The sequence below is a fragment of the Psychrobacillus antarcticus genome, from assembly GCF_029533155.1.
Lineage (GTDB): Bacteria > Bacillota > Bacilli > Bacillales_A > Planococcaceae > Psychrobacillus > Psychrobacillus antarcticus.
In genome coordinates this window covers 57,672-173,014 of sequence record NZ_JAIZDB010000002.1, presented here as the reverse complement: position 1 = coordinate 173,014, position 115,343 = coordinate 57,672, and the positions used below count along the sequence as shown (strand labels likewise).

At 36.7% G+C, this 115,343-nt stretch carries 107 protein-coding genes, 1 pseudogene, 2 riboswitches and 1 other annotated feature (1 of these 111 only partly in view); of the genes and pseudogenes, 5 read left to right on the top strand and 103 right to left on the bottom strand.

The window, feature by feature from the left end:
• Positions 1-411: 411 nt before the first annotated feature.
• Entirely contained in the window at positions 412-1,419 is a 1,008-nt protein-coding gene (locus LDK52_RS01870; RefSeq protein WP_277584254.1) for an LLM class flavin-dependent oxidoreductase, read from the bottom strand.
• Positions 1,420-1,605: 186 nt separating this feature from the next.
• Positions 1,606-3,063, bottom strand: a complete 1,458-nt coding sequence (gene dacB, locus LDK52_RS01865) for a D-alanyl-D-alanine carboxypeptidase/D-alanyl-D-alanine endopeptidase (protein WP_277584253.1) — start codon at positions 3,061-3,063, stop codon at positions 1,606-1,608.
• An 835-nt stretch (positions 3,064-3,898) separates the two neighbouring features.
• On the opposite strand from dacB, the gene LDK52_RS01860 reads away from it, so the two are divergent.
• From LDK52_RS01860 to LDK52_RS01850, 3 genes are all read left to right on the top strand, one after another.
• Complete coding sequence (locus LDK52_RS01860) at positions 3,899-4,234, top strand: GNAT family N-acetyltransferase (RefSeq protein ID WP_277584252.1); 336 nt, start codon at positions 3,899-3,901, stop codon at positions 4,232-4,234.
• Positions 4,235-4,572: 338 nt separating this feature from the next.
• Complete coding sequence (locus LDK52_RS01855; protein ID WP_277584251.1) at positions 4,573-5,085, top strand: RNA polymerase sigma factor; 513 nt, start codon at positions 4,573-4,575, stop codon at positions 5,083-5,085.
• The gene (locus tag LDK52_RS01850) at positions 5,078-5,893 is read left to right on the top strand and encodes a hypothetical protein (RefSeq protein ID WP_277584250.1); all 816 of its coding nucleotides are present in this window, start codon (positions 5,078-5,080) and stop codon (positions 5,891-5,893) included. Before LDK52_RS01855 ends, LDK52_RS01850 begins: the two co-directional genes overlap by 8 nt.
• 120 nt (positions 5,894-6,013) lie before the next feature.
• Here LDK52_RS01850 and ileS read toward each other — a convergent pair whose 3' ends face one another.
• The 6 genes from ileS to LDK52_RS01820 all read right to left on the bottom strand — a co-directional run bounded on the left by ileS (position 6,014) and on the right by LDK52_RS01820 (position 16,318).
• Entirely contained in the window at positions 6,014-9,109 is a 3,096-nt protein-coding gene (ileS, locus tag LDK52_RS01845; RefSeq protein ID WP_277584249.1) for an isoleucine--tRNA ligase, read from the bottom strand.
• A 55-nt stretch (positions 9,110-9,164) separates the two neighbouring features.
• Positions 9,165-9,404: a binding site (T-box leader), on the bottom strand.
• A gap of 191 nt (positions 9,405-9,595) precedes the next feature.
• Positions 9,596-11,029, bottom strand: a complete 1,434-nt coding sequence (gene hpaB, locus LDK52_RS01840; protein ID WP_277584248.1) for a 4-hydroxyphenylacetate 3-monooxygenase, oxygenase component — start codon at positions 11,027-11,029, stop codon at positions 9,596-9,598.
• A 126-nt stretch (positions 11,030-11,155) separates the two neighbouring features.
• On the bottom strand, positions 11,156-12,211 hold the full coding sequence (locus LDK52_RS01835; RefSeq protein WP_277584247.1) for an HD-GYP domain-containing protein: 1,056 nt from the start codon (positions 12,209-12,211) through the stop codon (positions 11,156-11,158).
• A 169-nt stretch (positions 12,212-12,380) separates the two neighbouring features.
• A complete protein-coding gene (locus LDK52_RS01830; RefSeq protein ID WP_277584246.1) occupies positions 12,381-13,502 on the bottom strand; it encodes a response regulator in 1,122 nt (373 codons plus the stop codon).
• Positions 13,503-13,508: 6 nt separating this feature from the next.
• The gene (locus LDK52_RS01825; RefSeq protein ID WP_277584245.1) at positions 13,509-15,308 is read right to left on the bottom strand and encodes a sensor histidine kinase; all 1,800 of its coding nucleotides are present in this window, start codon (positions 15,306-15,308) and stop codon (positions 13,509-13,511) included.
• Positions 15,309-15,532: 224 nt separating this feature from the next.
• Positions 15,533-16,318, bottom strand: a complete 786-nt coding sequence (locus tag LDK52_RS01820) for an SDR family NAD(P)-dependent oxidoreductase (protein ID WP_277584244.1) — start codon at positions 16,316-16,318, stop codon at positions 15,533-15,535.
• A gap of 202 nt (positions 16,319-16,520) precedes the next feature.
• Here LDK52_RS01820 and LDK52_RS01815 point away from each other — a divergent pair, with 202 nt between their 5' ends.
• Complete coding sequence (locus LDK52_RS01815; RefSeq protein WP_277584243.1) at positions 16,521-16,850, top strand: DUF3889 domain-containing protein; 330 nt, start codon at positions 16,521-16,523, stop codon at positions 16,848-16,850.
• Positions 16,851-16,935: 85 nt separating this feature from the next.
• Here the strand turns inward: LDK52_RS01815 and ribH are convergent, their stop codons facing one another.
• The 3 genes and pseudogenes from ribH to ribE form a co-directional block, all read right to left on the bottom strand.
• Positions 16,936-17,400, bottom strand: coding sequence for a 6,7-dimethyl-8-ribityllumazine synthase (gene ribH / locus LDK52_RS01810; RefSeq protein WP_277584242.1), 465 nt, complete (start codon positions 17,398-17,400; stop codon positions 16,936-16,938).
• Positions 17,401-17,435: 35 nt separating this feature from the next.
• Positions 17,436-18,023: pseudogene (gene ribB / locus LDK52_RS01805) on the bottom strand (3,4-dihydroxy-2-butanone-4-phosphate synthase); the annotation flags it as partial.
• A gap of 12 nt (positions 18,024-18,035) precedes the next feature.
• Complete coding sequence (ribE, locus tag LDK52_RS01800; protein ID WP_277584241.1) at positions 18,036-18,671, bottom strand: riboflavin synthase; 636 nt, start codon at positions 18,669-18,671, stop codon at positions 18,036-18,038.
• Positions 18,672-18,815: 144 nt separating this feature from the next.
• Positions 18,816-18,946, bottom strand: a riboswitch (FMN riboswitch).
• A 111-nt stretch (positions 18,947-19,057) separates the two neighbouring features.
• A riboswitch (FMN riboswitch) is annotated at positions 19,058-19,188 on the bottom strand.
• Between the two features lie 142 nt (positions 19,189-19,330).
• Here ribE and LDK52_RS01795 point away from each other — a divergent pair.
• Positions 19,331-19,552 (top strand): hypothetical protein, encoded by a 222-nt coding sequence (locus LDK52_RS01795; protein WP_277584240.1) that lies wholly within the window; start codon positions 19,331-19,333, stop codon positions 19,550-19,552.
• 60 nt (positions 19,553-19,612) lie between these two features.
• Here the strand turns inward: LDK52_RS01795 and LDK52_RS01790 are convergent, their stop codons facing one another.
• The 92 genes from LDK52_RS01790 to xerC all read right to left on the bottom strand — a co-directional run.
• On the bottom strand, positions 19,613-20,473 hold the full coding sequence (locus LDK52_RS01790; RefSeq protein ID WP_277584239.1) for a YitT family protein: 861 nt from the start codon (positions 20,471-20,473) through the stop codon (positions 19,613-19,615).
• Positions 20,474-20,670: 197 nt separating this feature from the next.
• Positions 20,671-22,140 carry a protein adenylyltransferase SelO gene (locus LDK52_RS01785; protein ID WP_277584238.1) on the bottom strand — a complete coding sequence of 490 codons (1,470 nt, stop codon included), beginning with the start codon at positions 22,138-22,140 and terminating at the stop codon, positions 20,671-20,673.
• 180 nt (positions 22,141-22,320) lie between these two features.
• Positions 22,321-24,333, bottom strand: coding sequence for a TRAP transporter permease (locus tag LDK52_RS01780; protein ID WP_277584237.1), 2,013 nt, complete (start codon positions 24,331-24,333; stop codon positions 22,321-22,323).
• Positions 24,323-24,832: a DUF1850 domain-containing protein gene (locus LDK52_RS01775; protein ID WP_277584236.1), complete on the bottom strand. Its 510-nt coding sequence runs from the start codon at positions 24,830-24,832 to the stop codon at positions 24,323-24,325. Before LDK52_RS01775 ends, LDK52_RS01780 begins: the two co-directional genes overlap by 11 nt.
• 77 nt (positions 24,833-24,909) lie before the next feature.
• A complete protein-coding gene (locus tag LDK52_RS01770) occupies positions 24,910-25,896 on the bottom strand; it encodes a TAXI family TRAP transporter solute-binding subunit (RefSeq protein WP_277584235.1) in 987 nt (328 codons plus the stop codon).
• A gap of 170 nt (positions 25,897-26,066) precedes the next feature.
• On the bottom strand, positions 26,067-26,501 hold the full coding sequence (locus LDK52_RS01765; protein WP_277584234.1) for a YlbF/YmcA family competence regulator: 435 nt from the start codon (positions 26,499-26,501) through the stop codon (positions 26,067-26,069).
• Entirely contained in the window at positions 26,501-28,048 is a 1,548-nt protein-coding gene (gene miaB, locus LDK52_RS01760; protein WP_277584233.1) for a tRNA (N6-isopentenyl adenosine(37)-C2)-methylthiotransferase MiaB, read from the bottom strand. Before miaB ends, LDK52_RS01765 begins: the two co-directional genes overlap by 1 nt.
• Before the next feature lie 977 nt (positions 28,049-29,025).
• On the bottom strand, positions 29,026-29,892 hold the full coding sequence (locus LDK52_RS01755) for a 2-oxoacid:ferredoxin oxidoreductase subunit beta (RefSeq protein ID WP_277584232.1): 867 nt from the start codon (positions 29,890-29,892) through the stop codon (positions 29,026-29,028).
• Positions 29,879-31,633, bottom strand: a complete 1,755-nt coding sequence (locus LDK52_RS01750) for a 2-oxoacid:acceptor oxidoreductase subunit alpha (protein ID WP_277584231.1) — start codon at positions 31,631-31,633, stop codon at positions 29,879-29,881. Before LDK52_RS01750 ends, LDK52_RS01755 begins: the two co-directional genes overlap by 14 nt.
• 283 nt (positions 31,634-31,916) lie before the next feature.
• Complete coding sequence (locus tag LDK52_RS01745) at positions 31,917-32,183, bottom strand: stage V sporulation protein S (protein WP_277584302.1); 267 nt, start codon at positions 32,181-32,183, stop codon at positions 31,917-31,919.
• Positions 32,184-32,268: 85 nt separating this feature from the next.
• On the bottom strand, positions 32,269-33,066 hold the full coding sequence (locus LDK52_RS01740) for a TIGR00282 family metallophosphoesterase (protein WP_277584230.1): 798 nt from the start codon (positions 33,064-33,066) through the stop codon (positions 32,269-32,271).
• A 97-nt stretch (positions 33,067-33,163) separates the two neighbouring features.
• A complete protein-coding gene (gene rny / locus LDK52_RS01735) occupies positions 33,164-34,720 on the bottom strand; it encodes a ribonuclease Y (protein ID WP_277584229.1) in 1,557 nt (518 codons plus the stop codon).
• 311 nt (positions 34,721-35,031) lie between these two features.
• Positions 35,032-36,102, bottom strand: a complete 1,071-nt coding sequence (recA, locus tag LDK52_RS01730; RefSeq protein WP_277584228.1) for a recombinase RecA — start codon at positions 36,100-36,102, stop codon at positions 35,032-35,034.
• A 178-nt stretch (positions 36,103-36,280) separates the two neighbouring features.
• Positions 36,281-37,537: a competence/damage-inducible protein A gene (locus LDK52_RS01725; RefSeq protein WP_277584227.1), complete on the bottom strand. Its 1,257-nt coding sequence runs from the start codon at positions 37,535-37,537 to the stop codon at positions 36,281-36,283.
• A gap of 18 nt (positions 37,538-37,555) precedes the next feature.
• The gene (pgsA, locus tag LDK52_RS01720) at positions 37,556-38,134 is read right to left on the bottom strand and encodes a CDP-diacylglycerol--glycerol-3-phosphate 3-phosphatidyltransferase (RefSeq protein ID WP_277584301.1); all 579 of its coding nucleotides are present in this window, start codon (positions 38,132-38,134) and stop codon (positions 37,556-37,558) included.
• A gap of 52 nt (positions 38,135-38,186) precedes the next feature.
• A complete protein-coding gene (locus LDK52_RS01715; protein ID WP_277584226.1) occupies positions 38,187-39,047 on the bottom strand; it encodes a helix-turn-helix domain-containing protein in 861 nt (286 codons plus the stop codon).
• Positions 39,048-39,063: 16 nt separating this feature from the next.
• On the bottom strand, positions 39,064-39,870 hold the full coding sequence (locus tag LDK52_RS01710; protein WP_277584225.1) for a DUF3388 domain-containing protein: 807 nt from the start codon (positions 39,868-39,870) through the stop codon (positions 39,064-39,066).
• Positions 39,871-40,033: 163 nt separating this feature from the next.
• Positions 40,034-40,765, bottom strand: coding sequence for an elongation factor P 5-aminopentanone reductase (gene ymfI / locus LDK52_RS01705; RefSeq protein ID WP_277584224.1), 732 nt, complete (start codon positions 40,763-40,765; stop codon positions 40,034-40,036).
• On the bottom strand, positions 40,758-42,059 hold the full coding sequence (gene yfmH, locus LDK52_RS01700) for an EF-P 5-aminopentanol modification-associated protein YfmH (RefSeq protein ID WP_277584223.1): 1,302 nt from the start codon (positions 42,057-42,059) through the stop codon (positions 40,758-40,760). Before yfmH ends, ymfI begins: the two co-directional genes overlap by 8 nt.
• Positions 42,052-43,329 carry an EF-P 5-aminopentanol modification-associated protein YfmF gene (yfmF, locus tag LDK52_RS01695; RefSeq protein WP_277584222.1) on the bottom strand — a complete coding sequence of 426 codons (1,278 nt, stop codon included), beginning with the start codon at positions 43,327-43,329 and terminating at the stop codon, positions 42,052-42,054. Before yfmF ends, yfmH begins: the two co-directional genes overlap by 8 nt.
• 148 nt (positions 43,330-43,477) lie before the next feature.
• Positions 43,478-44,437, bottom strand: coding sequence for an ABC transporter permease (locus LDK52_RS01690; RefSeq protein ID WP_277584221.1), 960 nt, complete (start codon positions 44,435-44,437; stop codon positions 43,478-43,480).
• Position 44,438: 1 nt separating this feature from the next.
• Positions 44,439-45,485 carry an ABC transporter permease gene (locus LDK52_RS01685; protein ID WP_277584220.1) on the bottom strand — a complete coding sequence of 349 codons (1,047 nt, stop codon included), beginning with the start codon at positions 45,483-45,485 and terminating at the stop codon, positions 44,439-44,441.
• Positions 45,475-47,025 carry an ABC transporter ATP-binding protein gene (locus tag LDK52_RS01680; RefSeq protein WP_277584219.1) on the bottom strand — a complete coding sequence of 517 codons (1,551 nt, stop codon included), beginning with the start codon at positions 47,023-47,025 and terminating at the stop codon, positions 45,475-45,477. The genes LDK52_RS01685 and LDK52_RS01680 overlap by 11 nt, the downstream gene beginning before the upstream one ends.
• A 186-nt stretch (positions 47,026-47,211) precedes the next feature.
• The gene (locus LDK52_RS01675) at positions 47,212-48,291 is read right to left on the bottom strand and encodes a BMP family lipoprotein (RefSeq protein WP_277584218.1); all 1,080 of its coding nucleotides are present in this window, start codon (positions 48,289-48,291) and stop codon (positions 47,212-47,214) included.
• A gap of 44 nt (positions 48,292-48,335) precedes the next feature.
• The gene (locus LDK52_RS01670) at positions 48,336-49,064 is read right to left on the bottom strand and encodes a GntR family transcriptional regulator (RefSeq protein ID WP_277584217.1); all 729 of its coding nucleotides are present in this window, start codon (positions 49,062-49,064) and stop codon (positions 48,336-48,338) included.
• A 198-nt stretch (positions 49,065-49,262) separates the two neighbouring features.
• A complete protein-coding gene (locus tag LDK52_RS01665) occupies positions 49,263-51,500 on the bottom strand; it encodes an FtsK/SpoIIIE family DNA translocase (RefSeq protein WP_277584300.1) in 2,238 nt (745 codons plus the stop codon).
• A gap of 552 nt (positions 51,501-52,052) precedes the next feature.
• Complete coding sequence (locus LDK52_RS01660; RefSeq protein WP_277584216.1) at positions 52,053-53,720, bottom strand: ribonuclease J; 1,668 nt, start codon at positions 53,718-53,720, stop codon at positions 52,053-52,055.
• 407 nt (positions 53,721-54,127) lie between these two features.
• Positions 54,128-55,009: a 4-hydroxy-tetrahydrodipicolinate synthase gene (gene dapA / locus LDK52_RS01655; RefSeq protein ID WP_277584215.1), complete on the bottom strand. Its 882-nt coding sequence runs from the start codon at positions 55,007-55,009 to the stop codon at positions 54,128-54,130.
• Between the two features lie 2 nt (positions 55,010-55,011).
• Positions 55,012-56,058 (bottom strand): aspartate-semialdehyde dehydrogenase, encoded by a 1,047-nt coding sequence (locus LDK52_RS01650; protein ID WP_277584214.1) that lies wholly within the window; start codon positions 56,056-56,058, stop codon positions 55,012-55,014.
• A gap of 84 nt (positions 56,059-56,142) precedes the next feature.
• Positions 56,143-56,730 carry a dipicolinate synthase subunit B gene (locus tag LDK52_RS01645; RefSeq protein WP_277584213.1) on the bottom strand — a complete coding sequence of 196 codons (588 nt, stop codon included), beginning with the start codon at positions 56,728-56,730 and terminating at the stop codon, positions 56,143-56,145.
• On the bottom strand, positions 56,730-57,530 hold the full coding sequence (locus LDK52_RS01640) for an NAD(P)-dependent oxidoreductase (protein WP_277584212.1): 801 nt from the start codon (positions 57,528-57,530) through the stop codon (positions 56,730-56,732). The genes LDK52_RS01645 and LDK52_RS01640 overlap by 1 nt, the downstream gene beginning before the upstream one ends.
• A complete protein-coding gene (locus LDK52_RS01635) occupies positions 57,527-57,799 on the bottom strand; it encodes a YlmC/YmxH family sporulation protein (protein WP_277584211.1) in 273 nt (90 codons plus the stop codon). Before LDK52_RS01635 ends, LDK52_RS01640 begins: the two co-directional genes overlap by 4 nt.
• A gap of 820 nt (positions 57,800-58,619) precedes the next feature.
• Positions 58,620-59,849 carry a M16 family metallopeptidase gene (locus tag LDK52_RS01630; protein WP_277584210.1) on the bottom strand — a complete coding sequence of 410 codons (1,230 nt, stop codon included), beginning with the start codon at positions 59,847-59,849 and terminating at the stop codon, positions 58,620-58,622.
• Positions 59,850-59,941: 92 nt separating this feature from the next.
• Positions 59,942-62,062: a polyribonucleotide nucleotidyltransferase gene (gene pnp / locus LDK52_RS01625; protein ID WP_277584209.1), complete on the bottom strand. Its 2,121-nt coding sequence runs from the start codon at positions 62,060-62,062 to the stop codon at positions 59,942-59,944.
• 155 nt (positions 62,063-62,217) lie between these two features.
• Positions 62,218-62,487 carry a 30S ribosomal protein S15 gene (rpsO, locus tag LDK52_RS01620; protein WP_277584208.1) on the bottom strand — a complete coding sequence of 90 codons (270 nt, stop codon included), beginning with the start codon at positions 62,485-62,487 and terminating at the stop codon, positions 62,218-62,220.
• 908 nt (positions 62,488-63,395) lie between these two features.
• The gene (gene ribF, locus LDK52_RS01615; RefSeq protein WP_277584207.1) at positions 63,396-64,349 is read right to left on the bottom strand and encodes a riboflavin biosynthesis protein RibF; all 954 of its coding nucleotides are present in this window, start codon (positions 64,347-64,349) and stop codon (positions 63,396-63,398) included.
• A gap of 1 nt (position 64,350) precedes the next feature.
• Positions 64,351-65,271: a tRNA pseudouridine(55) synthase TruB gene (truB, locus tag LDK52_RS01610; RefSeq protein WP_277584206.1), complete on the bottom strand. Its 921-nt coding sequence runs from the start codon at positions 65,269-65,271 to the stop codon at positions 64,351-64,353.
• A gap of 69 nt (positions 65,272-65,340) precedes the next feature.
• On the bottom strand, positions 65,341-65,682 hold the full coding sequence (gene rbfA / locus LDK52_RS01605) for a 30S ribosome-binding factor RbfA (RefSeq protein ID WP_277584205.1): 342 nt from the start codon (positions 65,680-65,682) through the stop codon (positions 65,341-65,343).
• Positions 65,683-65,703: 21 nt separating this feature from the next.
• The gene (locus LDK52_RS01600) at positions 65,704-65,982 is read right to left on the bottom strand and encodes a DUF503 domain-containing protein (protein ID WP_277584204.1); all 279 of its coding nucleotides are present in this window, start codon (positions 65,980-65,982) and stop codon (positions 65,704-65,706) included.
• Positions 65,979-68,462, bottom strand: a complete 2,484-nt coding sequence (infB, locus tag LDK52_RS01595) for a translation initiation factor IF-2 (RefSeq protein ID WP_277584203.1) — start codon at positions 68,460-68,462, stop codon at positions 65,979-65,981. The genes LDK52_RS01600 and infB overlap by 4 nt, the downstream gene beginning before the upstream one ends.
• Positions 68,463-68,466: 4 nt before the next feature.
• Positions 68,467-68,787, bottom strand: a complete 321-nt coding sequence (locus LDK52_RS01590; RefSeq protein WP_277584202.1) for a YlxQ family RNA-binding protein — start codon at positions 68,785-68,787, stop codon at positions 68,467-68,469.
• On the bottom strand, positions 68,784-69,062 hold the full coding sequence (gene rnpM / locus LDK52_RS01585; RefSeq protein ID WP_277584201.1) for an RNase P modulator RnpM: 279 nt from the start codon (positions 69,060-69,062) through the stop codon (positions 68,784-68,786). Before rnpM ends, LDK52_RS01590 begins: the two co-directional genes overlap by 4 nt.
• Before the next feature lie 18 nt (positions 69,063-69,080).
• Positions 69,081-70,214, bottom strand: a complete 1,134-nt coding sequence (gene nusA / locus LDK52_RS01580; protein ID WP_277584200.1) for a transcription termination factor NusA — start codon at positions 70,212-70,214, stop codon at positions 69,081-69,083.
• 22 nt (positions 70,215-70,236) lie between these two features.
• Positions 70,237-70,716: a ribosome maturation factor RimP gene (gene rimP, locus LDK52_RS01575; protein ID WP_277584199.1), complete on the bottom strand. Its 480-nt coding sequence runs from the start codon at positions 70,714-70,716 to the stop codon at positions 70,237-70,239.
• A gap of 134 nt (positions 70,717-70,850) precedes the next feature.
• Positions 70,851-75,164, bottom strand: a complete 4,314-nt coding sequence (locus tag LDK52_RS01570) for a PolC-type DNA polymerase III (protein ID WP_277584198.1) — start codon at positions 75,162-75,164, stop codon at positions 70,851-70,853.
• Between the two features lie 203 nt (positions 75,165-75,367).
• Positions 75,368-76,633 (bottom strand): RIP metalloprotease RseP, encoded by a 1,266-nt coding sequence (gene rseP / locus LDK52_RS01565; protein WP_277584197.1) that lies wholly within the window; start codon positions 76,631-76,633, stop codon positions 75,368-75,370.
• Positions 76,634-76,678: 45 nt separating this feature from the next.
• On the bottom strand, positions 76,679-77,827 hold the full coding sequence (gene dxr / locus LDK52_RS01560) for a 1-deoxy-D-xylulose-5-phosphate reductoisomerase (protein WP_277584196.1): 1,149 nt from the start codon (positions 77,825-77,827) through the stop codon (positions 76,679-76,681).
• 17 nt (positions 77,828-77,844) lie between these two features.
• Positions 77,845-78,636, bottom strand: a complete 792-nt coding sequence (locus LDK52_RS01555) for a phosphatidate cytidylyltransferase (protein ID WP_277584195.1) — start codon at positions 78,634-78,636, stop codon at positions 77,845-77,847.
• Positions 78,633-79,427 carry an isoprenyl transferase gene (locus tag LDK52_RS01550; RefSeq protein ID WP_277584194.1) on the bottom strand — a complete coding sequence of 265 codons (795 nt, stop codon included), beginning with the start codon at positions 79,425-79,427 and terminating at the stop codon, positions 78,633-78,635. Before LDK52_RS01550 ends, LDK52_RS01555 begins: the two co-directional genes overlap by 4 nt.
• A gap of 191 nt (positions 79,428-79,618) precedes the next feature.
• The gene (gene frr, locus LDK52_RS01545) at positions 79,619-80,176 is read right to left on the bottom strand and encodes a ribosome recycling factor (RefSeq protein ID WP_277584193.1); all 558 of its coding nucleotides are present in this window, start codon (positions 80,174-80,176) and stop codon (positions 79,619-79,621) included.
• Entirely contained in the window at positions 80,176-80,901 is a 726-nt protein-coding gene (pyrH, locus tag LDK52_RS01540) for a UMP kinase (RefSeq protein ID WP_277584192.1), read from the bottom strand. The genes frr and pyrH overlap by 1 nt, the downstream gene beginning before the upstream one ends.
• Positions 80,902-81,149: 248 nt before the next feature.
• The gene (gene tsf, locus LDK52_RS01535) at positions 81,150-82,034 is read right to left on the bottom strand and encodes a translation elongation factor Ts (RefSeq protein ID WP_277584191.1); all 885 of its coding nucleotides are present in this window, start codon (positions 82,032-82,034) and stop codon (positions 81,150-81,152) included.
• Positions 82,035-82,136: 102 nt separating this feature from the next.
• Entirely contained in the window at positions 82,137-82,859 is a 723-nt protein-coding gene (gene rpsB, locus LDK52_RS01530) for a 30S ribosomal protein S2 (RefSeq protein WP_277584190.1), read from the bottom strand.
• A gap of 151 nt (positions 82,860-83,010) precedes the next feature.
• Positions 83,011-83,487 (bottom strand): DUF6115 domain-containing protein, encoded by a 477-nt coding sequence (locus tag LDK52_RS01525; RefSeq protein WP_277584189.1) that lies wholly within the window; start codon positions 83,485-83,487, stop codon positions 83,011-83,013.
• Between the two features lie 8 nt (positions 83,488-83,495).
• Positions 83,496-83,798 carry an RNA polymerase subunit sigma gene (locus LDK52_RS01520; protein ID WP_277584188.1) on the bottom strand — a complete coding sequence of 101 codons (303 nt, stop codon included), beginning with the start codon at positions 83,796-83,798 and terminating at the stop codon, positions 83,496-83,498.
• Between the two features lie 343 nt (positions 83,799-84,141).
• Positions 84,142-84,915 carry a FliA/WhiG family RNA polymerase sigma factor gene (locus LDK52_RS01515; RefSeq protein WP_277584187.1) on the bottom strand — a complete coding sequence of 258 codons (774 nt, stop codon included), beginning with the start codon at positions 84,913-84,915 and terminating at the stop codon, positions 84,142-84,144.
• A gap of 115 nt (positions 84,916-85,030) precedes the next feature.
• Positions 85,031-85,348: a hypothetical protein gene (locus LDK52_RS01510; protein WP_277584186.1), complete on the bottom strand. Its 318-nt coding sequence runs from the start codon at positions 85,346-85,348 to the stop codon at positions 85,031-85,033.
• Positions 85,348-85,845 (bottom strand): chemotaxis protein CheD, encoded by a 498-nt coding sequence (locus LDK52_RS01505; RefSeq protein ID WP_277584185.1) that lies wholly within the window; start codon positions 85,843-85,845, stop codon positions 85,348-85,350. Before LDK52_RS01505 ends, LDK52_RS01510 begins: the two co-directional genes overlap by 1 nt.
• A 1-nt stretch (position 85,846) precedes the next feature.
• On the bottom strand, positions 85,847-86,476 hold the full coding sequence (locus tag LDK52_RS01500; protein WP_277584184.1) for a chemotaxis protein CheC: 630 nt from the start codon (positions 86,474-86,476) through the stop codon (positions 85,847-85,849).
• Between the two features lie 3 nt (positions 86,477-86,479).
• Complete coding sequence (locus tag LDK52_RS01495; RefSeq protein ID WP_277584183.1) at positions 86,480-86,935, bottom strand: chemotaxis protein CheW; 456 nt, start codon at positions 86,933-86,935, stop codon at positions 86,480-86,482.
• A 30-nt stretch (positions 86,936-86,965) separates the two neighbouring features.
• On the bottom strand, positions 86,966-89,023 hold the full coding sequence (locus LDK52_RS01490; RefSeq protein ID WP_277584182.1) for a chemotaxis protein CheA: 2,058 nt from the start codon (positions 89,021-89,023) through the stop codon (positions 86,966-86,968).
• A 14-nt stretch (positions 89,024-89,037) separates the two neighbouring features.
• Positions 89,038-90,135, bottom strand: coding sequence for a protein-glutamate methylesterase/protein-glutamine glutaminase (locus tag LDK52_RS01485; protein WP_277584181.1), 1,098 nt, complete (start codon positions 90,133-90,135; stop codon positions 89,038-89,040).
• Positions 90,135-91,007: a MinD/ParA family protein gene (locus LDK52_RS01480; RefSeq protein ID WP_277584180.1), complete on the bottom strand. Its 873-nt coding sequence runs from the start codon at positions 91,005-91,007 to the stop codon at positions 90,135-90,137. Before LDK52_RS01480 ends, LDK52_RS01485 begins: the two co-directional genes overlap by 1 nt.
• Positions 90,991-92,106: a flagellar biosynthesis GTPase FlhF gene (gene flhF, locus LDK52_RS01475; RefSeq protein ID WP_277584179.1), complete on the bottom strand. Its 1,116-nt coding sequence runs from the start codon at positions 92,104-92,106 to the stop codon at positions 90,991-90,993. Before flhF ends, LDK52_RS01480 begins: the two co-directional genes overlap by 17 nt.
• Complete coding sequence (flhA, locus tag LDK52_RS01470) at positions 92,103-94,136, bottom strand: flagellar biosynthesis protein FlhA (protein WP_277584178.1); 2,034 nt, start codon at positions 94,134-94,136, stop codon at positions 92,103-92,105. Before flhA ends, flhF begins: the two co-directional genes overlap by 4 nt.
• Before the next feature lie 25 nt (positions 94,137-94,161).
• Positions 94,162-95,247, bottom strand: coding sequence for a flagellar biosynthesis protein FlhB (gene flhB, locus LDK52_RS01465; protein WP_277584177.1), 1,086 nt, complete (start codon positions 95,245-95,247; stop codon positions 94,162-94,164).
• Between the two features lies 1 nt (position 95,248).
• A complete protein-coding gene (fliR, locus tag LDK52_RS01460) occupies positions 95,249-96,025 on the bottom strand; it encodes a flagellar biosynthetic protein FliR (RefSeq protein ID WP_277584176.1) in 777 nt (258 codons plus the stop codon).
• Between the two features lie 4 nt (positions 96,026-96,029).
• On the bottom strand, positions 96,030-96,299 hold the full coding sequence (fliQ, locus tag LDK52_RS01455) for a flagellar biosynthesis protein FliQ (RefSeq protein WP_277584175.1): 270 nt from the start codon (positions 96,297-96,299) through the stop codon (positions 96,030-96,032).
• A 12-nt stretch (positions 96,300-96,311) separates the two neighbouring features.
• Positions 96,312-96,977 (bottom strand): flagellar type III secretion system pore protein FliP, encoded by a 666-nt coding sequence (gene fliP / locus LDK52_RS01450; protein WP_277584174.1) that lies wholly within the window; start codon positions 96,975-96,977, stop codon positions 96,312-96,314.
• Positions 96,970-97,659, bottom strand: a complete 690-nt coding sequence (locus LDK52_RS01445; RefSeq protein ID WP_277584173.1) for a flagellar biosynthetic protein FliO — start codon at positions 97,657-97,659, stop codon at positions 96,970-96,972. The genes fliP and LDK52_RS01445 overlap by 8 nt, the downstream gene beginning before the upstream one ends.
• Before the next feature lie 7 nt (positions 97,660-97,666).
• Entirely contained in the window at positions 97,667-98,029 is a 363-nt protein-coding gene (locus LDK52_RS01440) for a response regulator (protein WP_277584172.1), read from the bottom strand.
• A gap of 19 nt (positions 98,030-98,048) precedes the next feature.
• A complete protein-coding gene (fliY, locus tag LDK52_RS01435; RefSeq protein ID WP_277584299.1) occupies positions 98,049-99,221 on the bottom strand; it encodes a flagellar motor switch phosphatase FliY in 1,173 nt (390 codons plus the stop codon).
• Positions 99,214-100,212 (bottom strand): flagellar motor switch protein FliM, encoded by a 999-nt coding sequence (gene fliM / locus LDK52_RS01430; protein WP_277584171.1) that lies wholly within the window; start codon positions 100,210-100,212, stop codon positions 99,214-99,216. Before fliM ends, fliY begins: the two co-directional genes overlap by 8 nt.
• Before the next feature lie 29 nt (positions 100,213-100,241).
• Positions 100,242-100,673 carry a flagellar basal body-associated protein FliL gene (fliL, locus tag LDK52_RS01425; RefSeq protein WP_277584170.1) on the bottom strand — a complete coding sequence of 144 codons (432 nt, stop codon included), beginning with the start codon at positions 100,671-100,673 and terminating at the stop codon, positions 100,242-100,244.
• Positions 100,663-100,884: a flagellar FlbD family protein gene (locus tag LDK52_RS01420; RefSeq protein ID WP_277584169.1), complete on the bottom strand. Its 222-nt coding sequence runs from the start codon at positions 100,882-100,884 to the stop codon at positions 100,663-100,665. Before LDK52_RS01420 ends, fliL begins: the two co-directional genes overlap by 11 nt.
• A gap of 68 nt (positions 100,885-100,952) precedes the next feature.
• Positions 100,953-102,209, bottom strand: a complete 1,257-nt coding sequence (locus LDK52_RS01415; RefSeq protein WP_277584168.1) for a flagellar hook-basal body complex protein — start codon at positions 102,207-102,209, stop codon at positions 100,953-100,955.
• 84 nt (positions 102,210-102,293) lie between these two features.
• Positions 102,294-102,674, bottom strand: coding sequence for a TIGR02530 family flagellar biosynthesis protein (locus LDK52_RS01410; RefSeq protein WP_277584167.1), 381 nt, complete (start codon positions 102,672-102,674; stop codon positions 102,294-102,296).
• A gap of 15 nt (positions 102,675-102,689) precedes the next feature.
• Positions 102,690-103,331, bottom strand: a complete 642-nt coding sequence (gene flgD / locus LDK52_RS01405; protein ID WP_277584166.1) for a flagellar hook assembly protein FlgD — start codon at positions 103,329-103,331, stop codon at positions 102,690-102,692.
• Between the two features lie 3 nt (positions 103,332-103,334).
• Complete coding sequence (locus LDK52_RS01400; RefSeq protein WP_277584165.1) at positions 103,335-104,558, bottom strand: flagellar hook-length control protein FliK; 1,224 nt, start codon at positions 104,556-104,558, stop codon at positions 103,335-103,337.
• 33 nt (positions 104,559-104,591) lie between these two features.
• The gene (locus LDK52_RS01395) at positions 104,592-105,191 is read right to left on the bottom strand and encodes a MotE family protein (protein ID WP_277584164.1); all 600 of its coding nucleotides are present in this window, start codon (positions 105,189-105,191) and stop codon (positions 104,592-104,594) included.
• 8 nt (positions 105,192-105,199) lie between these two features.
• A complete protein-coding gene (gene fliJ, locus LDK52_RS01390) occupies positions 105,200-105,649 on the bottom strand; it encodes a flagellar export protein FliJ (RefSeq protein ID WP_277584163.1) in 450 nt (149 codons plus the stop codon).
• Positions 105,649-106,971, bottom strand: a complete 1,323-nt coding sequence (gene fliI, locus LDK52_RS01385) for a flagellar protein export ATPase FliI (RefSeq protein ID WP_277584162.1) — start codon at positions 106,969-106,971, stop codon at positions 105,649-105,651. The genes fliJ and fliI overlap by 1 nt, the downstream gene beginning before the upstream one ends.
• 5 nt (positions 106,972-106,976) lie before the next feature.
• Complete coding sequence (fliH, locus tag LDK52_RS01380; protein ID WP_277584161.1) at positions 106,977-107,756, bottom strand: flagellar assembly protein FliH; 780 nt, start codon at positions 107,754-107,756, stop codon at positions 106,977-106,979.
• A complete protein-coding gene (gene fliG / locus LDK52_RS01375; RefSeq protein ID WP_277584160.1) occupies positions 107,740-108,753 on the bottom strand; it encodes a flagellar motor switch protein FliG in 1,014 nt (337 codons plus the stop codon). The genes fliH and fliG overlap by 17 nt, the downstream gene beginning before the upstream one ends.
• Positions 108,754-108,880: 127 nt before the next feature.
• Positions 108,881-110,470, bottom strand: a complete 1,590-nt coding sequence (gene fliF / locus LDK52_RS01370; RefSeq protein ID WP_277584159.1) for a flagellar basal-body MS-ring/collar protein FliF — start codon at positions 110,468-110,470, stop codon at positions 108,881-108,883.
• 61 nt (positions 110,471-110,531) lie between these two features.
• Positions 110,532-110,837, bottom strand: coding sequence for a flagellar hook-basal body complex protein FliE (gene fliE, locus LDK52_RS01365; RefSeq protein WP_277584158.1), 306 nt, complete (start codon positions 110,835-110,837; stop codon positions 110,532-110,534).
• A 20-nt stretch (positions 110,838-110,857) separates the two neighbouring features.
• On the bottom strand, positions 110,858-111,319 hold the full coding sequence (gene flgC, locus LDK52_RS01360) for a flagellar basal body rod protein FlgC (RefSeq protein WP_277584157.1): 462 nt from the start codon (positions 111,317-111,319) through the stop codon (positions 110,858-110,860).
• Between the two features lie 2 nt (positions 111,320-111,321).
• Positions 111,322-111,714, bottom strand: a complete 393-nt coding sequence (flgB, locus tag LDK52_RS01355; protein WP_277584156.1) for a flagellar basal body rod protein FlgB — start codon at positions 111,712-111,714, stop codon at positions 111,322-111,324.
• A gap of 292 nt (positions 111,715-112,006) precedes the next feature.
• Complete coding sequence (gene codY / locus LDK52_RS01350; RefSeq protein ID WP_277584155.1) at positions 112,007-112,786, bottom strand: GTP-sensing pleiotropic transcriptional regulator CodY; 780 nt, start codon at positions 112,784-112,786, stop codon at positions 112,007-112,009.
• Between the two features lie 84 nt (positions 112,787-112,870).
• Positions 112,871-114,262, bottom strand: coding sequence for an ATP-dependent protease ATPase subunit HslU (hslU, locus tag LDK52_RS01345; protein ID WP_277584154.1), 1,392 nt, complete (start codon positions 114,260-114,262; stop codon positions 112,871-112,873).
• Complete coding sequence (gene hslV / locus LDK52_RS01340; protein ID WP_277584153.1) at positions 114,259-114,807, bottom strand: ATP-dependent protease subunit HslV; 549 nt, start codon at positions 114,805-114,807, stop codon at positions 114,259-114,261. Before hslV ends, hslU begins: the two co-directional genes overlap by 4 nt.
• A gap of 18 nt (positions 114,808-114,825) precedes the next feature.
• On the bottom strand, positions 114,826-115,343 hold the 3' portion of the coding sequence (xerC, locus tag LDK52_RS01335) for a tyrosine recombinase XerC (protein WP_277584298.1). Its footprint extends 382 nt past the window's final position; the window shows 518 of its 900 coding nt (coding positions 383-900); its start codon lies beyond the right edge, outside the window; it ends in the stop codon at positions 114,826-114,828.

Genomic DNA, 115,343 nt, shown 5'->3' with positions numbered 1-115,343 from the left:
TTTGTTAACTAGAGAAAAGAAACTATCCTAAAAATAGAGGAGGCTCACGAAGATGCAATTTCGTTCGCTATTCCACTTCTTTATTGCGTAGACACTTACTATTTTTCTTTATTTCCACTAGTAAAAAAGGGATTCTACTATCTTCATCCACCATTACACAATTTCATTCCTAAATTCAACAGACAGATTTATCCCCACATTAACTCGAACTACACTGATCATCCAAACGAGGGGCTATGCAATATCCCAGAGCTTAATAAACAGATGAAACGGAAATCAGTAGCATTAATCGTTCTTAAAAGTCCTGTAAAACGGGTGTTCATGAGGTGTTTTAATATACTTTCCTATCTTATTAAAAAAACATGACGATGTCCCTTAGGGATTACGTCATGTTTCATATAGCGCCAAAACTTAAAGTTGGTCAACGGCTTCTTTCAATATTTCATAGGAACGTCTTCTAGCTTCCTGATCATAGACATATGTAACAGCCATCAATTCATTTACGTGTAATTCTCCCAAGAATTTTTTTAGTTGGTCGGTGATTGTATTTCGGTCGCCTTTAAAAGTATAAGTCGACATTCTACGGACCGCATTTTCTTCTAAAGGGTTCCACAGACCTTCCATAGTATCCACTGGAGGCTGCAAAGGACTCTTTTTACCAGTTACCACATTTAAATAAAAACGATCGCTAGTAGTAGATAGTCTTTCCGCCTCCTCATTAGTATCTGCTCCAATTACATTTGCACAAACTATCACATATGGTTCTGCTAAATACTCCGAAGGAACAAACTTATTTCGGTAAATTTGTACCGCTATCTCCAACTGCTGTGGGGCAAAATGTGCAGCAAATGCATAAGGTAGCCCTAAACGAGCAGCTAATTCCGCGCTTGAGGTACTTGAGCCAAGAATATAAATTGGTACATTGGCACCTACACCTGGGAATGCGCGAACTGCCCCTTGGTAATCTAAAGATTTAAAGTAATTTTGCAGTTCCACCACATCTTCTGGGAAAGAAAAAGAAGTTTCCTGTGTAGTTCTACGTAGAGCATGTGCCGTTTGCATATCCGTTCCTGGAGCGCGGCCAAGTCCTAAATCGAGTCTATTCGGATAAAGGTTTTCAAGTGTACCAAATTGCTCTGCAACAACAAGTGGTGCATGATTTGGCAACATAATTCCACCTGAACCTACTTTAATAGTATCTGTTTTTTCCAACACATGGCCGATTAAAATGGAAGTAGCGGAGCTAACAACATTCGGTGAATTGTGATGTTCCGTTAGCCAAAATCGATTGTAGCCTATTTTTTCCACGTATTGTGCAAGACTTACCATATCCTCAAAAGCTTCTTTATTTGTTTGTCCCTTTTTTACAGCAACTAAATCCAAAACCGATACTGGGATGGGCTGAACTTTTATATTCATATGTATTACTTCCCTTCATTTAAACGTCTCCATTTGATAATAGTGCCAATGAAATGTTTCTTCAAGGTATCTGCTTCATTTGTAATTGAAAGGCCCATCCTCAAAGGATGAGCCTCTATTGCTTCCTATTCTTTTATTGTTTTTTAAACATAGATTTGATAAAGTAATAGACTTAACTTTATTCCCCTATAATTCTCTTGCAATTTCCTTAACAATTTCATCAATTGCCGAGGAAGCTCCCGATTTATTTTGTACTAACACACTAAAGATGTATGATTGGCCACTACTTGCTTCTAAATAACCACTCAAAGTACTAACACCGGTTAATGAGCCTGTTTTAGCATATACTTTTCCGGCTGTTAGTGGGTCTTTTAATCGATTTCTTAAAGTGCCTCCTACCAATCGATCTGGATTTGCAGCTACTGGTAAGCTAGTAAAATAGGTTGTAAACCAGTCTTCTCCTTGCACTTGATATAACAACTCACTCACTAATAAACTCGACACCCTATTTTCATGAGACATACCAGACCCATCCTCAAATTGCCAATCTGTCATATTTAAATTAATGGATTCTCCATATTCTCGTATAGCTTTTAAGCCAGCCTTTGTGCTACCGTGGTTATTTTTCACTTTACCTATTGTTTTTACTAAAATATCCGCAATACCATTATTACTTAGTTTCATATAAGGGATTAGCAGTTGCTCCAGTGTCATCGATTGCTTCATGGCAACGAGTTGAGCGCTATTTGGTGTTGCAGCTGTAAATACTTTTTCTTTTGAATACTCGATTCCCGCTTCAGCTAAAACTGCCTGGAACATTGTCAATGTATGTGTCGTTGGATGTTTGACAGTGACCCATTCTCTTTTATTTTTATCGACAGGAAGGTTCCCAGTAATGACGATCTTGTTTGTTTCGTACAATCTTTCAATTGTTACTGTATTGGTTTTTCCTGCTTCTACTGTCTGAGCTTCGTTTACTATTTGTAAATCACCAATGTGCGGCGTTACTTTAATAGACGGTAAATCCCCAACTACAGTCCCGATTGCTTCTACAATAATCGTACCCGAATCGTAGTCTGTGTTCGGAGAAGTAGTTAAAGCGGAAATAGGAGCAGCGTAATAATAAGACTCGTCCCCAACCCAAATTCCCGGTGTTAGCAAATCATCGTCAAACCATTTGTCATCACCAACAATCCGACCATCCACTTTTTGGATACCCTGTGCTTTTAACTCTTCAGCGAACTGTTGTAAGTCTTCTACTGATAAAGTTGGATCACCTTGTCCTTTTAAATAGACATCCCCTTTTAAAATCCCATTTGATAACTTCCCAGAAGTATAAAGACTTGTATTAAAACGGTAATCCTTTCCTAGAACATCTAAAGCTGCTGCAGTGGTCAACAGTTTCATATTAGATGCTGGTTTTACAGTTGTAAGACCTTTGTAGTCATAGATTATTGCTCCAGAGAATCGTTCTCTTACAGTAATGCTCACTTCTGCTCCAGCTAATTTTTCTTCTACAATACTAGTAATAGAATCGCTTAACGTTTTATCTACTAATTCCTCTGCTTGAGCAACATTCTGAAAACTGAACATACCTAAAACCAACATCCAAGCCGTCACCACTGTCATCCATTTTTTATTCACAATTTTCCTCCTTATCAGAATTTTTAATTATATTACTTAGGTGTATATTCACCAAAAAGAAAATTTATCCTTTACAACTATTAAAAACAGGCTTTTCGAATGAGGTTGAAAGAATTCAACTAAATCGATAAGCCTATCGTTTTCTTGTTATTCGTGGCTATTGCCTCAGAATTAATGAGTACCACCTTTGGACGTTTAGTAAATTAAAATGGTAAAAAGAAAAATTCTTCACATAAATTATTTCCCGAAAAATAGTTTACACGCATCTTCTAAAATCATCATTATAGGGTGCATTCTATATTCATAAATTACATTTCTTCGTCATTAAAATTCTCTCATTACTCTTGTCACAGGAGCCACTTTAAATTTCCCTAAAAATATATTTTCAAAATCTCGTTCATTCCCGAACTAACCAATGAGATAAGTGTGGATGCACCTAAGAAATAAGAGTCCCCATCATTGAAATCTAAAAAAATAAACCTCGAATCAAAATCAGCATAAATAATACCACAAAACTGGTCCCTAGAAGTATATGGGTAATTAACGAAGAGATTACTCTTTTTTTACGCATAAAACTTTTATTCATTTTATCTGAGATAATTGATGCTGAAACACCAAATAAATAGTATCTGGTATCGTTTACAGACTAGCATAAGCTATTAACGCAGGTACCTCCCGTATGGTACTGTCCTTCTAAAAACATAAAAATCAAACCTATGAAAAGTAAAGATATAATGATTGTGCAAATAGAAGCTATTATTTTTCTTATGAACACATTAGTCCTCATTGAATCAATGAAATTGCATACTAATTATCGTTCAACGATCAACAACAAGTGTTGGAAGTATTAAATAAACCCACGCTTGGGTTGCAAAAAAAGGGGATTTACCAATGGGATTATCCTTGGGATGTAAATAAAGTTGTAAACGAAATAAATAGAAATTATGCGTATGTATTATTGTTAGATGAAGAAATAGTTGGGACTTTTTGTTTAAACGTCATAGATTGTTTAAGTGAATTAACAATTGATTCTAAAAGTTATTACTTGTCTCGAATTGCCATTCTACCAGAATACCAAGGTAATAATTATAGTTCAATAATCATGGATTTTGCATATTCTTTTGAAGGAAATAAGACGATCCATTTAGATTGTTGGACAGGAAACTATTAAATCTGGATTTTTAGATCCTTTTGTTTCGTATGACATGTAGTCCTCCCATTTCTAATAGCTTATTTATAATTTATACGGCTAAGTTGTTAGCAGCCCTTTGAAAAAAATCTATATACTTCTAGTTCGATTGCGAATGCAATAAAACCTTTAACAATTATGATTTAAATCGTACTGATATTCTTTTTTCTTATACTTATAAAAAAAGATTTCAAATAATGTAAAATGAGAGTAAAGTATCAAAAATTGTGTTGCATCAGGTTATATAAGAAAATAAGTTTTTTTTTTATTTAATCGTCTTTTTGAACATTAGAATCGTTTTCCTAATAGGGGGGGATTTCTTGATAGATGAAGATAAATTAGAGCGGCTCATGCAGCTATATACAAAAGAATTGCTTCGAGTAAGTTTTTATTACACGCACAATATACATACAGCACAAGATATTGTACAGGAAGTGTTTATCAAGTTTTATCATAAACAAGTTGTATTAATCGATGAAGAAATGAAGCCCTACTTGTTGAGGATGGTTATTAATCAATCCAAAGATCACTTAAAAAGCTGGCATTATCGGAAAATGAAAATAGTTGAAAAAATGTTCTCGCAATCTGGTCATGACCCGAATCACCTCATACTAAAAGAAGAAAAAGATGCAATTAGTGAAGCTATTTTCTCTTTACCACTTAAACAACGGGAAGCCATTACTTATTATTATTTTGAAGGATATACATCAAAAGAAATTTCCTCTTTGTTAAAAGTACCTGAAAGTACAATTAAATCCCGACTAAATAAAGGAAGAGAACGCTTGAGGGAACAATTAAAAATGGCAGATTGGGAGGCGCTATTGAATGGGTAACTTTCGATTAAAGGAGCTTCAGGATCTAACTAATGAGACGCAATCTGTGAAACAATATGTACGAACAAACTTGCTTCAGCCAAAGAAATCGCCCCGTCTTTTATATGGATTAACTATTACGGTTGTCTCCATTGCTATGATTTTATTTGTACTAAATGTAGTGAATCCCTCATTACCTCTTACTAATTCCTCCCTACCGGAAAGTTTGGTTGAAATAGAGGGTTTGGGTGGTGCTACAAGTAGTGAAATGTTTGGGCATTACGATGATCAAGCTAATCGTGAATTGACGTATTATCGACCGGTAGATTTAAAGGAATATGCTTCCTCATTTCCGATCAAGCTTCCAGAAACACCTATGCCATTTGAACAATATGATTCAACGGTAATAATTGTAGAAAGTGACAAAGGATTCGAAACGCAGTTCATGTTTGATAAACGTGATGAATACAAAGCCATTACTGAATTTATAATAATTTCTGTGAGTAATACTGATATGAATCCATTTATAGGCAATGACTTCACCCAATTAAAAGAAGATGGGGTAGGCAATCCTGTTCAAATGGAATCATTAACTGAATCGATCTATCTTATGCATCAAATTCGTACATCTCCCAATGCACTTGCCTATCGTTATTATAATTATGATGAAATGAGTAATCTCATTTCTGTAAATGTAACTTCTGCAAATGAATTGTACACATACTACAAAGGGAATATCTATCATATAGGCTATGATGTAGACCAACCAATAGATGAAGTTGTAGCGTTTGTGAAAGAATTTATCTTACTGAATGCAGATGATTTTTAATCTTAAGTAGCAGTAGCCCTTAGGGAATGAAAGATAAACCAAAATAATTCACAACTTTATAATATTCTCCAAATAAAAAAAGCGTTCAACAATATTAAATTATTGAACGCTTTTTAGCGATTATTCTAACTGCATGCTGAGTGTTAATTCTTGTTTATTCAACATTACAGTTATTTTTGAATCAGATACAAGCACTGAAACAAATTGGATTTGGTGAACTAAGATATTTGTTCTTATTAAGGTATCAAAACTCTGAATTAATGATTTAGAATCTATGTTACAACTTATTGACAGATTAATGTATTTTTCAATTGGATAGTTATACTTTTTACGTGCGTCCTGAATGATGCGGATAAAATCACGAATCATCCCTTCTTCTATTAACTCAGAGGTTAACTTCGTATTTATAAGTACCTTATAGAAAGCATCTTCTACAAAAGCATAGCCTTCTTTTACATGGGTTTCTGTAATTACATGCTCTTTTAATAATTCAAAGGATTCATTTGAATTAACTACTGGTATACTGCCTTCCGATAACAGTAATTGTTTTTCTGTCCCTGTCAAGTTCTCCACATACTGTTTAACATTATTCACCGTTTTACCAAATACTGCACCAGCTACTTTGAAATTTAACTTAAACGAAATTTCTTCTAATTCTTCCAAATCTGTTACCCAAGTTAACATTTTAATGTTTAATTCGTCTTGAATAATGGAGCTATAATCCTTTAAGCTTTCACTGGATACATCTGAACAAATAACCATTTCGGCTAGTGGCTGTTTCACTTTCAAGTTATATGAATTACGGATATTGCGACCTAATTCAACAATTTTCAATACAGCATTCATATCATTCTCTAATTTTCCATCGATTAAACCACTTTCAGGTTTTGGGTAGTCCTGAAGATGAACGCTATTATTGTGTAAATTTAAATGAATATCCTCTGCGATGAATGGTGTGAACGGCGCAACTAATTTACTAACATTACTTAATACGTGGTATAACGTGTTAAAAGCTGCACGCTTATCCTCAGAAAAACCCGTCGCCCAAAACCGCTGTCTCGACCTCCGAACATACCAATTACTTACTTCCTCTACTAACCCAGCGATTTCACGAGTAGCTTGTGTAAACTGATAATCATCCATAAATACGGATACATTTTGAATCGTACTATTCAACCGCGAAAGAATCCAATGATCCATTTTTGTTTGTTTACCAGGTATGGTTGCATCAAATGAAAATTGATCAATATTTGCATATATTGAATAAAATTTATATAAATTATCAAGCGTATCAAGTAGCTTTGAACTTGCTTCTTGTACAATTTTTGTTGAAAAACGTTTTGGATTCCACGGAGAACTATCAACCAATAATGACCAACGCAATGCATCGGCACCATACTCATGCATTAGATCAAGTGGATCTAATGCATTACCTTTACTTTTAGACATTTTTTGACCATGTTCATCCAATACATGACCCAGTGATAAAACATTTTTATAAGGTGTTTTTCCTTTAAAAAGTGTTGAAACCGCTAGTAGACTATAGAAGAAACCTCGAGTTTGGTCAATTCCCTCTATCACCACATCCGCAGGGAACTGTTCTTTAAAATGGTTAGTATCACTAAATGGATAATGGTGCTGTGCAAAAGGCATTGACCCACTATCAAACCAGACATCGATTACTTCAGATGTACGTAGCATCTCGCCACTACAGTTTGGACAAGTACAGCTAATGGCATCTATATAAGGCTTATGCAAATCTAAATTTCCCGGTAATGGCTGGGATGCAAGTTTAGCTAAAGATGCAACACTTGCCGGTGCTTCTTCATGCCCACAAGTTGAGCAAATCCACACGTTTAAAGGGGTTCCCCAGTAACGATTACGGCTTATATTCCAATCCACTACATTTTCTAAGAAATTACCGAAACGCCCATTTTTAATGTGATCAGGATACCACTTCACCGTTTCATTATTTTCAACTAGCTGCTCCTTTAACGCTGACATCTTGATGAACCAACTGTCTGTTGCATAATAAAGAAGTGGAGAATCACAACGCCAACAATGAGGATAGCTATGTTCATATTTCTCTTTATGAAATAATAAGCCTGTATTCGATAAAAGCTTAATGATTTCAACGTCACAGTCTTTCACAAATTTACCTGCTAAATCCGTGACAACCTCTGTATAACAACCTCTCTGATCCACTACATTTACAAAGGATAGTCCATTTTGTTGTACTGTTCGATAATCATCCTCTCCATAAGCTGGAGCAATATGAACAATTCCTGTACCACTCGTTTCTGTTACATAATCCGCTAACACGACAATATGCCCTTTTGGTACGTCAACATAATGGAATGGGGGAAGGTAAGGAACACCATCAAATTCGTCTCCCCTATGTTCACTTAAGATGATAGCTTTTTCTCCTAATACAGTAGGAACTAATGATTTTGCTAAAATAAAAATTTCATCTTCTACCTTGGCGCGAACATAAAATATAGTTGGATTCATAGCTAACGCTACGTTCGCCGGTAACGTCCAAGGTGTCGTAGTCCAGCCGAGGAAAAATTCATTAACATTAGCAAGTTTAAACTTAACTGTAGCGGAGAGATCCTTCACATCTTTATAGCCTTGTGCCACTTCGTGAGAACTCAAAGATGTTTGGCAGCTGGGACAATAGGGTGACACACGATGTCCCTTGTAAAGCAATTTATCCTGATGTACTTTACTTAAAATATTCCAGACACTTTCAATATACTCGTTACTTAGTGTTAAATAAGGGTTATCCATATTTACCCAATAACCTAGTTCCTCGGTAAAAGAACGCCAAATCTTTTCGTATGTGAATACACTTTCCTTACATTTCTTAATGAAATCCTCAATACCATATTTTTCGATATCTTGCTTACCAGATATTCCTAGCTGTTTTTCCACCCCAAGTTCAACAGGTAAACCATGTGTATCCCATCCTGCTTTTCGCTCTACTTGGTATCCCTGCATCGTTTTATAGCGGGCTACAACATCTTTAATCGTTCTTCCCAATGCGTGCCCAACATGTGGAAGTCCATTTGCAGTTGGTGGACCTTCATAAAATACAAATGATTTATCCTCTTCCCGATTTTGTACAGACTTTTCAAAGATTTTATTGTCTTCCCAATACCGACGAATTCTTTGTTCTCTTTGTACTTTACTTTCTTTTACTTCATGCATACTCATTGCTATTCCTCCTATACATTTTGTATAAAAGGCATACAAAAAACCCCGTCCCGAGTAAAGGGACGGGGTTAACCGCGATACCACCCTAATTCTATTGACCGATCCAATAGCACTTAGCAACGTACAAATCATACGTGTTCTTTTTAACGGTAGACACCCGGATAAGCTTACTAAAATCTTCAGCTATTCTTCTCAGAGAGGATATTCATTTATCACTTGCACACTGACTTTCAGCAATTTGTCAGCTCTCTGGGGAACAAGTAGATACATTACTCTTTCTCTTCAACGAATTTATATGCTTTTATTGAATAGTACTATAACAAATATAGAAAATAGTGTCAATTATTTTCGTATCATAAACTTCATCTCAATTTTGATGTATAAATAAGTTTAATTTAATTTTCACCATTTCCTCTCAAACCATTGAAAACTGGTGTTATCGCCAAATGATACACGTGAAAAGCCCACATTCAAAGTTCTGTGGACTTATTCCAATATATCTTTCACACGCTGCACATATTCATCCGTATCGTAGGAAAAGTATAGCTGACTAGCAAGTCTGATAGGATCACCGAAGAAAAAACGTTCGTATAATGTTTGGCGAGTTCCAAATGCACTCATCGTTAAGTCCCATGCTAAGCGGAACAGTTTGACTCGGTCCTCTCCGATACCTTCACTGGATTGTAAATAGTGATTTAACTCTTTTCTTATTGGTGATTGAAATGCACTTTCTGTTGGGATAGACATTAATCCACTGGCCCCTAATAGCTGGATGATCTCTGTAAACCTCGGATAAATGCTTGGAAATACATTCATTGCGATTTGTAATGTTGTGCGATCTGGTTGCATCCATCCCCCTTTATCGATTTTGGCCTCTACTTCTGATTTAAGTACCAATGCCTTCAATGTCTCCAGAGCGATGATTATTTCAGATGCTTTTTCTTGCACATGCTGGTATTCATCAATATTAATGGAGTCGATTATTGATTGGGCAATACCTAATATAAATTCGGTTTTCACAATCTGCCTTGATACTACTTGATGAACGGTAAAGGGAAGAAACGAACTGGATTTCATAAAAATATTTGAAACAGGGACGTTGTCATAAAAAAACACACGCTCCCAGGGTATAAAGACATTATCAAATACTACAAGACAATCCATTTCCTCATACTTGGAGCTTAATGGATAGTTAAAAGTCGAATCGCTGCCAACAAATGATTCTCTACATATAAACCTTACACCTTTTGTATTACTAGGTATGGCGAATGCGAATCCATTCCCCTCTTCTACCTTTCCACCTGTGGAGATAACTAATAGTTCATCCGTTATTCCACCCTGGGTCGCAAGCAGTCGTGCACCTTTTACAATAATTCCATTCTCGTTTCTACCTACTATTTTTGCAGCAATCGGTTCATTCGAACGTTCTACATACATTTGTGTACGATTTACTTGTGGTTCTATAAACGTATGAGTCATGCAAATATCATTTTCTCTTGCATATTCATAAAATGATATTAGGTTATCGGGAAAACAGTTCTTTTGGTCCTTCAATAAATGTACTGATGAAGCTAGAGCCATTAAGACTGTGTTCATATAATCTGGACTTCTTCCCATTAGTCCATTATTTGATCTAGCCCAGTGCTGTATCATTTCACGTCTCAACACTAAATCCTCTTTTGTCTTTGGTTGTAAATAAGACATGCCTACCAGATTTTTGGTAGTTGGTGAATGATAAGTGAGGGCATATTTTAGATCTTTATCATGTTGAAGATCGTACAATGCTGCCTGACTTTTAATAATTCCTTTAAACGCAGGGTGCTCCGAGATATTCCCCTTAACAGGCTTACCGTCTATCCATACGTCCGTTTTCAGTTGGTCAATTCGATCTATATATTGCTTCCCCGTTAAAGCCGGCATATCCTCACTCCTAATGCTTCAGGCTGTTCTTAGCATTATATTATTACAAATTAAGTGAAGATGTGACAATGAAAATATCACATCTGCCTTTCTGGGGAAAAAAAACTTTCACTCGGATACAAAGTACTACTCAGCTATTGCATCAGGAAAGTTAATATTTTTTATATGAATTGATTGATCTTTGCTGAGATCGACAAATTTATTATTTACTTTAATCAATGGGCGTGTTGGATTATGAGATTGAACCATAAGAATGGTTCCTTCACTACCATCTGTCAACATTACTGAATGTCCTATTAAACTGTTCATTAATTTTTCTATGAATAATCTTGTAATAGCAGGATCAAGCTCACCGAATACGTCTTTCTCCATTTGAACTAATACCTCGTTAAACGGTAATGGATTACTGTATACTCTTTTCGAAGTCATCGCATGGAAAATATCTGCAACCGAAACTATACGACTGAACAAGTCTATTTTATCTTTAGTTAGACCAAATGGATAACCACTTCCATTCATTCTCTCGTGATGTTGAAGCGCCACTAATGCTTGTCTATGATTAATACCTATCGTTTTTTTCATGATTTCGTAACCTAATAGAGTGTGATTTTTTATAATTGCATATTCCTCATCGGTCAATCTACCTGGCTTATTTAATATTTGTATTGGGATAAACATTTTTCCAACATCATGCAGTAATGCTGCAGTTGTTAGCTGCAATAAGTCCTGATGTTCAAGACTCATCCAAGTTCCTATAAGATTCGATATCATACCAACAGCAATATTATGCCTATACGTATAATCGTCTTTTACTTGAATTGATGCTAGTAAATTAATAACCTGCCTTGCTTGAACTGCCTCATGGATAACCGGTAATACATCATCTCTCAAATAAGAAAGTGGAATTCTTTTTGTTTCACGTATATCATCAAACAAACTGCCAGCACGAACAACTGCGTTATCTATATCCTTTTTAAACTCGAGGTACTTTACATCTCTCTTTGCATTAATCGATTCCATTGTAAAACCAGGCAAAGTAATGTCATGCTTTATTAATTTTTTTACATGCTCCTGGGTTATTAATGTTTCAAAAGGCACTAGCAGAACACCATTTTCACTATAAATGTCATGAATGACTTTAGATCCTAGAGTATTCTTCACATAATTTTCCCGGTTCTCCATCCTCTCTCCTCTTTTCTAATATAGTCAAATCAGCTTAAATTATAATTTCTATTTATTAAATTATAATTCCTTTCAATGACGCGATAATGACAAATCTTAAAAAGAGATACGAAAACGTGAAAAACCCGAAGTTACTTTGGTTGCTAATGCTCAAGCTATTATTATAAAGTTAGGTGTTAGTTTCTGTTAAAAGTTGTTTGTATAGACTGGTATGGGTATGTGATGGACTAATTCCAATTTCACGATGAAGTCTTTCCGTAAATTCTTTATAATGCTGATTTATTGCCTTTGAATTATTTTGTAGTGCTAATGCTTTCATGAGCAACATACTTGAATTTTCATTTAACTCATCAATTGTAAGAAGTTTCGTCAATAAACGTATCGCATTAGTTATTTCATTTTTAGTTAATAGGGCCCTACATAATCTTTGAACCAATGTAATGTACATGATAGTAAATCGTTCTACTTCTCCTAAAGCCCATAGGAAAACAAATTCACCAAATAAATCTCCCCTATAAAGCTGTTCTAGCTCAAGTGCAAATTCTATATTTGTTTCATCTATAATAGAGACTTTTTTATATCCCTCTTCAAATCGGAGAAAATCAATATTAGCATTATCAATTTTTAGTACATAATGGGTTTTGTCTGAATATAAACTTCCTTTCAACCCATTCTCTTTTAATAACTTACGAAGCTGATAGACTGTCGTATTTAAATAAGTCTCTGCATTCTTCTGAGGCATTCCTCCAAATATATCTTCCGTCAATCTCGATCTAGCTACACGTCGCCTTTCATTTAGAAGTAAGTAACCAAACAGCTCGGCACTTTTACTAGATTTCCACTTGACTGTCCCGCTTTGCTTACTTTCGATGTCAATTCCACCTAAGCATTTAACAATCACATTTTCTTGTTCACCGACTAATTTTTTCTGAATGTTTTCAGATAGTACTCTTTGCATAGTATTTTGTAGTCTCTCCTGATTAACGGGCTTAATAATATAATCAAATGCATAGACATCAAATGCAGACAGTGCATACTCCTTGTGAGATGTTACGAATATAAGCTTTGTATGTTTACCACTCTTTCTAAATCGTTCTGCAAATTCAAGTCCACTCTCTTTTGGCATACTAATATCTAGAAAAATTACATCTACATCTTGGTCCATCAAAAAAGAAAATGCTGTTGAGGTATCTTGGAAGTATCCAACTATTTCGACATCAGGAATCTTTCCAAGCATTCGCTTCATAATTAAATGCATGGCCCTTTCGTCATCGATTATTACCACTTTCACTAAGCATTACTCCTCTCTTCTATCATTCCTCAAAATATTTGAGGAATCTACTGTTGGGATAGGTAGCGTGAAATAAAAGGTACTTCCTTTAGTTGGAACACTTTCGAACCATATTTCTCCCCCATTTAGATGCACAAATTCCTTACATAGCGAGAGCCCTAAGCCAACTCCTCGCTCACCAGCGGTTCCATCAAGAGAAGTAGGATATGTTTCCTCGAACAATTTTTCCGCTTGATTTGGGCTTATCCCGTCACCAGTATCCCTTACAGAGACAATAATTTTACTTATTTCAGACACTGCATTTATGTGTATATTACCTCCAAAGTCTGTAAATTTTATGGCATTTGATAGTAAATTTCGAATGACCAAATCGAGCATTTCTTTATCTGCCAAAATATATGTATTTTGCTGTATACTCGATTCTATTTGTATCCGTTTTACTTCACTGCGAACCTGTACTAGGCTGACATTAGACTGAACTATTTGAGATAAATCCCAAACCTTTGGATTATATTGGATACCTTCTTTTTGACTTCGAAACCAATCGAGTAATCCATCAACTAATGTAAATGTATTTTTTAATTGATTATTCATTTCCTGTACAATTTCTTTACGGGTTTCATAGTTACCGTGAATCTCTTCATCCATCAATTCCATTAGATTAACTAGTACCGCTAAAGGATCTCGAATATCATGTGCAACGACGTTAAACATTTTATCCTTAAACTGATTAAGCTCACTTAACTGCTTTGCATTATTTTGTAATTTTTTCTCTGTTTGAACCGCAGCTGAAACGTTACTTAACAGGAGCATTTTTCCAATTGTTCTTTTTTCATTGTCTTTAATGAATACCATTTGCACTTGATAATATTGATCCTTTGTAATTTCTGAAATTTGTTGCTTATTTTCTATAGATTGCTCCTCCATAATCCTTTCAAGTAGCTCTGGATAAGGAGAAAATATTTTACTAGCATTTTGTCCGATAGCTCTGATATTTAATTTAGTAATAACCTTGCTTGCTGATTGGTTAAATCTTGTAATATTATTATCTAAGTCAAATACGATGACAGCATCCTGCATAGATTCAAACACCTTTTTTAAAGCTAACGGATACAATTTCATCATATTATATTGAAAAATACCTAGCACAAAAAAGATACCTGAAAAAATAAATCCAAATGGAGATAGATCAAAAGGAATTGAAAACAAACCAATTAAATGAAGCAATGCAAAGCCAAAAGGACCAAATGAACCAATGATCATAAGCGCAACTTGTTTCTTCATATTAGTAGATACTTTCCTGTACAGCCGTATTAAAAGGAACATTCCGATGCTTACAAGTAAATATGCATATATTACATGAACCATATATAAAGGACCTTTGACAGTATGTACTAAAGAATAGCCTTGCTCTTTCGTAATAGACATACTTCGGTAAAATAGATAATGCCACTCATTCGTATAAAATGATACAAATATCAATGCAGGGATAATGAATAGTAATACAACAAACACTTTGCGTATTTTAGCTTGATATCCTACATATTGCAGAACCATAATAAACCAAAAAACTGTACCAAAAGGAATAGCGATATATTCAATCCTTAGCCAAAAATAGATTTCTTCCATGGTTGTACTTAAAATCTCAAAAGAGTATCCGAATGTATAAATTGCTCCCGTCAGCATACCCAGACCACAACTTATAGCAATTGGAAGTTCTCTTCTGTTCCAACAAAGATATGCCAAGAACAAGGAGCAACCAGACGCTACTATCAACATCCCAACTAGATACAAATTATAAGTCATATTTTCCCCCTATACAGGTATTATAAATCAGGTATTTGGAATCAGTACTTTCATTCATGTTACCAGAATTTCACAATAATCAAACTCTTTTTTTTAATAGCATTTTAATTTTATATTAGACGTATATCTGCTTAAATTACTGGAAATTGTATTCAACGATAAATTGCCCATAAAAAAACCCGAATGAGACCTATTAAAGGTCATTCATTCGGGTTCCATTTTAATTACAGCGTTCCACCGGATCCTCCGTCGATATTCACAGATGTTCCTGTTACATAAGAAGCTGCATTTGACACTAAGAAAGTAATGACATTTGCCGCTTCTGCTGTTTCTCCAATTCGTTGGAGTGGAATCGAAGGACCAACTACATTTCTAGAATATTCATCCCAAGTAAGTTCTGGAGAATTCTTTTTCCACATAGATTCGATCTGATTACTTCTGATCAGGCCTATGCAAACTGTATTCACACGTATATTATCTTTTCCTAAATCTTTACTCATCGCTTTAGTTAATGCCATACCTGCAGCTCGACTAACAGTAGTTGGTAAAGAATTGGCAGGTGGTGTTTTGCCTAAAACTGCCGTTACATTGACAATTGCTCCCCCTCCTACTTCTCTCATATAAGGAATTACAGCTTTCGACGTATGTATCGCTCCAAATAATTTTAAGTCTAAATCTGTTTGCCATAAGTCTGTATCAACTGATTCAAAATGATTCGCAGAAGAAGTACCTGCATTATTCACTAAAATGTCAATACGTCCATAATGATCTATTGTTTTTTGCACAATTTCTTTACATGCTTCCTCTTTTGTAATGTCAGCAGGAACTATTAACACTTCTGTTCCAGTTTCACTTTTAATAAATGCTGAAGCTTCTTTTAATTTTTCTTCTCCGCGAGCACAAAGAACTACTTTCGCACCCTCTTGTACTAATTGAAGTGCTGTTTGTAAACCTATCCCTTTACTTGAACCAGTTACTATTGCTACTTTTCCTGCTAATCCTAATTCCATTATGTTGCCCCCTCTAATTCAATAATCTTGTTCATCCTTCATTATAGTACAAATTTATTATTTATCAGAATTATTGCTCTGATCATATGAAACGCAATACATTAACGATGTAAGTACTGGATTCATGTTGAGCTAATTCATACATGGTATAGAATGATTTCCAGCGAATGACACATCCTAAAGTAAAGGAGATGACATTAGTATGAAGAAGATAATGATTGCATTTGGAATTATTGCTCCTACTCTATCAATTTCAGCACATATACCAACAATTGCTCCTGTACAACAAGAAATACCAGCATATGCGAAGTGGGGACAGTTTGCTATGAGAGAAACTCAATCCAAATATCCAAATGCGAGTATTGTTGACTACCTCCATGTAGGAAGTAAATCTAAAGAAAATTCTACCATCGAAAAGTTTAGGCTATGGTTAAAAGAAAGTGACAAAGAATTTGGAGTCTCTGTAATAATTGAATATACGACCGAAACTGATGAGCTAGTTAATATTCGAATCGAAGAAATTTTAGAATAAATGCTTTAGCATTAGCACACCTATTATGAACAAAGCCATTGACCATTCATGTTGGTCAATGGCTTTGTTACCTATCACACGGTTGTTACATTATTTTTAAAAGATTTGCCATCTCAATTGCTGATATAGCTGCATCGTATCCTTTGTTTCCGGCTTTTGTACCTGCACGTTCAATTGCTTGTTCAATGGATTCTGTCGTAACAATACCGAAAATAACCGGTACTCCAGTTTGTAAACCTACTTGTGCAATTCCTTTTGCTGCTTCGTTACAAACATAATCATAGTGAGTAGTAGCTCCTCGAATTACTGTTCCAAGTCCAATGACGGCGTCGTAATTATGAGATTCAGCCATCTTTTTCGCAATAAATGGCACTTCAAATACACCAGGAACCCAAGCTACTTCAATGTTATCATCTGCTATTCCATGACGTTTTAATCCATCAATTGCCCCATCAACTAATTTTGCATTGATGAAATCATTAAAACGACCTACGACAATTCCTATTTTTAAATCTGTACCTATCAAATTTGCTTCTATTGTTTTAACCATTTTGTTCTCTCCTTAGCTAGCTTTAATATTTGTAGATAACTTGATAATTCTTCGATCGTTACAATTTTCAATTGGAATTGCTTTGCAAACTCCAGTAAATCGGGTAATCGTGCCATTGATCCATTGTCTTTCATAATTTCGCAAATTACACCTGCTTTTGCCGATGCACATAGCATTCCAAAATCAACTGCAGCTTCTGTATGGCCACGTCTTTCTAATACACCACCAGGCTTTGCAATCAGTGGAAAGACATGTCCAGGTCGCTTAAATTGAAGTGGACTTGCTTTTGGATTAATAACTTGCAGCATTGTTTCTGAACGATCGAATGCACTAATACCTGTAGATGTACTCTCGTGATCTATGGACACAGTGAATGCCGTTTGATGAAAATCAGTATTGTGAGTAACCATAGGATGTAATTGCAATTCCTCTGCGATTTCTTCATGAATCGGCATACAAATCAACCCACGACCATACGTAGCCATGAAGTTAATATTTTCAGGTGTTGCAAATTCTGCTAAGCATAGGAAATCACCCTCGTTTTCGCGGTTTTCATCATCTACTAAAATAATGAGCTTTCCTTGTTTCAAATCTGTAATTGCTTCTTCTATAGTGTTTAGCATGCTATTATCTCCTTAAAAACCGTTCTGCTGTAAAAAGTCTTGTGTAATAGTTGATTCTTTTTTATTCGTAACATATTGTTGCACATACTTTCCTAGCATGTCACATTCTAAATTGACTAATTCACGTTCATTTTTCTGACCCAATACTGTTTCTTGATTTGTATGGGGAATAAGTGAAACAGTAAGTACAGACTTCGATATTTCAAAGATCGTTAAACTTGTTCCATCAATCGTTATAGATCCCTTTGGAATACAGTAGTTACTGACTTCTTCGGGTATTTTAATATCAATATAAACTGCATTTGCTGTAGGACGCTTCTTCAAAATTGTACCGACTCCGTCCACATGTCCTGAAACGAAATGTCCACCGAATCGACCGTTTGCTGCCATTGCTCTTTCTAAATTTACAGCGGACCCACTGTTTAATAATTTGGTTGTAGTTGCGTGAAACGTTTCTGGCATAACATCTGCCGTAAACTCGGATTGCGAAAACGCAATGACTGTTAGACAAACACCATTTACTGAAATGCTATCTCCCAACTTTATGTCTTCTAAAATTCGTTGGGCCCGAATAACAAGTTGCATACTGCTAGCACTTTTTTGAACGTTCTTTATTGTGCCAAGCTCTTCAACAATTCCTGTAAACATTTAATCCTCCCTTTTTAATGAAAATATTTTAAGTGAGCATCTTTATACTCTCTATAAACAAAAAACTCCGTACACAAAGGTGTCGGAGGAAAATTAGGTAGATTCAAATAAGCCTTTTGTCATTACCTTTCAAAAAGCATTGAACTACTCCTTCTCCCATCCAGACTGTAACTGTCGGCTTTGGATTTACACCAAATCATGCGTTTTACGGCTCACAGGCTTAAGATTTCTCTCTTACTGTCGATTGGGACTTTCACCCGACCCCGAAGGAAAGTTATTCAATTAAAAAACGCACCCAAAATTTACGGATGCGAGAGAAGTCGTACTTTAATAAGCCCTTTTGTTCCGGTTTTGAGCATAACTAAAAAACCTCTACAATAAGCGACCTACTCCTTCTCCCATCCAGACTATAACTGTCGGCTTTGGATTTACACCAAATCATGCGTTTTACGGCTCACAGGCTTAAGATTTCTCTCTCACTGTCGATTGGGACTTTCACCCGACCCCGAAGGATAAATTATTTAATTGCTATCAGGATAGCAATTAAATAATTTATTTGCAAGGAATTCAGACTTCTTATTTCTAATATAGAAGTTCTATATCTTTCAAAAAATCATAAAATACATAGATTTAACATTATAAATAAAGGGGAAATGGACATGCATGCAGTTCACTTTATGGAGAAAAATATAACAGTTTTAACTCAAGTATTGAGAGAAATTCCTGCAGTAGATGATGAGCTAAAAATCAAAGGTCGAAAAGGTAAAGTACTTAGTGTCCAGAAAACAGGAGAAAATGGGTTCTATGTGCAAATAGAATTTGAAAAAGTAGTGGATAAAAAAGCTTCTTTAAAGGATCTTGGAAACAAAAAAAGAAAATAATTTCTGCATAATAATAACCCGTTAAATGACTATCAATGCTCATTTAACGGGTTTATTATTTTAGTGAATATCTCGTTTTTTGAAGCTACCGCCTCTTACTTCTGCTACATCTGTAATGACAACAAAAGCACTAGGGTCCAATTCTTTAATAATCGTTATAAGTTTATTTTCTTCCATACGAGTAATTACGCATGTGACAATATTGATTGTTTCATTGGAAAATCCACCTCTACCAGTTGAGTAAGTAACACCACGACCTAAGCGATCCTGGATAGCAGAACCAATTTCCTCTGAATTGTCACTAACAATACGAACAGATTTTGAACTCTCCAGACCAACCTGAATAACATCAATGACAACTTTAGCTATGTAATAAGTTGTTGCTGAGTACAATGCACTTTCTAATCCATAAATAAAACCAGCACCTACGAAAATAAATGCATTAATGAATAAAATGATATCTCCTACTGAAAATGGTACTTTTCGAGAAATTAGTACTGCCAAAACTTCTGAGCCATCTAAAGCGCCACCGTTACGAAGGACAACTCCAATACCAATTCCAAGCATAACACCCCCAGATATTACTATTAATAAGGGATCCTCTGAACTCAGAATTGGTTCAATTTGATGCATTAACACGGTTGAAATAGATAAGGATACTATACCAATACTACCCATTATTGCGAAGGTTTTTCCTACTTGTTTATATCCTATGTATACAAATGGAATATTTAATACAAATAGCAATGCCCCAAGTGGGATCCCAAATAAGTAGGTACCCATGATACTAATACCTGTTACTCCTCCATCAATCACAGAATTTGGTATTAGTACCGCTTCTAGTGCATAACCTGCAATTGCTGCTCCTATTACGATTAAAATTACTCTACGGATCGTATCCGCCAATTTGTTCGGTTGCATGCGTTTGAAAAACTCCCTTTTAATAAAAAGATTGACTAAAAATTGTTCATTTTATAATCTTAAAGAAAAAATAGCTTCGTTTCAAGAAGGATTCTATTTAGCCATATGTTTTCTATGCTTATTTGATATAAATTTGAAACAAAAAATCAGACAAGCCTGTAATCTTGAATGCGTTACAGGCTTATCTTACTTTATCATTAAGTACCACAAAACGTTTTGTACGGTCCTGAAGTATCTGGAGGCACAGCTATATAATCCATATAGCTCGTATTATAGTCGTAAGGGTTAGAAATTACTTTCAGAAGACTCTCTAACACACGATAGTCTTCTTTTTCGACAGCTGCTTTAAGTGCTTCTTCTACACGATGATTTCGTGGAATAAAAACTGGGTTACTCTTTTGCATCAGTTGCTGGATAAATTCTTCAGACACATCCTGTTTTTCAAGTCTAGCTTGCCACTTTTCATGCCACTGATCGAATTCTTTATTGCCAAACATAACAGTATCTTCTACTTTACCAAGAGTTAATAAGCGGAATGTATTCGTATAATCTGCGTCATATTGCTCCATAAGTCGAAGCAAATTATCAATTAGCCAAATATCCTCTTCTTCTAGATTAAATATCCCTAGCTTATTTCCCATCCCAGTTAACCAGTAAGTCTCATATGTTTCCGGATAAGCTGTCATCGCTTCTTGGGCTTGTTTCACAGCCTCTTCCTGATCTTCATGAATAAGAGGCAATAAACTCTCCGCCAATCTTGCTAAGTTCCAAGCAGCAATATTCGGTTGATTTTCATATGCATAACGACCATGGGCATCGATAGAGCTAAATACAGTTTTTGGGTTGTACATATCCATAAACGCACAAGGGCCATAATCGATTGTCTCGCCACTGATCGTCATATTATCTGTGTTCATCACCCCATGAATAAAACCAACAAGTTGCCATTTAGCGATCAAAGCAGCTTGACGTTCAATCACTTCTTGAAGGAATAGAAGATAACGATTTTCTTTATCCATTAGAATTGGATAATGTCTCTCTATTGCATAATCTGCTAAAGCTTTAAGATAGTCTATAGTACCCCATCTTGCAACAAATTGAAATGTACCTACACGTATATGACTCGCTGCAATACGCGTCATCACAGCACCCGGTTGTACGGTTTCTCGCATAATATCCTCACCTGTAGTAACTACAGAGAGGCTACGAGTTGTTGGAATACCAAGCGCATGCATAGATTCACTAATAATATATTCGCGTAACATTGGCCCAAGCCCTGCCCGACCATCTCCCCCACGAGAATACGGTGTTCTACCAGAGCCCTTCAACTGTATATCAACAAGCTCACCTGAAGGAGTAATTTGCTCTCCAAGTAGTAGTGCCCTTCCATCACCTAACATAGTAAAATTTCCGAATTGATGGCCAGCATATGCCTGCGCTAAAGGTATACCACCTTCTATTACGCGATTACCGGCCAGTTCTTCCACGCCTTGCTTACTTGCTAGCGTTTTAGAATCTAGCCCAAGTGAAGTTGCTAATCCATCATTTAATAGGACTAATTTAGGATTACTTACAGGATTTACATCGATGGCTGTAAATAGTATATCTGGAAGATTGGTATAAGTATTTTCCAAGTTCCATCCTACTTTTATAGTATTTTCTTTCATCGTATCTTCCTTTCTTACATGAGATATCACAAGTCAATCTACTTCTTCCATATTATTATACCCTTACTTGATAAAGATACGCTTTCATTTCATTCTCTACTTCTAGTTGTATATAAAAACACGAGCCACAACGGGCTCGTGTTTTACTCTAAACTTGTAATTGATTCATCATAGATTTTCTTAGAGTGCTATTGCTTCTGGGTTTTTCTTTTCCTTTGTAAGCAGTTGAATAGCTAGTAATATACCGAATAGTACAAGTCCAATTATATCCGACATGCTTTCTGGGTATATCAATAACAACCCTGCTCCTAGTGCAAAAATTCTTTCCAACCAATTAACTTTTCTATACCAATAACCTACTACACCTGCACTAATTGAAATCATTCCAATTAAAGCAGTCAACGTAACCCAAACGATTTCCAACAAATTTGTATCAATCATTAACAATGTTGGGGAAAACACAATCATATATGGAATGATAAAAGCAGCAATTGCTAATTTGGATGCTTCTATCCCAGTTTTGATAGGATCTCCACCCGATATCCCTGAAGCCGCAAAGGCGGCGAGTGCCACAGGAGGTGTAATATCTGCGATTATTCCAAAATAGAAAACAAAGAAATGTGCTGACAATAGAACAACAATTGGAACAGCACTTTGTGCAACATCCGGTGCTAGCAAAGCAATAATCGCTGGTGCTGCAATTGTAGAAGTAATTACATAGTTCGCTGTAGTTGGTGCACCCATCCCTAAAATTAGTGAGGCAATCATAACAAAGAATAATGTTAATAAGATACTTCCGCCAGCTAATTTAACGAGACTTGTTGCTAGGCTTAAGCCTAACCCTGTTTTTACTACTACTCCTACGATAATCCCTGCACATGCAGTAGCTGCAACAACTGCTAAAGCTGTTCTTGCTCCATCGACCAATGCATCTAAGATTTCCTTTATACCAAGTTTGGTATCTTTATTGATAAATCCTACTACAATACAAGCTAAAATCCCATATAATGCTGAGTGTATAACAGGAACTCCTACCATCATTAAAATGATGATTAGGAAAATAGGTAAGATTAAATAAATCTTTTTAAATATTTCTCTCCGATCTGGCATTTGATCATCTGTTAATCCACGTAATCCTAGACGTTTCGCTTCAAAATGGGTCATAATCCATATCCCAGCGAAATATAGTAAAGCTGGAATGGCAGCTGCTTTTGCAATATCCCAATACGTTACTCCACGTCCGATAAATTCTACCATTAAGAATGCAGCTGCACCCATGATTGGTGGCATCAACTGACCCCCAGTAGAAGACGATGCTTCAACTGCACCAGCAAACTCCTTTTTATAGCCAAGCGATTTCATCATTGGAATCGTATAGGCCCCTGAAGTAACAACATTTGCTACAGAACTTCCTGAAATAGTTCCTTGTAAAGCAGATGAAAAAATGGCAACCTTTGCGGGACCACCAACTAATTTCCCTGCAACGGCAACTGATAAGTCATTAAAGTACTGTCCAACTCCTGTTTTCACCAAAAATGCACCAAAAAGCAAAAAGGCAAAAATATAGGTAGATGATACAGCTAGCGGTGTTCCTAAAATACCATCCGTTGTGTAGAACATTAAATTGACAATATTATCGACACTTTGACCTCTATGGGACATAAATGCAGGGAAATAAGGTCCTAGGTATGCGTATACTAAAAAAATTGCTGCGATTATAGTAATAGGTAACCCAACCGCTCTTCTAGATGCCTCTAATACAAGCAACACTGCTAGTAATCCAACAATAAAATCCATACTTTCTAATGATCCTAAACTTTGTACTAAACGAGTATAATTTATCGTCCAATAACTACCGATTAACAAAGCACCGGCAGTCAGTATAAAATCATACCATGGTATTTTTGTCTTTGAAAATTTTCTACTTGCTGGAAAAAGAAAAAAGATAAAAACTAGACCGAAACCTAAATGGACTGTTCGCTGTATTTGAGCGGGAAATTGACCAAAAATGGCTGTATAAAGTTGAAATAAAGAAAATGCCATTAATCCAAAATAGATAATGTATTTAAGCACTCCACCTAATTTCCGAGTATTTGACTCTAGATCGTACTTCTCTAAAATTTCTTGCTGTTTTTCCAAAGACAACTCTTCAAACTGATTGTTTTGTAATTGTTGTTGTTTCTTATCTTTCATTTAATTGGACTCCTTTCACTTTTTCAAAAAGCGATATTTTTTTTACTTCAAATTCATAAGACTTACCTCTATCTAGTTCTTCTTTTAAATCGAAACTTTTCTTGTTGTAAAAAAAATCTAATTTATTGTCTACATCTCCAATATGTAAGATAAAATCGTTCAATACTGCTTTATCGTATTTAAGCGTGTAAACACCGTTTTCATAACTCAATGTTTGGCCTTCCTCTGCATAACCAGGCATGCCTATCGCCACATTACTATATTCCATGGATACTAACTGAATATTATTTGACTCTATTACTCTATAGCTTTCTATCACATCTGTTAGATGAATAGTATGTGTGAAAGTTATTTGAAAGATATCCTGTTTATCTTTTGTAATATAGTGAATAGTTTCATGCTCCGTTTTAGTTTCCGTAAAAGTAAACGCCGTAAATATAGGGATAAAACAAAAACCTATAAAGAGAAAAATCAAAACTACCCCAATTAATTTATTCATAAAGTGATTAAACCTCACTTTTATTATCAAAAAGGGACTCGAAGCAATTCGCAACTGAGCCCCTTCTTACTTTACGATTATTTATTTACTTCATCGAAATACTTTTGTGCTCCTGGATGAATTTCAATTCCGATACCATCAAGAGCTGTTTCGGCTTTGATAAATTCCCCTTTTGCATGACTGATTTTATCTGTATTTCCATATATTGCTTTTGTTATTTTATATACTAGGTCTTCTGAAAGTTCTTTTTTTACTGCTAACATAGCCAGTACAGAAACAGTAGGAGTTTCTTGCGTTATTCCATAACTACCAGATGGGATTGTATCCTTGGCATAGTATGGATATTTCTTGATTAATTCATCTGCTTTTTCATCGCTCACTGAAATAATAGAAACTTTGTTTGTAGCATTTAGCGCTTCTACAGCAGCAGTTGGATAACCTGCCGTAATAAATGCTGCATCAATTTGTCCAGATTGAATACCATCTGTTGACTCACCGAAATCTAAATTTTGTGCTTTAATATCATCCATTGATAACCCATGGATCTCAAGCAATTGCTCTGCATTTGCATAAGTACCTGAACCTGGTGCTCCAACAGAAACCTTTTTCCCCTTAAGATCTTCAAATGAAGTAATTCCAGAATCCGCTAACGTAACTAATTGAACTGTTTCTGGATATAACGCTCCAAGTGCAGAAACTGCATCTGTTTTCTTCCCTTCAAACATCATTATTCCTTCCGTACCGTAGTATGCAATATCCGTTTGAACGAAAGCTATATCTCCTTCGCCATCTTGCAGTGCTGTCATGTTAGCTGCGGATGCTTGAGATACCTCAGCAGTAGTTTTAACACCTGTTTCGGTAGTGATTAAATCTGCAAAAGTTCCACCTAAAGGATAGTATGTTCCTTGCGTTCCACCAGTTAGCATACTTAAAAATTTAATATCTTCTTTTGTTTTACCTGAATCACTATCAGAAGAACCCTCATCTGTTGAACCACAGGCTGCAAGTATCAACAAAACTAAAACACTTAGAATACTCAACAACTTCAATTGCCTTTTCTTCATTCCATTTCCTCCCTTTTTTAAAAAATAATCCCCTTACACTTATTAATATTACCATATAAGTTTATTGAACTGTCAACCTATTTAGTATTTTCTGTTTTTAGAGAATTGAAAAAAGCATACCTATAATCGCGTAAGGATTATAGGTATGCTTCTGTTTGAATTTCTAATTATCAACAGCCATCGTATGTTGTATTTTTTACTTTAGAACCAGTTTCGCCTCTTAATACGTCACCGTCAGTTGCCTCAATAATTTGGTTCGTTACATTGTTAGAGATGGAGTTGGCTACTAATTGTAGCAAGCTATTTACATCACCCTGGGATTGTTTGAATTCTTGTACAATCGGAAGACCGTCAATCTCTTCTTCGATTGCTGCAATTTTCCCTTCAATCATGTTAAGTGCTTTTTCCTTCCCTAAATGCTGAAAGTTGACCGCTTGTTTTTGTAAACTTTTCAAACTTGCTATTTTTTCACGTACCTTTGTATTTTCATTAATTTGTTCTTCTGCACGTTTGAAGAATTCAACTTCCTCAGTATTGGCAATCATTGTTGCAATTTCTTTTGCTTTTTCAATAATATCGTCTCTAGTATATTTTGTAGTAGACATTATACTCCCACCTTTTGCTCGATTGTTTCATTTACTAGTTCCCCAGTAAGTGACCATGTTTTTGCTTCTATTATTTTAACATTAACGAGTTGCCCAATGATATCTTTAGGGCCTACAAAATTAACTAATTTACTTTTACTTGTATACCCCGCAAGTACATCAGGGTTATTTTTACTTTCGCCTTCAACTAAAACTTCCACAATTTGCCCAGTATGCTTTTTCATAGCTTCAGCGGACATATCATTTACTAACTTATTTAATCGTTGAAGTCTTTCTTTTTTCACTGCCATCGGTACGTTATCCACCATTTTTGCAGCTGGTGTACCTTCTCGTGGTGAGTAAATATACGTATAAGCAATTTCGAAACCGACTTCTTTGTAAAGTGACATCGTTTCTTCAAATTGTGCTTCTGTTTCATTTGGGAATCCAACAATTATGTCTGTTGTTAATGATACATTAGGGATAGCTGCTTTGATCTTACGGACTAGTTCCACATAATGTTCTCTTGTGTATTTACGAGCCATAATTTTAAGTATTTCCGACGATCCGGATTGCACTGGCAAATGAATATGATCCACTAAATTTCCGCCTTTTGCAAGGACTTCGATTAAATGATCATCAAAATCTCTTGGATGACTAGTCATGAAACGTATGCGTGCTAAGTCAATTTTACGAAGGTCATCCATTAAGTCTCCAAAGCGATAATTCAAATCTTCAAAATCCTTACCATATGCATTAACGTTTTGACCAAGCAATGTTACCTCTTTGTATCCTTGCGCAGCGAGATGTCTAATTTCTTGAATTATATCTTCCGGACGACGACTGCGCTCTTTCCCACGTGTGTATGGAACGATACAATATGTACAGAATTTATCACAGCCATACATTATGTTGACCCATGCTTTAATCGAACCTTTACGTACTCGCGGCAGGTTTTCAATTACGTCTCCTTCTTTTGACCAAACTTCCACAACCATTTCTTTGGAAAGGTATGCTTCGTTTAATATGTTAGGAAGACGGTGAATATTATGTGTACCAAAAATCATATCTACTTGATTGTATGTTTTTAATATTTTATTGACAACCGATTCTTCTTGCGACATACATCCACAGACACCGATTAATACATCTGGGTTTTTTTGTTTTAAATGTTTGAAGTGACCAAGCTCACCAAATACTTTATTTTCTGCATTTTCACGAATGGCACAGGTATTTAGTAGAACAACATTAGCATCTTCAACAGTATCAGTAGGTTCATATCCCAGTTGTATAAAGATACCCGCCATTACTTCTGTATCATGCTCGTTCATTTGACAGCCATATGTGCGTATATAAAATTTTCTGTTTTGTCCCATACCTTTAAATTGCTCTGCAATAGCAAAGTCGTTATGGTACTCTACCTCTTCTTTACCACGTTTCTTCGCATCTTTTAATGATGGTGGAGTATAGACTGCTTGAAAATATTTACTATAATCCTTCTCAGATTTCTTATCCAAAGAGCTAGCTTCCTTCACTTGAGTACTTTGTAAACGTGATTCCTCGTTCATGAGAACTCTCCTTTCCTTCATTCGTGAAAAGTACGATATCCCTCCTATTATACTGAATAGTTCTCCAATGCTACAAGGCTTTCTGCTTAATATTTCATAATTAGACAAATTAAGTGCCTATTATCGGTTTATGGGCAATTTTTTTAGGACATAACGAGGAGGTCATTAAAAAAACTGGTCAAACCCTGTTTATATCGGTTTTGAAGGGCTTTGGAAAGACATTTTGCTATATGATTACCGAGTAAGATTTTAGGGATGCTTGTTGGTTGTGACGTCCGTCACTACCAACAAGCATCCTTTTTTTTCGGTAATCTTATGGCGTTTGCCTATCCGTCGCCCTCCTACAACCCTTAGAAACAGGTAAGTACACTTTTGGATAACTAGAGATAAGATACTTTCCTATTGATAGAGTTTGTGGATGACAGTCTAAGTAAGCGACATCGTGTCGCAACGACTGCCTGACCCGCATCCTGCGGGCCTGAAGATACAATTTCGTTCGCTATTTCACTTCTTTATTGGGTAGATACTTACTATTTTTCTTTATTTCCACACGGTTTAATCACTATATTAACTTTGACTACTATTATAATCTAAGCGATACGCTATGCTATTTCTTTTAGTGGAGTAACTACTCACTCAATTGATTGATTGGAGTGTAAGGCGGCGACTCCGGCGGGATGAGTGAGACAGCTGAGATATCACAGCGACGCGCTAGCGACGGTGATAGCTCATCGCTCACCCCGCGGAGGCCCACAGGAGGTGGGTCATGCAATCGTTGCCGCAGGACGCGGCGAACTTAGATTGCCTTCCTTTTGAGACGTGGCGCTCTTAGCCTTTGTTCCACCGCCTGAAACGGAAATCACTAGTATTATTCATTCTTTAAAGTCTCATGAACCCAATTTATAATGCACATTATTACATACTTATCTTTTTAAAAAAGCCCATGAACTTTAGCCAGTTCATGAGCTTGAATATGATCACATAAAATCTTGAATTAAAGCATTGAATTCCTGTTCACTCATCTTCAAATTTTGATCCACAAGTGGTGTAGGTGAATAACCTGGAACTTGTTCTTGGTACGATGGTGCGTTTTCATTTTGATAAATGATACCAGTTACAAGACCTTTATTTTCCATAACTACTCTCATCGCTTCTTCTCTGTTCCTAGAGTCATACCCTTCTACAGCAGAAAGCTTCGTTAAATGCTCTTTGAACCAGTCGTACGTATTTACTTTGTTGTATGTTACACATGGGCTAAATACATTGATGAACGAGAAGCCTTTATGATTAATCCCTGCTTCGATGATTGCGGTTAGCTCTTTAATATCCGAAGAAAACCCTTGTGCTACGAATGTTGCTCCAGATGTAAGGGCTAGTTCTAATGGTTGAACGGATGGTTCAATTGCTCCACCAGGAGTTGACTTCGTTTTAAAGCCTTCTGCTGAACGTGGGGACGTTTGACCTTTTGTTAATCCGTAGATTTGGTTGTCCATGACAATATAAGTTATATCGATATTACGACGTATCGAATGAATGGTATGACCCATCCCGATAGCAAATCCATCACCATCACCGCCAGAAGCGATCACGTGTAAATCTTTGTTGGCCATTTTCAATCCTTGAGCTATTGGAAGAGCACGACCGTGAATACCATGAAAGCCGTATGAATGAATGTATCCAGAAATACGACCTGAACAGCCGATACCAGAAATGACAGCTAAATCATGTGGTTGAATGCCAACATTTGCTGCAGCACGTTGAATTGCTGCCTGCACCGAGAAGTCACCACAACCTGGACACCAGTTAGGTTTTACGTTATTACGAAAATCTTTAAATGTTACCATCTGTTAGCAACTCCTTTACTTGTTTTGCAAGCTGTAATGGTAAAAATGGTGTGCCATCATATTTCGTTACACTGACCAATTTATCATGACCGCCAACATTCATTTTGATGATATTCGCTAATTGCCCAGTTGCGTTATTTTCGACTACTACCACTTTTTTCGCTTTCGCAACTAGTGATCGCATTTCCTCCACTGGGAATGGATGTATTAAACGAATATGAGCATGATTCACTTTAACATCACTTTCAATAAGTGTTTGCTGTAATTCCTCAAGTACACCTCTAGTTGAGTTGAAACCAACAAATAGTATATCCGCTTCCTCGTATGGTGCATTGACATAGATAGGGTCTTTAAAATTAATATGCTTGAGCTTCCCTAAACGTTTATCCATCTGCGCTTTACGATTTGTTGACGCTTCAGATGGTTTACCAGTTTCATCATGCTCTACCCCGGTTACATGATGAATTGCATGCTCCATTCCTGGTAAGACACGTGGTGAAACTCCATCTTCTGTCAGTTCATAACGCTTAAAGTATGATTTATCTTCCGCTTCTGGGATTGCTTCGTTTTCTACTAATTTACCACGGCGAATTTCAACCTTTGAATAATCAAATGGCTCCACTGTTTGTTTGCCGAGTGATAGTTGTAAATCGGTTAAGATGATTACTGGAACCTGTAATTCCTCTGCAATATTAAAGGCTTGAATAGTATCGTAGAAAGCTTCTTCTCCTGTACTTGGCGCAATAACTACTTTAGGAATTTCTCCATGAGTTCCATAAATCATTTGCATTAAGTCGGATTGTTCTTGTTTAGTCGGTAAACCTGTTGAAGGACCCCCGCGCTGTGTATCTACAATTACAAGCGGTTGTTCGGTCATACCAGAGAGACCAATTGCTTCCATCATAAGTGACAGTCCTGGTCCAGCTGATGCAGTAAATGAACGTACACCACCATAATTGGAGCCAATTGCCATTGTTGCAGCAGCAATTTCATCTTCTGTTTGAATAACTGCTCCGCCAAATAGTGGTAATTTCTTAATCATATACTCCATAATTTCAGATGCTGGTGTGATTGGATATGCTGCCATAAAACGTACACCCGCTGCTAATGCGCCAAACGCAATTGCATCGTTTCCTATCATAAACATCCGGTGTTTTCCATCAGCAGGAGCGATTTCCCACTCTCCTAGACGATCTCCCAGATGCTCAGCCATAGTATCAAAGCCTTGTTGAATAGCTTGCATGTTTTTTTCAACTACTTCTTGTCCTTTTTTACCGAAAATTTCATCTACTACTCCTTGGAATACGCCTTTGTCCAAGTTCAGTAATGCAGCAGTTGCACCAATTGCTACCATATTTTTCATAAGAGATGTCCCAAGCTCTGCAGCTATCTCTGTAAAAGGAACAATATACATCGGTGCTTTACAATCATCGGGTGCTATTGGAGAAAATTTTGCGTCTGCGAGAATAATACTATTTTCTGTTAGTTCTTTGTAATTGACATCAATTGTTTCTTGATCAAATGCAACTAAAATATCTAAATCATCTGGAATTGTACGAACTTGCGTTGGGCGTACACAAATTTTATTGTTTGTATGGCCACCTTTAATACGTGAAGAGAAATGACGATACCCGTACAGAAAGTATCCTAGGCGGTTCATCGCCATGGAGAATATTTCTCCTGTACTTTCAATTCCCTCTCCTTGCTGCCCTCCTACTTTCCAAGAAAGCTGTTGCAACATAAAAACATCTCCTTACTATTAGATTAAATGCTAATTTATTTCATTAGTTTATCATGAAGTTACCTTTATCACTATGTATTCCCCGAATTTTTATAGAAAATCAGACCTTTGACGGAGGCCACAGAATGTTGGTTATGCAAAGGTTGCCGCAGGACGCGGCGAACTTCGATTGCCTTCCTTTTGAAAAGTGGCGCTCTTTGCCTTCGTTTTGTATTAATTTTTCTAATAAGTTATTTTATCCCTCAAAAAAGAAGCCGCTACTATAATAGCAGCGACCTCCCGTCTATTTTGATCTCTTTTCAACAAGTAACTTTAAAGCTGTTCGATCCTCACCAGCTATGACAATATCCGTGAAGGCAGGAGAACAAGTTAGGTCTGTTCCACTAGGTGCTACAAATCCTCTGGCAATTGCTATCGCTTTGATAGCCTGATTTAATGCTCCTGCTCCTACTGCTTGCATCTCTGCATACCCTTGTTCTCTAATTACTGCAACTAATGCCCCAGCAACCGAATTTGGGTTTGAACGGGAAGATACTTTTAACGCATCCACAATCATTTCTCCTTTTGTCGCTATATTATGAACTTGCATCTGGTCCATAACCTAACGTATGCGCAGAAGGAATCTTTTAGACTTTTTAGCCTTTAAACGGGTAATCTTCGTTTATATAAATTCGTTCTTGGCGTATTGCTTTCCCAGTTGTATTGTCTACTTCTACGAAGAAACCGCTAAGTACAGTACGTCCATCCTTAGGTACTTCAAAACGAGTTGGCATATTCGTTTGGAAACGGTATAGTACATCTTCTTTTCTCATACCTAAAACACCGTCATACGGCCCTGTCATACCAACGTCTGTGATATAAGCTGTTCCTCCTGGTAATATACGAGAATCTGCTGTTTGAACATGTGTGTGTGTTCCAACTACTACAGAAGCTTTTCCATCTAAATGCCATCCAAATGCAATTTTTTCGCTAGTCGCTTCTGCATGAAAGTCCACAAAAATGATAGGGGATAATTTTTTTGCCTCTGCAACCATTTCGGTAGCCATTTTAAACGGATCATCATGTGGGGGTAAAAATGTACGGCCATGCATATTAATCACTGAAATGGTATGTCCATTTTTAGAGATGGAAGTCATCCCTTTACCAGGAGCATCCTCTGAAAAGTTGGCAGGACGGATTAAATAGTCCGTGTCATCAATAAAATCCATAATTTCTTTTTGGTCCCAAGTGTGGTTACCCATTGTTACTACGTCTACCCCCATATGGAGCAATGACTGGAAAATACTTTTCGTAATCCCACGACCTGCAGCAGCATTCTCCCCATTAGCAATGACTACATCTACATCATATTTTCTTTTCAATCTTGGGAGGTAATCTTCTAGCGTATCGCGACCGATAGACCCAACGATATCACCTATAAATAATATTCTCATTTTACTTCAATTCCTTTCACGAAAAAAAGGCTTCATTTCGAAGCCTTTTTGTTAATACTAACGGATGAAACAGTAGAACACCAACCATCACTGTATGCTATTTAGCATATTCTACAGCTCTAGTTTCTCTTATGACAGTTACTTTAATATGACCAGGGTAATCTAATTCTTCTTCGATTCGTTTACGGATATCTCTCGCCAAACGATGAGCAGTTAAGTCATCAATTTGATCTGGACGAACCATAATACGAATTTCTCGACCAGCTTGAATAGCAAATGATTTTTCTACACCCTCATAGGATTCAGAAATTTCTTCTAGTTTCTCCAAGCGACGAATGTAGTTTTCTAATGTTTCACTTCTTGCACCAGGTCGTGCTGCAGACAATGCATCAGCAGCTGCCACTAATACGGCAATAACAGAAGTAGCTTCTGTATCTCCGTGATGGGAAGCAATACTATTAATAACTACTGGATGTTCTTTGTATTTTGTTGCCAATTCGACACCAATTTCTACATGGCTTCCTTCCACTTCATGGTCAATTGCTTTCCCAATGTCATGTAGTAACCCTGCACGCCTTGCAAGTGTAACATCTTCACCAAGTTCCGCAGCTAACAATCCTGATAAATAGGCAACTTCTGTGGAGTGTTTTAACACATTTTGACCATAGCTCGTACGATAACGGAGTCTACCTAGGATTTTCATCAGATCTGGATGTAAATTATGGATTCCAATATCAAATGCTGTTTGTTCTCCAATTTCACGTATTTGTTCATCTACTTCTCTTCTAGACTTTTCTACCATTTCTTCGATACGCGCCGGATGAATTCGTCCATCCTGTACCAGTTTTTCAAGTGCTAAACGGGCAGTTTCTCTTCGAATTGGATCAAAGCCTGAAAGTATTACTGCTTCTGGCGTATCATCAATAATTAAATCAATACCAGTTAACGTCTCAAGAGTCCGTATGTTGCGGCCTTCACGTCCAATAATGCGACCTTTCATCTCATCATTCGGCAGGTTTACTACAGAAACAGTTGTTTCAGCAACATGGTCTGCTGCAAAACGTTGTAACGCAAGGGAAAGAATCTCACGAGACTTTTTATCGGATTCTTCTTTAGCTCTAGTTTCCGCTTCCTTTGTCATCACAGCAATATCCGTAGCAAGTTCATGTTCTACTTCTTTAAGAATAATTGTTTTCGCTTCTTCACGAGTTAAAGTAGAAACTCTTTCTAGTTCAGTTTGTTGCTTTTTAATTAGTTCATCCACTTTGCTTTCTTTCAGTTCGATATGCTGTTGTCTTTCAGTTAGAGCATCATCTTTACGCTCAAGACCTATTTCTCTCTTGTTTAGAGCATCATCTTTACGATCAAGGTTCTCTTCTCTTTGTAATAACCGATTTTCCTGTTTTTGCAGTTCGCCTCGGCGTTCACGGATGTCAGATTCTGCTTCATTTCGTAATTGGTGAGCTTCATCTTTGGCTTCTAAAAGTGCTTCTTTCTTCAACGCTTCCGCTTCTCGCTTTGCTTCATCTATGATATTAGCTGAAGATTGTTTTGCACCAGTCACTTTTGAATCGTTCACGTTTTTTAGATAAATATAACCAACAACGGCACCGACAATCAGACCAAGCAAAGCGGAGATGATAATTTCTGTCATTCGAACACCCCCTAATGCTATACTTTTTAGTTTCAGTCGGCACATATATACAAAAACATATACGCAATGCCTATAATCATTTATTAATAAAAAAATTATACAATTTTAATTGTATAGATGTAGAAATACTCTGTCAAGGAAGGGAGGTATATTATATGTAAACTAGGGCAAAATAAACATCTTTAAGTGTGTGAATTTCATTTAAACGAATAAAAATACAGATTATTACTTAAAGATTTTGCCTCCAGCGTTCGTAAACTTTCTCTTTTTAAAAAAATAGTCTCTCAATTGAATGAGAGACTATCTGAGTTTTATTTTTTATCTAATAATAATTCAAATTCTCCGTCTTCTTCCTCTTCGACTTCATGGGCACCTATCGTTAAGGAGCCTGCTGCCATTCCAAGAGATTCACGGATTTTCGCTGTAATTTCTGCTTTAATAGCAGGATTTTCTTTTAAGTATTGTTTTGCATTTTCTCTACCTTGACCTATGCGCTCTTCATTGTACGCATACCAAGAACCACTTTTTTGAATAATATCAAACTCTGATCCTATGTCAACGACTTCTCCTTCTTGAGAAATCCCTTCACCATACATAATATCTACTTCTGCAGTTTTAAATGGTGGAGCAACTTTGTTCTTCACTACTTTGATTTTCGTTTTGTTACCCATAATATCGGTGCCATGCTTGATCGCTTCTGAACGTCTTACTTCTAAACGGACTGAAGCATAAAATTTAAGTGCACGACCACCTGGTGTAATTTCTGGGTTTCCGAACATTACTCCAACTTTTTCACGAATTTGGTTAATGAAAATCGCAATCGTATTTGACTTACTAATAACACCAGAAAGCTTACGTAACGCTTGGGACATTAAGCGTGCTTGAAGTCCGATATGCGAATCTCCCATTTCTCCTTCAATTTCAGCTTTTGGTACTAAAGCAGCTACTGAGTCAATTACTAATATTTCAATTGCTCCACTACGGACAAGTGCTTCTGCTATTTCTAGCGCTTGCTCTCCTGTATCTGGTTGAGATAAAAGTAATTCATCTATATTTACTCCAAGATTTCGTGCATATGCAGGATCTAAAGCGTGTTCTACATCGATAAATGCTGCTTGACCGCCGTTTTTTTGGATTTCTGCAATGGCATGTAGTGAAACTGTAGTTTTACCTGAACTCTCTGGACCATATATTTCGATAATACGTCCTCTTGGGTATCCGCCTATTCCTAGTGCAGCATCCAATGCTAAAGAACCACTAGGTGAAGTAGAAATTTCAAGATTTGTTTTTTCTCCTAGTCTCATAATGGAACCTTTACCAAATTGTTTCTCTATTTGCTTTAATGCCATATCTAAAGCCGCTTTACGATCATTATTAGCCATTAAATTTCCTCCTCAAAAGAAATGATGATGTTTTTTATTTCTATTCTTACTATACTCGGTCTTTGAGAAATTTACAAGAAAAAAGCGAACGTTCATTCGTTTATTTTTTGCAACTATTTCATTTTGAGTGTGAAAAACGACTCAAAATTGAATTTTGGGTCGTTTTTATTGATCAAAATTAAATTTCTACTAATTTTTGTTCGCGCAGTAAACGGATCAAATAATAAATCGTAAACTTCACTGTCCTAATTCTATTCGTGTTTCGTAAGCCAGAGAGATTTAGTTTGTACGTTAATGGCTTAGAGTCACCTAAGGCAATTCCAATCCAAATTGTACCTGCTGGTTGACCCCCGTGACCATCTGGACCTGCTGCCCCAGTAATCCCGACACCTATATCCGTCTGAAATTTTTCTTTGACGCAAAGTGCCATTTGCTCTGCACATTGACTAGAAACTACGCTATATTTCTCGATAATATTAGCATCTACACCTAATTGCTTAATCTTCACATCTTCTGTATAGGTGATCATTCCACCCACCAAAGCTTCTCCCATTCCCGGTACTGCAGCAAGCTCTGATTGAAAAAGTCCTGCTGTCATGCTTTCAGCCGCTGAAATAGTCAGGTTATTTTCAATAAGGATTTCTCTGAGCTTCGATGCCAAAGAATCATTATTATAGCCATAAACAAATTTGCCAACACGGTTGAGAATTTCAGCTTGTAATTCTTCAATCTTTTTCCAAGCTTCGTCTTCCGATTTGCTTTTTGCCGTTAATCGAAGTGTAACCTCCCCATCAGAGGCAAGAGGAGCAAGAGTAGGATTCGTTTGATTGTCTAGGAGATCCTGCACTTCTGTTTCCAATTCCGCTTCTCCAATTCCATAGAAACGGATAACATGGGACATAATAACATTTTCATCCAAAAGGAGCTTCGGTAACAATGGCTTCGCTTCGAATTGGAACATTGGCTCCATCTCTTTTGGAGGACCAGGAAGTAACATATAAGAATGGCTTTCCTTAGAAAGTAACATCCCTGGTGCCATTCCATGTTTATTTTCCAGTACGGTACACCCTTCTAAAACGAGTGCTTGTTTTTTATTATTTTCTGTCATTTTACGATCCATGCGCTTAAAGAAATCTTCAATATAAACGATTGCATGATTATCTAGCACAAGGTTTATACCTAGATGCTTAGCTATCGTTTCTTTCGTTAAATCATCTTTTGTCGGTCCTAATCCACCCGAGAAAATGATTAGCTCTGCTCGCTTTTCTGCTATTCGAATAGAATCTAACAGCCTATCCGCATTATCCCCAACTACCGTATGATAGTATACGTCCACTCCAATCTCTGCTAGTTGATTGGATATAAAACGCGCATTTGTATTAGTAATCTGCCCGAGTAATAACTCAGATCCTACTGCAATAATTTCTGCTCTCATGAAGAACTTCCTTCCTGCTTACTTAGAATCTAGTAACACCTTGCGATTCAAATAAAAATAATCCCATCCAGACCAGACTGTAAAGAATAGACATACATAAAGCATGATTATATCAAAAGGAATATGGAACATTTCAAAGAATATATTACCCAATAAAAGGGAAGAGATCGCAACAATTTGTGTCCACATTTTTATTTTTCCTAATTGATTGGCAGCTACTACCTCCCCTTCATTCGCTAATATTAAGCGAAGACCAGTCACGGCAAACTCACGGCTAATAATTAATATGACTACCCAAGCTGGAGCCATGCCAAACTGAACTAAGATGATTAAAGCAGCAGAAACTAATAACTTGTCTGCTAATGGGTCAAGGAATTTACCCATATTCGTAACTAAATTATATTTTCGTGCATAGTAACCGTCTATAAAGTCAGTAATCGAGGCAATAATAAAAATAATAGCACCTACGAAATGACCAACTGGAATAGTTGCCCCTAGTAATGTAATATCTCCCCAATTGAAGTCAATTAGCATAAAAAACATAAAAATAGGGATTAAAAATATACGAAACAAAGAGATTTGGTTTGGTATATTCATTTTCATAAAAAACTCCTTTCAATATCAAATAAAATAGCCATCACTAAGATGACTATTTGTTGAACTGTATTACTGCATTTTGAGTAACTTCTGTACTTTTAAATTCTATTACTTCGTCATTTATTGTAATAATATTTCCAGGAGCATGTCCAAGACGCACACGGATTTTTGAAAATGCACTTGCATCAAATTCGAAGGTTTCTCCAGCTGTTATCGATTGATCGACAAGAATTTTGTCATTTTCATCCCTAATATTCAACCATGTTGTATTTACTGCGACTAATTTTACTAAATAGTTTTCCGCATTCGATAAATTATATGTGGAAGTTACACCTTGTAAATCGACGAAACTTAGCTCTTGAGTAGGAATTGGTTCTTCCACGACCTCTTCTTCAACAGGTTCTTCCTCTATTGGTTTTACTTCATCACCAGATTGTATATTTTCATTGTCCTCAAATGTCGGCTTATTCTCTTGCGTTAACTCATCACTTGTGACAGTTTCTTCAGGATCATCCGCTCTATTTTGAAACAAGAACCAAAACATTACTATAATGGCAATAACAAATACAACTACCATAATCATCGGGAAAATCTCCATAAGTTTACTATTCGAACTTCCACCTAATGCTCTTCTAGAAGGAGTTGCAGGAATATTTTTCGTCACTTCATCATTAGATGGGGAAGGAATCTCTGTTTTATATGTTTCTAATAATTCGTCTCCATTTAATCCAACTGCCTCTGCATATTGTTTAATAAATGCACGAACATAAAATGCACCTGGCATAGTTGCATAATTACCTTCTTCAATACCTGCCAAGTATCGTTTTTGAATTTTTGTTATTTCCTGCAAATCTTCAATACTATAACCCTTTGCTGTTCTCGCTTCTTTTAGGCGAGCCCCAAGTTCAGTCAACTAAAACACCTGCCCGTTAAAAATTGAATCCACCAAATCCACCAAAGCCTGTCATTCCTTTGTCAGATATTCCGTGGTTTTTTTCCATCATTTCATATGATATTTGTTCGTCAGGAGTATGACGGAGCTCGATAATATAGTCAAAATCATCAATAGAATACTCAGAATGTTGGATGAACATATCAGGATGTTCCACGACCTTGATAGTTGGCATCCGCATCATTTCCCTTACTAACTGAAGATGCTTTTCATCATTTGACTTTCTCGTTACAATACCATCTAATATAAAAATATTACGATCGCTAAACTCGTCTCCTGCCAATTGGCTTCTAATTGTTTGCTTGATCATTGTAGAAGACAGGAATATCCACTTTTTGTTTGCACATACACTTGCTGCTACCACTGATTCTGTCTTACCTACTCGTGGCATGCCTCTTATTCCAATAAGTTTATGTCCATCTTGTTTAAAAATTTCAGCCATAAAATCTACTAAAAGACCTAGCTCATTACGAACAAATCTAAACGTTTTTTTATCGTCTGCATCACGCTGAATATATCGGCCATGACGAACTGCAAGACGATCTCGAAGCTTAGGTTCTCTAAATTTAGTCAATTGTATCGTTTCCATAGTAGAAGCAATATGTTCAAAACGTTCAATATTTTCCTTTTTCTCTGCTTTTATGAGCATACCCCGTCTGCCTTCATCTACACCATTGATCGTTACAATATTAACTCGAAGCATACCAAGTAAAGAAGAAATGTCACCTAAAAGTCCTGGACGATTAACTTGAATTTCATATTCAAAAAACCATTCACTAGCCATGTTATATCTTTCCCTTCTTTTAGATGACGTTTCATTTCATGATTAGTTCTATCATATCTGATTTTGTAGTCGAATAAAAGAAAAAAGAAAAGAGTGAGTATTTCTCCCTTTTCTTTTTCTGTAATACTTTGCTATTAATTAAATAAAGTTAAGGATTAACATGTCAAATATACCATCCGCCGTTAACTCTTATAATTTGACCAGTAATATAACTTGCCTTCTCACTAGTTAAAAAAACAACTGCATCTGCTATATTTTGTGTCGAGCCTAAAATGCCTGCAGGAATTTCTTCCATGATCAGCTGACGTGCTTCTTCTTCTATATATGCGTTCATCTTTGTATCGATAAATCCTGGAGCAACCACATTTACTCTTATTCGCTGCAGAGCAACCTCTTTAGCATAAGCCTTTACAAATGCGTGCTGTGCTCCCTTAGCAGCAGAGTATGCCACTTCATAAGAGGCACCTGTATCTCCCCATATACTCCCCACAAATACGACGGAGCTACTAGTTTGTTTACGAAGCTTTCTATTCAGGTTTCCTAATAAGGCCATAGGATGCTCCACATGCACCTGAAACAGTAAACGTATATCCTCTATGCTAGTGTCCTCTAAAGCTTTATACAGGCTATGCCCCTGGGCAAATACAACCGATTGAAGTGTAAATACTGAATCAGTAATTTTTTCTATACAATCCGGATTACTCATATCCGCTTGGATAACGATAAACTCTTGTTCTGGATAGGACGCATTTAGTTCCGTTATTAACGTTTCTACGCTTGCTCTGTTACTTGCATAGTGCAGGTACATGGACCAACCCGCTTCGGCGAGATTTCGACAAATTGATTGACCGATTTCACCGGAAGCACCTAGCACCAACGCAAATCTTTTAGTCATTATTTTTCTCAAAAGGTAAGATTGTAAAAACTGTATGTGCATCATCGTCTGTTAACGATTGAAATGCTTCTTTCACTTGTTCCATCGTTAGTTTTTCTAAAGCAGGAACTACATCAAATAAATTCATGTCATTGAAAGAGTAACGAGTAAATTGATTGGCAATATATTCAATGGAATTTAGTGCACGTAAGAAAAAGCCAATCTTTTTACGGACAATACGTTGTAAATCCTCATCTTCTACACTCCAATTAGAGGAGAAGCTATTAATAGTTTCTTTAATTTTCTCGCTTAGTTCAGTTGGGTTGACAGTATCAGAACCAATCATTGTAAAACCATAGCCCTGTTCCATAGAAAAATCTGCTGAATAGGATTCATCAATCCACCCATTTTCGTATATCTCTTGATAAAATGCAGAACTTCTGCCGAATATCATTTCGATAGCAACTTGCATTGCCAGCTCGTAATTTAACATTTCATCGCCTGAAATATCCGTGTTACTCGCTTTAATACCAAATAATAGTTTAGGTTTTTGAACATCCATCTGAAGCGTACGTTCTTTTATAGCCACACCCTTTTGTTCCTCAGGGTAGAAACGTTTAATTTCTTGAGGTTCATCGAATGTTTTCGCTGCTTGATCGGCTTTGATGAAGTCCATCATTTCGTCAGGATTAACTGCTCCTACTACGAATAACACCATATTCGATGGATGATAAAACGTATTGTAGCACTCATATAAGTGATCGGCAGTAATTTTGCTAATTGTTTCAATCGTACCTGCAATATCAATCTTAACAGGGTGTTCTTTATACATATTTTCGATTGTTCCAAAGTATAAACGCCAATCTGGTTGATCGTCATACATCGTAATTTCCTGCCCTATTATCCCTTTTTCTTTTTCTACCGTTTGTTCCGTAAAATAAGGCTGTTGAACAAAATCCAACAATGTTTTTGTATTATCTAATACATGACCAGTCGAAGAAAATAAGTATGCAGTTCTTGTAAAAGAAGTAAATGCATTGGCAGATGCACCTTTTTCACTAAACTTTTGAAAAACATCCCCTTCTTCTTTTTCAAACATTTTATGTTCTAGAAAATGAGCAATTCCATCGGGAACAATGACAGGTTCCTCTTTACCTAAAGGAATAAATTCACGGTCGATTGAGCCATATTTTGTTGTGAAAGTTACAAACGTCTTCGAAAATCCTTTTTTCGGTAGTATATATACATCTAAACCATTTGGTAATGTTTCTTTGTATAATGTTTCATCTAATTGTTGAAAATATTCTTTATTCATTTACTGCACCTTCCTTACCTGAAAGGAAATAAACAAATTCCTTTTCAATAGTTAATGCCATTTGTTGTACTTGTTCTTTTGTTACATGTTTCCACTTTTCTATCCAGTCTTCTACGGTAAACGATGCATTCAATTCTTTATATTGATCATATATTTCTATTTGAGCACGCGCTGAATCTAAAGCCTCTTTTAGTTGATTGATCAGCATGGATTTCGTTTGGTTTAACTCTAAGTCCGAAATATCGCCAGCTTGCAACGCTTTTAGTTGTTCATCAATTAATGCAACTGCTTTTTCCTGCAAATTAGAATCTATTCCTGCTAACACAAAGATTAATCCGTAGAGCGAAGAATAGCTACTTGATGCGTAATAAGCCATACTTTCTTTTTCACGTACATTCATAAAAATTTTAGAATGGGAAAACCCGCCTAAAACACCATTTGTCAGCTGCATAATCGGAAATTCTTCTGAGAAAAAAGTGATGGGTGTTTGATAGGCAATATGAAGTTTACCTTGTTTCATATCTTGTATTTCATGAAGAAATTTATTGTCATTTGCTTCGTTTGGTACATCTACTGCTTTTTCAATCGTTTTTGTACGATCAGCAAAAGAAAAATGACTCTGCATTTTTTCTTTTATTTCCTGCACGTTTACATCCCCAACTATGTAGATTGATAAATCATCTTTTGTGAGTAGTACCTGATGCATATCGATTAGTTGATCGTTTGTAATTGCTTTAACTGCTCCCACTGAACCATTAGATGTAATAGAAGCTGCCTTATTAGGACGAATATTTTCTAACAAACGTTGCTGTGCATATCTTGTTTTGTCGTCATACATGGATTGGATACGTTCAATGACTTGTTCTTTTTCTCGTTTTACGATTGACTCATCAAATTTACCATTCGCCAAATTTGGTTGAAAAATTACCGTATGTAATAAAGAAAATACATCATCGACAATTTTTTCATTGGATAAGTATGCGTCGTTTACGGTTTCTGCGTTCAATGAAAAAATATGGTGACTTCCTTTTTTAGTGGTATCAAAGTATAAAACGGTTCCGTACAAATCATCTAAGCGCTTTCTAAAAGCAACATTCGTAGGGTATACCTCATTGCTGAATTGTAATATATTCGCTAGTACTGCACGAATGGACGCTTTTTCTACTGTTAATGGCTGTTTCCATTTGAACGAAATGTTAATCGTTTTGAATTGTTCTGTAGGTCTCACAAAAAGCTTAACGCCACTTGCAAGTTCGAATTCTTGAAACATTAGTGATCCCCCTTTTTTCTTTCTAGTGTATCTCATAAAACGATTCACTATACATATTCTAATTATATCAGTACAAACAAAGAGGGACCAATTAATTGGTCCCTCTTTGTTATATAAAATTGCCACTTTGTTTCAAATAGCGATTCTTTTATCGTTTTCCTTTGATATAAGGTATTCCACTTGCTTTTGGTGCGTTTGCTTTTCCTATAAATCCGGCTACTGCCAGTATAGTTAAAGCATAAGGCAAGATGTGTAAGAAGTAAGTTGGAACTTCTTTCACATAAGGAATCTGTCCACCTACAATACTTAATGCTTGAGCAAATCCAAAGAACAACGCTGCTCCTAGTGCACCAAGCGGATGCCATTTACCAAAAATCATTGCTGCAAGAGCCATGAACCCTTGACCATTTATAGTAGTATGACTGAATTCCCCAGAAATCGATTGAGAATATACTGCTCCACCTAATCCTGCGAGTGCACCGGATAAGATAACTGCAATATAACGCATTTTCGTTACATTAACCCCCATCGTATCTGCTGCCATCGGATGTTCTCCAACAGCACGTAAGCGTAAACCAAATGGTGTTTTATAAATAACAAACCAAGCCATCACAGCGACACCAATCGCTAAAATAGAAGTTCCATATACATCTTTGAAAAACATTGGTCCAATTACTGGAATGTCACTTAACAAAGGTATATCAAAACGGATAAATCGCTCTTGAATATAATCAGTTTGTCCTTTATTATAGATCATTTTCACAGAGAAAAGTGCAATCGCAACCCCTAACATATTGATTGCAACCCCGGATATTGTTTGATCAGCGCGGAAAGAAATCGATGCTACAGCATGCATAACGGAGAATAATCCAGATACAAGCATTGCTGCGATTAACGAAACCCACGGAGTCATTGCGCCAAATGTATCCACGAACATTAAGTTAAATAGAATACCGATGAATGCTCCCATAACCATTAAACCTTCTAGTCCGATGTTAATAACACCAGAACGTTCGGAGAAGACTCCTCCAATTGCTACGAAGATTAACGGAGCTGCATAGAAAATAGCTGATGGAATAATAAAATATAAAACATCTAAGAAGCTCATATTACTTCGCCTCCTTTTTCTTGTTCGCTTTTTCTAGGAAATAGCGAATAACGTATCCACACGCTACGAAGAATATGATAATAGCTATTACAATAGAAACGATTTCTACTGGAATACCAGCTTCGTTTGGCATATTGAGAGCTCCGTATTTTAATGATCCAAATAGCACCGCACCGAAAATTACTCCTAGTGGTGTATTGGCACCTAATAAGGCTACTGCTATTCCATCAAATCCAATTCCAGTAAATCCACCCTTAACATTTGCATATTGGAACGTACCTAATGCTTCCATTGCTCCAGCTAATCCAGCAAATGCTCCAGCAATAACCATCGAAAGAATGATATTTTTGTTTACATTCATCCCTGCATACTCAGATGCATGTTTGTTAAATCCAACTGCCTTTAACTCGTAGCCAGTTGTTGTTTTTTCTAGTATAAACCACATTAGTAATACCATCGCAAGGGCAATAAAAATACCGTAATGCAAGCGGGAATAATCTGTAATACTTTCAAAAAATGCCGACTTTAAGGAAGCTGATGGGTTAATCGTTCCAGTATTATCCCCACCATCCGATACAACTTTTATCATTGCGTTTGTTGTATGTAAAGCTATATAGTTCATCATAATTGTTACGATTACTTCATGGACCTGCAATTTTGCCTTTAAAAGACCTGGAATGAAAGCCCATGCTGCTCCAGCTAATGCTGCTGCGATAATAGCAAATGGTAAATGAATATACATTGGTAAATCAAATGCAATCCCTACATAAGAAGCCGCAAACCATCCAACTAATAATTGCCCTTCTACCCCAATATTAAATAGTCCTGTACGGAAAGCAAATGCTACGGACAAACCTGCAAGTAAATATGGAGTAATTTGACGAATAGTCTCTCCAATCGCATAGGCATCTCCAAAAATACCATTCCAAAGTGCAGTATAACCTAGTACTGGATCATATCCACTTACTAGCATGACAATGGCACCTACGAGCAATCCTAAAATTACAGAAATTACAGGGACAAGTATATTGACTACTCTATTCGACATGAGTTGTTTCCCCCTGTTTACCAATGTTTGAATTCTTTTTTTGACCTGCCATCAATAACCCAAGTTCTTGTTCAGAGGTTTCTTTAGGCAATAATGTATCGACAATTTGTCCATCATAAATAACTGCAATGCGATCAGATACGTTCATCACTTCATCTAATTCAAAAGAAAGCAGAAGTACAGCTTTCCCCTTATCCCGTTGCTCAATAAGACGTTGGTGAATAAATTCAATAGCTCCTACATCTAGCCCACGTGTTGGTAATGCCGCAATCAACAATTCAGGATCACGTAAAACTTCTCGTCCAATAATCGCTTTTTGCTGATTTCCTCCCGACAGGGCACGAGCAGGTGTATGCTCCCCTTGAGTTCGTACATCATAATCCTTAATAACTTTTTGAGCCAACTCAGAGACTTTCGAATAATTCATAATTCCATTTTTCGAAATAGGGTCTTGATAGTAAGTTTGTAAGGCAATATTATGCCCAATAGAAAAGTCTAAAACTAAACCATGCTTATGACGATCTTGTGGAATATGTCCTACACCCGACTCCGTAATTTTACGAGGTTTTTTATTGGTAATATCTTTACCGTTTATTGAAACAGAACCAGCTTTAACTTTACGAAGGCCAGTGATAGCTTCGATTAGCTCGCTTTGTCCATTTCCATCTATTCCAGCAATCCCTAAAATTTCGCCTTTTCGAACCGCTAAATTTAGTCCTTTCACTTTATCGATTCCACGGTAGTCAGCTACGACTAGATCTTTTATAACAAGTGTAACATCTGTAGGATTCGCTTCACTTTTTACTGTTTTAAATTCTACTTGTCTACCAACCATTAATGATGCTAATTCATTTGGATTCGTTTCTGCGGTAACAACAGTCCCAATTCCTTCCCCTTTACGAATAACTGTTACTCGGTCGGATACATCCATAATTTCTTTTAACTTATGCGTGATCAGGATAATTGATTTACCCTCTTGTATTAAGCGCTTCATAATTTGCATAAGCTCACTAATTTCTTGAGGAGTTAGCGAAGCAGTCGGCTCATCAAATATTAATATATCAGCACCGCGATAAAGCGTTTTCAATATTTCCACTCGTTGCTGCATCCCAACGGAAATGTCTTCAATCTTTTCATTAGGATCTACATCTAATCCGTACATTTCTGAAAGCTTTTGAATTTTTTTTGCTGCATCTTTAATATTGACGATTCCTGCTTTTGTTAACTCATTACCTAATATTATATTTTCTGTAACTGTAAAGTTTTCAACAAGCATGAAATGCTGATGGACCATCCCAATACCTAAATCATTTGCCACATTAGGATCTGTTACTTTAACCGTCTTGCCTTTTACTTTTATCTCTCCTGCCTCAGGTTGATATAATCCGAATAAAACGTTCATAAGTGTGGACTTACCAGCACCATTTTCTCCTAAAAGCGCATGGATTTCTCCCTTTTTTAACTGAAGGGTAATGTTATCATTTGCAACAAACGATCCAAACTCTTTCCTTATGCCAAGCATCTCTATTACATAATCCAATGAATTCACTCCCCACTATCATACTAGTACTAAATTAATACAGGAAAGACTTTAAATCTTGTAAGTTTAAGTTAGGTTTCATAATAAGACTTAATAAAGACTTTAAATTTTTAAAATCTTTCTTCTATTAATTAAAATATCATAAAGACCGATTAAAATCGGTCTTTATGATGTTAAAAAACTAACTTATTCCATTGTTTCAGGAACAGTAATTTCGCCTGAAGCGATTTGTTTAGCGTACTCATCAATTTGGTCAAGAACATCTTGTGGGATTGCTCCACGAGAATCAGCAAGACCAACACCTTCTTCAGCTAAACCATAAGTTACAGTTTTACCACCTGGGAAGTTTCCAGCCATTGCATCATTTGCAATATTTTGAACTGCAGTTCCTACTTTTTTCAACATAGAAGTAAGCGTAACGTTCGTATCGCCAACAGCACCTTCTTCGTATTGGTCAGAGTCAACTCCGATTACCCATACGTTTGCATTAGCATCTTTTGTTTTACGTTCTTTTGCTTCTGCGAATACACCATTACCAGTACCACCAGCAGCGTGGAAAATAATATCTACGCCCGAAGAATACATACGGTTAGCAGTTGTTTTACCAAGAGCTGCATCATCAAATTTACCAGTGTACTGTACATCTACTTTGATCGATGGATCTACTGCTTTAACACCTTCTATGAATCCTACATGGAATCGTTCGATTACCGGAATTTCCATTCCACCAACAAAGCCGATTTGTTTAGATTCTGACATAAGAGCAGCAGCAACACCCGCTAAAAATGCACCCTCTTGCTCTTTAAACATTACAGAAGCAACGTTTGGAGCGTCAACGATTGAATCTATGATTGCAAAATTAGAATCAGGTTTTTGCTCAGCAATTGTTTTAATTGGTTGTTCCATCAAGAAACCAACTCCGTAAACTACGTCGAAGTCACGACGTACTAAGTTGTTTAAGTTTGTTACGTAGTCAGCATCAGAAGCCGATTGAAGGTAGTCGTAACCTTCGCCTTTTTCAAGACCATTTTCTTTACCAAAAGCTTCGATACCTTGCCAAGCTGATGTGTTAAATGATTTGTCATCAATTCCGCCAACGTCAGTAACCATTGCTAAAGAAAAATCTACTGCTTCAGTAGTACCTTCTGAACCTGTACCCTCTGACTCTTTTGGTGTAGTTGTTTCTTCATCTGAACCACATGCTCCAAGAATTGTTCCAGCAGCTAGAACAAGTGATAGACCTAATCCAAATTTACGTTTTGTCAACTTGAAAACCCCCATTTTTTTCTTATTAGCAGAAATTAGTAATTTTACACCCTTTTCCGAACAACGTGAAAGCTAAATTTATCTGCTCGAAAATAATTTTTCGAGTACAAAACCACACGATCGTTTTCATCGTAATGGAGTTGTTTTAAAACAAGCAACGAAGTTTCTGGATCACAATTCAAAGTTGGTGAGGCGATCTCGTGGTAACCCACAGGATCAATGAATGTCACCGCATACGAAATATGTATTTCCCCAGATTCTTCTAATGCAGTAAAAATAGAGCCTTCTTCTCTAATGAGAAAATCATTAGGTAAATAATTTTTCGGAACCTTATCAACACAATATACAACTGGTTCGCCATTTGCAGTACGGACACGTTCCATCGTAACAACCAATTGTTCCTCACCGCATTGAAATCTTAAAATATCATCCTCAGATGGAATCGACTGCATAGAACTCAAGTATATAGTACCTGGCTCCATTCCAGCTTTACGAATCATAGAAGATACGCTTGAAAGCTGTTCGATACCTGATGTGAAAAGAGGCTTCGAATTTACAAAGGTACCTACACCATGTCTTCTGATTATCACATTTTCTTCTTCCAATAAGCGAAGTGCTTCTCTCAAGGTTGCACGACTTACTCCTAATGACTTGGCTAATTCAAATTCAGAAGGAAGCTTTTCCTTTTCTTTAAATATGCCCTTATCAATGTCTTGTTTAAGACGATCAATCACTTGCAAATATAAATGCCGATGGTCTACTTTTATTGTCATCTAAAACACCACCATTTTGAAGAGATCAGACCTCTGATGTAAAACTTCCCTACTAATCAGTCATACTATACCATTTTTAATACATGAAATAAATACTTTTATTCACATTAGGTTAAAAGTAGTTACAAAAACTATATGAATTTGTAATGAATTTGTCATACTTATAAAATAAAGTGTTATACTATTTAACCTTTCAACTCAAATTATATCATCATCTATCGAATGTTTGGAGACTAAAACCTGTCTCGGCTTGCTTCCTTCATAAGGTCCTACAACTCCACTAAGTTCTAACTGATCAATAATTCTAGCTGCTCTAGAATACCCAATTCTAAATCGTCTTTGAAGTAATGACACAGAAGCAGTTTGCATTTCTGTTATGAGTTGAACTACATCATCATATAATTCATCTCGATCAATCTGTTCTGCAGATTCTACCACTTCATCAGGTATCATTTCATCCTGATAATTTGCCTTTTGTTGTTCAATGACAAAATCTACAACTCTTTCAACTTCTGCATCTGATAAAAATGCTCCCTGCACTCGGACTGGTTTGGAGGTACCAGCTGGGAGGAATAACATGTCTCCTCTACCTAGTAGTTTTTCAGCTCCGCCCATATCTAAAATAGTTCTAGAGTCAATTGAGGAGGATACTGCAAAAGAAATTCTAGAAGGAATATTAGCTTTAATAATTCCTGTTATAACATCTACACTTGGTCTTTGTGTAGCAATGATTAAATGAATACCAGCAGCACGAGCCATTTGGGCTAAACGAGTGATAGAATCTTCTACATCACTAGAAGCAACCATCATTAAATCTGCTAACTCATCTACTATTACAACAATAAATGGTAGTTTCGGATGTTTTTCTTCATTCTCTTCATTCCATCTATCAATATGTTCATTATAGCCTTCCATATTTCGTGTGCCCGTATGAGAAAACAGCTCATACCTTCTTTCCATTTCAGAGACAATTTTCTTCAAAGCCTGTGATGCTTTTCTTGGGTCGGTAACTACTGGTGCAAGCAAATGTGGAATACCATTATACATATTAAGCTCTACCATTTTTGGATCAATCATCATCATTTTTACTTCATGAGGTTTTGCACGCATCATAATACTTGTAATTATTCCATTAATACATACGCTTTTCCCACTACCTGTGGAACCTGCAACTAGTAAATGTGGCATTTTGTTTAATTGTGCAAGAACAGCTTGACCGGTAACATCTCTCCCAAAAGCTATTAATAGCTTCTGATTCGGTTTATTATTTTCTTCCGATTCTAGCACTTCACGCAAGCTTACTATTGCTACTTCCTTATTTGGAACTTCAATACCTACCGCTGATTTCCCAGGGATAGGTGCCTCGATCCGTATATCTCTAGCAGCTAACGCTAGGGCAAGATCATCATGTAAACTAACAATTCTGCTAACCTTCACCCCAACATCAGGTAGAACTTCGTATTTTGTTACGGCTGGTCCTAAGTGAACTTGAGTAACCTTTGCTTTGACGCCAAAACTTAAAAATGTTTGCTCTAACTTTTTGGCATTTGCTTGAATTGCATTTAGTTCTCCACTTTGGTCACTATGAGCAGGTGCATCTAATAAGTTAATAGACGGTAATTGATAATCTTCATTTTCAACTGCTTCATTTTCTAGATTAATCTCTATTGGTTCAACAGGTTCTACTGGTTCCTCTACTACTTCTTTTCTTGCAATTCGTTCCGTGAATGCAGAAATAATTGGTGCCGACGATTGGTCGACTTCCTCTGTTTCTATAGGAACCGCCTCAATTACTGTAACTGCTTCTTCCCCTGTCGCCTGTTTTTTGTTTCGACGGGACTGACTCTTAGGTGGAGTTGGTGTTGGTTTCTTTTTCTTCGGCCTATTTAGATAGCTTTGTTTTAGCTTCGGAAATGTCTCCACTAAGTAAGGAACTAGTGCTTTTCCAGTTAGTAATACGATTCCTATAAATAACATAAGCCAACCAGCAACTTGCGCCCCAGCCGAATCAAAGAGAACGTGGAATGATGCAAACAGTATTGCGCCTATTATTCCCCCACCTAACGAAATATTTCTATCGACGATCCCACCACTTTCCACTAGAACACGATAACTTTCTCTTAAAACAGAATTTGTCACTAATGCTTTTCCCTCAAATAATTGTTGAAATAAAGCGAGGTGACTAAATAATAATAAACTGCCTAATACAAATGCACAGCCTAACAGTAGTCGATGGTTCCATGCTGGAACTGATTGTTTGATCATTATAATAAGTGCATAAACGATGAGCATAAATGGCACGGCTATATGCCAATTTCCAAATAAGAAATAACTTATATACGCCAAAGATTCCCCTACAAGTCCATATTCAAAAAACGAAATGACCGATAATCCAATGATTAAAAGACCAATAATTTCATAAAGGAGCGGATGCATTGTTTTTTTTGCAGGCTTTTTTGTTGGTCTTTTTTTTCTCCTTGCCAAAGTGTCACCTACTTTCTAAATTATTATTAAAATCACTTTTAAGAAAAATCGGGTAAATATGCACCTGGTCCTCTAAGAAGAGAAACGAAGATATGCCGTTGATTTTCGCTCGGAGCGGACTCTTTCCGCGGGCATGGCTCGAGCCTGTCGTTTCTCCCTCGTGCTGTGAGACAGATGAGATATCACAAAACGACGCATAGCGACGGCGATAGTTCATCGCTCACCCCGCGGGAGGCCAACAGGATGTTGGTCACGAAGGCGTTGAGGCCCACAGGAGGTGGGTTATGCAATCGTTGCCGCAGGACGCGGCGAACTTAGATTGCCTTCCTTTTGAGACGTGGCGCACTTAGCCTTTGTACCCCACCTGAAACGGAAATCAGTAGTGTTATTCATTTGTTGAAGTACCATGAATCTGATTTGCGTGGAACACCTTCATATACTTTCTTTTATTTTAAGATAAAAAGGATTTCCTTCCATATTCGGAAAGGAAATCCTTTATTCACATTAATATTCCATAATAATTGGGATGATCATCGGACGTCTTTTTGTTTGTTGGAATAAATATGAATTTAGCGTATCACGGATTTCTTGTTTAATGTTTGTCCATTCAAACGTTTCTTTATTCACATATTTTTCAACAACTGTTCTTACTAGTTTAGCAGACTCGTCCAATAGCTCCTCTGACTCACGAACATAGACAAAGCCTCTCGAAAGAATTTCTGGTCCAGAAGCAATTTTCTTCTGTGCTCGATTTAACGTTACTACAACAATAAATATACCATCTTGTGAAAGCAGCTTACGATCGCGTAGAACAATATTGCCTACATCGCCAACACCAATTCCATCGATTAATACGTTTCCTGCTTGAACTCGGCCACTCATTCTCATTTTACCGCTCTTATACTCTACAATATCTCCTTTATCGGCTATGAAAATTTCCGATTTGGACATACCTACTGCTTGAGCCAATTTTGAATGGGCCATCAACATGCGATATTCTCCCTGAATTGGTATAAAGTATTTTGGTTTAGTTAGATTTAACATCATTTTTAAATCTTCTTGACTTCCATGACCAGATACATGGACATTTTTTTCGGAAGTTAATACTTTAGCTCCAACTTTTGCAATTTGGTTCATCGTATTATACATGCCTACCTCCATACCAGGAGAAGGAGTAAAAGTGATTAAGACGGTATCTGTATCTTTGATTTTAATATCTTTATGATGTTTACGAATCATTTTCTCTAACGCTTCCAAAGGTTCTCCTTGAGTACCAGATACAATTACTACAACTTTTTCATCATCCAGTTTGGATATTTCTTTGATAGAGATAATTGTGTCCTCTTCTACTGTGAAATAACCAAGATCTAAGCCAATTTCGAAGATATTTTCTAAGCTTTTCCCTGCAATCGCAACTTTTTTCCCAGTTTCAATTGCTTTATCAATTACTTGTTGAATCCGGATAAAGTTTGATGCATATAGAGCCACTAGTATACGACCTTTAACAGCGTGGAATGTTTCTGATAATTGGTCTTCAATTACTGCTTCTGATGTCGTGTAACCCGGTCTTTCTGCTTCTGTTGAATCAGATAAAAGAATAAATACCCCATCTTCTCCTAAACCGGCAATTTTTGCTATATCCGGACGATACTTCCCTTTTGCCGATTGGTCAAACTTAAATTCTCCTGTATGAACAATTGCACCTTCAGACGTATGGAACGCGATACCAAGTGAATCCGGTATACTATGCGTTGTATGGAAAAAGGTTACATAGGTACTTTGGAAATTCATACGGCTTTTATTTGTTACTTCGAAAAATTTGACTGGTTGTTTTGTCGGCAACGCTTTTAGATGCGTTTTTGCCAAAGCAATTGTCAACTTAGAACCATATACTGGGGCTTGTACTTTTTGAAGTAAATAAGAAATGGATCCAATCGCATCTTCGTGACCATGCGTTAAGAAGATTCCTTTTACTCTATCTTTGTTTTCCACTAAATATGTAATGTCAGGAATTACAATATCTATTCCTAGCATTTCAGTTTCCGGGAACATTAATCCACTATCTACTACAAATATTTCTTCATCAACTTCTACTACATACATTGCTTTTCCGACTTCTCCAACTCCACCGAGTGGTATAACTCGAATAAGTTCATTTTTTACTTTTACCAAATCTTTTCCTCCTATAAATCAATTACGCCTCGGCGCAATTACGTCCAGATTTTGAATTGTGCTTAGGCCTGCGTGATGCAGGTCAGTTAGCCACTGTCGCATAGATGCGACGATTTTAGACTAACAACATTCTAAGAGTCCATTCAAAATCTGTGACATCCGCCGGAGGCTTATCTTTTCAGCAGGGCTTGTACCTCACTGAAATGTAATACATATTGGTATTCATCTCTCCGCTTTCTCCAGAAGTGGGAGAGATCTAATTACGTAATTACGTTAGCTTGTTAAATTTTTTGCTAAAAAGAAGATAACCCGACCAACATCCACTAATTTTCATTATATCGGACGTCAGCGATTCACACAAATAAAAAAAAGGCTGAAATAGGAAATCTTCAGCCTTTCCGCTAAAATTATATAGTATTCAAGTAGTGATCCCATATTATATCAAAATCCCGTTTTTCACTTTCAGTCATTTCAACAAGTGGCAGCCGTAAATTTCCTGTCTCTATTCCTACCTTAGAAAGCGCATATTTTACGACAATTGGATTTGGATGTTTAAATAGCGCTTGAATTAGTGGCAATAATGTTTGATGAATTCGTGCAGCTTCCGAATGATTACCACTCTGAAAAGCTACAATCATTTTCTTCATGTCATTGCCTACAATATGGGAGGCAACCGAAACTATTCCGCAGCCCCCAATTGCTAGTAAAGGAAGAGTAAGTGAATCATCTCCACTATATACTTTTAAATGATCCTTTGTTTCAGACAGAATTCTTGTCATCTGATCTAAATTGCCACTAGCCTCTTTTAGAAATTTAATAGATGGAATTTGACTTAATGCTACTACTGTCTCCAACTCCATATTGATAACTGAACGACTTGGAACATTATAAACGACAATCGGTAAAGTTGTTGCATTTGCAATTGCTGCAAAGTGGGCAATCAACCCTCGTTGGTTTGGCTTATTATAATATGGTGTGACTATCATTAGTCCATCTACTCCTAGAGTCTCTGCCTTTAACGACAAGTCAATAGATGCAGCTGTACTATTACTACCTGTACCTGCGATAACAGGAACTCTATTATTCACTTTTTCTACAACGAATTTCAGCAAATTTAGTTTTTCTTCGGTTGATAGAGTAGGAGATTCTCCTGTTGTTCCACTAACGACAAGAGAGTCAGTCCCTGTCGCAAGTAAATGTTCGATTAAAAGCTCTGTTGCAGCATAATTGATAGAACCATCTAGTTGAAATGGGGTAACCATTGCCGTAGCAATAGGGCCTATATTCATTTTTACACCTCTTTTAATATACCTTCAGCAATAAGTGCTTCTGCAATTTGTATGGAGTTCAGTGCTGCACCCTTCAATAAATTATCCGATACAATCCACATATGAAATCCTTTATCATTCGAAGGATCCTTTCTTAGACGTCCTACAAATACATCGTCCTTGTTTTCAGCGTAGTATGGCATAGGGTAAAGTTGCTGATCTGGAGCGTCCTGCAAGGTAATACCATCGGAATCTGCAAGCAACTGTTTTATCTGATCAAGTGTAACGTTTTCTTGTTCTACCTCTACATAGACAGACTCTGAATGTCCCGTTACAACAGGTACCCTTACACATGTCGCTGCTATTCCAAGATTTGGTAAAGACATAATTTTCTTTGTTTCATCCATCATCTTATGTTCCTCAAATGTAAAGCCATCTTCACTGAATACATCAATTTGAGGAATTACATTTCCTGCGATAGGAAAATGTTTTTCCGCACTTTTCACTGGTAAGATTTCCGGATTTGGTTGTTTATCTTTTATTCCTTCGCTTTGTCTAGTCAATTCACTAATAGCAGCTGCTCCAGCACCAGAAACTGCTTGATAAGTAGAAACAATAACTTTAGTTAAACCAAAGTTTTGTCTAATTGGTTCAAGTGCGCAAACCATCTGAATAGTGGAACAATTCGGGTTAGAAATAATCCCAGTATGTTCATGCAATGCTTGTTTATTTACCTCTGGAACAACTAACGGTGTATCTTTATCCATTCGGAAGGCACTCGTATTATCGATAACTATTGCGCCTCTATTGCTTGCTTCTTTTGCTAAAGCTTTAGAAATAGAACCACCGGCAGAGAAAAATGCTATGTCTACACCTTCAAATGCATCAGGTGTTGCTTCTTCTATTGTATAAGAGCTACCATTTACTTCAACTTCTTTACCAGCTGAGTTTTTTGAAGCTAATAATTTTAAGGATGAATAAGGAAAACTTCTTTCTACCAATTTTTCGATAATTTTTTGACCGACTGCACCAGTCGCTCCAACTATTGCTACTGTATATCCTTGTGACATGAAAAGCTCTCCTCCTAGACCTAAACTATTTTTGATATTGTATTATATTATACATGAAAATACATCATCATCAATATTTATAATTTATGAGTAATGAGTAATGAGTAAAGGCTGAAATTGTTTATGCTGAATTGCATGTTCAACTGTTGGTACTATTTTTGAAAAGTCAGCTATGAGTGAGTTTGGCTTGTTATGAGGATGATCTTGGCCGAAGGGGATAAAGTATATATTTTTGGTAGAAAGCAGTTTCATAATGTTCATACCATTCAATCCTAATGCATCATTTGTGGATATTCCGAGCACTACTGGCTTCCCATTGCGCAATGTAGCCTTAGCAGCCATTAACACGGGCGAATCCGTTTGGGCATTGGCCAGCTTACTAATAGAGTTGCCAGTCATCGGGGCAATTACCATACAATCCAATGGGTTTGTCGGACCAAAAGGTTCTGCTTCCACTATTTTTGATACTACTTTACTACCACTAGCCTCTTCTATTTTCTCTATCCATTCCTCACCTGTTCCAAAACGTGTTGCCGCAGTTAATACAGAGTACGTAATAATAGGAACTACAGTTGCCCCTATTTCCGTAAACTGTTTAATCATCGGAATAACTTCTTCATAAGTACAATGAGATGCAGTTATCCCTAATCCTATTCGAAGACCTTTTAACACTATTTTTCCCCCTCCAGTAAAGCCAATTGAGTTTGTACAGTCTTTGCTATCAAATATCCCGCATCTTTCGGAAAATACAAGCCTGGTAAGCTAGTGGAATGTATATAATTTGTAGGTTTCGAATTGGCTGACTCGAGTAGACATCCAGGATTTGAAGCTAGATCATACACTTTATTAAATCTATTCGTATCGGACGGACTAAGCCATTTATATGGAATGGTATTAATCAGGTAGGCCGTGCTTTCACCTTGGTTTTTAACTACTTGCTCTAATTGTTCTATCTGATACCCATAGCTTTTTGCTTCAAATAATTGATGATCAGAACGAACAGAGACGATTACCTCTGCTCCCAAATGATGTAAAGCAAAAGCCAATCTTTTCCCTACTCTTCCGTACCCCGTTATGATGAATTTTTTGTTATAAATTGATTCGTTTTCGCTTCTATAAAAGTTATTTATGAATCCCTCTGCTGTAAGATTTGCATTTTCCCAAATCCACTGCTCATCCTCTAAATAATAAAAAGCTTGCACCTTGCTAGTTTGTATTTCTTGTTCCATTTCTGTATTCTTTTTTCCAACGAAAAGGAGAAGACATGACTCAGGTAAAACGAAAGAACTTTCTATTTGTAATGGAATGATAGGTAAAAAAATAATGGAAGGCTGAAAATCGATTATGGCTGCTTTAAGTTCTTCCGTCCAAATCATCGTTGGAAAGATTTTCACTTCTAGTTGGTTATCTAATGTTTCCTGTAAAAACGGCAAACGGGCATCTGTACCTATTATTGCGCATTTGTTTTTCACAAATATTCACTATTTCCAGTTTCAGTGTTTGCTTCATTAAACAGGATTCTGTCTTTTCCAATGAGAATAATTTCTTCCCAGGAAATAAACTCCTTTTTCTTAGCAGATTTATTTCCTTGAAAAAAAGATCCCGTTTTTTGAAAAACTTCGAACCCTTCAATTTTGCCATTCTCAGGATTGAAGAGTAATTCCGTGTCTGCTAGTTTACCGTATCTTGCGCCATCCTTAACTTGGATAAGTTCTTTTTCTGCAAGTTCCGAAAGTAACAATCATTCTCCCCCTTATTGATTTCTATTTATATATATGCCATTTCGCCGTACAAAGTGAATAAAAGAAAACCTTGGTAAAATGACACTCGACCCTTTAAGTTCAAAACCTGTTTCTAGCGTTTTCGAAATGGCTTTGGACAGTCGTTTTGCTATTTTATTAACGATTGATTTTTTGAGAGGTTGGTCGTGACTATCGTCACGACCAACCTCTCTTTTCACGGTAATCTTATGGCGTTTGTCTTTCCTTCGCCCTTCTACAACTTCTAGAAACAGGTTAATACGTTTTTGGATAACTAGAGAAAAGGTACTTTCCTATTCATAGAGGAAGCTCTCGAAGATGCAATTTCGTTCGCTATTTCGCTTCTTTATTTGATGAACACTTACTATTTCCCTTTATCTCGGCTAGTAAAAAAGGATATCTACCTTCTTTAACCTTAATTAAAGAATAGTTCTAATTCAACAGACGTTTTATCACTTTATTTGCTTTGAATACTATTTTCATCTAAGCAAAAAAAATTGCTAAATCTTATAGTTACATACTACACTCTCTATTGATTGAAGTGGAAGGCGGCGACTCCGGCGGGAACAGCACGAGCTGAAAGCCCCGCAGGAACGTAGTGACGAGGAGATTGAGGCCGGGGCCCGCGGAGGCCAACAGGATGTTGGTCACAAAGGCGTTGCCACACGATGTGGCGCACTTAGCCTTTGTTCCCCCGCCTGAAACGAAAATCAGTAGTATCATTGTATAAATCTTATTATTCAAAATTCCTGGATTGATTTCAAGGTACAAAATTTTATACTTTCTATTAAAAAAGGCCGATCAGTTTTGATCGACTTTTGGTTTGATGATGGATATGGCTGGTTTGTGAGAAAACGTCTCAGTAGCAAGATCCATTACTGATTGTAATGTGACTTCATCTATTGATTCACTTACTTCATCTAATGAACGATGTATTCCGTATAGTAATTCATTTTTACCGTTACGGCTCATGCGAGCATTTGTGCTCTCTAATCCAAGGAGTAAATTACCTTTTAGTTGCTCTTTTGCATTGGAAACTTCTGTTTCTGTAAACCCTTTTTCAACTACTGATTGTATCGTTTGCTGAATTGACTCAGATAATTCCTCTAGTTGGTTACTAGAAGTCCCTCCATAAATAGCAAGTGCCCCTGTATCTTCATAGGAAGAATGATAAGAATAGATAGAATAAGCAAGGCCTTTTTCTTCTCTAATTTCTTGGAAAAGTCTCGAAGACATACTGCCACCTAAAATATTGTTCATCACTACTAAGCTATAAATATTATCCGCTTTGACACTTATACTTGGATAAGCTAAACATAGATGTGCTTGCTCTGTCTCTCTAAAGTTCTCAACATGCACAGCTTTCAAATTCGGAGTTGATACAAGTAATTTCTCATTATTAGTACTGTCTAATTCACTAAATAAGGTTTCAATATGCTGTAATAATCCTTCGGGAATATTACCTGCAACAGAAATGACTATATTTTCTGGCGTATAGTGTTTTTTCATATAAGCAAGAATTTTTTCTTTTGTAAAACTATTCAACGTTTCCTCTGTTCCAAGAATAGGCGCACCTAAAGGATCATTTTCGTACATCGCTTGCCATAAGTATTCATGAACGATATCGTCTGGTGTGTCCTCTACCATATTAATCTCTTCAAGAACAACCTGTCTTTCTTTCTCTATTTCATTTGCATCAAATTGAGAATGGAAAAACATATCTGCCAATATTTCTACTGCATGTTCTGCATGATGATCTAATACTTTTGCATAATAGCATGTATTTTCTTTAGATGTGAAGGCATTGATATTTCCACCAATACGATCGAATTCTTCTGCAATTTGTTTCGCAGTTCTAGTTTCAGTTCCTTTAAATAACATATGTTCAATGAAATGAGTTAAACCATTTTCTTCTGGCAGCTCATATCTAGACCCAGCTTGCACCCAAATTCCTACAGCCACAGAACGTACGTATGGTATTTGTTCAGACACAATTCGAAGCCCATTTTTACATTTAATTTTGTTTATCAAATTAACACCTCTGTTTATTCTATTCAGCTATTTAAAAAGGTTGCCGTAGCTATTCCTACGGTCAACCTTTTATAATGTGCTGATGTAATTGATTATTTACTTTCTTGTTGTTCAGCGCGTTCTTTTTCTTCTTGAATAACAACTTTACGAGATAAGTTGACGCGACCTTGATTGTCAATCTCGATTACTTTCACTAAAAACTCATCGCCTAATTTAAGGACATCTTCGACATTTTTCGTACGTTCTTCTTGAATTTCCGAAATATGCAATAAGCCATCTTTACCAGTGAAAATTTCTACGAAAGCACCGAATTTTTCAATTCGTTTTACTTTTCCTAAGTGATATTCGCCTACTTTAGCAACGCGAACGATGTTTTCGATAATTTCTTTTGCACGAGCAATCATCTCTTCATCAGCTGAAGCGATATAAATTGTTCCATCTTGCTCTGTATCAATTTTCACGCCAGTTTCATCAATAATTTTATTAATTTGTTTACCACCTGGTCCAATTACATCACGGATTTTATCCGGATTAATCTTAATAACTACAATCTTAGGTGCATATTTTGACAATTTCTCACGTGGTTCAGAAATTGTTGCAAGCATACTTTCTAAAATTTGCATACGACCAATTTTAGCTTGTTCAAGTGCTTCTTCCAAAATTGTTCTTGATAGTCCATCAATTTTAATATCCATTTGAAGTGCTGTAATTCCTTTAGAAGTACCAGCTACTTTAAAGTCCATATCTCCAAGATGATCTTCCATCCCTTGAATATCCGTTAAAACAGTGTAGTTTTCGCCTTTTTTTACAAGTCCCATTGCAATACCTGCAACTGGTGCTTTTAAAGGTACACCTGCATCCATCATTGCTAGAGTAGAAGCACAAATACTAGCTTGTGATGTAGAACCATTCGATTCTAACACTTCCGCTACTAGACGAAGTGTATAAGGGAAATCAGCTTCATCCGGAAGAACTGCTTCTAGAGCTCGCTCTCCTAGAGCACCATGACCAATCTCACGACGACCCGGAGCACGGATAGGACCAGTTTCTCCTACACTAAATTGTGGGAAATTATAGTGATGCATGAAGCGTTTTGTTTCTTCTAGACCAATACCATCGATAATTTGCACATCACCAAGAGGTCCTAAAGTACATACGCTTAGAGCTTGTGTTTGACCACGTGTAAACAATCCAGAACCATGTGTTCTAGGTAGAACTCCGACTTCTGATGAAAGAGGACGGATTTCCGCTACTCCACGACCATCAGGACGGATTTTGTCTTCTGTTATTAAACGACGAACTTCGTCTTTTACCATTGCATCTAAAATTTCACGAACTTGTTTCAATGTTACATCTGTAGCTTCTTTTTCCGTATATTGTGCTAAAACTTCTGTTTTCACTTCTGTAATAGCATCTTCTCGAGCATGTTTTTCTTGTACTTGAATGGCTTGTACAAGATTTGCTTCACAAATACCTTGTACTTCTTCGAAAAGTACTTTATCTAACTCAAAAAGAGGAATATCTTTTTTCGCTTTTCCAACTTCAGCTACTACTTTTTCTTGGAATTCGATTAAATTGATAATTTCTTTATGTCCAAACATGATAGCCTCAAGTACCGTTTCCTCCGAAACTTCTTTAGCTCCGGCTTCAACCATGTTAATAGCATCTTTTGTTCCAGCTACTACTAGGTCTAGAGTACTTTTACCCATTTGCTCTACAGTAGGATTAATAATTAGTTCTTCACCAATTAAACCTACTTGAACACCTGCTATTGGACCGTCAAATGGTATATCTGAAATGCTTAGCGCTAAGGATGAACCTAACATTGCAGCCATTTCAGATGAACAGTTTTGATCAACGGACATAACGATTGAAATAACTTGTATCTCGTTACGGAATCCATCAGGGAATAAAGGACGAATTGGACGGTCAATCAAACGACTAGTTAAGATTGCACGTTCCGAAGGACGTCCTTCACGTTTAATAAATCCACCTGGAATTTTACCTACAGCATATAGTTTTTCCTCATAGTTAACTGTTAATGGGAAGAAATCTAAATTCTTAGGATTTTTAGATGCAGTTGCTACAGATAATACAGTTGTATCACCATATCTTACTAATACTGCTCCGTTCGCTTGTTTTGCAAGTTGGCCTACCTCTACTTGCAACGGGCGTCCTGCCCATTCGTACGTAAATACTTTCTTTTCACTCATGTAATCTGGACTCCTCTCGACTTGAAAAACTCCTTTAAAAAAGGGTATATAATGGGTATATGTATCATTAGTAGTGTATCAAAAATCTCTAAACTATGCGAAGTTTTTTATGCAAAAGAAAAAGCGGGATAATTCCCGCTTTCCTAAATCGAATCTTATCGACGTAAACCAAGTTTTGCGATTAGATCACGGTAACGAGATACTTCGTTTTCACGTAAGTATTTTAACAAGTTACGGCGACGTCCAACCATTTTGAATAGACCACGACGTGAGTGATGATCTTTCTTATGCGTACGTAAATGTTCGTTTAAAGAGTTAATCTCTTCTGTAAGAATTGCGATTTGAATATCCGCAGATCCAGTATCACTTTCGTGAGTTCTGTACTCAGCGATTAGTTCATTTTTGCGTTCTTGTAAAATTGCCATGTTGTTTTCCTCCTAAAATTCATGTTATCCCCTAGTCCTGAGCAATCGTTGGAGAATCGAAAAAGCCAAGGAAAGGTTAAGTACAGTATTGTACTTATAAAGATTATCATAAAAAGATTGGTGAAGCAACTAATTAGTAATGGTGAACATTCATTCTTCTCAGAAAAACCGGACAAAAAAGACGCCCAATCCTCTAAGAACAGAAACCTTGATATGCCGTTAATTTCCGCTCCGAGCGGACGCTTTCCGTGGGCACGGTTTCAGCCGCTTCCCTTGCTCCTGCGCAAAGCTCGTCGCAAAAAAGATTTTCGCTATGCTCAGTCCAGGGTCTTCAGCTGCCGCTGTTCCCACTGGATTCGCCGCTCTGCGCTCCAATTAACTAGGTCCACTTTATATAAAAAAATTGGATATAAAACCACCTACAAATACGTGTTCTATCTTTAAATAAGTAAGAATGAAATGGACTCAGATAAAAAAAAATCCACTTACTTTGTTCATTATAAAATTGTATACCTAATCAAGCGGGCGGTTTTATCCCTATAATAATTCTGACTACTTTTATTATCTTAGGGATATGCTTTGCCCTATCTCAGAGTATAGAACTACACTTTGTATTGATTGGAGTGCAAGGTGGCGCCTCCAGCGGGATAAGCGAGTAAGTAGAGACCCCACAGGGAGCGTTTTAAAGGAACAAAGGCTAAGACACGCCACCTCGTGTGGCAACGCCTTCGTGACCAACATCCTGTTGGCCTGAGGAGGCTCGGCCTCGCCCGCGGAAAGCGCCCACCTGAAACGGAAATCAGTAGTATGAATCATTCTCTTAAGACCCAGAACACAGTGTACATGGGGCACTTTTTTTATTTCTTTTAAAAAGCTACCGAAATTAATTTCCGGTAGCCAATCTTTTATTATTCAGCTTCTTTTTTAAAGAACTCGATTGCAACTTGCTTGTCTTTTCCAATTTGTTCTTTTAACTCATCAATTCCATTGAACTTTTGTTCTGATCGAATGCGCATATACCAATGGACCGTTACTTCCTCACCATAGATGGATTGATCGAAATCAATAATATGTACTTCAATAGACAACTTTTTCTCATCCAGATTATTAAATGTTGGTTTGTACCCCACATTACATACACCCTCATACCAAGACTCTTGAACGCTGATTTTCACTGCGTACACGCCTGTTGCTGGTGTAAATTGTCCTTCGGTAGGTTCGACATTCGCCGTTGGAAAGTTTATAGTTCTCCCTCTTTTATCTCCATGGATAACAACTCCTGTTAACTTAAAAGGTCTACCTAATAATTCTTTTACTTGCTCCATGTTACCAACGGTTAGTTCTTCTCTTATACGAGTGGAGCTAATCTTACCACCAACAAACTCTTTTTTATCGACGACTGATACAGAATATTTCCCTTCAGAAAGAAGCTCCATATCCTTCATCGTACCTTTTCCAAAAGCACCAAATGAAAAGTCAAAGCCGGCAGTAACATGTTTTACGTTTGTCTGGTTTATGAAGAATTCGATAAACTTTTCAGGAGTTAACTTTGCAAAATCAGAAGTAAAACGAACAACAAAAACAGCATCCACACCAAAGCTTTTCAAAATATCTGTCTTTTCTTGAAGTGGTGTAATATAGAATACTTTCTCTTTTCTGCCACCAAGTACTAATGAAGGATGAGGATCAAATGTCATTACTGCTGTTTTGATATTCATCTCTTTTCCTTTATCGAGTGCTTGCTTTATAACCGCTTGATGCCCTTTATGCACTCCGTCGAAGAAACCGATTGCTAAAGAATATGCTTCATTTTTATCGTTTGAGTATAAATGGTTTGGATAGGATAAGTGATAAACGTCCATATTAATCTCCTTTTTCAGATGAAAACATTTTTTCTGGTTTCATCATACCAGTTTTTGTTGGATGTTTAATATAAACTGCAACTGGTGTCTCCAATATTGTATATACTATTTTCTCGTTTTTAGCCAACAATGGGTGGATTTCCACTACTTGCCCATTTGTAATGCTTTTTTGGTTTTCTTCATTGATATCAAGTGTTGGCCAGGCCGACAATGCCTCTTTTAATGGAAGTAATGTATCTAACAAAGTATGTTTATCTACAGCTTCTTGCACCTCGGCTAAAGTTAGACATTGGGTTTTAGTGAAGCTTCCCGATGCCGTTCTAACCAACGATGACATATGAGCCGGGTATCCTAGAAGTTCACCAATTTGAACAGCTAGTGTACGGATATAGGTTCCTTTTCCACAATCAATTTCAATGTTGAATGTAACTTCCTGCCCTGAAAAAGTAGCTGCTTCGTCCAATAATTTTATATGGTGAATCATCACTTTTCTACTTGGGCGTTCTACTTCTTTTCCTTCACGAGCATATTCATACAGTTTTTTTCCATTCACTTTTACTGCTGAATACATCGGCGGAATTTGAGTAATTTCTCCTGTCAATTCAGCTAATACTTCTAAAATCTGTGCACGGGAAAAAGACTTTGGAGTAGCGTCATTTTCTACTATTTCACCATCAGCATCCTCAGTAGTAGTTGATGTACCTATAGAAATAGTTGCTATATACGTTTTGCCTTGTTCCATAATATATTCCGATACCTTTGTAGCTTGGCCTAAACAAATGGGTAAAACTCCTTCAACACTTGGATCCAGTGTTCCTGTATGGCCAATACGCTTCATTTTCAATATTTTTCTAAGTTTAAATACACAATCATGTGAGGTCATTCCTTTTTCTTTCCATAATGGTAATATTCCTTCGTACATGCAGTTCACCCCCTGTAGGTATAACAAAGAAGCCTGCTTCAATAAATAAGCAGACTTCCTTTTGTTTTATTACTCAGATGGTTTATTAATTTGTCTTAATAAATCATCTATACGATTACCATATGCTGCAGACTCATCATATTCAAAGATTAGTTCAGGCGTGATACGTAAACGAATACGCTGCCCTATTTCAGAACGAATAAATCCTTTAGCTTGTTCTAAAGCTCTTAAAGTAGCCGCTCGGTTTCCATCAAGCACCGTAATATAAATATTCGCTTGTTGTAAATCACCAGTAACAGCTACATCTGTTACTGTGACAAAACCGATACGTGGGTCCTTTAATTTTCGTCCGATAATTTCGCCCAACTCTTTTTTCATTTGCTCAGCAACTCGGTTAGCACGCATTGACATGATCGCTACACCTCATTTTCTTTATAAATATTCCTTGCTTATGTTAATGCATTCCCATTCAGGATTAGATTCCAGGAAACGGATGGCGTTCATAAGCTCCCGTTCAGCTGCATCTTTTTGGGATGCAATTGCAACGATGCCAATAGATGTACGCTGCCAAGTATCTTGATGATCTAATTCTGAAATAGAAACATTATATTTTTGTTTTGTTCTTGTGAGCATTCGTTGAAGAACTGCTCGTTTTTCCTTTAAAGAATGCGCAGTGGGAATTAAAAATTCACATTCTGCATATACGATCATTTTCGTTTAATTTCTTCCATGATATACGCTTCTACGATATCGCCTTCTTGAATATCATTGAAGTTTTTAATCGTGATACCGCACTCGTATCCTTTAGCAACTTCTTTTGCATCATCTTTAAAACGTTTTAGTGTATCTAGTTCGCCTTCAAAAATAACGATTCCATCGCGAATTACACGAACACCACTATCTCTTGAAATTTTACCTTCGGTTACATAAGAACCTGCAATCGTACCAACTTTAGATACTTTGAATGTCTCACGAACTTCCGCTTGACCAATAATTTTCTCTTGGAATTCAGGGTCAAGTAATCCCTTCATAGCGAATTCAATTTCTTCGATAACTTTATAAATAATACGGTGTAGACGAATATCTACGCCTTCTTGATCGGCCATACGTTTTGCATTTGTATCCGGACGTACGTTGAATCCGATTACGATTGCATTCGATGCAGTTGCTAAGCTAATATCTGACTCGGTGATAGCTCCTGCTCCAGTATGAATGATGCGAACATTTACGCCTTCTACATCTATTTTCATAAGGGAAGCAGCCATCGCTTCAACAGTCCCTTGAACGTCTGCTTTAACGATTAAGTTTAACTCTTTCATTTCTCCTTGTTTCATTTGATCAAATAAATTGTCTAATGTCACACGAGTTTTTTCAGAGCGTTGAGTAACTTGTGCTTCTGATGCACGAGATTCTCCAACTTGACGAGCTGTTTTTTCATCTTCAAATACAACAAAGCGGTCTCCTGCTTGAGGTACTTCGTTCAAGCCTGTAATTTCTACTGGTGTAGATGGACCTGCTTCTTTTACACGACGACCAAGGTCATTAACCATTGCTCTTACGCGTCCGAATGCATGACCTACAACGATAGGATCTCCAACTTTTAACGTACCATCTTGTACTAATAATGTAGCAACAGAACCTCTACCTTTATCCAGTTGAGCTTCAATTACTGTACCTAATGCAAGACGTTTTGGATTTGCTTTTAGCTCTCCTACTTCAGAAACAAGTAGTACCATTTCTAATAGGTTGTCGATACCTTCGCCTTTTAGTGCTGAGATTGGTACGAATATTGTATCTCCACCCCATGCCTCAGGAACTAAGCCATGTTCTGTTAACTCTTGCATTACACGATCAGGGTTCGCAGAAGGTTTATCCATTTTGTTTACTGCAACGATAATAGGCACTTCAGCTGCTTTCGCATGATTAATAGCTTCTACAGTTTGAGGCATTACCCCATCGTCAGCTGCAACTACAAGAATCGTAATATCCGTAATTTTTGCTCCACGTGCACGCATTGTTGTAAATGCAGCATGTCCTGGTGTATCTAAGAATGTAATTTTCTTGTTATTGTCTTCAATCATGTAAGCACCGATATGTTGCGTAATACCACCGGCTTCTCCTGCAGTTACTTTTGTATTACGAATAGAGTCAAGCAGGGTAGTTTTACCATGATCGACGTGACCCATTATAGTAACAACTGGTGGACGCTCTGATTGGTTGGTACTGTCTTCTGGCGTAGGATCGAAATGAACTTCTAAATCAGTAATATCGATTCGAATTTCTTCTTCGACTTCTACTCCATAGTCTGTACAGATAAGTTCAATTCCATCCTTATCTAAAACTTGGTTTATTGTTGCCATTACACCTAGTAAGAATAATTTTTTGATAATCTCTGCTGGTTCACGTCCAAGTTTTTTCGAAAGTTCTAAAACTGTTAAAGAATCTGTAAAAGTAACTTTCGCTGGAAGTTCCCGTTCTTTTCTTGGTACTGGTGGCTGTACTGGTGTAGTAGGCCCTTTTCTACGCTTTTGGAATTTTTGCCCTGGTCTATTACCACCTGGACGATTTTGACCACCCGGACGATAAGCACCAGCTGGGGCTTTATTATTAGTAAATGTTTTTTTAGGTTGGCTGTTTGTTCCTTGAGTCGTGCTTGCTTGCGCATTACTCCCTGCAGTGGCAGGATTTGTTGTTGATTGGTTAGACGGTCTCGATTGTCCTTGTGATGTTGGTCTTTGTTGACCTGAGTTAGCTGGTCTTGATTGTCCTTGTGATGCTGGTCTTTGTTGACCTTGGCCAGCTGGTCTTGACTGTCCTTGTGATGCTGGTCTTTGTTGACCTTGGCTAGCTGGTCTTGACTGTCCTTGTGATGCTGGTCTTTGTTGACCTTGGCTAGCTGGTCTTGACTGTCCTTGTGATGCTGGTCTTTGTTGACCTTGACTAGCTGGTCTTGACTGTCCTTGTGATGCTGGTTTTGGTGATGTTTGAGCAGGTTTCGATGTTGTTTGAGAAGGTGTTGATGCTGTTTGAGATGATGATTTATAAATACCATCTAGCTTTTTAATAGCTTCTCCTTCAAGTGTAGACATATGATTTGTTACTTGAATATCCATCTTTCCTAGTTGCTCAATAACTTCTTTACTCGATTTATCTATTTGTCTCGCATATTCATGAACTCTGATTTTTGTCATTAGCTCACCCCCGGTTATATTCGTTGAGAAGGCCGGACAGTTTTTTAGCGAAACCGTCATCCATAATGGCGATTGCCACCCTGGCCTCTTTTCCCGTCGCATGTCCGAGATCGTGCCGGTCTCCAAAGACATGCAGCTCAACGTTAAAAGATGCACATTTATCATTAATTTTTTTTGCTGTATTTTTAGAAGCGTCATTGGATAAAACAACTAGTTTTGCCCTTTGGCTTCTGATTTCTTTTACTACTAGCTCTTCACCAGTAATTGTTTTTCTTGCTCTAGTTGCTAGTCCTAATAGATTAGATATTTGCTCTTGTATTGTCATTTAATTTTTTCTCTTTCAATAACGACTATTAACTGATCATATATTTCAATAGGAATTGGTGCTTCTAAATGTGTGCCTAATGAATTTTTCTTTTTCGCTTGGTTTACCGCTTCGATAGATTTAGATACATAAGCACCACGACCTGATTTTTTTCCAGTTAGGTCCACGGAAACTTCTCCTTCTTTCGAACGGACTATGCGAATCATTTCTTTTTTCGGAAACATTTCACCAGTAGCAACACATTTACGTAACGGTATTTTCTTTTGAACCGTCATTCAAATCACCATCCTTGCTTATTGTTCTTCTTTATAGAAATCGAAATCATCCAATTCTTCTTCATCCAAATTTTCTACTATAAGCTGTGGAGAATTTTCATTTGGATAAATTCCAAGTTCTCTTGCATCTGTTTCACTTTTAATATCAATCTTCCAACCAGTCAGTTTTGCTGCAAGACGAGCATTTTGACCTCTTTTACCAATTGCAAGAGACAGCTGATAATCTGGAACTACAACAGTTGTCGATTTTTCCGCTTCGTTTACTTGAACATCGATTACTTTAGAAGGGCTTAGTGCATTTCCAACAAACACTACTGGATCTTCAGACCATTCAACTATGTCAATTTTCTCTCCACTTAACTCATTTACAATTGTTTGAACTCGAGCTCCTTTTGCACCAACGCATGAGCCAACTGGATCAATTTCGTCATTATGTGCAAATACGGAAATCTTCGAACGATCCCCTGCTTCACGAGCGATGGACTTAATCTCCACAATACCTTCAAAGATTTCAGGTACTTCCATTTCAAACAAACGACGAAGTAATCCAGGGTGTGTTCTAGAAACGAATACCTGCGGACCACGTGTAGTACGTTCTACTTTCGTAATATATACTTTGATACGTTCATGAGGTCGAAATGTCTCTGTTTGGATTTGCTCATTTGCAGGCAGTACTGCCTCCACTTTTCCTAAACCAACATATATATTTCGTGCATCTAATCGTTCAACAATCCCATTTACGATATCATCTTCACGATCTACATATTCTTCGTATATCATTCCACGTTCAGCTTCGCGCACACGTTGAGTAACAACTTGTTTAGCTGTTTGAGCTGCAATACGCCCGAAATTACGTGGTGTTACTTCCTCTTCCACAACATCACCAACTGCATAGTGTGGGTTGATCACTTGAGCATCCTCTAAAGAGATTTGTAAACGGTCGTCTGCTACTTCTTCTACTACATCTTTTCTTGAATAAACAAGCATAGTACCAGTAGTTAAGTTAATATCGACACGAACATTTTGGGCTTGGTTAAAATTTCTTTTGTAGGCAGTAACTAAAGCAGCTTCAATTGCTTCTATTAAAACATCTCTCGAAATTCCCTTTTGTTGTTCGAGCTCAGTTAACGCATCTAATAATTCACTACTCACTACTTTCACTCCTCCATATACGTTATGCAGAGAAATCAATTGCTAAACGAGCAAGCGCAATTTTCTCTTTTTCAATTTGAATTTTTATTCTTCTAGTTTTAACACGTACTTCGATTAATGCGCCTTCCTCTAATGAATAAGAAAGTAATGTCCCTTCAAATTCTTTAGCTCCGTTCACTGGCTCGTATGTTTTGATATAAACAAACTTACCAATTGCATTCGCGAAGTCCGCATCCTTTTTCAAAGGTCGTTCTGCTCCAGGAGATGAAACCTCTAAAAAGTAATTTTCCGATATCGGATCTTCTACATCCAACTTTTCACTTAGTTTTTCACTAACTTGAGCGCATTGTTCAATATCTATACCACCAGATGGAGTATCAATATAAATACGTAAAAACCAATCTCGGCCTTCTTTTACATATTCTACGTCTACAAGATCTAAATTTAACTCTTGTAAAATAGGCGATACAAGCTCTTCAATTTTAGTTGTAATATTACTCATAAAAGCCTCCTACATAACAATGATTTTCTATATAACAACAGAAAAGAGCGGGAAATCCCACTCTTTCGTCACAGTACTATGAAACATTGGTAGTTTTATATTACCATACATCATGTAGCCTTGCAAATTTCCTACTAAAACAGCGAAAGCTGATTGGCATCTGGTAACCCTTCTAAACATCCCATCGTATCCATGTATTCGATAATCGTCTTCGATACTTTACCTCTTTGTTGAAGATCTTCCTTCGACAAAAATTCACCATCAATTCTTGCTTTAGCAATTTGGAAAGCAACATTTGTACCTAATCCAGGTATCGAATTAAAAGGAGGAATTAGCGTGTTTCCTTCAATAATAAATTCATTGGCATGCGATTTGTATAAATCTACTTTTTGCAATTTAATGCCCCGTTCAGACATTTCAAGTGCAATTTCTAATACCGTCAATACGTTTTTTTCCTTTGGAGATGCTTCTAGTCCCTTTGCATTTATTTCGTCTAATTTCGCTCGGATGGTATGAGACCCATTTACCATAGCGATTAGATCAAAATCAGATGCTCTTACTGTAAGATACGCTGCATAATATAGTATGGGATAATGCACTTTAAAGTATGCAATTCGAACTGCCATTAATACATAAGCAGCTGCATGGGCTTTCGGGAACATGTATTTAATTTTTTTGCAGGATTCAATATACCAGTTGGCAACTCCCTGTTTCTTCATCTCTGCTTCAAATTCCGGCGTTAGCCCTTTCCCTTTACGAACAGACTCCATAATTTTAAATGCCAAGGAAGGTTCTAACCCTTGATAGATTAAATAAACCATAATATCATCTCGACATCCAATTACATCAGAAAGCTGACAAGTACCAGCTTGGATGAGTTCCTGTGCATTTCCAAGCCATACATCTGTTCCATGCGATAAACCAGAAATTTGGACTAACTCAGAAAAAGAAGACGGTTTTGTTTCTTCAAGCATTTGTCTTACAAAGCGAGTACCAAATTCAGGAATACCTAATGTCCCTGTTTTACAGTCTATTTGTTCTTCTGTAACGCCAAGTGATGCTGTTCCACTAAATATTTTCATCACTTCTGGATCATCTGTTGGAATTGTTTTTGGATCAATTCCTGATAAATCTTGGAGCATACGAATAACGGTAGGATCATCATGCCCTAGAATATCTAATTTCAACAAATTATCATGAATAGAATGAAAATCAAAATGGGTCGTTTTCCATTCCGAGTCCTGTGCGTCTGCAGGGAACTGAATTGGTGTAAAGTCATATATATCCATGTAATCGGGAACAACGATTATACCACCTGGATGCTGACCGGTTGATCGCTTAACTCCTGAACAGCCCTGTACTAAACGATCTATTTCTGCACCGCGAAGAGCCAGATTATTATCGTTCATATAACCTCTTACATATCCATAAGCTGTTTTTTCAGCTACTGTTCCAATTGTACCAGCACGGAATACATAATCCTCTCCGAATAATTCCTTCGTATAGTTATGCGCTATAGACTGATACTCGCCGCTAAAGTTTAAATCTATATCCGGAACCTTATCCCCTTTGAATCCTAGGAAAGTTTCAAACGGAATATCTTGTCCATCTTTTACATAAGGTGTATCACATTTAATACAATTTTTGTTTGATAAGTCAAAGCCAGAACCAACTGACCCGTCTAGGAAAAATTCTGAATGCTGACAACTTGGACATACATAATGTGGTGGTAACGGGTTTACTTCTGTAATTTCTGTCATTGTTGCTACAAGAGATGAACCAACTGAACCCCTTGATCCAACTAAATATCCATCATCTAATGATTTTTTTACTAATTTATGAGAAATTAAATAAATCACAGCAAATCCATGTCCAATAATGGAGGTTAATTCCTTCTCAAGTCGCGCCTCAACTATTTCAGGTAATTCTTCGCCATAGATTTCTTTAGCTTTAGAGTAAGTAAGTGCTCTAACTTCCTCGTCTGCCCCTTCAATCTTAGGTGTATATAGATCATCCTTGATCGGTTTAATGTCTTCCAATGAATCTGCTATTTTTTGAGAATTAGACACTACAATCTCTTTTGCCAGGTCTTCTCCAAGAAACGCAAATGCATCTAACATTTCATTCGTCGTACGGAAATGTACTTTAGGTAGCTCATGCCGATTTAATGGGTTAGCCCCACCCTGTGAATTTACAAGTATTTTTCTGAAAATAGCATCATTTTCATGCAAATAATGTACATTACCGGTTGCTACGACTGGTAAATTTATCTTTTTTCCGATTTTAATCATTTTACGAATGATATCTTCTAAATTCCATTCATCTCTCACTAATTCCTTTTCGATCAAATGAGCGTATACTTCTTTCGGATGTATTTCTAAATAATCATAGAACTGGGCAATCTCTTCTACTTGCTCTAATGGTTTCTGCATAAGACCTTCAAAAACCTCACCTTTATCGCATCCTGACCCAATGATTAGTCCCTCTCTATGCTTTTGTAGCACAGATCTTTTTAATCTCGGTACACGATGGAAGGTAGTAGTATGAGCAAGTGATACTAATTTGAAAAGGTTTTTTAAACCTATTTCATTTTTAACTAAGATTGTGCAATGGGTTGGTCTAGCTCGCTTATAAGAATCACCTTGTCCAATATGCTTGTTAAAGTCATCATGATAAGCTATTTTATGTTCTTCTGCTTCTTTTAATAAATGAAGCAATAAATAGCCTGTTGCCTCACAGTCAAATATTGCTCTGTGAGCTTGTGTCAGCTCAATATTGAATTTTTTAGTTAGAGTACCAAGACGATGAGACTTCATCTCTGGATGTAAAAACCGGGCAAGCTCCAAAGTATCAATAACAGGGTGATTGAAATAATCTATTCCTGTTCTTCGATATCCCTCATATAAAAAGCCCATATCAAAAGATGCATTATGTGCAACAATGATGCCATCTCCAATAAACTCGTAAAAGTCTTTAATAACCTGTTCTATCTCAGGTGCATTTCGAACCATTTCATCTGTAATTCCAGTTAACTCGATCGTAGTTGCTGAAAGCGCATGATGCGGATTTACAAATCGTTCAAACCGATCGATGATATTGCCATTTTGCATTTTTACTGCTGCCAATTCAATTATTTTATCGTATGTGGCAGATAGACCTGTAGTTTCAACGTCAAATACGATATATACTGCATCTTCTAACGCAGTATGCTGCTCATCATAAGCAATTGGAACTCCGTCATGCACAAGATTTGCTTCTAAACCATATAGAATTTTTATGCCATTCTTTTTCCCGGCAGCATACGCTTCAGGAAAGGACTGTAAATTCGCATGATCCGTAATGGCTATAGCTTTATGACCCCATTTAGCAGCTTGAGTAACTAGCGAAGAAACGGAAGAAACAGCGTCCATTTGACTCATCGGCGTATGAAGATGAAGCTCCACTCGCTTTTCTTTCGCCGTATCCATTCGTACCATTGGATTTAGTTCGTTCATGTCCTGTGCCATGATGATTAAATCACGTACAAAAGTATCGTTTTGCACAGAACCTCTAACCTTAATCCACATACCCTTTTGTAGTCGTTCCATCATTTGAGCATCTTCTTTATCTCTAGAGAACATCTTCACTAAGATGGAGTCTGTATAATCGGTAACTTTTGCAGTCAGAAGCGAACGTCCACTTCGCAATTCTTTCACTTCCACATCGAATACAAAGCCTTCAATTGCCACTCTACGTTCTTCATCCTGAATCGATTTTATGTCCATAATAGGCTCATCTTTTTTAAGTGGTACTCCCAGTTGGAAAGGACCATTCGCATTTGAACTACCATTTTCTTGTCTATTTTGGTCACGTTTTTGCATATCTTCTAACGCTTTTTGCCCAAGTTTCTCTTCTTCTAAACGACGCTGTTCCAAAAACTCTAGTTGTGCTTTAGCTATTGCTTCCGTATCTTCTATTAAACGGAAGTCGAACGCTATTTTTGGAAACCCGAATCCTACATATACATCAGACAATAGTTCGATATATTTCCTTTTAAACGTTCGTAATTCAATTTCCTCTCCACAGGTTAAGTGAATCATCTGACCGTTCCATTCCGGTTGTTGTTTTAACAAACGATCTTTTAAAGGAGGAGCCATATCACTTAATTCTTTCAGAACTAATGGCCAATATTGGTTGATTAATTCTTGAGAAACACCCTCGCCTTCAGATTGGATAGTTAGCAAAATAGTAGCTATTCCAGCAAACTTTTCTATTAGACGTGATTGAAAAATAGTAAAGACATCTATTGGTAGTATAGCTTGTAGTTGAATTTGAAAATCCCATTTTCTATTTTTCTTATGTACAGTGAATCGATCGATGGATGCATGTTCAAAGTGCTTTACGAAAGAATCCTCTGTTAACTCCAGTTGTTGCAACAACAAGTGCATTCTCATTTTCCCGTCATCCATAGCTCGTATCCCTCCTTATCTTGTCTAGCTCCAGCGCCTAGCCCCTCGAGTCGCTTCAGAATTTCAGGGCCGCACGATGCTGGTCAGTCAGTCATTGCGACACGATGTCGCGAACTTAGACTGACTTCCCACAGGCGCTTGCGCTTTTCTATACACAGTAAAAGAAAGGAAGTTCAGTTAATTGAACTTCCCCTCTAAATTGTTTATCCATTGAAGAAAAATCGTTGTATATCATTCCATGTAACGACAACCATTAATACCATCAGCAGCATAATGCCTACAAAGTGGACCATACCTTCTTTTTGTTTATCTACTGGTTTCCCGCGTAAAGCTTCAAACAAGAAGAATAATAATCTACCTCCGTCTAACGCCGGTAATGGCAATAAATTCATAATACCGAGATTTATACTAAGTATTGCAGCCCAGCGCATTAAATTGTATACACCATATTGCGCAACTTCTTCTGTCGCTTTATATATTCCAACAGGACCTGATAAATCATCTATGGAGAAATTTCCAGTAATTAATGTACCAAGTATAGTAAATATACGTTTAGTCCATTCATATGTTTGCTCTGCCCCAAAGACTAATGCTTTCGCAGGATTCTTTTCCATTGGACTTGAATAATTTACGCCAATTTGTCCAACTTTTTCTTTCTCTACTTCCACTTCATTCGGTGTCATAGATAGATCTACTTCTTGCCCATCACGTTCTACCGTAAATTCCATAAGCTCGTTTGATCTAACCTTCACTTTTTCAGATAGTTCTTCCCACGTAGTAATAGAAGCTCCATTAATCTTCGTTACCAAATCTCCATCTTGCATACCGGCTTGTTCAGCAGGACTGTCTTTAACTACAGTTGTGATGATAGGTTCATACGTTGGTACTCCTTGAAACAAACCAAGCGCTAAGAAAATGAAGAAGGCAAGGATAAAGTTGAAAAGTGGTCCTGCAAAAATAGTCAGGGATCTTTGGCCAACTGACTTCGAACCAAATTGACGATCAGTAGGCGCAATGATTGTTACAGTGCCTTTTTCATTGATGACAGCATTTCGTGCCACTTTATATCGTACTAACTTTTCCTCTTCGTTGTATCCTTCGATAAACATTTGGTCAGTTAAATCAGATTTTTCTACTTCTAAAAATAGCATATCAGGAAAATGTTTGTTTTGATTCAATAAAATCTGATCGATTTCGTCTAAATCATTCAAGTGTATTCCTAAACGATAGCCCGGCTGTAGTTCAACTGAGTCCATATCTTCACCGGCCATACGAACATATCCACCTATTGGTAGTAATCGCAGCGTATAAAGAGTCTCGCCCTTTGTATATCCAAAGATTTTAGGTCCCATACCAATCGCAAACTCACGCACCATAATTCCTGCTCGTTTTGCAAAGATAAAATGCCCAAGCTCATGGAAAAATACAATACTTCCAAATATAATTATAAACGCAATGGCTGTCTCCATTATATCCCACCTTTAGTTTCTAACTGATCATGCTTTCACATCTAATCATTTTACCATGTTCTCTACGGATTTTCTTGTATTTGCATCTACATGAAGAATTGTTTCTAAATCTGGATTTGAAACGACTACATGCTCATCCATTGCTCGTTCTATTAACTCATCAATTGTTAGGAAACCAATTTTCTCTTGTAAAAACAAAGCTACAGCCGCTTCATTTGCTGCATTTAGCACCGTTGTCATTGTTCCGCCCGCTCGTCCAGCATCAATAGCTAATTTCAAAGCATGATAACGTGTATAATCCATCTCTTCAAAATGCAACTTACCAATTTGAGCCAAGTTCAGACGTGGGGCCGTGTGTCTTGTCAATCTTTCTGGATAAGACAATGCATATTGAATTGGCACACGCATATCCGGAGTTCCTAACTGTGCAATAACACTAGTATCTTGGAATTCAACCATCGAATGTATAATACTCTCTCGGTGAAGTAACACTTCGATATCATCATACGAAATATCAAAAAGAACTTGAGCTTCAATTACTTCCAGTCCTTTGTTCATCATCGTGGCAGAATCAATTGTAATTTTCGAGCCCATAGACCAGTTTGGATGATTCAGCGCATCCTGTACGGTTACATTTTTTAGCTCTTCTCGAGTACGGTCTCGAAAACTTCCGCCAGATGCAGTTATTATTAGCTTCGCAATTTCCGAACGTTTTTCTCCGTTCATTGCTTGGAATAATGCTGAGTGCTCGCTGTCCACTGGAAGAATCGGCACATTATATTTCTTTGCTGCTTCCATTACTAAGTGTCCTGCAGTTACTAGCGTCTCTTTATTTGCAATAGCAATGGTTATCCCTTGTTTGATCGCTTCTAATGTTGGTCTTAAACCTACACTACCTAAAACCGCATTCACTAAAACATCCGCATCTGCATGAGCAGCAACTTGTACCAGTCCTTGGTCCCCAAAGACTATTTCGATTTGCGGAAACTCTTTGCCTAATTGAATGGCATCCTCCTCGGATAAAACGGAAACTAAAGGTACAGAAAAATCTCGAATTATTTGCTTAGTAACTTTTATATTTTTCCCCGCTGAAAATGCTACTAGTTGAAACTGATCTGGATGCTCTTTTATTATATCCAGTGTTTGTATCCCGATAGAACCAGTGGCTCCTAATAAACTTATTCTTTTCACCATGAAATAATGTCGTCTCCTTATATAAAATGTAAAAAGTGTAGAAGCGGTAAGACAAATAAAATACTGTCAAAACGATCCATAATTCCACCGTGACCTGGTAACAGTTTACCAGAATCTTTCACATTATAATGTCTTTTTATTGCTGATTCCACTAAGTCCCCTAGTTGCCCGAATATCGAAGCAGCAATAGTAATTCCTATTAAAACTAGCATCGATGAAGATAGTGGGTTTATCCATTGAATAATAAATGCAGTGATTAATGCCCATATGATGCCCCCAACAAATCCTTCTACTGTCTTATTAGGAGAGATTTCTGGCCATAACTTCCTTTTCCCGATTTTTCGACCAGTAAAGTAAGCCCCTGAATCTGTAGTCCATACGATCAGTAACGCAAAAATAACGTAAGCCAAACCTTCATTTCTTGTTTCTATGAAATAATAAAAACCAATACCAACGTAAAGTGTACTTAAAATAACAAATGCCGCATCATCGAAAGTAAAACGATTTTTTACTAATACTGTATAGATTAACACTAAGAAAACCCCAACAAACACCCATTCTAATTTCGTATGCCCTGTATATGACAATAGCTCATCCTCAAAAGATGACGGGACTAATAATAGAAACAGGAGCAGAAACGAAACTAAACTTTCAAAGGAAAATAAGTTTACGCCCTTCATACGAAGCATCTCATGCAACCCAACTGCTGCTATTATGTATACTAATATAGTGAAAACTGGCCCACCTAATAAAACAATTGGGAGAAATAGTGCTAATGCAATAGCACCAGTTATAATCCGTTGCTTCAATTTACTTCTTCCCCCTTAAGTCCACCGTATCTTCTATTCCTTTTTTGATAAATTTCAATAGCTTCTAACAAACAAGCTTCATCAAAGTCTGGCCACAGTGTATCTGTAAACCAAAACTCTGTATAAGCAAGCTGCCATAACATAAAGTTGCTCAGCCGAACCTCGCCACTCGTTCGAATGAGAAGGTCAGGTTCAGACAAATCCTTGGTCATTAAATGTTTCGTCATTAATTCTTCTGTAATGTCGTCCACAGAAATTTTATCTTGTTGTATTTCTTGAGCAATACGTTTGACCGCCTGCACAATCTCATCTCTACTTCCATAATTCATAGCAAAGTTAAGTATGAGACCATCATTTTTTGCTGTTTCATCCATCGCTTTATAAATAGCTCGTTTTGTATGCTCAGGAAGCATTTCGTGATTTCCCATCATTCGTACTTGAACATTTTGCTCGATTAAATCAGGTAAGTACGTCCCTAAAAACTCTTCGGGAAGTCGCATTAAAAAATCTACTTCCATTTTCGGACGCTTCCAATTTTCTGTGGAAAAAGCATACAACGTTAACGTGTCTATTCCGACCTCATTTGCAAATCGAGTTATTTTTTTCACTGTCTTCATTCCTTCATGATGACCAGCAATACGGGGAAGTGACCTTTTTTTAGCCCATCTACCGTTCCCATCCATAATAATCGCGATATGGCTAGGCAATTGTTCTTTTTGGGCATTTTCTTTTCGTTCATCTAAATGAATATTGATCCTTTTATCATTTTTCCGAATTAATTTATTAAACATTTAGAAACCCCCAATCTACCAAGTCGAACGTCTATACCTATCATAACAAATAAACGCATATATAAAAAGACGTCCCCTTCAAAGGACGCCTTTTTTAAATAAAAGTTCAGAACTACTTAACCTAGACTAATCATTTGAAGACGATTTTGGTATTCACTGAAGCTTTAACCCAAATCAATTCTTCTTAAAGGTTAAACGTCTAAAATTTCTTTTTCTTTTTCTTTTGTAATTGTATCGATTTTTTCAATATTTGCATCTGTAAGTTTTTGGATTTCTTCTGTAAAGTTTCTTAACTCGTCTTCTGTAATTCCACCAGATTTTTCAAGTTTTTTCAAATCATCATTACCATCGCGACGAACGTTACGAACGTTAACTTTCGCTTCTTCTGCTTCTTTTTTCACCAGTTTAACTAAATCTTTACGACGCTCTTCCGTTAACGCAGGAATTGCAAGACGAATTAATGTTCCGTCATTAGTTGGTTGGATTCCTAAATCAGATTTCATAATCGCTTTTTCAATATCACCTAGGATTGATTTGTCATAAGGTAGAATTGTTATTAAGCGTGCTTCTGGTACAGAAATACCAGCCATTTGATTGATTGGTGTTGGTGCACCATAATAATCTACAGAGATTTTATCGAGTAAGGAAGCACTAGCGCGACCAGCACGAATAGTAGATAACTCTCTACTAAAAACGGATATCGTTTTTGTCATTTTGTCAGCTGTTTGGTCTATCACTTTTTTCGGCATTAAGAATTCCTCCTAACGACTGTCCCTATGGTTTCCCCGAGCACAGCCTTTTTAATATTTCCTTTTTCCATAATAGAGAATACAATAAGCTCTATATCATTGTCCATACATAAAGTAGAGGCTGTAGAATCCATTACTTGGAGTCCTTGTTGTATCACTTCAAAAAATGAAAGTGTATCATATTTCACTGCCGTACTATCCGTTTTAGGATCAGCAGAGTAAACACCATCTACATTATTTTTAGCCATTAATATAACATCTGCTTCAATTTCAGCTGCTCTTAATGCTGCAGTTGTATCTGTTGAGAAGTACGGATTTCCTGTCCCAGCTGCAAAAATAACTACTCGTTTTTTTTCTAAATGACGAATGGCTCTTCTACGTATGTAAGGCTCTGCAACTTGTCGCATTTCGATAGAAGTTTGAACGCGTGTTTCGACACCTGCTTTTTCAAGTGAATCTTGTAGTGCAAGTGAATTCATAACTGTAGCAAGCATACCCATATAGTCAGCAGTAGCACGATCCATGCCCATTTCGCTTCCTACTTTACCTCGCCAAATATTTCCTCCACCAACGACTACAGCAACCTCTACGCCAAGATCTACAACTTCTTTCACTTGGTCGGCTACAGATCTAATTATCTCAGGAGATAAACCGAAACCTTGTTCTCCGGCTAATGCCTCGCCACTTAATTTTAAAACGATTCTTTTGTATTGTGGTTTGCTCATAGGTATCCTCCATCTCTATCTTGAAAAATAGGGAACACAAATTACGTGTTCCCTGGTTGTTATTTAGCGAAAAATACATTTCACTTTTCTTATTGTCTAACTCCGGCACCTAGCCCCTCGAGTCGCTTCAGAATTTCAGCAAAGGCAAAGTACGCCTTTACGTGAAATTCTTCCAGCGCTTGCTCCTGCGCAAAGCTCGTCGCAGAAAAACGTTGTCGGGGCTTGCATAGGCACCTGCGCTTTTCTAATTAGTTACCTTTTACTTGGCTCATTACTTCTTCAGCAAAGTTGTCTTCACGTTTTTCGATTCCTTCACCAACAGCATAGCGAGTGAATGAAACTAGTTTACCACCAGTTGATTCAACAAATACTTTTACTTTTTGGTCTGGATTTTTAACGAATGATTGCTCTAAAACACAAACGTCTTCAAAATATTTACTTAGGCGACCCTCTACCATTTTAGCAACGATATTTTCAGGTTTTCCTTCGTTTAAAGCTTGTTCTGTTAATATTTTGCGTTCGTTTTCTACTTCATCAGCAGAAACTTCATCACGTGAAATATACGCAGGGTTTAATGCTGCGATATGCATTGCAACATCTTTAGCCGATTGCACATCTGTTGAACCTTCTAATACTGTAAGAACTCCGATACGTCCTCCCATGTGTAGGTATGGACCAAATGCATCTGCATCTGTTTTAGTTTCGATAACAAAACGACGAAGTGAAATTTTTTCTCCAATTTTAGCAATTGCATTAGAGATTAAGTTTTCTACTGTTAATCCATCTTCAACTACTGAAGTTAATGCTTCTTCTACTGAAGCTGGCTCTGTAGCTAATAGATGAGAAGCTACGGTTTGTACTAATTGTTGGAAAGATTCATTTTTAGATACGAAATCAGTTTCAGCATTCATTTCTAATAATACTGCTTTGTTTCCTTCAACTTGAATGAAAGTAGTACCTTCAGCCGCAATACGATCCGCTTTTTTAGCTGCAGAAGATAGACCTTTTTCACGTAAAAAGTCGATTGCTGCTTCTAAATTACCGTCTGATTCTACTAAAGCTTTTTTACAGTCCATCATACCTGCACCAGTTTTTTCACGTAATTCTTTTACCATTTGTGCTGTAACTGCCATTATATATTCCTCCTAGTACATTTAGTGTCATTTTCTCAAAAAAAGGTGATAAGAGGTTTGGCCGCTTATCACCTGTTAATTACAATTCGTATTACTCAGGTCTTACTCAGCTGCAACTTCATCAGAAGTTACTTCTTCGTCTTCACCTTGTCTTGCTTCAAGTAATGCATCCGCCATTTTAGCCGTTAATAATTTAACCGCGCGAATTGCATCATCATTTGCAGGAATTACATAGTCGATTTCATCTGGATCACAGTTTGTATCAACGATTCCTACTAATGGAATGTTCAGTTTGATTGCTTCTGCAACAGCAATACGCTCTTTACGTGGATCTACTACGAACATTACATCTGGAACAGCTTTCATATCACGGATACCGCCTAAGAATTTAACAAGACGTTCGTGTTGTTTTTTAAGTTGAACAACTTCTTTTTTAGGTAGTACTTCAAAAGTACCGTCTTCTTCCATTTTTTCAATGGCTTTTAAACGAGCTACACGTTTTTGAATAGTACCGAAGTTAGTTAAAGTACCACCTAACCAACGTTGGTTAATGTAGTAGTTACCTGAACGCTCAGCTTCTTCTTTAATAGCTTCTTGTGCTTGCTTTTTAGTTCCTACGAAAAGAACTTTCCCACCGTCTTGACCTACTTGACGCATGAAAGCATAAGCTTCTTCTAATTTTTTCACCGTTTTTTGAAGATCGATGATGTAGATTCCGTTACGTTCAACAAAAATGTATTTTTTCATTTTTGGATTCCAACGGCGAGTTTGGTGACCGAAGTGAACACCAGCCTCTAATAATTGCTTCATTGAGATTACTGACATGATATATTTCCTCCTGTTTTGGTTTAGTCTTCCGCATTCATCATTTTTCATTAGCTACTCTATAAATAGAGCACCTGCTAAGTCCATCCGAACTGCGTGTGTATTCATACCGTTTTCTAATATAACATATCTTTTTTATACTTTCAACTATTTAGTTGTTAAATTTCAGATAAAGTTCCACTTCAGTCTTTCCTATTTGCAGCATTTTTGCTATTTCGTCAGGGCTTTTTCCCTCTTCATGATGAAATATCACTTTTTCTCTCACCGTTTCAGGGACTTTTTTTGTAGTCGTTTGAGCAGTTCTCAAATAACTACTTGCCGCTATTTGTTTAGATACGAAAGAAGTTGGAAGTTCAAAAGTTGCAACTTCTTTTATTGACGACTTTTCTGAAGTTTTCGGAACTGCTTTTTTGGGTACTTCTGTATTTTTTAGTTCCTGTAAAAGCCGATTATTTTCATCTGTAATTTCTGATATATAAGCACTAAAAGAATCTTCAATATCGAGTAAGACTTGTTGCTGCTTTTGTTCCATCTCATTAAACCTTGAAATCTTGGCATTTAAAAGAGCAATAAAGTAAAAACTTATTACTTGCAATAAGAATAATATTATTAAAATAGTCGTTATCATAACTGCTCCTAACCACTAAAATCTACAAAGTTCCCTTTGAATGGATGCTTTGTCTCTTTCATTTCGCGTTCTCTTGTTTCTCTATTTTGGCGCTCCTGCTCTGCTTGTTCTCTTTTTTCTTCTTGAGAGCTAGTTTCAGAGGTCTCGTTAGACTTCGTAACCGTTTCTCTATTTTTTTCTAACTGTCTTTCTGAGGCTGCTTGTGCATTCGATTGATTGATGGCGCTTTGTTGTTGGATTTGATCGGCTATTTTACCTGCATCAAACGTTTTAGGAATAGCTATTTGAAGTTCTGCTAATTTTAAGCTCATAGTAGTATCCCCTTTTTCTATTCGCGTCAATTTCATAAAGTAGTAATTAGCAGAAAATCCAAACAAAGTTGATTTCCGCTTCAGGCGGACGCTTTCCGTGGGCACGGCTTCAATCTCCTCGGGCCAACAGGATGTTGGTCACGAAGGCGTTGCCACAGGATGTGGCGCACTTAGCCTTTGTCCCTATTAAGCGTTTCTGCGGGGCTTTCAGCTCGTGCATTCCCACTGGAGTCGCCGCCTTGCGCTCCAATCAACAAAATCCACATTATATAAACCAATAATCGAATATAACATCACATATATATTCGTGGCTTATATTAAAATAAGTAATTATGAAATTGACTCAGACGTTCATCATTTCATTCATCAGTAGTTTTCTAAGTTTAAAAAGTGCTTTTGAATGAATTTGAGATATTCTAGAAGTAGATAAGCATAGCATCTCCCCAATTACTGTGAGCGTCAATTCCTCTGTATAAAACAAACTTAACACTAATTGCTCATTGTCATTTAATTGTTGAATTTGATCGGCTAAATCTCCGATTAGCTCACGTTTAACCATTTGTTGTTCAGGAGTTTTCAGAGAATCATCTCGAATGACATATGATTTGCTTTCAGTTTCTTCACTTTCTTGTAGTTGCTCATCGATTGACAGTACATTAGAGAAAAAATGCTCCTGTACGGTATTATATACATCTTCTACAGGCATTTCGACAAAATCTGCTATTTCTTCAGCAGATGCATGCCTCATTAACTTTTGCTCTAGTTCTTCAATTTTAGTTTCTAGTTTCTTTGCTTTTTCTCGCGAAGAGCGTGGTAGCCAATCTTCTTTTCTCAACCCATCAATGATAGCCCCTCTTACGCGAAACGAAGCATACGTATCAAATTTTAGCTCTCTCCTATAATCAAATTTATTGAGCGCATCAAATAGACCCATCATTCCTAAACTTTTAAGCTCTTCTTTTGATATATTTTTAGGGATACCTGCACCGATTCTTTGAACATGATAGTTAACTAGAGTTATATATTTTCTCATGAGTAAATCTCCGGCCTGAGGATCTTTGCTTTCAGTCCAACTCTTCCAAAGAAGCTGCTCATCTGTCGAATCTTGATGTGTCAAAATTATCCCCCTTCCCCAATATATCTCTTTAATATGATTATTATAACAAAAATCTCATAAAAAAGGGGGAGTCGAAACTATCGACTCCCCCTTTTTTTCAATCCATTCTACTTTATTAGTAAGTTTGTGCGTTTGGTTGTTCCTCTTCCTTTAACATTGTCTTCACTAGCTCTGCATAATCTTCTGGAGAAATTTCGGATTTTAAGATTTCAGCATCCTTCTCTGTAAAGACATCCTCGGTTTCTTCTGGTGGATTGCTTATTATATAACTAATAATTGCTCTAGCCAAAAATGTGAGAAGAAAAAATACAAAAGCAACCATTGACGCTTCAAGAATAATTCCCTTACCTTCTATAAAAGGATAAGAAAATAAAAAATATACAGTAAAAGCAATAAGCGCTACCCAAAAATTAGAAAGAATAGTTCCTACCATTATATATTTCTCACTCCTTGGTTCACTGTTCGAATATTTAATAGTTTTGTAGAAGGATCAAACTCAATCGTTCTACCACTATTCCCTCCAGTATCTTCTGCGATAATAGGAATTGAATACTTTTTTAAATACTCTTTAACTGCCTCGACATTACGTGGCCCGATTCTCAATGTATCTCTTACAGAAGAGAACTGAAACATTTGAGCCCCCCCTGCAATCTTAGCTTTTAGCTTATAAGGTTGAATTCCTTCTAATTTTAACTGCTCCACCATCGCAGGAATTCCAGTATCTGCAAATTTCGCAATATTTATCGCTCCTGCTCTTCCAAGACTAGAATCTGGTAGCATAACGTGTACCATACCAACTGTCGTTGATCTCTCGTCATATAGAACAACTCCTACGCACGAGCCAAGCCCTGACGTTCGTATTTTGTCGGGGGCTTTTGCAATATTCATATCTGCAATACCGACTTTTACTATTTGACCTTGTACATTCATATTAGTTAACTCCCAGAGCTTTAAAAATAGCATCAAATGATTCTGGATCAGGTAATAAAAAGAAATGTCCTTTCACACTTTCTTCATTTGGAACATCCTCTTCATTTATAGCAGTATCAATCACAATGACATAATCACTTATATGTGATAACTCTACTAAACCAAAACTTATGATAGCACCAACCATATCTACACTCAGAGCAGGTACAGTTGGATATATTTTTAAACTTGTAAAATCTGATAATGCAGATAGATAAGAGCCTGAAAGTATATTGCCGAGCTCTTGCATGGCAGATACACCTATTTCAGATACTTCACCTGTTTGAAAATCGAAGGTTTCATCTTGTATCAATCTTCGTATAAATCGATTTGCTTGTTCTACAGGTAATACAAAAAACATACTACCTGTTACATCACCTTCTATACGAAGATAAATACCGGCAACCACTCTTTCTGGTCCCCCAGCTAAATCCATCATATCGTCAAATGATACCATTTCCACTTTCGGAACTTTCATATCAATCTTTTTGTTTAATAAGGTCGATAATGCGGTTGCAGCATGAGCTGCACCAATATTTCCTATTTCCTTTAAAACATCTAAATGCATAGAAGTTATTTTATTATCGTACATCTCTTAAACTCCTGACTTAATAGGATTTAATACAAGATTTAAGTTCAGTAGGATTAAAAGACGTCTATCGATTTTTGCTACTCCAGCTATAAAGTCTTGTTCCATACCACCAACCACTTCAGGCTGCGGTTCAATTGAATCGAGTGGTATATCCAATACATCATTAGCCGAGTCAACAATTACACCAACATCCATATCTTCCAGCGTTATTATTATAATACGAGCAGATTCACTTAAACTACTCTCCCCAAGGCCAAAGCGTTCCTTTAAATCTATAATAGGAGTAACTACCCCTCGTAAGTTAATAACTCCTTTCACAAATGAAGGAGTTTTAGGGACACGTGTAATATATATCAGTTTTTCAATACCTTGAACCTGACTCACAGGTATTACATATTCTTTGTCTGCCAATTGAAAAACGACTACTTTTAAATTTTGAAAATCTACCGCTTCTGTCATAATGCTCTCATCCTTTCTAGTAGACGCTATTTAACTGATTAATGCATTACAATCTATAATTAGTGCTACTTTACCATTACCTAAAATAGTGGCACCAGAGATTGCGAACACACTTGATAAATAGGCACCAAGTGATTTTAAGACGATCTCTTGTTGACCGATAAACGAATCTACTACGAGACCAGCCATTTTATCTCCTTTACGGACAAGAACGACAGAGTGAAATTCATCATCAGTACTTTCTCTAGGAACATCAAATACATTTTCTAAGAATACTAATGGAACAACTTTTCCACGGAAATCGATCACCTTTTGGTTATGAGCATTTAATATATCAGAAGAGCGGATAATAGCCGTCTCAATAATAGAAGAAAGAGGTATAGCATAAATTTCTTCACCAAGTTCAACTAGCATTACGGAAATAATAGAAAGCGTTAAAGGTAATTGAATAGAAAATAATGACCCTTGCCCTTCCGTTGATGAAATATCAATAGTTCCGCCAAGGGATTCAATCGTCGTTTTCACCACGTCTAATCCAACGCCTCTACCCGATACGTCTGAAATAACATCTGCTGTGGAGAACCCTGACGACAGAATAAGCTCTGCTACTTGTTTATCACTTAACGTTTGAGCTACTTCATTTGAAACAATTCCCTTTGATATTGCTTTTTTCAAGACTTTCTGACGATTAATACCTGCACCATCATCCTCAATCTCGATAAACACATGATTTCCACTATGGTATGCACGAAGTACGACTGTACCTTCCTCTGGTTTACCATTAGCTAAACGGATTTCAGGGCTTTCTACTCCATGATCTAAGGAGTTTCTTATTAAATGTACAAGTGGATCTCCAATTTCATCAACAACTGTTCGGTCTAATTCTGTTTCAGCACCGATTACTTCTAAATTGATTTTTTTGTTTAAATCACGCGCTAACTGACGTACCATTTTTGGGAATCTATTAAATACTGTTTCAACAGGAACCATACGCATATTTAATATAATATTTTGTAGGTCTCCAGTTATACGAGACATACGTTCTACTGTTTCATCTAACTCGCTATTATGTAAATCTTCTGAGATTGATTGTAGACGACCGCGATCAATTACTAACTCCTCAAATAAGTTCATCAATATATCTAATCGTTCAATATTAACACGAATCGTTTTACTAGATTGAACTGAATTATTTTTAGATGTCGGCGATTTTTCAGGAGATTTAACTTCAGCTATTTGTTGCTTATCTTCAATGATATTTGCAATTTCTTTAACTGGAGTATCTTCTATGTTCAACTCAAAATTATTTCGTTTTTTAAGTTGTTCTATTGTTACAGATTGCACGAGTACTTCTGTTACTTCGGAGACTTTCATTAATTTCTTTTGCACATCTTCTGAAGGTTCATTTGTAACTAAGGCTACATAGAAAATTTCATCAAAATCTTCTCCCTCTAACTTTTCAACTGATGGAGAAGATTTTATAACGTCTCCCATTTTCTCTAACAATTCAAAAATCATATATACTCTTGCAGCTTTTAATAAGCAATCTTCACGCAGTCTGACAGAAATTTCATACGTAAAGTAATTCTGTTCAAATGATTGTTCAATAACTGTCATATCATAATCGTCATAAGATAACCAATTTTTCTCTTGCGCAACATTACTTACTATAGCGAGTTCTACTGTAGTTGCAGCAACAGGAATTTCTTCACCCGTTTCTATTTTATGCAGCTTTTGTACGGTATCTGTTACATCTAGCTTTCCTTCTCCTCCTGCAGCGATATCCATTACCATTTCTTCCAATTGATCGACTGCAACGAAAACAACATCTAATAATTCAACTGTCACATTCAGACGGCTATTTCTAATTTCATCTAAAACATTTTCCATCTTATGCGTTAAATTTGCGATATCTTCATAGCCCATTGTTGCGGACATACCTTTTAAAGTATGTGCAGAGCGGAAAACTTCATTGACAATCGCTATGTTCTCAGGATTTTTTTCTAGTTCTAATAAATGTTCATTACAAGCTTGTAAATGCTCCTTACTTTCTTCTATAAACATTTCCAAATATTGACTTGTATCCATTAATTTACACCCCTTTAAGATAGATATTGTATGATGGTTTTTGCAATTAAATCTAAATCCACTACTTCATTTACTAAATTAGTTTCAACTGCCGCCTTTGGCATTCCATAAACAATGCAAGTACTTGCTGCTTCTGCAATGGCCACGACATTTCCGCTCTTTTTCAACTGTTTAAGACCAAGAGATCCATCAGAACCCATTCCAGTCATAATAACGGCAATTTTATCAAAATCATTAAACTGACTGTTATCTTCAAAAAGTACATCTACCGCCGGCCTATGCCCTGAACGGGGCGCTTCTTTGTCATTTAGAACAATGTAATAGGATGAAGCTCTTTTTTGAATGCGCATATGATAGCCGCCTGGCGCAATATACGCATGACCATTTTCAAGCAAATCCCCGTCTTCTGCCTCTTTTACCTCAATTGCAGATAATTGATTGAGCCTTTGCGCCAATGATTTGGTAAACCCAGCAGGCATATGTTGAACGATTAAAACCGGAGCTTTCATATCGCTTGGAAGTTTTGTAATTACTTCTTGAAGAGCTCTTGGTCCTCCTGTAGAAGTTCCAATTAAGACCATTTTATCCCTTAACTTGTCCCACTTAATCACATTAGAAGTGTTTGTTATGTTTTTTACTTCTACATTTTTGTGTGCAATATTATTTAAAGGTGATAAGGAACGTTTCTTCATTTTATTAATGGATACTTGCGCTGCATTTTCTACTTTTTGTACTAATTCCTCTTTAATCTTATGTAAATCTAAGGAAATAGTGCCGCTTGGTTTTGCGATAAAATCAATGGCGCCATATTCCATTGCTAACATTGTACTTTCGGTTCCACTTTTTGTTGTACTTGATAACATCACAACGGGTACAGGCGTATCCACCATTATCCGGCGCAATGCCTCCAAACCATTCATCAATGGCATTTCAACATCCATTGTAATGACATCTGGGTGGAGAGTTTTTATTTTTTCTATGGCGTCCTGCCCATTTCTTGCAATACCTATTACTTCTATCGATCGATGATCAACAAAGAAATCACTAATAAGTTTTCGCATAAATGCGGAATCATCTACTATTAAAAGTTTCTTTTTTAATCTAACTTCCATCATCTCACGTCCTTCTTTGAAAAAAGACTTTTTAATCGAGATATGAATTTGTTGTGCTTAGGAATAGCTTCTTCTGCATCTTCAAAGTCAGTAAATGCAGAAGCTATTTTTACTAACTTTTTCGTTATTTCAGCCTGGGGATATAAAATAGAAAATGGTATTTGTTCCCTTACTGCTTTCCGAACAACTGAATCCTCAGGTAATACGCCTAGTACGGTAATCTCTTTGGAGAGAAATTTGGACATGGCTAGCTTTAACCGCCCTGTTGTTTCCACCCCTTCGGCATCGGTAAAAGCCCTGTTGCAAATTAGGAAAAAGTTTTTATCAGAATCCTTATAGTAAATATATTTCATCATAGAATAGGCATCTGTGATAGATGTTGGTTCTGCTGTAGTTATAACAATAATATCGTCAACAGAAACTAACAAATCCAACGTCTGACTCGTAGCACCTGCCCCCATGTCAAACACAATATAATCGAAGTTTCTCTGTAAATATTCGAAAGCCTCTATTAACCGATTGAACATTTCGTCGGTCCACTCCATCACGCCACTTAAACCGGAACCACCAGAAATGTATTGTAAGTTGTTTGGTCCTTCAAACATCACTGATTCTAATGGCTGATCACCGGCTAAGTAGTCCTTTAAATTAAATGGAACTGACTTTCCAAGTAAAATATGAATATTTCCCATTCCAATGTCCATGTCAATTAGAATTACTTTTTTACCTTGTCCACATAAAGTGGTAGTAAAATTTATGGAAAAGTTACTTTTTCCAACTCCTCCTTTACCACTAACAACAGCTATTGATCGCCCAAGCTTGTTCTGGTTCCGAAGCATTTTCATTCTTAGTTCTTCAGCTTGATCTCTCATAACGAATCCCCTTTAAAAATAATTTGAGTAATTCTTCAAGACTAGCTTCCATAATATCTTCCGGGACTTCTTGACCATCTGTATAGTAAGCAAGTCCCTTATTATATTTAACCATTAAATTGATAATTGAGCCAATAGTATTTGTTTCGTCTACCTTAGTAAATATAAATTTTTCGATAGGAAATTCACTAAATTGCTCTATGATCACTTCCATATCCTTTTGTTTAGATGTGGATGAAAGTACAAGGAAAGTTTCCGTATTCACTTCAAATTCCATTAACTTTTGCAAATCTCTCACAAATTTTGTTTCTTTATAGTTCCTACCAGCTGTATCTATAAATACAATATCTAGCTTTTCAAACTTCACCATCGCTTCTTGTAAGTCTTTTTCGCTATAGACAATTTCAAGAGGAGCTTGCAGTAATCCTGCGTATGTTTTTAGTTGTTCAATTGCAGCAATCCTATATGTATCCGTCGTAATAAAACCAACTTTTTTCTTTTTTTCTAAAACTGCTCGCGCTGCCATCTTAGCGATGGTCGTCGTTTTTCCAACACCCGTTGGACCGAGCACATTTATATATTTCTTCGTATATGATATCCCACCGAACGGCAGATGCTCCATTTGTGTTTGGAGGAAGTTTTTCGTAATAGTGATTTGATCTTCTATTTCAAAAGCATCCGCATTATTTTTCAGATGCATAAAAAGCTCATCACTAACAGGTGTGATAAGCTCCTCTGACAATTCTTGCTCCTGTAAAAAGTCCATAAGAGTTTTCATTTCTGTTGGATATGAACTCAACATTTCTGGACGTTGAATGTTTTTTACCATTTGTTTTAAGTCTTCTAATTCTTTTATTATCTCTATCGAAACATTTTGAGTTTCTTGAGGCACTGTAGATTGCACCTCAAATGTACTTATTGGTTGTTCGATTGTGTCTACACCTGCTAGTACTTCAATCGTTTTTTTCTTAAACATGCCTAAAAAGCCTTTTGAAAAGACTACCTTTGAACTTAAAATAACTGCGTCGTCACCTAGGTCTTTTCTTATTAACTTCATTGCTTCTGGCATTGTACTTGCCGTATATTTTTTCATCTTCAATCTACATTCACCACCCCGACACTTTGTACCTCAATGGAGGACTCAAGTTCATTATAAGAAAGAATTGGTACATGTGGGAAATATCTTACTGTCATTTGTCTAACATACGTTCTTACAGCAGGCGAACAAAGAATGATAGGAGACTGTTCCATCATAGACGCACGCTCTACTTCTTTTGCCATAGACTCTAATATTGCTTGAGAATCATTTGGATCTATCGATAGATAGTTACCATGCTCTGTTTGTTGAATACTGTCAGCAATGAGTTTCTCCACTTTTCCAGAGACTGTTAACACTTTTAGTACATTATTATTTCCAGCGTATTGTGTGGTTATTTGCTTAGCTAGAGATTGTCTTGAGTATTCAGTTAATACATCGGCATCCGAGGTCATTTTTGAATAGTCTGCTAGCGTTTCAAAAATGATTGGCAAATTCCTAATAGATACATGCTCTCTTAGTAGATTGCTCAATATTTTTTGAATTTCTCCCACAGTTAATGGCGTAGGCGTTAATTCGTCTACTAGAATAGGATAAGTCTCTCTAATATGGTCAATTAATTGTTTTGTTTCCTGACGACCTAATAATTCATGTGCATTATTACGAATAATTTCTGTCATATGTGTGGAGACAACGCTTGGTGGATCTACAACTGTATATCCTAGTATTTCTGCTTCTTCCTTCACAGATTCCGTTATCCATTTAGCAGGTAAACCAAAGGAAGGTTCCACCGTATCAATACCCTCGATTGAATCATCATCACCAGGACTCATTGCCAAATAATGATCTAACAGAAGCTCTCCTCTTGCCATTTCATTGCCTTTAATCTTAATACGATATTCGTTTGGTTGAAGCTGAATATTATCACGTATTCGAACAACAGGAATAACTACACCCAATTCAAGTGCAAGTTGTCTACGAATCATTACGACACGATCAAGTAAATCTCCGCCCTGTGCAGCATCCACTAACGGAATCAATCCATATCCAAACTCGAATTCGATTGGATCCACATTTAGCAGATTAATAACATTTTCTGGACTTTTCATATTATCTGTTGTTACTTCCTCTTCAAATTCTTCTATTTCGTTTGGATCTTCTTTACTTGCTTTACTAATCATATACGCTCCGGCTGCAAGTGCTATTGAAATTGGCAATGTAAGAACTAATCCAATCGGTGTTACGATACCTAAGAGTGTTATTGTAACGGCTGCAACATATAAAAGTTTTGGCTGGTTAAATAATTGCCCTGTAATATCTGCACCAAGATTTCCTTTAGATGCTGCTCTTGTTACGACAATCCCAGTTGCAGTAGAAATTAATAATGCGGGAATCTGGGAAACGAGACCATCTCCGACAGTAAGTGTAGAAAATAGTACCGCTGCTTCTCCAAAAGGAAGACCGAATTGTACAACCCCGATAATAATACCAAAAACTAAGTTGATCAGAACAATGATGATACCTGCAATAGCATCTCCTTTAACGAACTTTGTTGCACCGTCCATTGCACCGTAAAAGTCTGCCTCACCACTAACCTTTTCACGTCTTTCACGTGCTTCTTTCTCGGAAATCATACCAGCGTTTAAATCAGCATCAATACTCATTTGTTTACCAGGCATCGCATCTAGTGTAAAACGAGCAGCAACTTCCGCAACACGCTCGGCACCTTTCGTAATTACGATAAAGTTAATAATTACTAAAATAGCAAAGACAACTAAACCAACAAGCATATTTCCACCTGTAACAAATGTACCAAACGTTTCAACGACTTTACCCGCATCCCCCTCTGCTAAGATTGCTCTTGTCGTAGAGATATTTAAAGCAAGCCTAAACAATGTAACGAGTAGAACAATTGTTGGAAATACAGAGAACTCTAAAGCTTCTTTCATATTCATAGCGGTCATCAATATTAATAATGCCAGCGTAATATTTATAATAATAAGAAAACTTATCAACCAATGAGGAAGAGGTATTACGAGCATCGCCACAATTGATATTACAGCTGCCAATACGGTTATGTCGCGGACTTGCATATACTTCCACCTCTATCTTTGCCATTTATATTTTTTGTTTAATACGATATACATAAGCTAAAACCTCTGCAATTGCTTTGAAAAATTCGTCTGGAATTCGTTCACCAATTTCTACTTGGTCATACATCGAACGAGCAAGTGGTCTATTTTCTACCATGACGACATTATTTTCCTTCGCAATTAACTTGATCTTTTGTGCAACAAAATCTGCACCTTTTGCGACTACAGTTGGAGCATCCATTGATTCATCATCGTATTTTAAAGCAATAGCAAAGTGTGTAGGATTCGTTATCACTACATCCGCTGTAGGTATTTCCTGCATCATGCGACGCATCGCCATCTCGCGTTGTCTCTGCCTTATACGTGACTTAATAATTGGATCCCCATCCGAGTTTTTATGTTCATCTTTAATGTCTTGCTTAGACATTTTAAGATTTTTTTCATAATCAAACTTCTGATAAAAGAAATCTAGAACCGAAATTAATAATAATACACAAGAAGCAGCAATACCCATCGTTGCAGTTAACCAACCAACAGTAGCCAGCGTATCCCATGCTGTCTTAAACGATAGTGCGAGCACTTGATCCAAGTTAGTCCACAATATTAAAGTAGTTACAGAACCAATAAATGAAATTTTTAGAATAGATTTTAATAGCTCTATAATTGCTTTAAGCGAAAAGATCCTTTTGAGACCTTTTATAGGATCAATCTTTTTCAAATCAAACTTCAATGGCTCTGTCGTAAACAGTAATCCAAACTGAAAGAAGTTTGCGGCTATAGCGGCTACCACAGCAACTAGCATAATTGGCAATAAAATGAGAGCCATTTCAAGTAGCGTATCTTTATAAATGACTAATGCAGTTTCGATTGTCATTGTTTCTATTAACATATACTTAGTAAACGTCACGTTGAAAAATGAAAAAAACTTCGTTCTAAAAAAACTAGCAAAGAAAAATAGAAAGACAAAAACGGAGAGGAGTACAATCGCACTTGTCACATCGGGACTCTTTAATACTTGTCCTTTTTTACGAGAGTCTTGTCTCTTTTTAGGAGTAGCTTTTTCGGTTTTTTCTCCCGCAAAATACTGGAGATCTAAGCGTAGAGTAATCATATTAGCCACCACCTAAAATTATCATTAAATCACGCATAGCAATAACTAAAATTTCAAACATTTTTTGTACTACTGCCATTAGCACCCCCATCATAACGAAGAGAACTAAAAAGCCTACACCAATTTTTATCGGATATCCTATCACGAAGATATTCAACTGAGGTACTGTTCTTGCAGTAATACCAAGGGCTACATCCACTAGAAAAAGCGTAGCGACAATTGGTATGGACATTTGAAATGCAACGGCAAAAACACCAGCAAAAGTTTTCATGATGAATTCTACGTAATTTTCTTGCCCAAACGCTGGCCAAATCATCTCCATCGGCATAAATTGATAGCTATAGAAAATACCATCTAACAATAAATGATGTCCATTTAAAGCTAATAATAGTAACAAAGCTAACGTATTTAAAAATTGACCGATTAACGGGCTTTGAGCACCAGTCTGTGGATCAATAACATTGGCCATTGCAAACCCCATCTGAAAGTCTATAAATCCACCTGCAATTTGAACAGCAGACATGATGATATACGCGAGTAACCCTATAAATAATCCGAAAATAACTTCTTTTAGAATTAGAAGAATATATTCACCATTTATGTCAAATGGTTCTACATCGAGTGTATAATACATCATCCAGGAAAGCACTACAGCAAAGGCTACCCGATGGGATGCTGGTATTGTTCGATGCGAAAATAATGGTAATACTATAAAAAACGCAGAAACACGAGCAATAATTAGTAATAATACAGTTAAACTTGGTAGAATTGCATCCATTGTATCAACCAATGTATCGTATTAAATTTCCAAAAATATCTGCTGCATATGAAGTTACTTGAGAAAGCATCCAAGGACCAAAGAAAACAATTCCTAATAGTACAGCAATAATTTTCGGTACGAACGCAAGTGTTTGTTCTTGGATTTGCGTCGTGGCTTGGAAAATACTCACTGCAAGGCCTGTTACTAAAGCAACCAAAAGAAGAGGACCTGATGCAAGAAGAATGACCCAAATTGCTCGTTCTGCAATTGAAATTACCATTTCATTATTCAATACGATCAGCTCCTAAAAACTTTGTAGTATAGACTTCATTACTAAATACCATCCATCTACTAATACAAATAATAGTATTTTAAAAGGTAGAGAGATCATAACTGGCGGTAACATCATCATACCCATTGACATCAGTACACTCGCCACGATCATATCAATAACTAAAAAAGGGATAAAAATCATAAATCCAATTTGGAATGCTGTTTTAATTTCACTAAGGGCAAAAGCAGGTACCATAACCGTTAAGGATATATCCTCTATTGTTTCTGGTCTTTCTGCTTTAGAATAACTTAAGAAAAGTTCCAAATCTTTTTGCCTTGTGTGCTTACTCATAAACTCTTTAAACGGACCACTAGCATTTTCGTACGCTTCTTCTAAAGTAATCTCTTCATCAAACAAAGGTGTTAAAGCATCTTCATTTACTTGTTGAAATGTTGGTGCCATGATGAAAAAAGTTAAAAATAGCGCTAACCCAACAATCACTTGGTTCGGTGGCATTTGGTTTGTAGCAAGTGCTGTCCGAACAAACGATAATATGATGATTATCCTAGTAAAGGACGTCATTAATATTAAAATACTAGGAGCTAAAGATAAGACAGTTAGCAATAGCATTAATTTTATAGATGTGGCAAGATTTGTTGGGTCGCTGTCCGAGAAAAACTGGACAAATTCATTCATTGTTATCGCGCTCCTTCGTCTTCCAATCCTTTAATACATTACTACGGTCTTTTTGAATTTCTTGTAATTTTTTCTGAAAGGTTTCATCAAATGAAAGTTCCTTCCCCTCACTCTTCGACTTAGAAGTTCCTTTCTCTTTCAAACGACCTATTAGCTCAGATATGTACGGAATACTTTTTCCAATGTCTACTTTTTCTTCATATTTTTTTGTAAGTTTTTCTATTTCTTCTGGATCGTTTATTTCTTTTAATAATGTAATATCTTCCCCTATACCAACTAAGAATATAGAATTACCTACTTGCATTAGCTGTAACGATTTTCCTTGTCCAACTCCAACCCCACCTAGATTTTGAATAAGTTGATTGGTCTGAAAGCTCTTGTTTCTGCTATTTACAAAACGAAGTAATCCATAAAGTAACGCAATAACAAACAAAAGAGCAAAAATCATTTTAATATAATCCATTGCTGTAACAGAAACACCCACAGAAACGGGTTCTTCTGTCGTTTCTGGAGTTTCTTCTACATTAACTTCTGACTCTTTTTCGTTATTTTTATTATTGTTTGATTTATTATAATATTCTTCTATACTTTCATTCGCATCAACTTCAGCCTTTACATCTAGCTGAATACCAAATGTTAATAATAGGAGTACACTTAATACTACGAGGTTGTATTTCCTCATCATGTCATTACCCTAAAGCTTTGGAAATTGCTTCAATTACACGATCAGCTTGGAAAGGCTTTACGATGAAGTCTTTTGCTCCAGCTTGGATTGCATCAATTACCATAGCTTGTTGTCCCATTGCTGAACACATAATGATCGTCGCATTCGGATGTTTTGCTTTAATCTCTTTTAAGGCAGTAATTCCATCCATTTCTGGCATGGTAATATCCATCGTTACTAAATCCGGTTTAAGCTCATTGTACTTTTCAATTGCTTGAACTCCATCTGCCGCTTCTCCTACTACTTCAAAACCATTTTTGCTCAAAATATCTTTAATCATCATTCTCATAAATGCTGCATCATCTACTATTAAAATTCTCTTCGACATAATATGTTTCCTCCAATGCTTATCTTAAATTATTTATACGATCTGCTTTACTTAAAATATCTGTAATTCGGACACCAAAGTTTTCATCAATAACAACGACTTCTCCTTTGGCAACATGTCGATTGTTGACGAGAATATCAACAGGTTCCCCAGCTAATTTGTCGAGTTCAATGATGGAACCACTTGTTAGTTCCAAAATCTCTTTTACAGTTCTCTTAGTACGACCTAATTCTACTGTTACTTGGAGAGGAATATCGAGTAGTAAATCTAAATTTCTAGATTCATTTTGCGATAAACTTGGTGCTTCAAAGCTTGCAAATTGTGCTTGCTGTACTTCCACTTGTGGCGCTTGTGGTCGTGTTTGCTGCTGACTATATTGCATAGGAGCATCCGTTTGCATGGCAGGTGCTTGTTGAGTTTGCATAGAAGGTTGTTGTTGAACAGGTGCTTGATACACCTTTTCTTCCGTAATAGTAGCAGCTACCTCTGGTTCGTCTCCTCCTATTAATGATTTCACTAAGTTAAGGCCAAATTCTAATGGCAATAGTTGCATGATATTAGAATCTATTAATTCCCCAATTTTAAGACGGAAAGATATTTTAATAAGTAGTTCATCTTCCGGAATAGCATCTGTTCCTTCTCCTTGTAATAGATCCAAAAGATCGATGGTAGGTGGGGAAATATCTACTTTTTTATTGAAAACCGTAGACATGGACGTAGCTGCTGAACCCATCATTTGATTCATCGCTTCTTGAACTGCACTCAACTGAATTTCGCTAAGATCGGGATGTGGATTTAAACCATCTCCACCAAGCATTAAGTCTGCAATTATGGCAGCATCTGACTGTTTGATAACGAGAAGATTCATACCGATTAGTCCAGACGTATAATGTACTTGCACCGCTACATATGGATGTGGAAACTCTTCTTTTAATTTTCTACGGTTAATCATACTAATATTCGGTGTAGTAATATCTACTTTTTTTCCTAAAAGAGAAGATAGGGCTGTAGCTGAACTACCAAATGAAATGTTACCGATTTCTCCGAGTGTATCTTGAGCAAATGCATCTAAATAGTCTTCTACATTTATGTCTTCCGTTTCTTTTTCTTTTTCTTTTGTGCCTTCCTCATCTATATTCGTTCCTCTAAGGAGGGCCTCAATTTCTTCTTGGGAGAGCATATCATCACTCATCATCATCCTCTCCTCCTTTCACAGTTTCAATGACTTGGACAGCCATTCGTTTTTTTAGTTTACCAGGTTGACCAGTGAATTTAGGAATACCGCCAACTTTAACAGTTAGAGGATCATCAATTTTAGTGTTTAATTGAATGACGTCTCCTAATTGTAGGTACAGTAGATCTTCTACCGATATATCGGTTGTCCCAATCTCTGCGACGATAGGAATTTCAGCTGCATTCACACGTTTTTTCAGAACCGCTAATTGTTCGGGTGATACTTCCTTTTTATTTGTTTGCATCCAGTAACGTACTGATAAGTTAGGAACTATTGGTTCCAACACTACGTGCGGAATACAAATATTAATCATCCCACTTGTTTCACCAATAATAGTATTAAATGAAATAACAACTACAGTTTCATTTGGAGAAATCATTTGTAAAAATTGTGGATTCACTTCAAGCTCTGTAAGTATCGGGTCAATATCCGCAATATTTATCCAAGCTTCCCGTAGGTTATCAAAGGAACGTTCAAATAAACTCATCATAATCTTCGTTTCAATTTCCGTTAGATTATCCACTTTTGTATGTGCTTGTCCTTTACCACCCATCAATAAATCTAACATGGAATACGCAATATTCGGATTAATTTCCATTAGAATATTGCCTTCTAACGGTGGAACCTCAAACACATTGATCAATGTCATATGTGGTACTGAACGAATAAACTCTTCAAAAGGTATTTGATCGACTGACACGACTGATATTTGCACATACGTTCTTAACTGGGCAGAAAAAAATGTAGTTAATAGACGAGCAAAATTTTCATGGATTCTCGTTAAGCTTCGAATCTGATCTTTTGAAAAGCGAAGTGCTCTTTTAAAGTCATACGTTCTTACTTTTCTAGCCTCTTGTTCACTTTTCATTTCATCTGCTGTCATTTCACCTGTTGAAAGTGCACTTAACAACGCATCTATTTCTGATTGAGATAATATATCTCCTGCCAATCTGCCCACCTCCATTTAAAAAAGATTACTTATTGAATAATATAAGAAGTTATATAAACTTGTTGAACATCTCCATTATCCATTAGCTCACCAATTTTTGTTTTAAGCGCTGACTCAAACATCGCTTTACCCTCTTTCCCATCTAACTCTTCGGGGGTCATTTCAGATAGTTCCGTAATGACAATATTCTTCACTTGGAAATCCCGTTTAGTTAACTCTTCAGCAGCCTCTTTACTATCCGTTTGAATCTTTAAAGATATGCGGATAAATTTACTCGACGCTAGATTAGTAGTTATTTCTGGTATATCTACGGAGGATTCGATAATTTCATCAATTGTCGGCCCTTCAGTTTCATCTGTCTTATTTAACTGCATAACGATAAGCAAAGCCACAACTCCAACTAATGTAATCGAAACTAAAATAATAAGCATAATGGTTAATAGTTTATTTTTACTCTTCATTCTGTTCACCTCTTATGTGCGGGTTCGATAGTATATGTATTTCTTTGTAAAACTGAGAAATTTTGAGGAACACTTCTTCCCTAGATTCCAACGCTACATATTTATTACCATTTGTGAGTGTAATCGTCGTATCTGGAAAAGACTCCACTGTCTCTATGTACAGAGCATTTAACGAAAACTCCTTACCGTTCAAACGAGTTAGATTAATCATAATGAAGGGCCGGGACCATATAGGAACGGCCCAACCCTCCCTTTTAAATAAATTTTAAGTTTAATAGATTAACGTTTTAAGTTGATTAATTCTTCTAAAATTGAATCCGAAGTCGTGATGATACGAGTATTCGCTTGGAATCCACGTTGTGCAACGATCATGTCTGTGAATTCTTCAGAAAGGTCAACGTTGGACATTTCTAGGAAACCAGAGTTTATAGTACCCATACCTGATTCATTTGCAGTCTGAAGAATTGGTTCACCTGAATTCGATGTATCTTTGAAATAGTTGGAACCGACTTTTTCCATACCACCTGTATTTGGGAATTTAGCAAGTACAAGTTGACCAGCCCAACGCAATGTTCCTTCTTTGTCAACAAACGTTACTGTACCATCTTGTCCAACATTCATACTTTGTGCATCTGTTGGTATTTTGATTGGTCGATATTCACCATCAACAGTAAGAGATGTATCAGGTAAATAACTGCCAGCTATATCAAGACTACCTGAGATTTCAGGATTTCTAATTACATTTGAAGGTTCGGGATTAATTAGATTAGCCACAGCAGCTTCTTTAACAGATAATGCAGTGGCTGAAGCTTCCGCAGTTTTACCAGCCGTATCAGCTGCCAATCCTAAACCTACTGTCATATCTTTTGAAAGTTTTAAAGCATCTTCTGCCGCAGTAAGAGCAGTTTGAAGAGGAGCGTCACTTGGTTTAGCTGCCAGGGCTGCTTTCGCAGTTGCAACAGCCCCTTCTTTCACTTTTACATCATCTGCATAAGTTTTTGCAGCAGATGCAGCTAATTTTGCATCAGCGGCGGATTTTGTTGCCGTAGTTACAACATCAGCTTGGGCAGCTTTAAGTTTTGTTTGATCTACTTTAGTAACTCCACCAACTAAAAACTTCCCATCTCCATTTACTAAATATCCTTCATTATCCATATAGAAGTTACCAGCACGAGTATAGAGGGGATTAACAAATCCATCACGATTAGCATTTGTAGAATCAGCTACTTGGAAAAATCCATCTCCTGAAATTGCTAAGTCAAGTGTATTACCCGTAGACTGCAATGCTCCGCCAGAGTGAATAGTATCTATAGCGGCTAATTGCGACCCTAATCCTACTTGTTTCGCATTAACACCACCAGTTGAAGCAGTTGCACCTGAAGCACCAGAGGTAGTTTGTGAAATCAAGTCTTTAAATACTGTACGACCCTTTTTAAATCCGTAAGTGTTAACGTTTGAGATATTATTACCTATTACATCCAGTTTTGTTTGGAAGTTTTTTAAACCTGAAATACCTGAGTACATTGAACGAATCATTTAATTTGTTCTCCCTTCGATTTGTGTGCTAGCTTCAATCAGTCGGCTGCACATAGCATCCTTTACAGGTCCTGCTATTATTTGTTAGTTCAGTACAATCGTACCGTCAATATTGGTAAATAGTTGGTCTTTCGCTTCCGTGCGATTCATCGCAGTAATGACAGTGGAATTTTTTGCACTGACGATTAATGCTGCTTGGTCCATCAATACTAATGAGTCGTTCACACCTTTTGCGCGTGCTTCTGAAACTTTTTCACTTACTAATTGCCATTCTGCATCTGAGATATAAATATTTCTATCTTGTAAACGTTGGTTTGCATGTTTACTTATCTTTAATTCTGTTTGGATAGATGCTTCATGTAAATGCTGTAAGAAAGATTGTTTTGGTGAAGCTACTTGGTTTGATGTGAATGGTTGACGGATTTTTGTTTGCAGCGGAACACGATTTACCGAAAGATTGTCCATTGCAAGTCTCCGTTCTTATTGGATAGATATAAACTGGTCGGCTTTGATCGACACGTCTCCACCTAAATTATATACAATACTTCCATCTTTTTTTGAAACTGATTGTACTATTCCTGAGCTTACCGTATCGCCATTTTGATAACCTACCGTTTTACCAATTAGCATGCTAGCTTCTACTAAACTATTGGAATTAGAACTACCCGATAATACTTCTGAAATATTTCCAGGGCTTATCTTCTTTCCATCTGCTAACGTGAATTCCACGCTTCCATCTACAAATTTAATACCAGTAATAGATCCAGCACCTTCATTTGTTATCGGCTTTCCACTAGCATCTAATTTATCTGTAAGTTCATGCCACTTTACTTCTTTGCCTACAAAGTTACTGAATTCGATCATTTGACTTTGTTGTTGTACACCTGCAAATTCTTCAAAGGCTTTCGTTAAGTTAGTCATTTGTTCTAAAGATGAAAACTGCGCCATTTGTGAGATGAATTGTGCATCATCCATCGGTTTTGTTGGATCCTGATTTTGCAGTTGTGTCATAAGGATTTTTAAAAACGCATCTTTCCCTAATTCGCTACTACCAGTGGTTTTTGTTGCTGTCGCTTTGTTAGACAAATACATATCTTTAGTAATTGGGGTCAAATCTGCCATCTGTTAAACCTCCATATCTGTTAAGAAATCGTCGAAGGAAATTGGTTCTTCCTGACTTTCTATATTAGCCTCTTCTTTAGCTTGCTCTTGCTGTTGTTGTTTAAAAGATTGTTGGAAATTTTGATGCTTCTCTTGTCTCACTGAGTCTTGTAATGCTTGTGTAATCTCTAACTTTTCTAGTTGAATGTTTTGTCCAGCAAAACCTTGTCTCAATTGACTCGAGTTAGAATCCAGCATTTCTTTACCTAATGCCGTTGATGCTAGTATTTTAGCGGTCAACATCCCATCTTTTTGAATCAATTCAATTCGAATGGTACCCAGATGCTCGGGAAATAGTTTAAGAACGAGTCTATTTGCTCCACCTGCTTGTCCAAACTGCACACGGTTCATTACCTTTTGCAATTCTTTTACGAATTCTTCTGACTGTGCAGCCTTTTCAGTTGGTAGTGTTATGGAAACTGATTCTACTTTAGTTTGAATAACTGTAGTAGTACCACCTTGTACATTTGATGTAATTTCTTTTGTTTCAGTAACTAGCTCTGGTTGAACAGAGTGAGTAGTCTGTTTAACTACCATTTGAGTTTGAATAATCGGTTGCTTTAATAATTGTGGTGAGGAAGATGTTTCATTTGTAGCGACTTTGCCTACGGTTTCCTTCACATTCTCCAGCAATTGCTTAAGATCAAAAAGTGTGGATTCTTCTTTGATTGTTAAATCTGATTTGTTTCCTATTAATTGAACCGTTTTTAATAACTCCACAGCTTGCTTAGCATCCGCTGGACTGCTCGGTCCTTGTCCTTTTAGGGAAGAAATGATTGAATCTATTATTTTAGTTGCTTGTTCATTTATACCTGCTAGTAAATCCCAAACATTCGATTCTATTATTTCTTTATTAGGGTCTGTATTTACAAGTGTTTGATCACTATCCACACCTAATAATTTATCTAAAAGCCCTTTTAATTCCTTAGGATTAACAGTTAACTCTGCTGAATCTATTAATGATTCAAGTTCCTCTATTGAAGTTACATTAAGAATTGCGAGCAAATCTTGTAGTACATTTCCTTCAGAGTTAACTTGTGGTGCAGTAATTGGTTGTATTTGTGAATTGGATAAGATTTGTCCAAATACAGAACCGAACTTTTGACTGTTATTCATATTCGTTTGCATTTTACTACTTGTTTGAGTAGTAACACTAACATTTGTATTTACTGCCATAGCGATATTCATGTTTGTTTTCACCTCCCTTCAAAAAATAGAGTATTATTGTTTCGTCATTAATTCTGTATACTTGGCAGCATCCGCTGGGGTCATTTTTTCATAGATGCTTGCTACAGTATCTGGTTTAAGACTAGTCAAAATGCGTAAAGCTTCTGCATCACTCATATTAATGATTACTGGTGCTGCTGTTTTTGCAGACATCTTTTCAAAGGTAGAAACAATTTCTGCATAATCTCGCTTGGAACTCTCTTGGTTTCTTGTTAATGTTGCAATTTCTTCTATTAATCTTTCTTGTTCTAATAAAAGTGCTTCCTTCTCCGTTGCAGATTTATCTAGTTCTGTTCGAACTTTGTCAATTTGAGCTTCTTTTTCTTGTATTTCCGCTTGTAAAGAGACAACTCGTTCTTCTAATACATCTGTTTTTTTGTCTTCTGTTAAAATTTGTTCCTCACCAAAACCAGTTATCTCTTTTCCTTTTTCAAAAACGTTTATATTTGCTATTTGAGCAATTACTAGTAAGAGAAGTAAAGCAAATAAAACAGGAATGATAAACCAATAAAATAACATTTTAATTTTACCTATACCTTTTGTTTCCCCATCTACTTGTTCCATGCCTTTATTTGTTTTGTTCCTTTTAGCCATGCTTTTACTCACCTAATCTCTTTGTTTTGAAACTTTAAAGAAGATATTTCATCTAATTGGATCGTTTCAAGTCTTTGTTGCTCTTGTTGAAACTGCTCTAAGTCTTTTTCTTGTATCTTTTCAAACTTTCTCACTTCTAATGATTTTTCTAGAAGTTTTTCTTCCACCCAATTCATTTTAGATCTGGCTTGAATGACTTCCTTTTGAACAACATCTATTCTTTTTTGTAGACCTTCAATATAGTGAGAGTAATGATGAATATTATCTACGGAAAGACCAGATACTAGCAGATTATTTTGGATGTCCACCGTATCTTCTTTTTTCTTCAACAAATTATATAGTTCTGTTGCAACTTTTTCGAAAGCTGATACGGATTCTTTGTAAGCCAACTCCGTTTCCGATTTTTGTTGTTCCCGAATCGTTAAAACTTTCGCAAATTTAAATTGATAAGCAACCATTAGGATACACCGCCTGATAATTTCACTAATTCATCTACAGAGGACTCCAAAGATACCTTATCCAAATATCCTTGTTTTAGAAAAGATGTTATTAAAGGTTCATACAGAATAGCTTCGTCGATTTCGCGAGATGTGCCACGTTTATACGCTCCAATATTGATCAGATCTTCTGATTTGTTGTACGTAAAATATAAATCCCGTAATCTTTCTGCAGCTTTCACATGTTTTTCATCTGAAATATGATTCATAAGTCGACTTATACTTTTTAACACATTAATAGCTGGATACTGCCCCTTGTTAGCGAGTGAGCGATCCAACACAATATGACCATCTAAAATACCACGAACAGTATCTGCTATTGGTTCATTCATATCGTCGCCATCAACTAATACAGTATAGAACGCAGTAATTGTACCAAATTCATTTGTACCTGTTCGCTCTAACAGCTTAGGTAAAATGGAAAATACCGATGGGGTATACCCTCTAGTAGCTGGAGGTTCTCCTACTGCAAGACCTACTTCCCGTTGTGCCATTGCTACACGAGTAACGGAATCCATCATAAGCATGACGTTTAATCCTTTATCACGGAAGTATTCTGCGATAGCTGTAGCTGTAAATGCACCTTTAATCCGCATTAATGCAGGCTGGTCAGAAGTAGCTGCTACAATAATCGATTTTTGTAATCCTTCTTTTCCCAAATCTCTTTCGATAAACTCTCGAACTTCTCTACCACGCTCCCCAATTAGGGCGATGACATTTAAATCTGCGTTAGTATTTCTAGCGATCATTCCAAGTAAAGTACTCTTCCCTACACCAGATCCTGCGAAAATACCTACCCTTTGACCTTTTCCGACGGTTAGCATACCATCGATTGCCTTTACACCTACTTCGATTTGCTCTTCTATAGGTGGTCTAGTCAAAGGATTTGGGGAATCTTTTTCGGTTCCAACTGTCATCAAACCTTTTGGTAAAACAGATCCATCAATTGGATTCCCCATTGAATCTAATACTCTTCCTATTAGTTCTGGACCTACCTTAATCTCTAACGGACTATTCGTCCCTTCCACTAAGCAACCTGTAGATATTTCTCTAATATTCGTATAGGGCATTAATACGACAATTTCTTCCTTAAAACCAACGACCTCTGCAAGAATAACGGAAGCTCCAGTTTTGGCTGAGTTTATATGGATTTTACAAACATCTCCAACTGAACTTTCAGGACCCTGTGATTCAATCATTAATCCAACAACTCGACTAACTCGACCATATTTTTTAAAGGTAGGTATGTTCGAAACTTGTTGAATCAAATCTACTGCTTTCATCACATTCACTCCATACTATCTAGAATATCTACTAGCTTACTTCGCAGCTCCTGCACTTGCTCATCAATACTGACGACGATTCTTCCGTGATTAGTTTCTATATAACAATCTGTTTCATTCATATCTTCATCAACAAAGATCATAAAAGGTACATCTACAGGAAAAATGGAGGAGAGCTCTTCCCTATTTTTAGATACAAGTTCAAAATAGGTTGGAGAAACATATAGTTTTATCTCTTTCATTTCTCTTGCTTCTTTTAACCCTCTTTTAACAATTGATAGAAACAATTCATCATTTTCATCTAGCTTCGTTGCAATAATTCGTTCTGCAGTTCGTATAGCTAGTTCTAGAATGACATGTTCTTGTTGTTGTAAGTAATTTGCCGCATTTTCATGAGCAGTTTTCATTGCATCATTAGCAATTTTCAATGAATGTTGCATATCTGCTTGCACTTTTAAGCGCCCTTCTTCTATTCCTTGCATGAAGCCTTCATCATATGCTTGCTGCTGGAAGCCTATCTTCTCTTGTTCCCACATAGTCAACTGATTTTCGATAAAATGTTTAGTCTCTTCGATATCTTTCGTTAATAGGGACTTTTTATCTGCTATCTCTTCGTTCACCTGTTCCAACATTCTACCTCGCTCTTGTGTAAGAACATCTAAAGTCAATGGCTCGTCAGTGTTCATCATTTCTCGAACATCTAAATTCCTTATATGAATGGGCTTGGAATTTTCCTTTGTTTCATTAAAATACACATTCCGGAAAATTTTAGACAATGATGTCATCTCCTCCGCCACGAGCAATTATTATTTCACCAGCGTCTTCCAATCTTCTAATGACAGTTACAATTCTAGATTGAGCTTCTTCTACGTCACGTAGACGAACTGGACCCATAATCTCCATTTCTTCCTTGAAAGTATCGGCCATACGTACGGACATATTACGGAAGATAACGTCTTTAACTTCTTCACTTGAAACCTTCATAGAAAGTAGTAAATCTTCGTTTTCACAGTCACGAATAACTCGTTGAATAGAGCGATTATCAAGTGTAACGATATCTTCGAATACGAACATTCTTTTCTTAATCTCTTCGGCAAGTTCAGGATCTTGTATTTCTAATGCATCCAAGATTGTTTTCTCTGTTGTTCTATCCACACCATTTAACACTTCTACGACTGCATCGATACCGCCTGTCTCCGTGTAATCCTGTGTTACAGTCGAAGATAGCTTGCGTTCAAGAACTGATTCTATTTCACTTATTACTTCAGGTGAAGTCGAATCCATCGTTGCTATTCTTTTGGCAATATCTGCTTGCATTTCCTGTGGTAAAGAAGAAAGAATTATTCCTGCTTGTTGTGCCTCTAAATAAGAAAGGATAAGTGCGATCGTTTGCGGATGCTCATTTTGAATAAAGTTAAACAGTTGAGCTGGTTCTGCACGTCTAGCAAAATCAAAAGGACGCACTTGCAATGAAGAAGTAAGTCGATTAATAATTGCCTGCGCATGTTCCGTACCTAATGCTTTTTCTAAAACCGTTTTTGCGTATCCAATACCACCCTGAGAAATATAGTCCTGTGCTAAAGCTATAGTGTGAAATTCTTCTATTATACCTTCTTTAATTTCAGGCTCTACTTTTTTTACACCTGATATTTCAAGAGTTAAACGCTCAATTTCTTCTTCATTTAAATGTTTATAAATAGAAGCAGACACTTCAGGTCCGAGAGAAATTAATAAGAGCGCGGCTTTTTGTTTACCACTTAAATCTTTTTCTTTTTTAATCATAGCCGTCCCTCCAATCAATTGCGCCTCGGCGCAATTGCGTCCAGATTTTGAACCCGGTTTTCCGGGTTAACTCCTTTCAAAATCTGTGACATCCGCCGGAGGCTTTAACTTTATTCTGCAAATAAAGTTAATCCTCTGCTATCCAAGTACGTAATAACTTCGCAAATTCTTCCGGCTTATCTTTCGCCATTTTCTCTAGTTGTTTTCTTCTTAGAGTCGATTCCGTTTCTTTTTCTGTGTTTATATCATCTACACTAAGTTCTTCTCGTTGCTCTTCTAAAATAAACATTTCTTCCTCATCTGTTTTTCTAGAGCGAAGTAAGGATACAACTAGAAGTATAATTGCAACAAGTAAAATTCCACCAATTACATATATCCACCAAGGAATAGTCGATTGTGTACTTGCCACTGTCGCTGCTTTGCCGTTAAACGGTTGTACAGATACAACAATTTTTTCCTGTAGTAATTCCTCAGTCAATTCTCCACCTGCTTCTTCATCGATAGAAGTTCGGATAATTGTCGAAAGAATTTGCTCTATATCTTGTTCGACACCGTCAGGCATAGAAGCTAAATCGTCAGGTTCAGGTGGTTCCACCATCACTTGAATACCTATATCTCTAATTTTATAGGGACTCTCTACTATTTCTTTTCGGATTCGATTTACTTCACTATTAATGGTGTCTTCTAATCGCTCATAATCACCATTTGATGTGGAACCTTCCACATAGTTGGTAAAATTATCAGTTGCATCCTCTGCAGTTGGAGTACCTCCCGCTACTGGATTCTCCCCGGTAAAGGTTTCAGAAATACGTTGCGCACTAATTTCAATTCCAGCCATATTCTCTTCATCCACAGGTTCTACTAAATTTTCTTCTCGATTTTCCTGTTTAAAGTCAATATCTGTCGTTACAGATACTACAACTTTGTCTTGTCCCATTAAAGTACCTAACATTGTTTGTACCTGACGCTGTAAATCACGCTCAATTGTTTTCTTAATAGACATTTGATCGCTTACATCTGCACCGGCTGTATTTGTATTTGCTTGTTCTAGGTCAAAGTATTCTAAGTACTGGTTTCTAATGCTGATATCTTCTGGTGCTAAGTTAGGAATTGACTTGGATACTAGGTTATATAAGGACAGAATCTGTGAGTCTGTAAATTTATACCCTGCCTTTGTATTTAGAACGATCGCGGCACTTGCAGTTTCATTGGTTTGTGATAGAAATACTCCTGCTTCAGGTAAGGTAATCATTACTTGGGCATCCTTTACCCCTTCCACACCCTTAATCAATTTCGCAAGTTCGGTTTGCATGGAAGCCAGTTTTAGGACATTAAATTCATTATCAGTCATACCAAATCCAGCGTTTTGGGAAAAGAAGCTATAGTCGATCATACCTGACTCTGGATAACCTTCTGCTGCTAGTTGTACTAATAATGCATCTACTTGCTCAGCTGGTACTAGGATGGACGTTCCACCTGGAGCAATTTCATTGAGCACTCCTTGTGCATCTAATGTTTCTTTAATACGTCCAATTTCAGATGGAGATACATCTGTATATAGCGGAACAAAGTTAGTTCTATTCATCATTAAAGTAATAACGGTAGCTAGAATGATAATTCCTACTACACTACCGACCATTGTTCCTTTTTGCATTTTAGTGCGACTTCTCCAAAAAGTGGTTACATCGCTCGTCATTTTTTTTATACGTTCATTCATTATTATCCTCCGGTTATGGTGAATATTTTTGCTCTATATATTTAGCGATAACCGAGAGAGGTTACACTTGCATACGCATTATTTCTTGATATGCCTCTACAACTTTGTTTCTAATTTCTAATGTCGCATTTAATGTAATACTTGCTTTCTGAGAAGCAATCATTACATCGTGTAACTCGATGTCCCCACCATTTATTAGCTTTTCGGTAGCTATATCGGATGCTTTTTGATTTTCATTTACAGATTGAATGGCAGTTTTTAAAAAATCACCAAAACCAGTTTGAGCCTCTGCAGGACTTAGCTTTGAAGTTGTCGAAACTGGGCTTATTTGTGAAGGATTAAATAATGATATGGATTCAATTGACAATTTAAACTATACCTTCTTTCTTATTTTCCTATTTCTAATGCCTTAGACAACATAGCTTTGTTTGCATTAAAAACCGTTACATTGGCTTCATAGGATCTTGTAGCTGATATCAAATCAACCATTTCTCTTAAAGGATCGACATTCGGCATTTCGACGTACCCATCTTCATTTGCATCAATATGTGTCGGATCATATAGCAATTTAAAAGGAGTTTCCGTATCTTCTTTTACACCACTCACTTTTACTCCATTACCAACACTCCTATTGTTTGAGGTACCCATGGCCACATTTAAAAAACTTGAAAATTGACCTTCTAAAGGCTTTAATGTAACAGACTTTCTTCTATATGCTTGCCACTCACCATTTACTAGTTTAGCCCGAGTAGTATCTACATTTGCCATATTGGAGGAAATTACGTCCATTCTTAGCCGCTGAGCAGTTAATGCTGATGCAGTTGTATTCATACCATGAAATATGGACATAATTATCTTCCTCCTTTAATAACAGTTTGTAATGTATTTAACTTGCCACTCATTCTATCTATTAATGCATTATAGTAGATTTGATTGGTTGCTAAGTTTGCTTGTTCTTTATCCATGTCAACACCATTCCCATTGTGGTTATATCTATAATTGGCATAATCGAACACACCGTATGTACTGGAATTTGTATGGAAATCTATATGTTTTACTTGCGTTCTATGTGCAGAAATAGTGGAGTGTTTTGCACTAGATAAGTATTCACTAAAACTGACACTTTTCGCTTTATAGTTAGGAGTGTCGACATTTGCTATATTTTGCGCAATCGCCTTTTGTTTTGTCGCTGAGAAACCCAAGCCTTGTTCTAAACTTGAAATTGCACCACCAAATATACTCATTTTCTCACCTCATTATAAAAATAGTATTCGACATATTTTTTAATAATTTTCTTAGATTATCATAATATTTTAATTGTAATGTTTATGTAACATTGTGTCTATTAAATTTTTATCTTTTTAATAGGTCTTTACACCTTTTTATTTGATAATTGTCGACATTTCATGTCAATTTTGGTCAATTTACTGTTTACTCACATCTTATTAGCATAAAACGACTAATAACTTTTACTATTTTTCGTCAATAAAAAAATTCTCTTCCACATAATGAGGAAGAGAATTTAATATATATTAATTATTTCATTTTAAGTTGCGCTAATTCTCCAAGAAACTTATCATTTAATACTTTGATATAAGTTCCTTTCATCCCAAGTGATCTCGACTCAATTACTCCTGCACTTTCTAGTTTACGAAGTGCATTTACGATAACTGATCTTGTAATTCCTACGCGATCAGCAATTTTAGATGCTACTAAGAGACCTTCACTACCATCTAACTCTTCAAAGATATGTTCGATTGCTTCAAGTTCGCTGTATGACAATGAATTGATAGCCATTTGAACAACTGCTTTACTGCGAGCTTCTTCTTCAATTTCCTCTGATTTTTCACGTAGGATTTCCATCCCAACAACTGTTGCACCATATTCACCAAGTATCAAATCATCATCTTCAAAATCTTTTTTAAGGCGCCCTAGGATTAATGTACCTAAGCGTTCCCCGCCACCAATGATTGGAACAATTGTTGTTAAACCGTCTTTAAATAACTCACGGTTTTCTTCTGGGAACACAGAATGCTCACTATAAACATCTAAATTGGAAGATGTTTCATCCACGTGAAAAAGGTTTTTCGTGTATTGTGCTGGGAATTGACGCTCTTCCATCATTTTAATCATACGCTCATTTTCGATTTGTTGATGAACTTCAAATCCCAATAATTTTCCTTTTCTAGATACGATGAAAGCATTACATTCGATTACATCACTTAATTGAGCAGCCATTTCCTTAAAGTTTACTGGCTTACCAGCAGATGCTTGTAACATCGAGTTAATTTTTCTTGTTTTAGTTAATAAATTCATTAATATAATCCTCCATTTAATTTCCTTGTTTATTTTAATATTCTAAAGGTTTTTAATTGTTTTAGATACTAATACGATTTGATTTTACAAAATAAATTGCGATAAATCTCTGTTTTTCACAATATTGTCAAGTTTACCGTCAATATATGCAGGAGTAATTTGAATATGAGCCGGCGAAATGTCAGAAGCTTCAAAAGAAAGCTCCTCTAAAATCTTCTCTAGAATTGTGTGTAAACGTCTCGCTCCTATATTATCGGTCTCCTGATTAACCTCATAAGCGATTTCACCAATTCTTTCAATGGATTCATCAGAGAAGGTGATTGTAACTCCCTCCGTCTCCAATAAAGCCTCATATTGTTTAATAAGAGATTGGCGAGGCTCTTTTAAAATACGAACAAAGTCTTCTTTTGTCAGTTTTTCTAATTCGACACGAATCGGAAAACGACCTTGAAGCTCAGGTATTAAATCGGACGGCTTAGCAGTATGGAAGGCCCCCGCTGCTATAAACAAAATATAATCTGTTTTTACAGCTCCATACTTAGTATTAACTGTAGATCCTTCTACAATTGGTAAAATATCTCGTTGGACACCTTCTCGTGAAACATCCGCGGAAGAACCAGATCCATTTTTACTTGCTATTTTGTCCATTTCATCGATAAATATGATTCCCGTTTGTTCTGTCTTTTCAATTGCTATTTGGGAAAGTTCATCTTTGTCTATTAATTTGCTCGCTTCTTCCTGCATTAATACTTTGCGTGCGTCTTTTACTTTCAACTTACGTTTTTTCTTTTTCTTTGGCATTAGATTAGACAAGGCGTCCTGCATATTCATCCCCATACTCTCCATACCAGCTGGCTGTAAAGCATCAAACAGCGAGGGTGATTGTTCAACAACCTCCACAGTTATAAACTCTTCTTCCAATTTGCCATCTCTTAGATCTTCGGCAATTTGCGAGCGTTTTAAACGTACATCTGTATCTTCTACATCAGTAGTATCTTCATCTTTTCCTCCGAATAATGCTTCAAATGGATTAGAGTTAGCACTTTTTTTCTTCAAAGAAGGAACAAGAAGTTTGACAATAGCGTCGTTTGCCAATCGAATTGCCTGTTCTTTTACTTCTTCCATCTTTTCTTCTCGGACAATTCGGATAGCTGCTTCTACTAGATCTCTTACCATAGACTCGACATCTCGACCAACATACCCTACTTCAGTAAACTTAGTTGCCTCCACTTTTATAAAGGGAGCATTTGTTAGTTTAGCAATTCTTCTAGCAATTTCAGTTTTACCTACTCCTGTAGGTCCAATCATTAGAATATTTTTCGGGATTACTTCGTTTTTCATCTCGTCATCCAATAATTGTCGACGATACCGATTTCGAAGTGCAACGGCAACTGCTTTTTTTGCAGCGTCCTGACCAACGATGTATTTATTTAAATGCTCGGTAATTTGTTTTGGGGTTAAGTTTGTTTCTTTCATTCACCTAATACCTCCACAATAATTTGATGGTTTGTAAAGACACATATATCTGCAGCTGTAGTTAGGGCTGCTTTTGCAATTTCTGCTGCTGTCATATTCTCTCCGGCAAATTGCTTTAAAGCTCTGCCAGCTGCTAACGCAAAATTGCCACCAGAACCAATAGCTAAAATCCCATCATCTGGCTCAATGACTTCTCCTGTTCCAGAAACAAGTAATAAACTATTTTTGTCCATCACTAGAAGCATTGCCTCCAATTGACGGAGCATTTTATCTCCTCGCCATTGTTTGGCAAGCTCAACTGCCGCTCTTTGTAAATTTCCATTATACTCTAAAAGCTTTCCTTCAAACATTTCAAAAAGCGTAAAAGCATCTGCTACAGAGCCAGCAAAACCTGCCACAACTTGACCGTTAAAAAGTCTTCTAACCTTTTTGGCAGTATGTTTCATCACTACTTGGTTACCTAAAGTCACTTGGCCATCTCCTGCCATTGCCTGGCTACCTTTGTGACTAACTGCAAATATCGTGGTTGCATGTATATTACCCAACTTAATTACCTCCAATATTTACGCACGCGGATGCGCATTCATATACGTTTTACGTAAATGCTCTTTTGTAACATGTGTGTAGATTTGTGTGGAAGATAAGCTGGAATGTCCTAATAGCTCCTGCACACTTCTAAGATCTGCTCCATTATTCAATAAATGCGTAGCAAATGTATGTCTCAGCATATGTGGATAAATAGTTGAATTTATAGAAGCTTTTTTCAACATTTGGTTTAGGATATATCTTACACCGTCTGTTGTTAAGTGCTCTCCTCGACTATTGACGAAGATAAATGTATGCGAAGTTTTCTTCATTAGCTTTGGTCTACTGTTCAATAAATAATCATCTATTGCTGCTAATGCATAATCACCTACAGGTACATACCGCTCTTTTCTGCCTTTTCCCATTACTCGAACGACACCATAGCTACTATCTATATGACGAAGTTCAATCGATGTAAGTTCACTGACACGTATTCCAGTCGCATATAACAGTTCTAATATGGCAATATTTCGGATGGATAAAGAATCAGTTCCTT

Coding starts and splice junctions, on each gene's coding strand:
- LDK52_RS01870 (WP_277584254.1), bottom strand. CDS start 1,419: ATGAATATAAAAGTTCAGCCCATCCCAGTATCGGTTTTGGATTTAGTT.
- LDK52_RS01850 (WP_277584250.1), top strand. CDS start 5,078: ATGGGTAACTTTCGATTAAAGGAGCTTCAGGATCTAACTAATGAGACG.
- ileS (WP_277584249.1), bottom strand. CDS start 9,109: ATGAGTATGCATGAAGTAAAAGAAAGTAAAGTACAAAGAGAACAAAGA.
- hpaB (WP_277584248.1), bottom strand. CDS start 11,029: ATGCCGGCTTTAACGGGGAAGCAATATATAGATCGAATTGACCAACTG.
- LDK52_RS01835 (WP_277584247.1), bottom strand. CDS start 12,211: ATGGAGAACCGGGAAAATTATGTGAAGAATACTCTAGGATCTAAAGTC.
- LDK52_RS01825 (WP_277584245.1), bottom strand. CDS start 15,308: ATGACTTATAATTTGTATCTAGTTGGGATGTTGATAGTAGCGTCTGGT.
- LDK52_RS01820 (WP_277584244.1), bottom strand. CDS start 16,318: ATGGAATTAGGATTAGCAGGAAAAGTAGCAATAGTAACTGGTTCAAGT.
- LDK52_RS01815 (WP_277584243.1), top strand. CDS start 16,521: ATGAAGAAGATAATGATTGCATTTGGAATTATTGCTCCTACTCTATCA.
- ribH (WP_277584242.1), bottom strand. CDS start 17,400: ATGGTTAAAACAATAGAAGCAAATTTGATAGGTACAGATTTAAAAATA.
- ribE (WP_277584241.1), bottom strand. CDS start 18,671: ATGTTTACAGGAATTGTTGAAGAGCTTGGCACAATAAAGAACGTTCAA.
- LDK52_RS01795 (WP_277584240.1), top strand. CDS start 19,331: ATGCATGCAGTTCACTTTATGGAGAAAAATATAACAGTTTTAACTCAA.
- LDK52_RS01790 (WP_277584239.1), bottom strand. CDS start 20,473: ATGCAACCGAACAAATTGGCGGATACGATCCGTAGAGTAATTTTAATC.
- LDK52_RS01785 (WP_277584238.1), bottom strand. CDS start 22,140: ATGAAAGAAAATACTATAAAAGTAGGATGGAACTTGGAAAATACTTAT.
- LDK52_RS01780 (WP_277584237.1), bottom strand. CDS start 24,333: ATGAAAGATAAGAAACAACAACAATTACAAAACAATCAGTTTGAAGAG.
- LDK52_RS01775 (WP_277584236.1), bottom strand. CDS start 24,832: ATGAATAAATTAATTGGGGTAGTTTTGATTTTTCTCTTTATAGGTTTT.
- LDK52_RS01770 (WP_277584235.1), bottom strand. CDS start 25,896: ATGAAGAAAAGGCAATTGAAGTTGTTGAGTATTCTAAGTGTTTTAGTT.
- LDK52_RS01765 (WP_277584234.1), bottom strand. CDS start 26,501: ATGTCTACTACAAAATATACTAGAGACGATATTATTGAAAAAGCAAAA.
- miaB (WP_277584233.1), bottom strand. CDS start 28,048: ATGAACGAGGAATCACGTTTACAAAGTACTCAAGTGAAGGAAGCTAGC.
- LDK52_RS01755 (WP_277584232.1), bottom strand. CDS start 29,892: ATGGTAACATTTAAAGATTTTCGTAATAACGTAAAACCTAACTGGTGT.
- LDK52_RS01750 (WP_277584231.1), bottom strand. CDS start 31,633: ATGTTGCAACAGCTTTCTTGGAAAGTAGGAGGGCAGCAAGGAGAGGGA.
- LDK52_RS01740 (WP_277584230.1), bottom strand. CDS start 33,066: ATGAGAATATTATTTATAGGTGATATCGTTGGGTCTATCGGTCGCGAT.
- rny (WP_277584229.1), bottom strand. CDS start 34,720: ATGACAGAAATTATCATCTCCGCTTTGCTTGGTCTGATTGTCGGTGCC.
- recA (WP_277584228.1), bottom strand. CDS start 36,102: ATGGCTAATAATGATCGTAAAGCGGCTTTAGATATGGCATTAAAGCAA.
- LDK52_RS01725 (WP_277584227.1), bottom strand. CDS start 37,537: ATGAGAGCAGAAATTATTGCAGTAGGATCTGAGTTATTACTCGGGCAG.
- pgsA (WP_277584301.1), bottom strand. CDS start 38,134: ATGAATATACCAAACCAAATCTCTTTGTTTCGTATATTTTTAATCCCT.
- LDK52_RS01710 (WP_277584225.1), bottom strand. CDS start 39,870: ATGGCTAGTGAATGGTTTTTTGAATATGAAATTCAAGTTAATCGTCCA.
- ymfI (WP_277584224.1), bottom strand. CDS start 40,765: ATGACTAAAAGATTTGCGTTGGTGCTAGGTGCTTCCGGTGAAATCGGT.
- yfmH (WP_277584223.1), bottom strand. CDS start 42,059: ATGAATAAAGAATATTTTCAACAATTAGATGAAACATTATACAAAGAA.
- yfmF (WP_277584222.1), bottom strand. CDS start 43,329: ATGTTTCAAGAATTCGAACTTGCAAGTGGCGTTAAGCTTTTTGTGAGA.
- LDK52_RS01690 (WP_277584221.1), bottom strand. CDS start 44,437: ATGAGCTTCTTAGATGTTTTATATTTTATTATTCCATCAGCTATTTTC.
- LDK52_RS01685 (WP_277584220.1), bottom strand. CDS start 45,485: ATGTCGAATAGAGTAGTCAATATACTTGTCCCTGTAATTTCTGTAATT.
- LDK52_RS01670 (WP_277584217.1), bottom strand. CDS start 49,064: ATGACAATAAAAGTAGACCATCGGCATTTATATTTGCAAGTGATTGAT.
- LDK52_RS01665 (WP_277584300.1), bottom strand. CDS start 51,500: ATGCATCCGCTCCTTTATGAAATTATTGGTCTTTTAATCATTGGATTA.
- dapA (WP_277584215.1), bottom strand. CDS start 55,009: ATGAATATAGGCCCTATTGCTACGGCAATGGTTACCCCATTTCAACTA.
- LDK52_RS01650 (WP_277584214.1), bottom strand. CDS start 56,058: ATGTCACAAGGATATACAGTAGCAATAGTTGGAGCGACTGGTGCAGTC.
- pnp (WP_277584209.1), bottom strand. CDS start 62,062: ATGAGTGAAAAGAAAGTATTTACGTACGAATGGGCAGGACGCCCGTTG.
- rpsO (WP_277584208.1), bottom strand. CDS start 62,487: ATGGCAATTTTACAAGAACGCAAAAATGAACTAATCGCTGAGTACAGA.
- ribF (WP_277584207.1), bottom strand. CDS start 64,349: ATGGACGTTTATCACTTATCCTATCCAAACCATTTATACTCAAACGAT.
- truB (WP_277584206.1), bottom strand. CDS start 65,271: ATGTACGAAGGAATATTACCATTATGGAAAGAAAAAGGAATGACCTCA.
- rbfA (WP_277584205.1), bottom strand. CDS start 65,682: ATGTCAATGCGTGCTAACCGAGTTGCTGAGCAAATGAAAAAAGAGTTG.
- LDK52_RS01600 (WP_277584204.1), bottom strand. CDS start 65,982: ATGATCGTATATGCAGAATGTGAATTTTTAATTCCCACTGCGCATTCT.
- infB (WP_277584203.1), bottom strand. CDS start 68,462: ATGACAAAAATCAGAGTTCATGAATATGCGAGACAAATAGATAAATCG.
- LDK52_RS01590 (WP_277584202.1), bottom strand. CDS start 68,787: ATGACAATACAAGAGCAAATATCTAATCTATTAGGACTAGCAACTAGA.
- rnpM (WP_277584201.1), bottom strand. CDS start 69,062: ATGACGGTTCAAAAGAAAATACCGTTACGTAAATGTGTTGCTACTGGT.
- rimP (WP_277584199.1), bottom strand. CDS start 70,716: ATGAGTAATATTACAACTAAAATTGAAGAGCTTGTATCGCCTATTTTA.
- LDK52_RS01570 (WP_277584198.1), bottom strand. CDS start 75,164: ATGGATGACGGGAAAATGAGAATGCACTTGTTGTTGCAACAACTGGAG.
- rseP (WP_277584197.1), bottom strand. CDS start 76,633: ATGGAGACAGCCATTGCGTTTATAATTATATTTGGAAGTATTGTATTT.
- dxr (WP_277584196.1), bottom strand. CDS start 77,827: ATGGTGAAAAGAATAAGTTTATTAGGAGCCACTGGTTCTATCGGGATA.
- LDK52_RS01550 (WP_277584194.1), bottom strand. CDS start 79,427: ATGTTTAATAAATTAATTCGGAAAAATGATAAAAGGATCAATATTCAT.
- frr (WP_277584193.1), bottom strand. CDS start 80,176: ATGCCGAAAAAAGTGATAGACCAAACAGCTGACAAAATGACAAAAACG.
- pyrH (WP_277584192.1), bottom strand. CDS start 80,901: ATGAGCAAACCACAATACAAAAGAATCGTTTTAAAATTAAGTGGCGAG.
- tsf (WP_277584191.1), bottom strand. CDS start 82,034: ATGGCAGTTACAGCACAAATGGTAAAAGAATTACGTGAAAAAACTGGT.
- rpsB (WP_277584190.1), bottom strand. CDS start 82,859: ATGTCAGTAATCTCAATGAAGCAATTATTAGAGGCTGGTGTTCACTTC.
- LDK52_RS01525 (WP_277584189.1), bottom strand. CDS start 83,487: ATGATAACGACTATTTTAATAATATTATTCTTATTGCAAGTAATAAGT.
- LDK52_RS01520 (WP_277584188.1), bottom strand. CDS start 83,798: ATGAGCTTAAAATTAGCAGAACTTCAAATAGCTATTCCTAAAACGTTT.
- LDK52_RS01510 (WP_277584186.1), bottom strand. CDS start 85,348: ATGGTAGGAACTATTCTTTCTAATTTTTGGGTAGCGCTTATTGCTTTT.
- LDK52_RS01505 (WP_277584185.1), bottom strand. CDS start 85,845: ATGAATGTACAAGGTCAAATAGTAAAAGTCGGTATTGCAGATATGAAT.
- LDK52_RS01500 (WP_277584184.1), bottom strand. CDS start 86,476: ATGTACGATAATAAAATAACTTCTATGCATTTAGATGTTTTAAAGGAA.
- LDK52_RS01495 (WP_277584183.1), bottom strand. CDS start 86,935: ATGACAGAAGCGGTAGATTTTCAAAATTTAAAAGTAGTCGTTTTTCAA.
- LDK52_RS01490 (WP_277584182.1), bottom strand. CDS start 89,023: ATGGATACAAGTCAATATTTGGAAATGTTTATAGAAGAAAGTAAGGAG.
- LDK52_RS01485 (WP_277584181.1), bottom strand. CDS start 90,135: ATGGAAGTTAGATTAAAAAAGAAACTTTTAATAGTAGATGATTCCGCA.
- LDK52_RS01480 (WP_277584180.1), bottom strand. CDS start 91,007: ATGAGAGATCAAGCTGAAGAACTAAGAATGAAAATGCTTCGGAACCAG.
- flhA (WP_277584178.1), bottom strand. CDS start 94,136: ATGCAAGTCCGCGACATAACCGTATTGGCAGCTGTAATATCAATTGTG.
- flhB (WP_277584177.1), bottom strand. CDS start 95,247: ATGATTACTCTACGCTTAGATCTCCAGTATTTTGCGGGAGAAAAAACC.
- fliR (WP_277584176.1), bottom strand. CDS start 96,025: ATGGATGCAATTCTACCAAGTTTAACTGTATTATTACTAATTATTGCT.
- fliP (WP_277584174.1), bottom strand. CDS start 96,977: ATGAATGAATTTGTCCAGTTTTTCTCGGACAGCGACCCAACAAATCTT.
- LDK52_RS01445 (WP_277584173.1), bottom strand. CDS start 97,659: ATGAGGAAATACAACCTCGTAGTATTAAGTGTACTCCTATTATTAACA.
- LDK52_RS01440 (WP_277584172.1), bottom strand. CDS start 98,029: ATGTCGAAGAGAATTTTAATAGTAGATGATGCAGCATTTATGAGAATG.
- fliY (WP_277584299.1), bottom strand. CDS start 99,221: ATGAGTGATGATATGCTCTCCCAAGAAGAAATTGAGGCCCTCCTTAGA.
- fliL (WP_277584170.1), bottom strand. CDS start 100,673: ATGAAGAGTAAAAATAAACTATTAACCATTATGCTTATTATTTTAGTT.
- LDK52_RS01420 (WP_277584169.1), bottom strand. CDS start 100,884: ATGATTAATCTAACTCGTTTGAACGGTAAGGAGTTTTCGTTAAATGCT.
- LDK52_RS01415 (WP_277584168.1), bottom strand. CDS start 102,209: ATGATTCGTTCAATGTACTCAGGTATTTCAGGTTTAAAAAACTTCCAA.
- LDK52_RS01410 (WP_277584167.1), bottom strand. CDS start 102,674: ATGGACAATCTTTCGGTAAATCGTGTTCCGCTGCAAACAAAAATCCGT.
- flgD (WP_277584166.1), bottom strand. CDS start 103,331: ATGGCAGATTTGACCCCAATTACTAAAGATATGTATTTGTCTAACAAA.
- LDK52_RS01400 (WP_277584165.1), bottom strand. CDS start 104,558: ATGAATATCGCTATGGCAGTAAATACAAATGTTAGTGTTACTACTCAA.
- LDK52_RS01395 (WP_277584164.1), bottom strand. CDS start 105,191: ATGGCTAAAAGGAACAAAACAAATAAAGGCATGGAACAAGTAGATGGG.
- fliJ (WP_277584163.1), bottom strand. CDS start 105,649: ATGGTTGCTTATCAATTTAAATTTGCGAAAGTTTTAACGATTCGGGAA.
- fliI (WP_277584162.1), bottom strand. CDS start 106,971: ATGAAAGCAGTAGATTTGATTCAACAAGTTTCGAACATACCTACCTTT.
- fliH (WP_277584161.1), bottom strand. CDS start 107,756: ATGACATCATTGTCTAAAATTTTCCGGAATGTGTATTTTAATGAAACA.
- fliG (WP_277584160.1), bottom strand. CDS start 108,753: ATGATTAAAAAAGAAAAAGATTTAAGTGGTAAACAAAAAGCCGCGCTC.
- fliF (WP_277584159.1), bottom strand. CDS start 110,470: ATGAATGAACGTATAAAAAAAATGACGAGCGATGTAACCACTTTTTGG.
- flgC (WP_277584157.1), bottom strand. CDS start 111,319: ATGTCCATATTTCATGGTATGAATACAACTGCATCAGCATTAACTGCT.
- flgB (WP_277584156.1), bottom strand. CDS start 111,714: ATGAGTATATTTGGTGGTGCAATTTCAAGTTTAGAACAAGGCTTGGGT.
- codY (WP_277584155.1), bottom strand. CDS start 112,786: ATGAATTTATTAACTAAAACAAGAAAAATTAACTCGATGTTACAAGCA.
- hslU (WP_277584154.1), bottom strand. CDS start 114,262: ATGAAAGAAACAAACTTAACCCCAAAACAAATTACCGAGCATTTAAAT.